This is a genomic window from Nostoc sp. NMS8 (assembly GCF_017115045.1).
GTDB lineage: Bacteria > Cyanobacteriota > Cyanobacteriia > Cyanobacteriales > Nostocaceae > Nostoc.
Genome location: NZ_JABXKK010000085.1, coordinates 1 through 114362, shown reverse-complemented (window position 1 = coordinate 114362; position 114362 = coordinate 1). Strand labels below are relative to the sequence as shown.

The 114362-nt window shown below is 41.7% G+C and carries 90 protein-coding genes and 2 pseudogenes; 40 read left to right on the top strand and 52 right to left on the bottom strand.

The annotated features are described in order from the left end of the window. Both HWQ39_RS16275 and HWQ39_RS16270 read right to left on the bottom strand, forming a co-directional pair. Nucleotides 1-2050, bottom strand: a 2050-nt coding sequence (locus HWQ39_RS16275) for a WD40 repeat domain-containing protein (protein WP_292846860.1), incomplete at its 3' end; no start/stop codon positions are given. A 31-nt stretch (nucleotides 2051-2081) separates the two neighbouring features. Next, complete coding sequence (locus HWQ39_RS16270) at nucleotides 2082-2486, bottom strand: hypothetical protein (protein WP_292846857.1); 405 nt, start codon at nucleotides 2484-2486, stop codon at nucleotides 2082-2084. A 187-nt stretch (nucleotides 2487-2673) separates the two neighbouring features. On the opposite strand from HWQ39_RS16270, the gene HWQ39_RS16265 reads away from it, so the two are divergent. Beyond that, nucleotides 2674-3081, top strand: a complete 408-nt coding sequence (locus HWQ39_RS16265) for an NB-ARC domain-containing protein (protein WP_292847134.1) — start codon at nucleotides 2674-2676, stop codon at nucleotides 3079-3081. A gap of 297 nt (nucleotides 3082-3378) precedes the next feature. Here the strand turns inward: HWQ39_RS16265 and HWQ39_RS16260 are convergent, their stop codons facing one another. The 6 genes from HWQ39_RS16260 to HWQ39_RS16235 form a co-directional block, all read right to left on the bottom strand. Then, complete coding sequence (locus HWQ39_RS16260) at nucleotides 3379-4035, bottom strand: pentapeptide repeat-containing protein (RefSeq protein ID WP_292846856.1); 657 nt, start codon at nucleotides 4033-4035, stop codon at nucleotides 3379-3381. Between the two features lie 321 nt (nucleotides 4036-4356). After that, entirely contained in the window at nucleotides 4357-6156 is a 1800-nt protein-coding gene (locus HWQ39_RS16255; protein ID WP_292846854.1) for an asparagine synthase-related protein, read from the bottom strand. Nucleotides 6157-6274: 118 nt separating this feature from the next. Next, nucleotides 6275-6400, bottom strand: a complete 126-nt coding sequence (locus HWQ39_RS16250) for a DUF3368 domain-containing protein (RefSeq protein WP_292846851.1) — start codon at nucleotides 6398-6400, stop codon at nucleotides 6275-6277. Between the two features lie 86 nt (nucleotides 6401-6486). After that, the gene (locus tag HWQ39_RS16245) at nucleotides 6487-6756 is read right to left on the bottom strand and encodes a hypothetical protein (RefSeq protein WP_292846848.1); all 270 of its coding nucleotides are present in this window, start codon (nucleotides 6754-6756) and stop codon (nucleotides 6487-6489) included. Then, the gene (locus HWQ39_RS16240; protein ID WP_292846845.1) at nucleotides 6753-6998 is read right to left on the bottom strand and encodes a UPF0175 family protein; all 246 of its coding nucleotides are present in this window, start codon (nucleotides 6996-6998) and stop codon (nucleotides 6753-6755) included. Before HWQ39_RS16240 ends, HWQ39_RS16245 begins: the two co-directional genes overlap by 4 nt. A gap of 168 nt (nucleotides 6999-7166) precedes the next feature. Next, a complete protein-coding gene (locus tag HWQ39_RS16235) occupies nucleotides 7167-8129 on the bottom strand; it encodes an orange carotenoid protein N-terminal domain-containing protein (protein WP_292846842.1) in 963 nt (320 codons plus the stop codon). Nucleotides 8130-8665: 536 nt separating this feature from the next. On the opposite strand from HWQ39_RS16235, the gene HWQ39_RS16230 reads away from it, so the two are divergent. Together HWQ39_RS16230 and HWQ39_RS16225 are read left to right on the top strand one after the other, a co-directional pair. Next, the gene (locus HWQ39_RS16230; RefSeq protein WP_292846839.1) at nucleotides 8666-8878 is read left to right on the top strand and encodes a chlorophyll a/b-binding protein; all 213 of its coding nucleotides are present in this window, start codon (nucleotides 8666-8668) and stop codon (nucleotides 8876-8878) included. A gap of 65 nt (nucleotides 8879-8943) precedes the next feature. Next, on the top strand, nucleotides 8944-9183 hold the full coding sequence (locus HWQ39_RS16225) for a hypothetical protein (protein WP_292846836.1): 240 nt from the start codon (nucleotides 8944-8946) through the stop codon (nucleotides 9181-9183). Nucleotides 9184-9753: 570 nt separating this feature from the next. Here the strand turns inward: HWQ39_RS16225 and trpE are convergent. From trpE to HWQ39_RS16210, 3 genes are all read right to left on the bottom strand, one after another. After that, nucleotides 9754-11283 (bottom strand): anthranilate synthase component I, encoded by a 1530-nt coding sequence (trpE, locus tag HWQ39_RS16220; protein WP_292846833.1) that lies wholly within the window; start codon nucleotides 11281-11283, stop codon nucleotides 9754-9756. Between the two features lie 92 nt (nucleotides 11284-11375). Further along, the gene (locus HWQ39_RS16215; protein ID WP_292846831.1) at nucleotides 11376-11801 is read right to left on the bottom strand and encodes a photosystem I reaction center subunit II PsaD; all 426 of its coding nucleotides are present in this window, start codon (nucleotides 11799-11801) and stop codon (nucleotides 11376-11378) included. Between the two features lie 233 nt (nucleotides 11802-12034). Next, nucleotides 12035-14044, bottom strand: a complete 2010-nt coding sequence (locus HWQ39_RS16210; RefSeq protein WP_292846829.1) for a DICT sensory domain-containing protein — start codon at nucleotides 14042-14044, stop codon at nucleotides 12035-12037. Nucleotides 14045-14934: 890 nt separating this feature from the next. On the opposite strand from HWQ39_RS16210, the gene HWQ39_RS16205 reads away from it, so the two are divergent. Continuing rightward, on the top strand, nucleotides 14935-17226 hold the full coding sequence (locus HWQ39_RS16205) for an amylo-alpha-1,6-glucosidase (protein WP_292846826.1): 2292 nt from the start codon (nucleotides 14935-14937) through the stop codon (nucleotides 17224-17226). A 113-nt stretch (nucleotides 17227-17339) separates the two neighbouring features. Here the strand turns inward: HWQ39_RS16205 and HWQ39_RS16200 are convergent, their stop codons facing one another. From HWQ39_RS16200 to HWQ39_RS16180, 5 genes and pseudogenes are all read right to left on the bottom strand, one after another. Beyond that, nucleotides 17340-18020, bottom strand: coding sequence for a hypothetical protein (locus HWQ39_RS16200; protein WP_292846823.1), 681 nt, complete (start codon nucleotides 18018-18020; stop codon nucleotides 17340-17342). After that, a complete protein-coding gene (locus HWQ39_RS16195; RefSeq protein WP_292846821.1) occupies nucleotides 18020-18433 on the bottom strand; it encodes a RusA family crossover junction endodeoxyribonuclease in 414 nt (137 codons plus the stop codon). The genes HWQ39_RS16200 and HWQ39_RS16195 overlap by 1 nt, the downstream gene beginning before the upstream one ends. 45 nt (nucleotides 18434-18478) lie before the next feature. Next, a pseudogene (locus HWQ39_RS16190) lies at nucleotides 18479-18676 on the bottom strand (hypothetical protein); the annotation flags it as partial. Between the two features lie 163 nt (nucleotides 18677-18839). Beyond that, a complete protein-coding gene (locus tag HWQ39_RS16185) occupies nucleotides 18840-19169 on the bottom strand; it encodes a DUF2973 domain-containing protein (RefSeq protein ID WP_292846818.1) in 330 nt (109 codons plus the stop codon). Nucleotides 19170-19494: 325 nt separating this feature from the next. Further along, nucleotides 19495-19812 carry a DUF2605 domain-containing protein gene (locus tag HWQ39_RS16180; RefSeq protein ID WP_292846815.1) on the bottom strand — a complete coding sequence of 106 codons (318 nt, stop codon included), beginning with the start codon at nucleotides 19810-19812 and terminating at the stop codon, nucleotides 19495-19497. A 590-nt stretch (nucleotides 19813-20402) separates the two neighbouring features. On the opposite strand from HWQ39_RS16180, the gene thrS reads away from it, so the two are divergent. Further along, nucleotides 20403-22262 (top strand): threonine--tRNA ligase, encoded by a 1860-nt coding sequence (gene thrS / locus HWQ39_RS16175; protein ID WP_292846812.1) that lies wholly within the window; start codon nucleotides 20403-20405, stop codon nucleotides 22260-22262. 497 nt (nucleotides 22263-22759) lie between these two features. Then, nucleotides 22760-23224 (top strand): hypothetical protein, encoded by a 465-nt coding sequence (locus HWQ39_RS16170; RefSeq protein ID WP_292846809.1) that lies wholly within the window; start codon nucleotides 22760-22762, stop codon nucleotides 23222-23224. Nucleotides 23225-23349: 125 nt separating this feature from the next. Here the strand turns inward: HWQ39_RS16170 and HWQ39_RS16165 are convergent, their stop codons facing one another. Together HWQ39_RS16165 and HWQ39_RS16160 are read right to left on the bottom strand one after the other, a co-directional pair. Beyond that, nucleotides 23350-24429, bottom strand: a complete 1080-nt coding sequence (locus tag HWQ39_RS16165) for a hybrid sensor histidine kinase/response regulator (protein ID WP_292846806.1) — start codon at nucleotides 24427-24429, stop codon at nucleotides 23350-23352. Between the two features lie 12 nt (nucleotides 24430-24441). Beyond that, on the bottom strand, nucleotides 24442-30204 hold the full coding sequence (locus HWQ39_RS16160; protein WP_292846803.1) for a PAS domain S-box protein: 5763 nt from the start codon (nucleotides 30202-30204) through the stop codon (nucleotides 24442-24444). A gap of 766 nt (nucleotides 30205-30970) precedes the next feature. On the opposite strand from HWQ39_RS16160, the gene HWQ39_RS16155 reads away from it, so the two are divergent. Then, a complete protein-coding gene (locus HWQ39_RS16155) occupies nucleotides 30971-34333 on the top strand; it encodes a PAS domain S-box protein (RefSeq protein ID WP_292846800.1) in 3363 nt (1120 codons plus the stop codon). A 482-nt stretch (nucleotides 34334-34815) separates the two neighbouring features. Next, nucleotides 34816-35907, top strand: coding sequence for a response regulator (locus HWQ39_RS16150; RefSeq protein ID WP_292846797.1), 1092 nt, complete (start codon nucleotides 34816-34818; stop codon nucleotides 35905-35907). 423 nt (nucleotides 35908-36330) lie between these two features. Here HWQ39_RS16150 and HWQ39_RS16145 read toward each other — a convergent pair whose 3' ends face one another. The 3 genes from HWQ39_RS16145 to HWQ39_RS16135 all read right to left on the bottom strand — a co-directional run bounded on the left by HWQ39_RS16145 (nucleotide 36331) and on the right by HWQ39_RS16135 (nucleotide 39654). Continuing rightward, nucleotides 36331-36669 carry a hypothetical protein gene (locus tag HWQ39_RS16145; RefSeq protein ID WP_179066344.1) on the bottom strand — a complete coding sequence of 113 codons (339 nt, stop codon included), beginning with the start codon at nucleotides 36667-36669 and terminating at the stop codon, nucleotides 36331-36333. Nucleotides 36670-36810: 141 nt separating this feature from the next. Then, nucleotides 36811-39327, bottom strand: coding sequence for a sigma 54-interacting transcriptional regulator (locus HWQ39_RS16140; RefSeq protein ID WP_292846793.1), 2517 nt, complete (start codon nucleotides 39325-39327; stop codon nucleotides 36811-36813). 168 nt (nucleotides 39328-39495) lie between these two features. Then, the gene (locus tag HWQ39_RS16135; protein WP_292847131.1) at nucleotides 39496-39654 is read right to left on the bottom strand and encodes an aquaporin; all 159 of its coding nucleotides are present in this window, start codon (nucleotides 39652-39654) and stop codon (nucleotides 39496-39498) included. Between the two features lie 67 nt (nucleotides 39655-39721). On the opposite strand from HWQ39_RS16135, the pseudogene HWQ39_RS16130 reads away from it, so the two are divergent. Continuing rightward, nucleotides 39722-39979, top strand: a pseudogene (locus HWQ39_RS16130) (transaldolase family protein); the annotation flags it as partial. Nucleotides 39980-40039: 60 nt separating this feature from the next. Here the strand turns inward: HWQ39_RS16130 and HWQ39_RS16125 are convergent. After that, nucleotides 40040-40933, bottom strand: a complete 894-nt coding sequence (locus HWQ39_RS16125) for a LysR family transcriptional regulator (RefSeq protein ID WP_292846790.1) — start codon at nucleotides 40931-40933, stop codon at nucleotides 40040-40042. A gap of 177 nt (nucleotides 40934-41110) precedes the next feature. Here HWQ39_RS16125 and HWQ39_RS16120 point away from each other — a divergent pair, with 177 nt between their 5' ends. Beyond that, entirely contained in the window at nucleotides 41111-41395 is a 285-nt protein-coding gene (locus HWQ39_RS16120) for a hypothetical protein (protein ID WP_292846788.1), read from the top strand. Between the two features lie 4 nt (nucleotides 41396-41399). Next, nucleotides 41400-42071, top strand: a complete 672-nt coding sequence (locus HWQ39_RS16115; protein WP_292846785.1) for a glutathione S-transferase family protein — start codon at nucleotides 41400-41402, stop codon at nucleotides 42069-42071. A 49-nt stretch (nucleotides 42072-42120) separates the two neighbouring features. Here the strand turns inward: HWQ39_RS16115 and HWQ39_RS16110 are convergent, their stop codons facing one another. The 4 genes from HWQ39_RS16110 to HWQ39_RS16095 all read right to left on the bottom strand — a co-directional run bounded on the left by HWQ39_RS16110 (nucleotide 42121) and on the right by HWQ39_RS16095 (nucleotide 45685). Continuing rightward, nucleotides 42121-42627, bottom strand: coding sequence for a GNAT family N-acetyltransferase (locus HWQ39_RS16110; RefSeq protein ID WP_292846782.1), 507 nt, complete (start codon nucleotides 42625-42627; stop codon nucleotides 42121-42123). Nucleotides 42628-42636: 9 nt separating this feature from the next. Continuing rightward, nucleotides 42637-43191 carry a pyridoxamine 5'-phosphate oxidase family protein gene (locus tag HWQ39_RS16105; protein ID WP_292846779.1) on the bottom strand — a complete coding sequence of 185 codons (555 nt, stop codon included), beginning with the start codon at nucleotides 43189-43191 and terminating at the stop codon, nucleotides 42637-42639. Nucleotides 43192-43296: 105 nt separating this feature from the next. Beyond that, a complete protein-coding gene (locus tag HWQ39_RS16100) occupies nucleotides 43297-43821 on the bottom strand; it encodes a DUF937 domain-containing protein (RefSeq protein WP_292846776.1) in 525 nt (174 codons plus the stop codon). Nucleotides 43822-43942: 121 nt separating this feature from the next. Then, a complete protein-coding gene (locus HWQ39_RS16095; RefSeq protein WP_292846773.1) occupies nucleotides 43943-45685 on the bottom strand; it encodes an ATP-binding protein in 1743 nt (580 codons plus the stop codon). Nucleotides 45686-45996: 311 nt separating this feature from the next. On the opposite strand from HWQ39_RS16095, the gene HWQ39_RS16090 reads away from it, so the two are divergent. Next, nucleotides 45997-46752 (top strand): alpha/beta fold hydrolase, encoded by a 756-nt coding sequence (locus HWQ39_RS16090; RefSeq protein ID WP_292846770.1) that lies wholly within the window; start codon nucleotides 45997-45999, stop codon nucleotides 46750-46752. Nucleotides 46753-47169: 417 nt separating this feature from the next. Here HWQ39_RS16090 and HWQ39_RS16085 read toward each other — a convergent pair whose 3' ends face one another. Together HWQ39_RS16085 and HWQ39_RS16080 are read right to left on the bottom strand one after the other, a co-directional pair. Beyond that, on the bottom strand, nucleotides 47170-47559 hold the full coding sequence (locus tag HWQ39_RS16085; protein ID WP_292846767.1) for a hypothetical protein: 390 nt from the start codon (nucleotides 47557-47559) through the stop codon (nucleotides 47170-47172). A gap of 274 nt (nucleotides 47560-47833) precedes the next feature. Further along, a complete protein-coding gene (locus HWQ39_RS16080; protein ID WP_292846764.1) occupies nucleotides 47834-48130 on the bottom strand; it encodes a hypothetical protein in 297 nt (98 codons plus the stop codon). A 448-nt stretch (nucleotides 48131-48578) separates the two neighbouring features. Between HWQ39_RS16080 and trxB the strand changes: the two genes are divergently transcribed. The 5 genes from trxB (at nucleotide 48579) to HWQ39_RS16055 (ending at nucleotide 53012) form a co-directional block, all read left to right on the top strand. Further along, entirely contained in the window at nucleotides 48579-49949 is a 1371-nt protein-coding gene (gene trxB, locus HWQ39_RS16075; protein WP_292846761.1) for a thioredoxin-disulfide reductase, read from the top strand. Between the two features lie 607 nt (nucleotides 49950-50556). Further along, nucleotides 50557-51453: an ABC transporter permease gene (locus HWQ39_RS16070; protein WP_292847128.1), complete on the top strand. Its 897-nt coding sequence runs from the start codon at nucleotides 50557-50559 to the stop codon at nucleotides 51451-51453. Between the two features lie 66 nt (nucleotides 51454-51519). Continuing rightward, a complete protein-coding gene (locus HWQ39_RS16065; RefSeq protein ID WP_292846759.1) occupies nucleotides 51520-51729 on the top strand; it encodes a hypothetical protein in 210 nt (69 codons plus the stop codon). 158 nt (nucleotides 51730-51887) lie between these two features. Then, nucleotides 51888-52784 (top strand): ROK family protein, encoded by an 897-nt coding sequence (locus HWQ39_RS16060; RefSeq protein ID WP_292846757.1) that lies wholly within the window; start codon nucleotides 51888-51890, stop codon nucleotides 52782-52784. Nucleotides 52785-52787: 3 nt separating this feature from the next. Next, nucleotides 52788-53012, top strand: a complete 225-nt coding sequence (locus HWQ39_RS16055; RefSeq protein WP_292846755.1) for a hypothetical protein — start codon at nucleotides 52788-52790, stop codon at nucleotides 53010-53012. Here HWQ39_RS16055 and HWQ39_RS16050 read toward each other — a convergent pair whose 3' ends face one another. From HWQ39_RS16050 to HWQ39_RS16040, 3 genes are all read right to left on the bottom strand, one after another. Next, on the bottom strand, nucleotides 53013-53576 hold the full coding sequence (locus HWQ39_RS16050; RefSeq protein WP_292846753.1) for a Uma2 family endonuclease: 564 nt from the start codon (nucleotides 53574-53576) through the stop codon (nucleotides 53013-53015). A 79-nt stretch (nucleotides 53577-53655) separates the two neighbouring features. Next, entirely contained in the window at nucleotides 53656-54078 is a 423-nt protein-coding gene (locus HWQ39_RS16045; protein ID WP_094347562.1) for a hypothetical protein, read from the bottom strand. A 153-nt stretch (nucleotides 54079-54231) separates the two neighbouring features. Then, the gene (locus HWQ39_RS16040) at nucleotides 54232-55869 is read right to left on the bottom strand and encodes a CTP synthase (RefSeq protein ID WP_292846751.1); all 1638 of its coding nucleotides are present in this window, start codon (nucleotides 55867-55869) and stop codon (nucleotides 54232-54234) included. An 84-nt stretch (nucleotides 55870-55953) separates the two neighbouring features. Between HWQ39_RS16040 and HWQ39_RS16035 the strand changes: the two genes are divergently transcribed. The 4 genes from HWQ39_RS16035 to HWQ39_RS16020 all read left to right on the top strand — a co-directional run bounded on the left by HWQ39_RS16035 (nucleotide 55954) and on the right by HWQ39_RS16020 (nucleotide 58651). Further along, nucleotides 55954-57708 carry an N-acetylmuramoyl-L-alanine amidase gene (locus HWQ39_RS16035; protein ID WP_292846749.1) on the top strand — a complete coding sequence of 585 codons (1755 nt, stop codon included), beginning with the start codon at nucleotides 55954-55956 and terminating at the stop codon, nucleotides 57706-57708. A gap of 110 nt (nucleotides 57709-57818) precedes the next feature. Continuing rightward, nucleotides 57819-58043, top strand: a complete 225-nt coding sequence (locus HWQ39_RS16030) for a hypothetical protein (protein ID WP_292846747.1) — start codon at nucleotides 57819-57821, stop codon at nucleotides 58041-58043. Then, the gene (locus HWQ39_RS16025) at nucleotides 58043-58306 is read left to right on the top strand and encodes a type II toxin-antitoxin system RelE/ParE family toxin (protein ID WP_292846745.1); all 264 of its coding nucleotides are present in this window, start codon (nucleotides 58043-58045) and stop codon (nucleotides 58304-58306) included. Before HWQ39_RS16030 ends, HWQ39_RS16025 begins: the two co-directional genes overlap by 1 nt. 39 nt (nucleotides 58307-58345) lie before the next feature. After that, on the top strand, nucleotides 58346-58651 hold the full coding sequence (locus HWQ39_RS16020; RefSeq protein ID WP_292846743.1) for a hypothetical protein: 306 nt from the start codon (nucleotides 58346-58348) through the stop codon (nucleotides 58649-58651). A gap of 22 nt (nucleotides 58652-58673) precedes the next feature. On the opposite strand, the gene HWQ39_RS16015 is transcribed toward HWQ39_RS16020, so the two are convergent. Both HWQ39_RS16015 and HWQ39_RS16010 read right to left on the bottom strand, forming a co-directional pair. Continuing rightward, nucleotides 58674-61133, bottom strand: coding sequence for a dynamin family protein (locus HWQ39_RS16015; RefSeq protein ID WP_292846741.1), 2460 nt, complete (start codon nucleotides 61131-61133; stop codon nucleotides 58674-58676). A 274-nt stretch (nucleotides 61134-61407) separates the two neighbouring features. After that, nucleotides 61408-62418, bottom strand: a complete 1011-nt coding sequence (locus tag HWQ39_RS16010; protein WP_292846739.1) for a hypothetical protein — start codon at nucleotides 62416-62418, stop codon at nucleotides 61408-61410. Between the two features lie 343 nt (nucleotides 62419-62761). Between HWQ39_RS16010 and HWQ39_RS16005 the strand changes: the two genes are divergently transcribed. Continuing rightward, nucleotides 62762-63139: a hypothetical protein gene (locus tag HWQ39_RS16005; protein ID WP_292846737.1), complete on the top strand. Its 378-nt coding sequence runs from the start codon at nucleotides 62762-62764 to the stop codon at nucleotides 63137-63139. Between the two features lie 137 nt (nucleotides 63140-63276). On the opposite strand, the gene HWQ39_RS16000 is transcribed toward HWQ39_RS16005, so the two are convergent. After that, on the bottom strand, nucleotides 63277-63774 hold the full coding sequence (locus HWQ39_RS16000; RefSeq protein WP_292847125.1) for a pentapeptide repeat-containing protein: 498 nt from the start codon (nucleotides 63772-63774) through the stop codon (nucleotides 63277-63279). 122 nt (nucleotides 63775-63896) lie between these two features. Between HWQ39_RS16000 and HWQ39_RS15995 the strand changes: the two genes are divergently transcribed. Beyond that, entirely contained in the window at nucleotides 63897-64403 is a 507-nt protein-coding gene (locus HWQ39_RS15995; protein WP_292846735.1) for a YraN family protein, read from the top strand. A 70-nt stretch (nucleotides 64404-64473) separates the two neighbouring features. On the opposite strand, the gene HWQ39_RS15990 is transcribed toward HWQ39_RS15995, so the two are convergent. Beyond that, a complete protein-coding gene (locus HWQ39_RS15990) occupies nucleotides 64474-64863 on the bottom strand; it encodes a hypothetical protein (RefSeq protein ID WP_292846733.1) in 390 nt (129 codons plus the stop codon). Between the two features lie 245 nt (nucleotides 64864-65108). On the opposite strand from HWQ39_RS15990, the gene queA reads away from it, so the two are divergent. The 3 genes from queA (at nucleotide 65109) to HWQ39_RS15975 (ending at nucleotide 68620) form a co-directional block, all read left to right on the top strand. After that, on the top strand, nucleotides 65109-66299 hold the full coding sequence (gene queA, locus HWQ39_RS15985; RefSeq protein WP_292847122.1) for a tRNA preQ1(34) S-adenosylmethionine ribosyltransferase-isomerase QueA: 1191 nt from the start codon (nucleotides 65109-65111) through the stop codon (nucleotides 66297-66299). Nucleotides 66300-66421: 122 nt separating this feature from the next. Next, nucleotides 66422-67525 (top strand): tetratricopeptide repeat protein, encoded by a 1104-nt coding sequence (locus tag HWQ39_RS15980; RefSeq protein WP_292846731.1) that lies wholly within the window; start codon nucleotides 66422-66424, stop codon nucleotides 67523-67525. A gap of 252 nt (nucleotides 67526-67777) precedes the next feature. Further along, nucleotides 67778-68620: a methyltransferase domain-containing protein gene (locus HWQ39_RS15975; protein ID WP_292846729.1), complete on the top strand. Its 843-nt coding sequence runs from the start codon at nucleotides 67778-67780 to the stop codon at nucleotides 68618-68620. A 664-nt stretch (nucleotides 68621-69284) separates the two neighbouring features. Here the strand turns inward: HWQ39_RS15975 and HWQ39_RS15970 are convergent. From HWQ39_RS15970 to HWQ39_RS15950, 5 genes are all read right to left on the bottom strand, one after another. Then, nucleotides 69285-70808 (bottom strand): trehalase family glycosidase, encoded by a 1524-nt coding sequence (locus HWQ39_RS15970; RefSeq protein ID WP_292846727.1) that lies wholly within the window; start codon nucleotides 70806-70808, stop codon nucleotides 69285-69287. Nucleotides 70809-70863: 55 nt separating this feature from the next. After that, nucleotides 70864-73662, bottom strand: a complete 2799-nt coding sequence (treY, locus tag HWQ39_RS15965; protein ID WP_292846725.1) for a malto-oligosyltrehalose synthase — start codon at nucleotides 73660-73662, stop codon at nucleotides 70864-70866. A gap of 445 nt (nucleotides 73663-74107) precedes the next feature. Further along, the gene (gene treZ, locus HWQ39_RS15960) at nucleotides 74108-75955 is read right to left on the bottom strand and encodes a malto-oligosyltrehalose trehalohydrolase (RefSeq protein ID WP_292846724.1); all 1848 of its coding nucleotides are present in this window, start codon (nucleotides 75953-75955) and stop codon (nucleotides 74108-74110) included. A gap of 345 nt (nucleotides 75956-76300) precedes the next feature. Continuing rightward, nucleotides 76301-76708, bottom strand: coding sequence for a thiol-disulfide oxidoreductase DCC family protein (locus tag HWQ39_RS15955; RefSeq protein WP_292846722.1), 408 nt, complete (start codon nucleotides 76706-76708; stop codon nucleotides 76301-76303). Between the two features lie 281 nt (nucleotides 76709-76989). After that, entirely contained in the window at nucleotides 76990-77595 is a 606-nt protein-coding gene (locus tag HWQ39_RS15950) for a Uma2 family endonuclease (protein ID WP_292846719.1), read from the bottom strand. A gap of 190 nt (nucleotides 77596-77785) precedes the next feature. On the opposite strand from HWQ39_RS15950, the gene HWQ39_RS15945 reads away from it, so the two are divergent. The 3 genes from HWQ39_RS15945 (at nucleotide 77786) to HWQ39_RS15935 (ending at nucleotide 80650) form a co-directional block, all read left to right on the top strand. Next, entirely contained in the window at nucleotides 77786-78835 is a 1050-nt protein-coding gene (locus HWQ39_RS15945) for an aldo/keto reductase (RefSeq protein WP_292846716.1), read from the top strand. A gap of 180 nt (nucleotides 78836-79015) precedes the next feature. Continuing rightward, nucleotides 79016-79594 carry a DNA starvation/stationary phase protection protein Dps gene (gene dps, locus HWQ39_RS15940; protein ID WP_292846713.1) on the top strand — a complete coding sequence of 193 codons (579 nt, stop codon included), beginning with the start codon at nucleotides 79016-79018 and terminating at the stop codon, nucleotides 79592-79594. A 339-nt stretch (nucleotides 79595-79933) separates the two neighbouring features. After that, a complete protein-coding gene (locus HWQ39_RS15935; protein WP_292846710.1) occupies nucleotides 79934-80650 on the top strand; it encodes a pirin family protein in 717 nt (238 codons plus the stop codon). Nucleotides 80651-80720: 70 nt separating this feature from the next. On the opposite strand, the gene HWQ39_RS15930 is transcribed toward HWQ39_RS15935, so the two are convergent. Further along, nucleotides 80721-82073: a serine/threonine-protein kinase gene (locus tag HWQ39_RS15930; protein ID WP_292846707.1), complete on the bottom strand. Its 1353-nt coding sequence runs from the start codon at nucleotides 82071-82073 to the stop codon at nucleotides 80721-80723. 101 nt (nucleotides 82074-82174) lie between these two features. On the opposite strand from HWQ39_RS15930, the gene HWQ39_RS15925 reads away from it, so the two are divergent. After that, nucleotides 82175-82318, top strand: coding sequence for a hypothetical protein (locus tag HWQ39_RS15925; protein ID WP_292846705.1), 144 nt, complete (start codon nucleotides 82175-82177; stop codon nucleotides 82316-82318). A gap of 11 nt (nucleotides 82319-82329) precedes the next feature. Further along, nucleotides 82330-82647 carry a hypothetical protein gene (locus HWQ39_RS15920; RefSeq protein WP_292846702.1) on the top strand — a complete coding sequence of 106 codons (318 nt, stop codon included), beginning with the start codon at nucleotides 82330-82332 and terminating at the stop codon, nucleotides 82645-82647. A gap of 245 nt (nucleotides 82648-82892) precedes the next feature. Here the strand turns inward: HWQ39_RS15920 and HWQ39_RS15915 are convergent, their stop codons facing one another. Next, nucleotides 82893-86231: a tetratricopeptide repeat protein gene (locus HWQ39_RS15915; protein ID WP_292846699.1), complete on the bottom strand. Its 3339-nt coding sequence runs from the start codon at nucleotides 86229-86231 to the stop codon at nucleotides 82893-82895. Nucleotides 86232-86496: 265 nt separating this feature from the next. On the opposite strand from HWQ39_RS15915, the gene HWQ39_RS15910 reads away from it, so the two are divergent. Both HWQ39_RS15910 and HWQ39_RS15905 read left to right on the top strand, forming a co-directional pair. Further along, complete coding sequence (locus tag HWQ39_RS15910; protein WP_292846696.1) at nucleotides 86497-87201, top strand: mobilization protein; 705 nt, start codon at nucleotides 86497-86499, stop codon at nucleotides 87199-87201. Between the two features lie 556 nt (nucleotides 87202-87757). Continuing rightward, entirely contained in the window at nucleotides 87758-88480 is a 723-nt protein-coding gene (locus tag HWQ39_RS15905; protein WP_292846693.1) for a class I SAM-dependent methyltransferase, read from the top strand. Nucleotides 88481-88488: 8 nt separating this feature from the next. Here HWQ39_RS15905 and HWQ39_RS15900 read toward each other — a convergent pair whose 3' ends face one another. The 3 genes from HWQ39_RS15900 to HWQ39_RS15890 form a co-directional block, all read right to left on the bottom strand. Beyond that, complete coding sequence (locus HWQ39_RS15900; RefSeq protein WP_292847120.1) at nucleotides 88489-88917, bottom strand: DUF202 domain-containing protein; 429 nt, start codon at nucleotides 88915-88917, stop codon at nucleotides 88489-88491. A gap of 328 nt (nucleotides 88918-89245) precedes the next feature. Next, a complete protein-coding gene (locus tag HWQ39_RS15895; RefSeq protein ID WP_292846690.1) occupies nucleotides 89246-89908 on the bottom strand; it encodes a hypothetical protein in 663 nt (220 codons plus the stop codon). 80 nt (nucleotides 89909-89988) lie between these two features. Then, complete coding sequence (locus tag HWQ39_RS15890; protein ID WP_292846687.1) at nucleotides 89989-90696, bottom strand: cadmium resistance transporter; 708 nt, start codon at nucleotides 90694-90696, stop codon at nucleotides 89989-89991. A gap of 206 nt (nucleotides 90697-90902) precedes the next feature. Here HWQ39_RS15890 and HWQ39_RS15885 point away from each other — a divergent pair, with 206 nt between their 5' ends. Beyond that, nucleotides 90903-91874, top strand: coding sequence for a LysR substrate-binding domain-containing protein (locus tag HWQ39_RS15885; RefSeq protein WP_292846685.1), 972 nt, complete (start codon nucleotides 90903-90905; stop codon nucleotides 91872-91874). 384 nt (nucleotides 91875-92258) lie between these two features. Here the strand turns inward: HWQ39_RS15885 and glpK are convergent, their stop codons facing one another. From glpK to HWQ39_RS15870, 3 genes are all read right to left on the bottom strand, one after another. Then, a complete protein-coding gene (gene glpK, locus HWQ39_RS15880) occupies nucleotides 92259-93770 on the bottom strand; it encodes a glycerol kinase GlpK (protein ID WP_292847117.1) in 1512 nt (503 codons plus the stop codon). A gap of 300 nt (nucleotides 93771-94070) precedes the next feature. After that, the gene (locus HWQ39_RS15875; protein WP_292847114.1) at nucleotides 94071-95240 is read right to left on the bottom strand and encodes a PAS domain S-box protein; all 1170 of its coding nucleotides are present in this window, start codon (nucleotides 95238-95240) and stop codon (nucleotides 94071-94073) included. Nucleotides 95241-96379: 1139 nt separating this feature from the next. Beyond that, on the bottom strand, nucleotides 96380-97672 hold the full coding sequence (locus tag HWQ39_RS15870; RefSeq protein WP_292846682.1) for a hypothetical protein: 1293 nt from the start codon (nucleotides 97670-97672) through the stop codon (nucleotides 96380-96382). Between the two features lie 649 nt (nucleotides 97673-98321). Here HWQ39_RS15870 and thrB point away from each other — a divergent pair. The 3 genes from thrB to HWQ39_RS15855 all read left to right on the top strand — a co-directional run bounded on the left by thrB (nucleotide 98322) and on the right by HWQ39_RS15855 (nucleotide 101823). After that, entirely contained in the window at nucleotides 98322-99236 is a 915-nt protein-coding gene (gene thrB / locus HWQ39_RS15865) for a homoserine kinase (RefSeq protein WP_292846679.1), read from the top strand. Between the two features lie 42 nt (nucleotides 99237-99278). Then, the gene (locus HWQ39_RS15860; protein ID WP_292846676.1) at nucleotides 99279-99788 is read left to right on the top strand and encodes a hypothetical protein; all 510 of its coding nucleotides are present in this window, start codon (nucleotides 99279-99281) and stop codon (nucleotides 99786-99788) included. Between the two features lie 421 nt (nucleotides 99789-100209). Next, nucleotides 100210-101823: an NAD(P)H-quinone oxidoreductase subunit 4 gene (locus tag HWQ39_RS15855; RefSeq protein WP_292846673.1), complete on the top strand. Its 1614-nt coding sequence runs from the start codon at nucleotides 100210-100212 to the stop codon at nucleotides 101821-101823. 143 nt (nucleotides 101824-101966) lie between these two features. Here the strand turns inward: HWQ39_RS15855 and HWQ39_RS15850 are convergent, their stop codons facing one another. Genes HWQ39_RS15850 through HWQ39_RS15840 form a run of 3 tightly spaced genes read right to left on the bottom strand, consistent with a single transcriptional unit; the run spans nucleotide 101967 to nucleotide 107268 of the window. After that, nucleotides 101967-102194 carry an AbrB/MazE/SpoVT family DNA-binding domain-containing protein gene (locus tag HWQ39_RS15850; protein ID WP_292846670.1) on the bottom strand — a complete coding sequence of 76 codons (228 nt, stop codon included), beginning with the start codon at nucleotides 102192-102194 and terminating at the stop codon, nucleotides 101967-101969. Nucleotides 102195-102231: 37 nt separating this feature from the next. Next, entirely contained in the window at nucleotides 102232-106056 is a 3825-nt protein-coding gene (locus HWQ39_RS15845; protein ID WP_292846667.1) for a hypothetical protein, read from the bottom strand. Between the two features lie 42 nt (nucleotides 106057-106098). Beyond that, nucleotides 106099-107268 (bottom strand): cysteine desulfurase family protein, encoded by a 1170-nt coding sequence (locus HWQ39_RS15840; protein ID WP_292846664.1) that lies wholly within the window; start codon nucleotides 107266-107268, stop codon nucleotides 106099-106101. A gap of 218 nt (nucleotides 107269-107486) precedes the next feature. Between HWQ39_RS15840 and HWQ39_RS15835 the strand changes: the two genes are divergently transcribed. Further along, entirely contained in the window at nucleotides 107487-109118 is a 1632-nt protein-coding gene (locus HWQ39_RS15835) for a DUF655 domain-containing protein (RefSeq protein WP_292846662.1), read from the top strand. A gap of 55 nt (nucleotides 109119-109173) precedes the next feature. Here the strand turns inward: HWQ39_RS15835 and HWQ39_RS15830 are convergent, their stop codons facing one another. Beyond that, nucleotides 109174-110250, bottom strand: coding sequence for a glycosyltransferase family 4 protein (locus tag HWQ39_RS15830; protein ID WP_292847111.1), 1077 nt, complete (start codon nucleotides 110248-110250; stop codon nucleotides 109174-109176). A gap of 621 nt (nucleotides 110251-110871) precedes the next feature. On the opposite strand from HWQ39_RS15830, the gene HWQ39_RS15825 reads away from it, so the two are divergent. Both HWQ39_RS15825 and HWQ39_RS15820 read left to right on the top strand, forming a co-directional pair. After that, the gene (locus HWQ39_RS15825; protein WP_366932279.1) at nucleotides 110872-111681 is read left to right on the top strand and encodes an ABC transporter permease; all 810 of its coding nucleotides are present in this window, start codon (nucleotides 110872-110874) and stop codon (nucleotides 111679-111681) included. 555 nt (nucleotides 111682-112236) lie between these two features. After that, nucleotides 112237-114063 carry a bifunctional serine/threonine-protein kinase/formylglycine-generating enzyme family protein gene (locus HWQ39_RS15820; RefSeq protein WP_292846659.1) on the top strand — a complete coding sequence of 609 codons (1827 nt, stop codon included), beginning with the start codon at nucleotides 112237-112239 and terminating at the stop codon, nucleotides 114061-114063. Nucleotides 114064-114362 lie beyond the last annotated feature (299 nt).

Below are 114362 nucleotides of genomic sequence, written 5' to 3'. Positions count from 1 at the left end.
AAACCGAGTTTGTATGCCCAGTTAGGGTTTTGATTTCTTTGCCAGTGGTGCTATCCCACAGTTTCACCGTGTTGTCATCACTGGCAGAAGCTAGCATCTTGCCATCGGGACTGAAGCTGATGCCCAAAACCGAGTTTGTATGCCCAGTTAGGGTTTTGATTTCTTTGCCAGTGGTGCTATCCCACAGTTTCACCGTGTTGTCATCACTGGCAGAAGCTAGCATCTTGCCATCGGGACTGAAGCTGATGCCCCTAACCCAGCTTGCGTGTCCTCCCAAGGTGTTGGGTGCGGCAACATTGTGAACTGTATTTAATAATGTCAGTTCTACCTGGGTGCGGGTATCCGCATCAACCCAGAATTTACCTCGCATTTTGACAGCAGCTTTGACGCTTGATTCGACAGCTTTTCGCCCATTTAAACTCAAAAACCCATCGGAACTTTGGGCAAAGGCATTAATTTGACTGATTTCGGCATTCCCCCAGCCTATACCCGCTAGTCCAGATAAACCCAAAGCTAACACCAAACCCCCTGCCAATCCGTAAAAAGTCAGTTGTTTTCTGCGTTCCCGTTGCTTTTGTTCTTTATCCCTCAATGCTACACTAGCTTGAATAAACTCTTGCTCGGCTGCGCTAGTATCCTCTCGCCGTTGTTTTAGCTTTTCTTCCCCCTCCACCAACGCTGCACCCCGCAACAATGCCCCTTCATCCCGTTGCGTCTGTTCCCATTGATACATTGCGGAGCGCAAACGGTCTTGCCAAGCCCGAAAGCTACGGTCTGCATTCATCCATTGCCGAAGTTCACCCCAATTACGGATTAACGCTTCATGGGCAACTTCTACTGTCTCTTGGTTAGCAGAATTTTGACTGGTGACAACTAATCGATTATCCGCCAACTGTTTCACCAATTTCCAGCTGGCTTCACCCAATTCGGCTTTCGTCGCTAGTCGTCGCGTATCCTCCGTTCCTTCCCCCGGATGCACTAATTGAATAAAAATTCGCCGCACCTGTTCTTTTTCAGTGGCGCTCAACTTAGCGTAATTCTCATCTGCATGACGAGCTAATGCACCTTTTACCTCACCAATTTCCTCATAAGCTGCATGAGTTAACTGTTTACCCGTTCGTCGTTTCCACAACTCAGTTAACGCAAACTCCAAAAGAGGTAAATTCCCCGGTTCATCTTCCACATCATCCAAAATGCGTTCCACCATTCCATCTTGAAATGTTATCCCCAACTTTCCAGCAGGCTTTTCAATCACCTGTGAAAGTTCATCACGATTCATCGGTGCCAGCTTGATGTCAGCATTTTGCAACACATCTGCAAGTGGACGATAGGAGAGGAGATTCCCCAAGAAATCCGCCCGCATGGTTCCAACCAGCACAGTATTATTGTCAGGGTCAGATTGAAAACAAGCTAATAAGGTATCTAGGAAACCACGGCGAACTTTCTGATCCGCACACAAAGTATAAAGTTCTTCAAATTGATCGACAATCAACAACACCCGATGATTGGGATAATTCCGTTTAATTTTGGAGAAAACATCTTGCAGAGGAACAGAACCATTGGCAAAGTATTCAGCTAACTGACGAGCTTGAAGCATTTGCTCAGTAGCATTTTTATCCGGCTCGTAAAGGGGAACCAGCGACTCAGCCAGAGCTTGGAATGGTTTTGAACCAGGACGGAAGTGAGTAAACTTCCAATAACCTTGTTTTTGTAACTTCGGCACCAATCCCGCCAAAACCACCGAAGATTTACCACTTCCCGACGCACCCAACACGGGTATAAACTTTCGGCTTTGAGTGGCGGCGAACAGTTTTTCTACAAATACCTCGCGTCCAAAGAAAAACTCTGCATCATCGGGGCCAAAATGAAACAAACCGCGATAAGGGCAAGGAAGAGATTCATCAGCAGCATCGGTAGAATCAGAAGTGACTAATTTTGTTTCTTCTCGATAGTAGTAATTGGTAATAGTGATAGTTGCATTACCAGTAGCAGAGGTAGCAGCGTATTCACTCTCTGTAACACGTTGCTGGATCTCGCCTTGCTTAGACATAACATCTACCCTGATTAATTAAGTTACAGTCTCAGTCCTCTTTCGATGTGCCTTGTTCATTGATGCCACTAATACTTGCATTACCAGAACCAGAGGTAGCGGCATATTTGACATTACTGATATTTTGGGTAATAATCTGCTGTCCACCGGGCTGTTCTTTGACTTGATTAAGTAACTCTTGAGCCGCTTGAATAATTGCTGCATCTTGATCGGCACCAGCTTTGGTAATTTTGTCTTTTAATAAACCTTCAGCTTGCTTAATTTCTTCGGGTTTGGCATCTACCATCGCTTGTCCCAGAACATCACCTTCCAATTTTTTCTTAATCAAAGCCTTCAAACCCTGATAGGCATCTTTCACGGCTGTTCCTGCGGTTTCTTTAGTAGCAGCGATCGCACCAGCACCTAAAGCAGCAATAATCAGAGAAATAGGTTCCATAGTTAATTCTCAATAAGTTTACAAGAGCAATTCGATGTATCTAAGAAACATACAACGAAAATAAGGTGCGTTACGCAAATAAAGTACCGCACCCCAAGTTTTGACCAAGTTTTAACTGAATTAACGTGAGTTTGATGAACCTCTCCCCAACCCCTCTCCGACGCAAAGAGGGGCTGAAATATCCTGAATTACTAATTATGGATGCTCACAAGAACTAACGCAGCTAAAGTCATGGATTTTACAAGATGGCTGTCGCTTGCTTACAATCTTCGGTATAGGCGGCGTTGGGAAAACGACTTTAGCCGCTAAATTAGCAATATCAGTTCAAGATCAGTTTGAGTATGTGATTTGGCGATCGCTACAGTACACTCCGCCAGGAAACAGCCTTTTAACTGAATTAGGATCATTTTTATCCAATCAGCAAGAAACTACACCCGACATCGATTTGCTGATCCATTATCTGCGTACTTACCGATGTCTATTAGTTTTAGATAACTTTGAAACAGTCTTAGATGCGGCTTCGATGGTAAAGTATCGCTCTAATTATATGAAAATTGAGTTAACAAAAGTAGAACAAGGGGTACTGCAATCTTAAACTTTTATTTACTCACCCAAGCGATCGCCACAACTCCCACTTTAATTTTTAGTGCGATCGCAGTTGGTTAATAGAAAGTGCGATCGCCCCAAGGGTAGTATATATAAAAGCAAAAGGCATAATTAAATATGACTGAACTTTACAACAGAACTTCTGAAAAGGATAAACGACAACTTTTACGCAATAACATGACCCAAGCTGAAAAAATTGTGGTTACAGCTAAAAGGAAAGCCCCATACAGAGCATGGAAACGAAATCACAAGATTATCTCACTTTGATAGGGCTAATCCTAACTAACTAATAAATAATTATCTGAGGTTGCTTAATCGTGCCATCAGGCATAATAGTATCCCGGAATTTTGCATAAATCAGATTTGTCTTCCAGAGGTTTGCCTTACTCAAGTTTGCCTTGGTTAAATTAGCCCATGTCAAATCTGCACCAGTTAAATTAGCCTCAGTCAAATTAGCTTCTAGTAATTTTGCTCCTGCAAGATTTGCTCCTGCGAGATTTGCAAAACTTAAATTAGCTTCAATCAGCGATGCTTCAATTAATTTGGCTTCACTTAAGTCTGCTTCTCTCAAATCCACATCACACAAAGAAGCACCCCAAAGATTACTAGCTGTAAATTTCACGCGCCATAAAAAAGTTCCGCACAAATTTGCTCCTTTTAAATCAGCATTAGTCAAATTGGCTTCACACAAAGATGCTTCATACAAATTAGCTTCACATAAGCTAGCTTGCATCAAATTTGCGCCACTTAAATTAGCACGAGTCAGAACACAGCCAGACAAATTTGCACCGCGCAAATCCGCTCCGATAAAGTTAATACCACTTAAATCAATTCCTTTCAGGTCGATTCCACTCAAGTCACATCCACTGAAATCTCGACGCTGAAAATATTTATTTGCGATCTGACTTAATATAAATTTCTTTTGTTCAGCATAATTGTTCATGGTATTCACCTCTGGGTGTAATTTATCTCAAAGGTCGAGTGTGATAGTTACCGTATATTGAGAGTACACCCCAAATGGAGATCAGCTTAGTAAATAATCAAAAATAAATTGACGAAAAATCGCCAAGCACCTGAAAATACGCTTTTTCAATAGTTTTTAAAACAAAAAATGCTGACATAAGTCAGGAAATATTCATACAACAGGAGTCATCAGTCATTAGCGCTTATGAGTTAAAATTCTTACAAGTAATCAGTATTGAGTATTTCTTCTTGCTCATCACTCAACACTGAATAGCATCAGCGTATTCTTTTGTTGCTTTCACTACTGCCCTTTTTGATTTACTTGTAGCCAAATTTCTAAACTAGCAAGCAACCACAGCTTTACTCCATAACGACTCCAAGTATCTCCTTGATAGTTTAACCAATTACGAATTGGCAACTGGTTCAAGTAAGGAGTGATAGCTGCATTCCGATTGAGTAATAAATCTCTGGCTTCTTGCTGCCAATATTTGCGAAATCCTAATTGCACCGGTACCATCATGCCACTTTTAGGACGATGAATAATTGTTTCTGGTAAGATATCTGCGATTGTCGATCGCGCAGCGTCTCGTAGAGAAGATGTACTATAAGTAATTGCTTGCTTTAAAACTGCTTTTTCTTCTACTCCAGAAAGCTTATACTTTGGAGGTATTTGCATACTTAAATCTACTATTCGCTGGTCAAACAAGGGAGAACGACCTTGTAAAAGAGCGGCTTGAGTCAAGTTACTCACTTTCGTCAGAATTTGGTCAGAGCCTTTAAATTTGATGTTCATCGCCATCAAACGATTGAGATAACTAGCTTGAGAATATAAATCTTCTTCAAAAACCCAAGGTGCTGTTTGTACTGCTTGCCAAACTTCTGGTTTTAAAAGTTGCGGTAAATCAACAGCGCACTTTTGAAAGGAAATTAAATAAGCTTGCAATGCATCTTGATTGGTGACAGAACCATATAAACTATTAATTAACATTGGCTGATTTTTTGGCCCACCAAAACAAGGGTCGCCACCTTCACCATTTAAAATTATTTCTACGCTTTCTCTCGCAAGTTGTCCCAGCAAAAGGTTGGGAACAGTCAGGGGGTCGCCAATGGGGTCATCTAAATAGGCCATTGTTTCCGGCAAGCGCTCCCACATATCCTTAAAAGTAATTTCTAAAATGTGGTGCTGCGTCTGGCAATGGGATGCAACGAGATTGGAAAATTCTAACTCATTGGGAGATTCAGCACCAAAATGAATCGAGAAGGTGTGAACTGGTGCTTTATGGAATTTTGCGACTAAAGCAGTGATACAGCTAGAATCCAAACCGCCAGAAAGGAAAACACCAACGGGTTCATTTGCCGGTGGTAAATATTCTTGAACAACTTGGTCTAGAAGTTCTCGCAAGCGATCGCCATGCCATGCTAAAGGTTGATCTATTGCTATAATTTTTTCTTGAAGCTGCCAATAAGCTTCAACTTTCTGGTCGGGAAATTCTAAAACGGTTCCAGGTCGCAGTTCGCGCACCTGTTCCCAAAGGGTTCGTTCTCCGGGAACAAAGGCACAACAAAGATAATCTCGCAACGCCACCAAATCTAAATCAGATGAACGATGGGGTGATAAAGTTCTTAGTTGAGGTGCAATCCAACGAACCGAACCAGTGGTAGTGTAATAGAGGGTACGAACACCGATGCGATCGCGAACCAACCTTAACACCTGTTTATCTCTATCCCAAACCACCAGCGCAAACATCCCCACAAGTTGCCTAAGACTTTCATTGCCCCATCGTTCCCAAAGATTAGCAACCAGTTGCAGATAATTTCCTTGAAAGCTATCCGGTTCAATTCCCAAATTTTGCAGCAATTGCACTTGGTTAGTTAACCAAATATCACCAACAACAACAAATCGTCCTCCAGGACTGATTGCTAATTTATCCCTCGAAAATTTAGAATTTGTACGTGGTATAATTACAGAAATTTTATCATCTCGCCAAGCTATATTCTCATAATTTGCATCAACTGTTCCCCATGCTACGCGCCAGCTTGGGTTAGTATTGATGAATGTGATTTTAGGAGATTTATATTTTTTAAACGCATCAAATAGCATGAGAATTTTCTAACGCATAATCAGTAATTTTAAAGCATTATTTAAGAGAGCTTTCAAATCAATATAGCGGTTTTGGCTTGAGTTCAAATGTACTACCAAAATATCATCTGTGCGATCGCTATTCTCCCGCCAACAATAAGACTTCTCCATACAATTGTTCACGAATCCAAAAGCCGTTAGCAATCAAATCATCTAATATCGGTTGTACTTGTGGCACAAACCCTTGTTGTTTAGCTGCTAGCAAAATGCCCAATAGTCCGGTGACTTGCAGACCAGCCTGGATTGCCTCATTTCTGCCTTTTCGTTCATCGATAATCAGTCGATCGGCATTTAACTCGACAGCAAGGGCGATCGCTTCAGCTTCACCGGATCTAAATTAATTTGTAAAGTCTGAAGTAGAACAAGATTTGTAACTGGTATAGTTTGAATCCAATTTAGATTTTTGATTGCCAGTGTCCCTGGATCTGTGGCACCAGAGTTAAGAATTTCCTGATAAACTGCAAATGGAATAATTACCTTACCATAGAGTTGCTGCAACAAAGCTAACTGTCCAATAGCAGCGAGATTGCTGATAGGTGATGTATTGCTGACAACAATCATCGCCAATCGTTAGCTTCCAAACTTTTTACATCCTCTCTTAGTTCAGCTATATCGTAGTGCAGAGAAATTTTGCGACTAGCGAGTAACCTCTGAAACTCAAGTTGATTCATCACAGCAAAATTACTCGCCTGTCCCAGTGTAAAACGCTCTTGTTCAAAGAGCATGATTGCAATTTCCTGAAGCAATTCTGTGTCAGACATCTGAATTGTCTGTAAGACTTTATCTGAGATGACAATACTCATAGTCTTAATTAGCTCATTAACGCCTCTAGATTTAGGATAAGCTAAACCGAAGCTTTCAACAGATATTATTCATTTGCGATCGCTAAAGAAGCCGTTATCAGTTTCTTTTGCTTAAGCGTGGCAAGATGCCTCACTCATCCACGCTTAAGCAGCGACTAATCTAGCGCTCTATTTACGTACTAGGTTCAGGAGTTCTTTCGGAGAAGCCAGCAAGTCAATCGCGACAAAGAAGATTTTGCCTTGGGGGTCTAGCAAAAACCGCCATGCAATATTCATTCCCACACTGGCACCGAACCAAGGGGTTTGGACTTTACCTGTAACTTTAACTTGGGTATAGCCATCTTCCACAGGCTCAGAGACACCGCGCTCTGGGATCATCTTCAATCCCTGGCATTCTTCACGCATATAAGCGCGAATTGCGTCTTGACCAACAATCGGTCTTTCAAAGGGAGGTTGCAACGCACCTTCAGAACGAAACAGAGAAACCGCAGCATCAAAGTCATTGGCATTCATGTTGTTGATATATCCCAACACCGTAGTATTGTTGATGCCCTCAATGGTGACTTTAGTCCGAAATGCTTGTGCAGTCGGAGGAGACACTGGCTCTGAGACTTTTTTGTAACTACCAGGAGCGTTCGGGTCAAATCCCATGCCGAGTACAGTATTGCGTAGGATGGTGATTTGTTGACCGGAATCTGCATTGCGGATGGCTTGCAACACATCAGCAGCTTTAGGAGAAAGCTTGTAACCTTCTGGGATTGGAGCAACGATTCCCTGGGCCATCCATTCTCCTAACTGATACCAGAAGCCCAATTTGATGTTCACGGTGAAGGATGCATAGGAACGGCAGAGGGGAGTATCAGCACGGTTAGCCAAATCGTACATGACTCGTGTTTGAGCCTCAAAAGGCATCTGCTTAATTTGTTCGAGTAAGCCTTGGGCGAGGATCATATTGGCTGCTCCAGGAGCAGCAACCGTAATACTTCTACCCATCTCGGTATAGGCAAACCAGAGCAATGCTAGTTGATCTTCAGCATTAAGCTTTGAGAATGATTCAACAACGGTTGGAACAACATCAGCAATTAGGGTGCCGGGAAAAATACTTTGAGCCGACTGGATGGTAAAAGACATAGCAGAAATTCCCAAAAGAAAATTACAGTTCTAACGAATGTGAAAAGATAAGGCGTTTAGCTGTTAATCAAGGCACTCAGCAGTTTTTGCATCACTAAACAGCCCATCGTAGACATAGCTCTACTAAAGGCATAGCGATGTTGTTGCCGTTGAGTTTAGATACTCGGCAAAGCACATTGCAGGCTCAACTGCATAGTTAGAAAGCCTTGATTAGCGCTGGTTTAACGCATTAATATTGCTTTTATATCTTTATGTAAAGAAACATAACAAGTTCGTTACAAATAAGCAATACTTTCTCAGTTATGTATTTATAATTTTTGTTTATATAGCTGATAAGTTTTACTGAAGTTAAAATAAACGTAATTGGTGCTTTTGTGTGCATTCACTTCCAAAAGCGATCGCTTCTCGTACAAATCCGAAATACCGTACTTACTTTGTACGGCTCCCACTACTTTTATTGTCAAGTCAAGTAGTTACAAAAAATATTTACAATTATTAATATTAGTTCATGCAACAACATAAACAAAGAATAAAAGATGACAAGTAAAGGTTTTACCATTAACGAACGCGGTCAACTTAACAGATTTGCGATCAAACCTAAGGTTTATGTTGATGAAACCCCACGAGTAGGCTTCACCAAATATGCCGAAAAACTCAATGGTCGTTTGGCAATGATTGGCTTTGTCTCACTCATCGCTTTAGAAGTTATCACCGGATACGGTTTGGTTGAATGGCTAACCAGCCTTTAGAGAAGACATTTTGAGATTTATGAATTTTCTTCGCTTGACGAATAAACCAATTTAGAGGCAAACTTATGAAAACTGATTTTGATTATCCCAATAAAAATTTGATTGGGGTCGTCGTTTTTAGACCTGATTTCAACAACTTTGAGGCTATCAATGCAAATCAAGCTTGGTCATTGTTTTTTACAGCAGGTCAAGAGGATAAGGGATTAGGACAAGAAATTGAGTTCGGCAGATTTTTCACTAACCTTTTAATTGCCATTGGAGTAACTGGAATTCTTTGGGCAAGATACTTTAGCCAATTGGGATGAACAAGTTTGTTCATTACTAGTGTGGTAAATTTAACTGAGGTCTTGGGTTTGGATACCAGGACTTATTTGCACTTTTTAATAGCTGTAAAAAACTCTGTTTAGCCTTGGAAAAAGTTTGATGTTAATTGGATTTATAAAGCTTCCTAATTTGTCACGGTATTGTGGATACGTGGGCTTAGAAGTAGCACAAATTGTTTCCAAACATCTTGCCGTTCAAAGTAAAACCTATGTAATTCAAAATAGAAGATTATTGATATATCAACTTTTAAAGTCTGGACTGGATTCTCATACAGCAGATAGAACTGTTACTGTACTTATATCAAGTCCAGTTTTGCAATTAAACAACAAAAACCAGTGCGCAATTAATTGTATGCGAAATTGACTATACCAATCCTGAATCATTGCTGAGAAACAAGATCCCTAACTTCTTTAATAAGTCGGGGATCTGCTTGTATATACTAGTACAACACGGCTGAAATAAACCACCCATTCCAAATCAATGAAACGCTTAGGTTGTATTCATTTTTAATTTTTAATTTTTAATTCCGCCTTGCGGTACTAGTCCCCAGTTCAACGCAAAGAACGAATCGCCTCTAATAGACCTCTAGCTTTATTTAGCGTCTCTTCATATTCTTTCTCTGGCTCAGAATCAGCTACCAAACCTGCACCAGCTTGTACGCTTACCGTATTATCATGCACTACCATTGTGCGAATGGCGATCGCAGTATTTAATTGTCCTTCAAAATCGTAATATCCATACACACCAGAATAAACGCCCCGGCGACTAGACTCTAATTCGTGAATAATTTCCATAGCCCTAATCTTGGGTGCGCCGCTTACCGTACCTGCTGGGAAGGAAGCTTTCAGCAAATCCCATGCTGTTTTACCAACTGCTAATTTACCCACAACATTGCTGACAATGTGCATCACATGGGAGTAGCGCTCAACTACCATTAATTCATCGACTTTGACGCTACCACTTTGACAAACACGCCCCAAATCATTCCGCCCTAAATCCACAAGCATGACGTGTTCAGCAACTTCCTTGGGGTCTTGAAGTAAATCCTCTGCGAAGGCTGCATCTTCCTTGGTGGTTTTGCCTCGTGGACGTGTGCCGGCAATTGGTCGTACCGTTGCTATGACTCCACCATCTGAATCTATTTCCGCTTTTACCATCACTTCGGGACTGGAACCGATGATTTGCCAATCTTGGAAGTTAAAGTAAGCCATGTAAGGCGAAGGATTTATCTGGCGTAGGGAACGGTAAAGGGCAAAGGGGTCGCCTGTGTATGTTGTTGATAGTCGCTGAGAAATTACTACTTGGAAAATATCGCCTGCTTTAATGTAATCTTTGGCCTTCTCAACGCTGGCACAAAAATCAGGGCGGGTAAAATTACTCTTATACTCCTCTGCGCCTCTGCTCCCCTGCTCCTCTGCTCCCCTGCTCCCTGGCGGTTTCCATTCTAATTTAGTTTTTTCCGGCGATAGAGGTAGAGATAGCTTTTCGAGCATTTGGGTGACGCGATCGCTCGCTTGTTGATATGCTGCCTGTAAATCTACATTCTCTTCACGCAAATCAGCATAAGCGATCGCCCAAATTTTCCGCTTCACCTGGTCAAAAATCAATAGGTGGTCTACCTGCATCCACAACCCATCAGGTATATTTCGCTCATCTGGTGGATAAATGGGCACACGCGGCTCAATCCAGTTAATCAATTCATAGCCCCAAAACCCAAACAAACCGCCAATTCCTGGCGGTAGCTGTGGTAGTTTCACTGGGTGATAAGGTGCTAAACATTCAGCTAAAGCTGTAAAAGGGTCGCCTGCAAAAACCACCTGCGAACCGTCGCGGTTTTTCTGGGTGGTGCGATCGCCCCTGGCTTCCAAAACCCACACCGGATCGCAACCCACCAAGCTATAGCGTCCTAGCTTTTCCCCGCCTTCTATGGATTCCAACAAAAAGCTATAAGGCTGACCTGCACAAACTTTATACCAAGCAGATACGGGCGTATCTAAATCCGCTACCCATTCTTGATATACCGGGACGAAGTTGCCTTGTAGAGCTAGCTGAGAAAATTCGGAGAAATTCGGAAACATCATTTTTTTTAAGGTAATTGGTAATTGGTAATGGGTAATGGGTTTTTACTTACCATTTACCCATTACTAATTACCCATTAGCTACTAACAGCTAGTTATGGAGCGTCGTAGGGAGTAACACCGCTAAACTTAAGTTTAGAGGCACTGGGGTTTTGTCCGATACGACGATCTACATAACGCACTTTGTCACGACCTGGGTTAACCTTTTCGGGGAAGACACCATCGGCTGGGTGAAGTAAGGTAGTTTCTCCGTTAGGTAAAATCCGGTAAACTTTGTAATCTGTGATTTTGAGTTTACGAAGTTGCTGACCGCCCAAAAAGATGCCATATTCTTTACGAGCTATATACAGCAGGTTTTCACCTTTTCGCATAACAGCAGCACCACCTGTAGGCAATTCAAATACTTGCTCTTTCGGGCTAGTCCAAGTGATGGCGTACTTTTCTTCCACTTCTGCTTTTCTGAGCAAGCCACCAGTGCTGCCAGCAAATAGCGGGGTTTGTCCAGAGAGTTTTTCTGTCATAGGGTCTGATTCTCTCAACGTTTTTAGGGAATCCTAACACCGCAACCACGATCATATTGCGATCGCGTTATAGACTGTAACAGTTTTTAGTCTTTTAGTCATTGGTTATTGTGCATTGGTCATTGGTCATTAGTCATTAGTCCTTTGTTAAAAACCAGTCCCCAATCCCCAATCCCCATTACCCCTTATCCCCAGAGGGGGCCCCACCTTCCCCAGTCCCCAATTCCCAATCCCTATCTACTCTTAACTTTTGTCCGCTTTTCCTCTTGGCTATTCTGAACAATCGGGATGGTGAAGTGAAACTGACTACCCTGGTCTTTGCCAGTTGACTCTGCCCAAATTTCTCCACCCCAGCCATTAACAATTTGACGGCAAATTGCTAAACCAAGTCCAGTGCCGCCAGTGGTGCGACGTAGCGCTCCCTCTTCTTGATAAAAGCGGTCAAAAACTATTTCTAAACGATTCGGTTCAATGCCGCGCCCAGTGTCAGCTACAGTTACCTCGACCATTTGACGGCTGTTGTAAATCGCTTTAATGGTAATTTCTCCTTGGGGTGGCGTAAATTTATAAGCATTGTCCATGAGTTTTGCCAGTACTTCTACTAGCCAATCACCATCGGCTCTAACCAGAGGTAGGTCTTCGGCAATTTGAGTTTTGATTTGGGGCGGCTTTTCGGTTGAGGAACGCGTGCGATTCCGGCTGAGTGATAAATCTATACACTCTTGTAAGCTGAGTGATTCTGGATGCCATTGCACTCGACCGCTTTCCAAGTTGGAAAGTGTGAGGAAATCTTGTACCAGTTTTCGCATCCGCTCTGAGTCAGAAAGAGCAGTGTTGAGCATGATTTGCTGCAACTCCAAAGGCATATCTGGCTCACTAGCGAGACTTTCTAGGCAGACTTGAATTGTTGATAGGGGGGTACGCAGTTCATGCCCAGTGATGGCTATAAGGTTGCTGCGGGTGCGGTCTAGGGCTTCTAGCTGTTGGTTAAGTTCTTCTAGGTTAGCGTAGGCTTCCGCTTGAATGAGAGCGGCTCCTACCTGGGTGGCGATCGCTTCTACCAAATCCAATTCCCCTGGTTGGCACTCGTGCGGTGGCATTCGGCAATAGTGTAACTCCACAATGCCCAATAATCGCCCCTGATAAAATACTGGTTCCATCAACCAAGAACGAATGGCAAACTTTTTGGCGATCATCGAAAGTCCTGGCGAATTGGTAACGCGAGGATCGCTCAACGTATCGCTCACACAAACACCTTCGCCTTGTTCTACGATGTCCCGAAATAGGGAATTTTTCTCTAACTCCCAGGTTTGCCCACAAACAGATAAAGTACCAGGCGTCAAAAACTCGTGTTCAATTATGGCTTGGCTATCTGCGGCTTGAGCGCGGTAAATTAAACAGCGACAAGCTTCTAAGTGTTGTCCTAATTCTTGTGCCGCCACCTGGAGAACTTCGTGAGGATCGAGCGATCGCCGAATGGCAGTACTAATTGAGTTGACTAATCGCTCTTTTCGTGCTTGGGCAGCAATGGAACGATAGGCTTTGTGCAATTTGTACTGACTCGCTTGCAAATAAGTTATTAAGCGCTGCACAAAGGGATCTGTATCAATGTCACAGGCATATTCATTGACCTGTTCTGCTCCAGAGTAGTTTCGTGGCTGTCCGATGCCAAACCTCTGACGTGCCTCCTCAATTTTACTTACTAGTTCTGGTCTGTAAACCAAAATCCTGTCTAACAGCAATTCGGCTGCTTTGAGGCTAACTCCCCTTTCCGATGTCCAAATTCCCTCAAATCTTCGCGCTGTGTCGATATCCAGATTAGGGCTTAGTTCTGGTAGTTGCTTATTTTTAGCAATTGAACTAAGGTTTTCCCGGCAAACCAGACAAGTAGCGTAATTGTCAGCAATCACGACCAAATGCCACTCGTGACTTAAGCCATCCGTTGGCTCAAAAGCCACTTTTTCGTAGTGTTCCGAACTGTTAGTAAAATCCGTTTCTGGAGCAGATAATACGTATATTTGATTACTCCGCAAGGCAAGTCGCTGGTAGCGATGAGCTTCTTGGCGGTAGAATCGCTCTCGCTGGAAACTAGCAATTACAAGGGGTTGGACTAAAGTCCCAGCCAAAACTTGATCTTCCATCGCGTGGGAGAGCGCCGTTAGTGAAGCCTTAAAATATAGCTGGGGCCGCAAGTAGGGTAGGGACTTTAGCAGATCACTCAGCACAGAAGTCGAAATGCTCATGAATTATTGTTAAACGCTCAACCTCGATCAGATCCACGTCACAGCTGCATTGTACAAATTCCAAGGGACTCTCAAGTTAAATAGACAGTTGCAATATGTAAAGAACGCCAAAAAAGCGCTTTTCGCCAAAGCAGGCGCAACACTTCGTTACCAACTAGGAGGAGTACACACAACTTAATTGGTTGATTGACAACCTACTACGCCCAATATACATTCTTGACCAACTTTGCTATGTGCCTGTATAGGCAAAATCTTTCAGGGGCTATGATACTAAAATACTAATTATTGTATGGTTTTAAGGATCATTGATTGCATAGCCCACGACTAAGACGGGGAATTAGGGAGTGAGGAGTAGTATATGGCAGTTCTCGCTTGAGTAGAGGTACAAGAACCCCCTCCCCGCAAATGAGGAGAGGGCTATGATGTACTTTATATGATTAGAAAACGCTATAGTTCAATTACTTGAAAAAGGCTGTTAAAGCAGAGTGAGAATAACTGACCGAAAACGACTCGTGATACAAGCCCCTAAATTTATTTATGGGGATCAATAATGCAAGAATTTTGTTAGCGCAGCGTTAGCAAGTCTTCTCTCAAGGGGAGACGCCAAGGGCGAACGAGCGTCACGAGCGTCATTTTGAATTCGGAGCGTTCGCCCTTGGCGTCTTGTAGAGAAGCAACGTGACCGGACTTTTGTATCTTCTGTCTCTCCAGGATACGGTGTTATTTGTTTGCACTGTGTATCTCGGCACAAATATTTCTTTTTGCGATCTAAATAAATTTAGTTGCTCTGTCTCAAAACAAGAGGGTATTTCTTCTTTCCCCTCTGCCCCTTTGCCTTTTGGTTGAGAGAATTATACTCAAAAATAGACCCATACACGGAACTTTGACTAATGACACCGGATACACTCATAACCCCGGAAAAAATTTTCCTGGATGGAAAAACTTTTATTCCTGCCGAACAATTACCTATCCCGGAGTGGCCTTGTGTTGTGGCTGAAAGATCGCAACCGACACTGACGGTTAAAGATGATGATTTATTTTTTGTAACAGATACTATCGGGAATATTTCTGGCTGTTCTCTCAACAATGGCAATCCTAGTATGGGACTGTTTTGTTGTGATACGAGATTTCTTAATCGCTTGGAGTTGCAAATTGAAGGGCGATCGCCTGTACTTCTCAGTAGTACTGCTGAGAAAGGGTTTTCGCTCTCAGTTTTGTGTACTACCCCCAAAATCGACGATCGCTTGAAAGCCGAGACTATCGGAATTCGCCGAGAAATTGTGCTGAATGGCGCACTATTTGAAGAAATAGAGGTATCTAACTACAGCACAACCACTGTCAATTTTGAACTAAGCATCAGCTTTGATGCAGATTTTGTTGATTTATTTGAAGTCCGGGGCTATGACAGAGAAAAACGAGGCCGGCTTTTACGCTTAGTCGAACCAACGACTGAGGAAGGAACATTTTCTCAGGTCGATGGCGTTTCACCGATACCCAAAGAGCCATCCGCCTCTAGGGAAGAATCCCTAACACTTGCCTATCAAGGTCTGGATGGCTCGGTGATGGAATCCCGAATTCTATTCCAGCATCGGCAACCAGACTATTTCAAGGGTTATACTGCGGTTTGGCAGCTAGAGTTGGCTTCTCACGAAACTCAAAAGCTGGGCTACCGAGTGAGTATGTTGAAAAACAACCAGTCTAGTTCAACCGTCAGCGCCGCTACTACTTTAGGACAGGCGAAAGCTGCTGAGTTGATGGAGGAGCAAAACTGGGTACAACAAATTACCCGCATTAGCTCAGATAAAAGCACCTTCAATCGAGTGATTGAGCGGGCTGAACAAGATATGTATTTGTTGCGCCAATCTTTTGGTAAGCATAAGACTGTTTCCGCCGGAGTGCCCTGGTTTTCGACACTATTTGGGCGAGATTCGCTGGTTACAGCTTCTCAAACTCTGATGTTAAACTCGGAAATTGCCAAGGAAACCCTGATATTGCTGGCGACATACCAAGGTAAAGTCGATGACGAATGGCGCGAAGAAGAACCGGGTAAGATTTTGCACGAGTTACGTTTGGGAGAAATGGCTCGTTGTCAAGAAATTCCCCATACGCCCTACTACGGTACAGTTGATGCGACTCCCCTGTGGCTGATGCTCTACGCCGAACATTACGCTTGGACTAACGATCAAGAACTTCTAGAGCAACTTTGGCCCAATGCTCTCGCAGCAATGGAGTGGATCGATCGCAATAGCAAAGAAACCAGCTACCTCAGTTATTTTCGTAAATCGAAACGCGGTCTTGTTAACCAAGGTTGGAAAGATTCTGGCGACTGTATTGTAGACCACAAGGGAGAATTAGCTAATGGGCCAATTTCGCTCTCTGAGGTGCAAGCTTACGTCTATGCGGCAAAAATCCGCCTAGCAGAAATCGCTAGGATGAAGAAGCGGCTTGATTTGGCAGATCGTTGGCAAGAAGAGGCCAGAAATCTCAGGGTTCGTTTTAATCGAGATTTTTGGGTGGAAAACCAGGATTTCTGCGCTCTGGCTTTGGATGGAGATGGCAAGCCAGTAGATAGTATCACCTCAAACCCCGGTCATTGTCTACATTTGGGACTCTTCACACACGAAAAAGCTCATAGTGTAGCAGAACGGTTGCGGGCCCCAGATATGTTTAATGGTTGGGGAATTCGGACTCTGAGTAGTTTGTCACCTGCTTACAATCCAATGGGTTATCACACTGGTTCGGTTTGGCCCCATGATAACGCTCTGATTGCAATGGGATTGCGATCGCTCGGTCTAATCGATCAAGCCTTAGAAATATTCCAAGGTTTATTCGATATGACCCAGCAACAACCCTATCAACGTCCTCCAGAACTCTTCTGCGGCTACGAACGGAACGGTGATAATACCCCTGTGCAGTATCCAGTTGCCTGCACTCCCCAAGCTTGGGCTACGGGTAGTATTTTCCAACTACTGCAAATGATGGTCAATTTGGTACCTGATGCTCAAAATAACTGCTTGCGAATCATCGACCCCGCTTTGCCAGAATCGATTAATCGCCTGTCATTTCATAATTTGCGAGTCGGCCCCACCATCCTCGATTTGGAATTCGAGCGTTCTGGGACTACGACTGCTTGTCGCGTTGCGAAAAAACGGGGCAATTTACGGGTAGTTATTGAAGCTTAGAAAGGGAGTAGGGAGTAGGGAATTAATTTACTACTCCCTATTTTATGATTAGTGCGTAGGCGTAGCCCGTCGTAGACATCATCGCAAGTGCCATCCACTCCAATAACCAAGTGTTAGCCTGGTTCATCGCTAGTGTGTAGAGTTCTCAAAAGTTGCTCTGTAAGCTCGATCAATTCATATACAGAATTTTGCGTAATTTGTGTAGTTTTGAAGCCATGAGCAATAGAATTACGTAATAAGAGTGAATTCATTAGTAATTGATACTGAGATTTTGAAATTACACCTTCAATTGCTAATTGCTTCACCAAATAGAGTGGATCAAATCTTTGTAAACTTAGCTCCTCCTTTTGGGCTATAAGTCTCAAAGTTGCTTCTACTAAAGACCATGAATATAAGATAGCTGATTCTGGATGTTGCGTTATCAGTTGCCTTGCTACTTGCAACTGCGATTCTATTTCATGTTCTTGAAGAGAACCCTCTGCTTTCAGAGAATACATTATATCCTCTGGGTTGGTCATTACTAATTCAAATCTCCAACCAGGATGTTTTTCTACCGCTTGAGCTAAATTACGTAAGTCTTGATTAGAAGAAGAGTTCAGTGAGGAGCGTGACTTCACTTCAATAACTACATTTTCTTCCCCCCGACGTACTATCATGTCGGGGCGATATTTATTAAGGAAGTCAGGCAATTCTTCTAGATTTGGATGAAAAAAAACTTCGTAACCCTTTTCACGATACTCCTCTGCTAGTTTCAGCAATCGCTCTCTTTCTAAGTTTGCGGTTGGAGTTTCCATCAAATAATTACCTCCTGGTTAGGAGCATCAATTACCACAATATGTAAGAACTCATTGCCGCGAGCAAAGCCTTCCGCCAATGTCGGGGTCATGTTTTCTATTCTAAAGTTACCTGACAAATTTCTCTTTCTAACTACGAGATCGCTTACTTGACGATCGTCGTAGTATGCTAATTCTTTAAGTGCATCTTGAATAGGCTTCACTATATTGTCTACATCCATTTGATCGGAATCATAGAAATAGGTTATCTGGAGCATAACCCACCCAATAGCTATTTTTTGTTCTGAAGACCAGTATTTTTTAGCCTCTTGTAGCACTGTCTTTTTCCAATCTTCAAGCCGATTGCCCTTACCACGCTTACGAGTCTGTTGTGATACTGGTGGCCCATCTACTATGAACTCAAATCTGGTCAATACACTTCTAAATAATAGATCATAAGTTATTCTATGCTAGTAACCAGTATCACCCTCAAGTCGCTCAAGATCATCTCGGAGTTGTTGTCCGATGTAAGTGCGAACTAATGGCTGATAACTAGAAAACCTTAGCAATGGTGCTACTCGCTTCAAATCCTCAATCACATCTTCGGGAATGCGAATTGTGACTGTCGTCATTGGACGACTTTTATGGAGTCTCTTTTTTAAGACTTCAGTTTTCATAGTATTCACGAGGACAACAAAATATTAACTTACCAGCCTAAGTAGGCGATCGCCTCAAATTTCAGAACGGTAATAAATTTATACTAAAAAAAATTAAGGATGCAAAAATAACAATAATTTACACCCAAATTATTAACAGACGCGATTAATCGCGTCTCTAATTTTATGCTTCTTCTGAATTGTCTCTTTTATTTCCTGGGGATGCTTCGTAAAGTGCATCGAGATGTTGACGCGCATCTTCAACGTTAATTGAACGCATTACCAAAAGTGGCTCTTTAATTAAGTTTCCGGCGCTATCTAATAACTCTGGATGGGGTACAAATTGTCTCTTTGATGAATAATAACCATAGTTGCCTTGATTATTCATTTGTGAGGAATTCGTTGGGTAAGTCCGCTCCCGATCAAAACTGAACATGATCAGGTTACGAATTAAGTTCCCAACCGCTATAAATGCAAGGATTGTAAAAGCAAGAATGTAAAGGAGATGTAACATTGGATTTTCCTCCAGGACAGGAATTTTTTAAACTTTATTTTGTAACGCTTTGTTTCGCCGATTCTGTGAATCACAGTTAAGACGAGTATTTTACGCACTCTTCGCGCGCTTACATCTATATGAAGCTATTTGTCAACCGTTATTTCACTTACGGTAGCATAGGATACATTATCTTGTTAATCCAAATAATGTTAAGAAATTGTTAGAAATTTTTTACTATCTCTTTGACGACTGATTTACCATCTTATGTAGACGCTTCCTCATTTTGTCATTAGATATTTGGTAAGTAATCTGCCGTAATTTAGCAGATGCTCATAGGTGCTGCTTAGACTTCTCGTCCTTGACGAAAGCGCATTGCGACATTCCAGCATTCTGTTACTAATTCATGCCAAGGCATTAACGTTGCCATCTCAATCCCGACTTGTTTATCAGTTGCATTAAACAGCATCTTCGCGGTATTTAGTTCATCCTGCGCTTGCTTAACCCGCAAGAGCAAGTCAGATTGCTTTTGGTGACTCATAAATGAGAGTTCCTCAGTTTCGAGTAAATGGCGCGATCGCGTAAACCAATGCTGAAAATCTTCTAGCAGGGGTTCTAAAACCGTTTTCAGCAACTCAGTCCCTGGTACATTTGAGTCTGGCATAAATGAGAGGCATATTTCAAACTTGCTTACTAATATTAACGTTATTTACGTTTCTTAACACTTTTCGTTTTTTTCTCATAATTGTGAGATGTAAAAATATGTAACAAAGAACACAGATTTTATTATTATAGTCTTGATATCAGGTTTGTACAGTGCCTTTGGAGAGGCACAAGTAGGTATATATGACACCGAGTTGCAATTCATAGGATAAATTAGCGATGTCTACGACGGGCTACGCCTACGTGGGCAATCCTGAATTTGACACTCAGGTAAGAAATCAAAAATTTATCTTTATCTTTGGATTGAAGAAGAATTCAGGAGTCAAAATTCAGGACTCAGAATCAAAATAGTGGGGGATTCAAACCCGCCACCTAGAAGCACCATTAAAGAAAACATATTTAGCGGAGTCTTAAACCCCTCTATTCATTACGCCAGTACTTCGACAAACTAAGTAACCATCGGATTCCAATTCATTCTGAATTCTTTCTTGATAGCTTAACTGGCAAAAACCAAAGTCGTTATAGTTGAATAAGTCTACAGATTCAGATAAATCAACTTTTGTAATCACTTCGCCAACGGTTCAGCAGCCAATGTCGCCAAATCCATCAAATCAGTCACAACAGTCAGAACAAGTTGAAAAAATTTATTTACCGCGTACCAGCGAATCGGAGAACTTAAAAAAGATTCGCCACACTGCTTCCCATGTAATGGCAATGGCGGTACAAAAGCTGTTTACCAAGGCACAAGTTACAATCGGCCCTTGGATTGAAAACGGTTTTTACTACGACTTCGACAATCCAGAACCATTTAGCGAAAACGATCTCAAAGCCATCAAGAAAGAGATGGCGAAAATTATCAATCGTAAATTGCCAGTAATTCGGGAAGAAGTCAGCCGCGAAGAAGCAGAACGCCGGATTCAGGAAATTAAAGAACCTTACAAGCTAGAAATTCTGGCAGATATCAAAAACGAACCAATCACGATTTACCACCTGGGGAATGAGTGGTGGGATTTGTGCGCGGGGCCTCATCTGGAAAATACCAGTGAATTAAACCCGAAAGCAATTGAACTAGAAAGCGTTGCTGGCGCTTATTGGCGTGGGGATGAAACTAAAGCCCAACTACAACGCATCTATGCCACCGCCTGGGAAAGTCCAGAACAACTCGCTGAGTACAAGCGACGCAAAGAAGAAGCGCTGCGACGAGATCATCGGAAACTGGGTAAGGAACTGGGATTATTTATATTTTCCGATCTAGTAGGGCCGGGTTTACCTTTGTGGACACCCAAAGGCACTCTGTTACGGAGTACTTTAGAAGACTTCCTCAAGCAAGAACAGGTAAAACGGGGTTATTTATCTGTAGTAACGCCTCACATTGCCAGAGTAGATTTATTTAAAACCTCTGGACATTGGCAGAAATATAAAGAAGATATGTTCCCCTTAATGGCGGACGATCAAGAAGCTGCTGCACAGGAACAGGGCTTCGTTATGAAGCCGATGAACTGCCCCTTCCACATCCAAATATATAAGAGTGAGTTACGCTCTTATCGGGAACTACCGATGCGACTGGCAGAATTTGGCACTGTTTACCGCTACGAACAATCAGGGGAATTGGGCGGTTTAACAAGGGTGCGCGGTTTTACTGTGGATGATTCTCACTTGTTTGTCACCCCAGAACAGCTAGATAGCGAATTCCTCAGTGTGGTGGATTTGATTTTGTCGGTGTTCAATAAGCTGCAACTGAAGAACTTTAAAGCTAGACTCAGTTTCCGCGATCCTGCTAGTGATAAGTACATCGGTTCTGATGAAGTTTGGGACAAAGCCGAAGGTGCAATTCGCCGTGCGGTTGAAACCTTGGGGATGGAACACTTTGAAGGTATTGGAGAAGCGGCTTTTTATGGGCCGAAACTCGACTTTATCTTTAGTGATGCCCTAGATCGGGAGTGGCAATTAGGAACTGTGCAAGTAGATTACAATTTGCCAGAACGCTTTGAGTTGGAGTATGTCGCCGAAGATGGGGTTCGCAAACGCCCAGTAATGATTCACCGTGCGCCTTTTGGTTCACTGGAAAGGTTGATTGGCATCTTAATTGAAGAATATGCTGGTGATTTCCCTTTGTGGTTAGCGCCAGTGCAAGCTAGATTACTGCCGGTGGGCGATACACAGCTAGACTTTGCGAAAGATGTGGTGGCGAAAATGCGTGCGTTGGGCATCCGTGCAGAAGTTGATACCAGTGGCGATCGCTTGGGTAAACAGATTCGCAATGCAGAGAAAGAAAAAATACCCGTGATGGCAGTGGTGGGAGCGAAAGAAGTGGAAACCAACACCTTGAGTATCCGTACCCGCGCCTCTGGAGACTTAGGTAGTATTGCTGTCGATCTAGTTTTGGATAAATTACAAGAAGCGATCGCTAACTTCGATAACCTTCAGATAGATGTCACAAGTGTAGATTAATTTAAAATAGCAAACAGCCGGCTGGGTAATTCCCAGCCTCAAAAATTAACTGAAAGTACATATTGTACTAAAAACTCTCCTACGAATTAAATCAAAAATAATTCTTTAGAGGATGTTTTGAAAGTGGGTGGCTGTAATTTTATGCACTTATTGATCCCCCAACCCCCCCTTAAAAAGGGGGGCAAAGTCTCTAAAAGTCTCTCTTAAAAAGGGGGATTTAGGGGGATCTAAAACGTTTTGCTACCGAGCAGAGGACTTTTAAAACATCCTCTTATTTAGCAAAGGTATTTGATAGATTAATTTTAATTTTAACTTTTCCCGGCATTTGGAACGTCAGAAAGTATCACAGACAACAAAACTTTTCTGAATCACCGCACCTAAGAAAACTTTTCGAGTTATTCAACACTGTTAGGATTGATTTAAGAACTTGTGGAATCTGCTCTTCCTAAACAGACTGGACTTGCATAAATTACTGTCAACAATTTTTGACTCACATCATGAACCGCTTTACCTCCATTTTACTTGCCGGCTTGATAGCATCTGCATCAGCTTTGGCTATTTCTCCAAAAGCTGATGCTAATACACCAGCGTCTTATCTTGCTGAGTTAGATAACTACGGCTATCAACGCAACGATGATGGTAACTACGAACGTCATAGTCGCCAATACAGAAATGGTGACTATGACCGCCAGAACGACCTTCGCAACATTCGTGACGATAATAATCGCCGCTATGACCGCGACAATCATCGCCGCTATGACCGTGACAATGACCGCGACAATAATCATCGCCGCTATGAACGCGAAAATAACCGTGACAATAATCATCGCCGCTATGAACGCGAAAATAACCGCCGTTATGAACGCGAAAATAATCGTCGCTATGAACGCGATAATAACCTTCGCAACATTTATGACAACAACCGTCGCTATGAACGCGATCGCGACTGGGGTCGTGGTTAATCCCTGTACCTGATCTGTTTCGCCTTAGCTTTTCTATATGACCAAGGCTTAGGCAAAAAGACACTGAAAATATGATATTTCGTAGGGGCAATTCATGCATTGCCCTTACATTTCTTTAGAATTAATTATTGATTTTTGAGTAATACAGTAAAGATACTACCATTTGGATGATTATCTTCGATGGTAATTGTACCGGAATGTGCTTCAATCGCCATTTTACAGAAAGCCAATCCTAAACCAATTTGTGAAACTTCTGACATCAGAGTTCCAATTTCATACTTTTTAAAAATGATTTGTCGTAAGTCTTGACTTACTCCCGAACCGGAATCAGCAATTTGCACTTTAGCGCCTCCTGCTACCAAATACTCTGCCCGTAGGGTGACTTGAGACTTGGATGGGGAGAATTTAATGGCATTGGAAAGTAAATTATCCAGTACTCGACGAAAGATAACCGCATCTACTACAACAATGCCACCAGGTTCGGGTAAGTCACTAAAAAGGGTCAAGTTCTTTTGAGCAGCGATCGCCTCAATATCTGCGATAGCTGACATACACAGGGTACAAAGGTCTATTTCTGTGTAGTTGAGAAGCATTTTTCCAGATTCTAGCTTTGCCATGATCAGCAAGCTATCAATTAACGATTGTAACTGTTGTGCAGCAAGTAAAATTTGATCGATTTTTCCTTGCTGCTGTTTAGGTGACAAACCTGTAAACCTCAGAATCTCTGCGCCTAAGACAATGCTGGTAAGTGGATTTCGCAGATCGTGTACAATCATATTTACCATGTCTTCTCGCAGTTTGAGCAATACTTGCATACTTTCGTGTTGCTGTTTAATCCGCAACATAGAATGAACTCTAGCTCGTAATTCCACGCCATTGACGGGTTTACTAATAAAGTCATCTGCACCCGTTCCCAGACATCGAGCCAAATCTTCTTTATCGGTTAATGCCGTCACCATAATGATCGGTACTGCTTGCCATTGTGGATCGGCTTTGATGCGTTGGCAGACTTCCATCCCATCGAGATCGGGCATCATCACATCTAATAAAATCAGATCGGGCTGAAAACTATCGAGGCGATTTAGAGCTTGTTGACCACTAGGAGCATAATATAGTTGGTAGTTTTCACCATCCAGCAAAGTTTCAACAACATCAAAGTTATCGGGTTCATCATCGATTACTAAAATAGAGGGTTGACTATCCATCGAGAATTTCCGCTACCTTCCTAAAAGTTGTTGAATTGTGGCTACAAGCTGTTTAAGTTTTACTGGTTTGGTCAAATATTCGTTTGCTCCGGCTGCTAAACAAGTTTCGCGATCGCCAGGCATAGCTAATGCCGTGAGTGCAATAATTGGAATATGCAGAAATTGGCGATCACTACGGATACAGCGCATTGCTTCCAACCCATCCATTCCCGGCATTTGAATATCCATCACAATTAAGTTGGGGCGTTGAACTCTCACAAGATCAATAGCTTGTTGTCCATTGTTTGCCAAAATGAGACGATACCCTCGACTTTCAAGATAGCCGGACATAGTATCAATATTTGCTTGATTATCTTCTGTCAGCAAAATCAAAGGAGCGTCTAGAACTGCTTCAGGCACTACAATTAGATTTGGCAAGTCAGAAGCATGCAGTTTCTCTATAGTTACCTGAAGTTGAGCGCGAGTAATGGGTTTGACCAAGTATTCAAACGCTCCCTGAGCCAGTCCTTTGCTACGCTCATCCACAACTGAAATAATGATCGCTGGAATATCTTTGGTTTTTGGGTTGGCCTTGAGTTGATTTAGTACGTCCCAACCAGATAGATTAGGCAGTTGTAGATCCATAACGATCAGAGCAGGCTGAACGCGCAGTACTTCTTCTATAGCGCCTTCACCTTGGGGATAGATGATGGGCTGCATTCCCATTTCGCTGAAGTAGCGAGTGATTTGTTCAGCCGCCGCAACAGAATCTTCGATAATCAAAACTTGAGCATTTTCAGCAGGTAAGCGATAGTTGGAAAAAAAAGTATTTACCTGCGTGGTTAGAACATTATCGCTAGTACAGTAGGGAATGCGAACAGTAAAACAACTTCCCTTGCCAACTTCACTACTAACCGAAACTGTTCCTCCATGTAAGGTAACAATCTGTTGTACCAGTGCTAAACCTAAACCAGTACCACTGTACTGGCGGTTGAGGCTGCTGTCAAGCTGGATAAAGGGCTGAAACAGCTTGCCGATTTCTTCAGCGGCGATACCGATGCCGGTGTCAGTGATATGGAAGTAGAGGTTTGAAGGGGATGAGGGGAGTGAGGCAGAGGGGCGGGGGGAAGGGTGCAGAGGAGAGGAATTTTCCCCCTGCTCCCTGCTCCCTGCTCCCTCATCTCCCCCTGCCTCCCCTAACCGGACTTCTAACTTTACAGAACCCCCTTCTGGCGTGAACTTGACAGCATTACTCAACAGGTTGATTAGTACCTGACGCAGGCGGCGATCGTCTACTTGGATGGTGTCAATATTCTCAGAAATATGAGTATGAAGACGAATATGCTTTTTTAAAGCCATCTGCTTGATAAAAGCAAGGCTGGTATCACAAATGCTTCTGACAGAAACATCACTCAATTGCAGTTCTAGTTTGCCAGATTCGATTTTAGATAAGTCTAAAATGTCGTTGATTAGTTCTAGTAAATGTCTGCCACTGCGCTCAATTGTGGCGATCGCTTTTGCTTGTTTTTCATTGATGGAACCAAATACACTTTCTTGTAAGCCCTCTGACATCCCCAAAATTGCATTCAGGGGTGTTCGCAGTTCATGGCTCATGTTGGCGAGAAATTCGTCTTTGAGGCGAGTGGCACGGGCAAGTTCTACGTTGGTGTTAGCAAGTTGCTCATTGGTCTGCCGGAGTTGTGCTTCGGCTTGTTTGCGTTCTGTGATATCTTCGTGAGATACCAGTATGCCAATCACCTCACCTGCACTATTGGTCAGAGGAACTTTATTTGTTCGCAGCCAGAGTTGTTCGCCATTAGACCCTTCAGATGGCTCCTCATAGCCTAGTTTCGGTGTTCGGGTGTTCATCACCATTGCATCGTCTGCACAGTAAAGGTGTGCCCATTTTGACCAAGGTAGTTCAAAGTCAGTCTTGCCGATGATTTCATTGGCTGTCAGTTGAGAATGGCGGATAAATGCTGGATTGCAGCCGATAAACCGCGATTGGCGGTCTTTCCAAAAAACACTTTGGGGGAATGTATCTAGTACCGTTTGTAGCATTTTGCGTGATTCTTCCAATGCTTGCGCGATTTGTTTGCGATCGCGGATATCAAACAGGGTAGTACGGCTGTATAAATAGTTTCCATCTACATCCTTGACGGCAGTAGCACTGATCAGTACTGGCAAAACCTTGCCATCTTTACAAATCATGTCAAACTCCGAATCTTTTACCCAGCCTTGTTCTTTGAAATGAGGATAGTTTTGTGCGAAAAACAAGCGACTGGCTGGGGTGAGAAAATTCTCTAGGGGTTGGCCAATCATTTGCTCACGGGTATAACCCAACCATTGCAGTTCAGTCTCGTTGACCTTGAGCAATCGGCCTTCGCTGTCGAGGGAATGGTAGCCACAAGGAGCATTATTGTACAAATCTTCGACGACATGGGCATATTTCGCCAGTGCCTCTTGTGCCTGTTTGCGTTCGCTAATATCTGTAACCCGTACTAGGTTCATGGTACGTCCGGCAACAGTAATCAGTTTAGCTGCAATATTTCCCCAGAAAATTTTGCCCTGAAGAGTAACATATTCAATCTCTCGGCTCCACACACCTTTTAACTGCATATCTGTGACGATCGCATCCGTTTCGCGAGGAGTGAATGGATACCGCTGGAGTGTTTGCCCACTAATATTAATCAATTCAGTTTTATCAACCGCCTCAAACATTTCCACCGCCCGCCGATTGCAATCTAGGGTGAGCAGCGTTTGCGGATCGACCAGAAAAATGGCATCAGCAGATTCGTTAAAAATTGCTTCTCGCAAATCCCGATTGTGGATGAGTTCTTGTTCGGCTTGTTTGCGGTCGGTGATATCATAGTTAATCCCAATCATCCATACAGGTTCACCCTGCTGGGTACGTTTGAGAATACCGCAACCTTTGAGGAAACGAATTTCTCCACTCGGCTGAACAATGCAGAACTCAACATTATATTCTTTTTTGCGTTGGACAACTTGTTCCATAGTTTCCAGCAGATAAGGGCGATCGTCTGGGTGCAGGCAGTTGAACCAAGCATCAAAAGAATGATTAAAATTAGTGTTGTTTACTCCATACAGTTCGTACATGCGATCGTCCCAAATTAGCTTGTCCTGGACGAAATCATATTCCCAAATGCCGAATCCTCCAGAGCTAATCGCTAGGGTGAGACGTTCTGAGAGGTGATGCAATTTTTCTTCAGCAAGTTTACGATCGCTAATGTCTGTCAATGTACCGATGTAGCCGATAATCTTGTCATTGGTGTTGATTTCGGGTAGCACTTGCACATAGAACCAGTTGATGCTGCCATCTGGACGTAGATGCCTGCCTTCACTCTGATGAAATTCCCTTGGGTTAACATGTTCTTGCTCAAATTTTAGAAACCATTCCCTCCTCAAACGCTCGCCGTCTTCTGGGTGCAAAGTTTGTACCCAACCCATACCCAATGCTGCCTGTGTTGGTCTACCAGTCATCTCACTCCAGCGATCGTTGGCGTAGATGCAGCTACCAAAGACATCCAGCCGGAAAATAGCTACAGGAGCCGCTTCTGCCAGATGTGCATAACGAAGTTCGCTGTCTTGAAGGGCTGTCTCTATTTGTTTTTGCTGGGTAATATCTTTGGCAATACTCAAGAAGCCAATATTGTGTCCTTCCAAATCCTGGAGGATTTTCATCGACAGAAATACAGGGAAGCGAGAGCCGTCCTTACGAATGTAAGTCCATTCATTTTCATAGGTGCTTCCATTTTGAGTGACGATAGTAAAAAATTCCCTACCGGGTGCAATTTCCCTACCCAATTCCAACGAGAGTTCTGCTGCTTGTTGGTTGAGTTCTTCCAAGTCGTGAAATCTAGTTGGGTTTATTTGCTGAATGACCTCATCGGCTTTGTAGCCCAACATTTTCTGAGCCGCTGCATTGAAAGTTTGGATGCCATTTGAGTTATTGTAAATAATGGCATAGTCAGTACCATCTAAAATAGCTTGTTGCAAATTAGTGATCGCTAATAATTGAGCTTCTATGTGTTTGCGTTTTGTAATGTCAATATGGCAACCAATCATGCGGAGAGGATTGCCGTTTTGATCCCATGCAATGACACGACCAGAACAAATTACCCAAACGGTAGAACCATCTTTGTGTCGATATCTCACTTCGTTGTAAAAGGGAATTTTTCCACGACTTTGGATGTGTTGATCAAAAAGTTTTAAAACACCTGGTAAATCTTCTGGAAAAATCAGGCGTTGCCAGCTCTCTGGTGTATTTGGCAATTCACGATCTTCATAGCCAAACATCTGCTTGAAGGTTAAGCTCAAATACTCCTGATTGTTGGGAATATCCCAGTCCCAGTAACCTGCTAGAACTATTTCGAGAATCTGCTCTAGAAAATGTAATTCAATTTGCAATATTTGAGCGCGTCGCCGTTCTTCTTCTGAGAGTTTGCGTTCTGTGATGTCTATTAACACGCCTAACATCCGCAGCAGTTGTCCGGTTGTGTCGTAAACTCCCCGTCCTTTTCCTGATACCCAGTGAATGCTGCCATCTTGCCAGACAACTCGATATTCCACAGCGTAATCAGTTTGTGTGGCGATCGCCTGCCTCAAATCCTGCTCAACCCATTCTCGATCCTCTCGATGTAACTGGTTGAGCCATTTTTCATAAGTCCAGTTTTGATCGCTCAGATCAAAACCAAAACAGCGAATTGTATTTTCACTAGCAAATATTTGATTGGTGATTGGGTTCCACTCCCAATAGCCTATACCAGCAAAATTCAGGGTAAGCTTGAGCTTTTCTTCACTGGCTTTTAAAGCTGCTTCTGTCCGCTGGCGTTCTGCCAGTTCTGCCTGTAATTGCTGATATGCGCTTCCCTGCTGAATGGCGATCGCTATTTGTACTGCCAGTTGATCCAACAAATCTAGTTCTACTGATTGCCAGTGGCGAGATGCAGTACATTGGTGAGCAATTAATAATCCCCATAATTGCTCTTTAACTATAATAGGTACTACCAGATTGGCTTTGACTTCAAATTGTTCTAGAAGTTGCAAATGACAACTAGTCAAACCAGCCTGATAAATATCGTTGATCGCTCGTTTTTTTCCTTGGCGATAGTCACTTCCGGCTCGCTGTTGTAAGCAGGTGTCCAGAATTTGCCTTCCCATAGCCACCGTCCAACCAGGAAGCACTGACTCTGCAACAATTGTACCGCTCATATCTGGCTGAAATTGATAGACCACTACTCGGTCTGCTTGCAAAAACTGCCGTACTTCTGTGGCGATGGTATCCAGAATCTCTTCTAGTTTAAGAGACTGACGAATCCGTAAGGCGATCGCGGCAATCAGTTGTTGTTGTTCTCGACTTTGTTGTAATTGTCGAATTAGATGCATCCGTTCAACGGCATGATGAATTGCGCCTTGAAGAACTTCAGCCGTGAGTTTATCTTTAACTAGATAATCTTGAACAGCGCTTTTCATCGCCTGGATAGCGATAATTTCATCCCCTTGTCCTGTCAGCATAATTACAGCAGTTTGGGTATGGCTATGGCATTCCCGAAATTGCTGAATAAACTTCAGTCCATCCCCATCAGGCAACGCAAAATCCAGCACAATCACATCTGGTATCTCCTGCTGACACCATTTCAGTGCTGGCGTTGCTGTCTCAAACTCCAAAATGCGATAAGTATACAGACAATCTTGCTGCAAGAAGTGATGATATATTTCCCGATTTTTAGCGCAATCATCAATCAGCAGGATCGTGAGGCAACAAGGATGACTCATAAGTTAAAAATACAAACGCGATCGCGCTTCCAAAAAATTATATCCCGATAATCATAATCATGCTAATAACTTGATACAAAATGAGTAATTTATACCAAAGCTATCTCTCTCACCCCTTCAAGGGATGGAATTCCTGCCGATATTGAGATACAAAATAGACAGCCTGAGATATCTCTATATTGCCCTTCAGGATGGTGCGATCGCCAAATCCCTGAAAAATTTTCCCCTCCGTGTCCAGTATGAATAAAATTCATGAGAAGGAGTCAGAATTCAGGATTCAGAATACCCCATGCCTGAAGTCAAGGGTTTCAAGTCTTTAGTTAGCTCTATAGTTTCATCTTCCGTTACCAGCCCGACATCAATTCCCTGGATTGAGAATAAGTCTGACTGTCAAGATATTAATCGAACCTGGCAGAATGATAAATGTTGGAATTATGAACATAGTTAGATGTTTTAAATCTTAGTAATTTAATCAAATCATAGTTATTATTTAGTTCCCATGTCTGGCATTAGAGTTAAGCTGCATCTATCTGGAAAACATAGTTTTTTTATATCATCAATCAAACCAATATCCAATAACATACTTTTCAGAAGAACATGCTTCTTAACAGAGATGAGCTTAATTTAAATAATATAAAATTTACATAAAAAATCAGAATAGAATTAATCCTAGAAAACACTGATGCTTTTTAAAAGCGTATAAGTAAAAATGTTGCTTACATCTTTATATAAAGAAAGATAATTTATTTCAAGGCATTTATACATAATGTTCATTAACTCTCTCAGTTCTGATAACTTACAACAGACTATCATTCGTCACCCGCTCATTGTTAACTCTGAGATTCTGCTTCCCGATGTGATCGCACTGATTAATGAAGCACAAGGTAATTGTCATGGCTTGCCAAACAAAAATAGCAATTCTTTGACAAACTCCAGTAGAGATATAGACAGCGCTCCATCTCAAGCTGCCAGTTGTGTTTTAGTTATGGAAAACTCGCAGTTGGTAGGAATACTTACCCAACGAGATTTAATTAAACTGACAGCACAAGGAAAGAATCTAGAGGGAATCAGGGTTGCCCAAGTGATGACAAGGGAGTTAATAACACTAAAGTTAAAAGATTTTAAAGATGTTTTTACCGCGTTACATTTGCTAAGGCAACATCAGATTTGCCATCTACCGATTGTCGGCGAGCAAGGAGAATTAATTGGATTAGTTACTCCTACAAGTCTGGTGACAGTTTCTATTCTACAAGCAGAACTATACAATTATACACGAGTTAAACTTTTAGAACGCCAGAAAATTGAGGCAGAACTGCGATTGGAGCGTAATTTTGTTTCTGCCGTTTTGAATCTAGCAGATGCTTTAGTTATTGTACTAGATTCTCAGGGAAGAATTGTTCGGTTCAATCATACTTGCGAACAAGCTACAGGTTACGCATTTGATGAAATTAAAGGAAGATTTGTTTGGGATGTGTTGCTGTTACCTGAAACAACAGCATGTATCAAAGATATTTTTCAAAATTTAGCAACCAAAGAATTTCCTCAACGTTATGAAACTCCTTTAGTTACTAAAGATAGCAATCGCCGCTTAATTTCTTGGTCAAATAAAGTCTTACTTAATCGGGATAATCAAGTTGAGTATATCGTTTGTACAGGTATTGATATCACTGAAAGCCGAAAAGCACAAGAAGAACTCCAACAGACTCGTAACTTTTTACAGTCAATGATTAATAATTTGCCTGTGGGCGTCTTTGTTAAAGATGCCAAACCAGAAAGTTTTGGGAAATTCAAGCTCTGGAATCATACCTGCGAAAATATTTTTGGTATTACCGCAGAGCAAGCTATTGGCAAAACAGATTACGAATTCTTCCCAAAAGAACAAGCAGATGTTTTCTACCAAAAAGACCTAGAAACTTTTGCTAGTGGTGTACCTCAAGATATTTCTGAAGAATCTATTGATAGTCACAGTCTTGGTAGAAGAATTTTACACACGACTAAAATTCCTTTGTATGACAAAGATCAACAACCCGAATACCTGTTATGTATTTCCGAAGACATTACAGAATACAAACGAGCAGAAAAAAATCTGCATCAAACAAAAGAGCAATTACAAACAGTTATAGATGCAGTACCAGGATTTGTTTCTTGGGTAAATGATGATGGGTATTATTTAGGAGTTAATCGCCATTTGGCTGAAAGTTTTAACCTGACTACCGATGCTTTTGTTGGTCAAGAATTGGGCTTTATGGAAAACAGCCCACACTTTACAGAATTTATGCGGGAATTTTTAGATAGGCAAGATGTAGCAGATTCCCAGGTTATTGATGTCCAAATAAATGGCAAAACATGTAATTACTTACTCGTTGCTCAAAAATATCAACAAAACACAGCTGCGGTTGCAGTCGGAATTGATATTACAAAACGAAAACAAGCTGAAATAGCCTTACAAAGTTTGATAGAAAGTACAGCTTCTACAACTGGATGTGACTTTTTTCCAGCATTAGTTGAGCATATTTCTTCTACTTTAGATGTTCGTAACACTTTGGTGACTGAATTAATTGATGGGCAAGTTCACACTCTAGGATTGTGGTCTGATGGGCAGTTACAACCAAATATTGCCTACAATCCAAAATCAACTCCTTGTGAAATTTTGCTCAAGCAAGGATTTTATTACTGTGGTTCAGGAATTCAGCAACTCTTTCCTAATGCTGAAATGTTGACTGCTATGCAGTCCGAAAGTTTTATGGGAGTTATTTTAAGTGATAATTTTGGTCAACCGATTGGCTCATTGTGCATCATAGATGAAAAACCTATACCTGACCAACAAAAATTTGAAGGAATTCTCAAAGTATTTGCAGCCAGGGCATCTGCTGAACTGCAAAGGCAACGAGCGCAAGAAGCTCTACAAAAACTTAATCAAGATTTAGAAGTCAGGGTTCAGCAACGCACTTTAGACTTACAAAAAAGTGAGGCAGAACTTAGTGCTATTTTTAATCAAGCAGCGGTGGGAATTAAACTAGAAACTTTAGATGGTCGTTTTCTGAAAGTTAATCAAAAGTTGTGTGAAATTATTGGCTATAACCAAGCAGAAATTCTGAATAAAAGTTTTACTGATATCACACATCCAGAGGATATACAAGCCCATCAAAATAAGTTGCAACAATTAATAGCAGGAAATGTAGAAACATTTTCCATAGAGAAGCGCTATTTACATAAAAATGGTGATGCAATTTGGATAAATATAACGGTTTCTCTAATTCGAGATCCTATTGGTAAACCGATTTATGTGATTGGGATAGTTAAAGATATACGCGAACGCAAACAAGCTGAAGAAAATATTTGTAAGGCTTTACAAAAAGAGAAAGAACTCAGTGAATTAAAATCTCGTTTCATTTCTATGACTTCCCATGAGTTCCGAACCCCTTTAGCTGTAATTACTTCATCTGCCGGCATCCTAAAAAGTTTTAGTCATAAACTAGATGAACAACAAAAGCAGAAACATCTCCAGTGCATTCAGACTTATGTTCAACACACTACTCAACTTTTAGATGATATTTTGCTAATTAATAAAGCTGAAGCTGGAAAATTAGCATTTGAACCAACTTGTATTAATTTAGTTGATTTCTGTCGCTCTTTAGTAGAAGAAATTCAACTCAGTTCTCCCAAGCATACTCTAGTCTTCTATCCTCAGCACTTGGGTAATTCATCAACAGATGATTACTTTATGGCTTGTATAGACAAGAAACTTTTGCGACAAATACTAAGCAATTTGCTTTCAAATGCTGTCAAATACTCACCAGACAGCAGTAATGTTCAAATTGATCTATTAGTTCAAGATCAAAGCGTAGTTTTTCTAATTAAAGATGAAGGTATTGGTATTTTACCGGAGGAACAGCAGAATTTATTTGAACTATTTTACCGAGCTAGTAATGTTGGTAATACGCCCGGAACGGGATTAGGCTTGGCAATAGTCAACAATTGTATAGACCTTCATGGAGGAAGAATTAGCTTTGCTAGTCAAGTCGGAGTCGGTACGACATTTAGGGTAGAACTGCCACTAACCATAACCAATGTCATCCAGGAAAAACATCTCGATATGTTATTAGTAAATAATTTTAGGGAAAAATAAACTAAGGCATATTATTTGGTATCTCATATAGTTTACTAAATACACCTAGTAGAAATATACAATGAGGTTTTACAAAAGCTTTTATAAGACTTAGATAATCCACTTTCAAATATCAATATGGCAATCTATATGCTGAAGAAAGCTCGATCAGATGTTGAGTGCGATCGCTACTTGAATACCCTGCAACAAGAGTATGCGAGAAAAATGCTACTTTTGAATTAAATGAAGAATTTCCAAACATTATTAACCCCAGGAAATGCCAAAATTATGTAAAAATTCCATTTATTGAACATAGTAAATAGTATATAATTATACAGTAATTAGTTAAATAGCAATATTTCAGTATTTATACTTTGGTCACGAAGGGAATTGTCCGGTATTATTGAGAGTTAATTTTTCTTTTTCAGAAAGATAGGCTTTCTATAGACTTTAGATTATTCTAGACCAATCAAAATAATATTTTTATTTTTACTAATCGTAGTATGAATACAATTTTAATCATAGAAGATGAACCCCAAGTCAGACTAAACATTCAGGAAATTTTACAACTTTCTGATTTTGAAACTTTGATAGCTGCAAACGGTAAAATTGGCTTAGAAATTGCTCAAGCAAAATTACCAGATTTAATTATCTGTGACATTATGATGCCTGAGTTAGACGGTTATAGCGTGCTTTCTGCTCTGCGTCAGAATGAAGCAACTACCAATATTCCTTTAATATTTGTTACTGCTAAAGCAGAGCGTTCAGATTTTCGCCAAGGGATGGATTTTGGCGCTGATGATTATTTAACTAAACCATTTACTCCTGAAGAACTACTCAGTGCGATCGCTTCTCGTCTTAATAAGCACGCTTCGACTGAACGCCAAACTCAAGCCAAACTAAACGAACTCAGAATGAATATTGCTCATTCATTACCTCATGAACTAAATACTCCTCTAAATGGTATTCTTGGTATGTCACAGTTTTTAATGGAAAATTGTGACATTATACCTGGCTCTGAAGAAGTCGAAATCGCAGAAGTAATTTACACCTCTGCCAATCGTTTGAATGAATTAGTTAAAAGATTTTTACTATATAGTAATCTGGAATTAATCGCTAAAAATCCTGAAAAAATAAGTCAAATCCAAGAACAAAGAGATAAATGTCTTGCTGAGAGAATTATTAGTGAAGTCGCTCTCAAAAAAGCTACAGACAACTGTAGGCAAAAAGATTTAACTCTAGATATCCAAGAATCTACAGTACAACTACCAGAAGAAAATTTAAGTATTCTTATTGAAGAATTACTTGAGAATTCTTTTAAATTTTCTTTACCAAGTAGCGAAGTTCAAGTTAAGAGTACAGTGGAAGATAATAAATTTAATTTATATGTCATTGATAATGGTAGAGGGATGACAATTGAAGAAATTGATAAAATTGGAGCCTTTGTACAATTTAATCGAAAGTCATGGGAACAACAAGGCTCTGGCTTAGGGTTAGCTATTGTTCAGCATATTGTGAAATTATATGGTGGGGAATTCACAATTGATAGCATTCCTGAAAAAAGAACTATTGTAAGTATTTGTTTGCCCTGCTAGGATACGCTGGCAATCTGATTTGATAAGAAGAAAGGCAGGAGGCAGTCCCGATGGAACAAGTTTCTAAAGCCTTGCATGAAAGAGGAACAAGGGAGACAAATAGTAAATGACTCTTTCAAGTCAACTACTCATGGGAAAACTCACAACCAAACATGAAAGTATGATAATTCTAACTGGTTCCCAGCCTCCAGGCTGGGAATCCATTCTGGGAGGCTTCGCCTCCTCTTTATTGACCAGAGGCAGAGCCTCTAAGAATACATTCCCTGCCTGGAGGCTGGGAACGAGGCTACACGAGCGAGCTTTCGAGCTTTTCTTAGTGCCATTCCCCCAATCCCCATTACCCCTTATCCCCAGTCCCTAGTCTCGGTAAAGGGCACGACTTGTTGAATTTACGACAAAAATGTTGATAATCAAATCACTACATTAGAGTTCAATTAACTTGAAGCCCCAAGGTTTGAGGGCTGCTAAAGCTAGTTCTGGATCTACGCCTTCATAAGCTTCCCATTCTAAAGGATGCTCTTTAGGATGTCCGTCGCCAACATTACCTGCAACTTTGATTATCGGACAGTTGGCGATGCGATCGCGCTCCAACCCTCTTGGAATTGCTAGTTCGATTTTGTGCCCGATAAACTTCGCTGTACTATCATTAGCTACAGATTCACGGATTAAACAAATATCACCCGCAGTTCCCCAAGTAGTTTGGTAAATGTGGAGAAACGATATATAGGTTGCTGGTTTGATGGATCTTTTTAGAACGTGCATTATCTGTAATCCTTATACTATGAGTCAAAAATCATAAATGATATAAGTATTTTCTATCACGTTCGTAGGGAAGAATGTTCTTAACTTACATTTTGCACCTAGTCCAGGCGATTAGAAACCGCCTGGTAGAAGATGTGAAGCTCAAAATACGATAATCGCCCACATACTAGCTCCCAACCCAATCGCTGCTAGGTGTTGCCAAAGGAGCGATCTTACTGGTTGCTTTGCAATTTTTTGCGTTAATAATATAGTCATTAACACGGAGAAAATGATCGTTGTACCTTGTAAAAAGGCAATGACTGCCGGATGAGCAACCAATATTGGCAATTGTTCACCACCCATGCCAAGGGTAGCAAAAGTTACAGGTAAAATTCGCCCGCCTTCGCCTAAGCCCAAGCGCAGATAGTGAGCCAAGTTTCCCCCCAATACCAATGGTAAGTAGCCATAAGCAAGTTCTACAAATTTTCGAGGCTTACGGTTAAAATTTAACACTTGGAGCAAGCTATAAGCGGCAAAGGTAAAAATCGCTGGGATAATTAAAACTAGCAACGATAATCCCAAATGCTGCCAAAACTGAGTTAAATCCACTTGTAACCCCAACCAAGATAGCAATTCTGGCAAGCGATGCAGATATATCCCACCCAACAGCAAAAATAGTAATGCTACTTCATAGGTGCGGGGTACATGAGTTGTCCACAGCTCAATACCAGGGGGACGCAAGTTGAATTCAACAGAACGATGAGGACAGGCTTTGAGGCAAGTCATACACAGTACGCAATCTCGGTTATCTTCTAGCTGCGCTGGGTGAGAATATAAAGGACATCCATTTGTTTCTAGCCCTTCGCCCTTTTGCGGGCCACCTTTATAGCACTGATACGTGGTGCAGCTGGCAGAACAAATACCTTGCTGTGCCCGGAGTTCTGTCATGGAAAGTTTGGCAAATAAACCATTCATCCCGCCAATGGGGCAGAGATAACGACACCAAAACCGCCGCTCAAAAAGAGCCGAGAAAATCATCGCCCCAGCAGTAATTAATAGCAGCAAACAAGCGCTAAGGTAGGCAGTATTTTCTAAATGCCAGAGTTCTTCCCATAAAAAAATTAGGGAAAATAAACCAAACATGAACCATCCGCCCCATTTCTCAGCTTGCTCTCTCGGCCAGCGCTTGAGTTTTCGAGGCCACAGCCAGAGGGAGAGCTTTTGGGTAATTTCTCCATAAATCATGAAAGGACAAACAGAACACCAGACACGACCCAACAAGGGAAAGAGAAATAAGAAGAAAGGCCACCACCAAGCCCAAAATAGATTTAATACGAAATTGCGATCGCGGGTTTGTGGCCCAATAAATAATACTGCAACAATAATTGCAAAAGCTGTTGCAGTAAAACCATAGTTAATGCGATCGGGCCACCAAGGACTACGTAAAAACCGCCGTAAAGGCGGATAGGCATTTAACAGATTCAATCGAAATCGTTTTTTCTTCGTTTCCGCTGGCCAGAAAATTTCTTCTGTTAATTCATTAGCACCCTCCGCTTGCACGATCGCTCTTTCTACGAGATTTTTTAATTCTTTGAGGTTGCCAGGAAAATCATAAGATTGTAGACGACGCAAAGCTTCGGGGGTGATATGCGGTCTAGAAACGCCTCTAGATCGAGTGTAGAGACTAGTATAATATTCAACCTGTGCCTGAATATCAGCTTTCCGCACCCGTAGCGGTGGGACTTTAATAATGTGACCAACAGAACGTTCAATGGTTGGTTGAGTTTTTTCTGAAACAATCAGAATTCTGGCTTTGCTGGGGCGAGGTTGGGCGGCTAGCTCACCAGAACGATTGGCAGGTGTATATGTAGCAGTGTTGAGCAACTGCGTCACCGGAGCTAATAATTCTTCGGGCAATTCTTGGATGTTGTTGAGAACGAGAGTACCTTCCCCCAACCATTCCAGCAGTCCTGCTTTACCACCAGCGCGACCGAATAAATCTGCACCGCTAGTTTGGAGAATACCACAATTTACTTTAATAATTGGTTCTCGCCGTTTTGGCGAACCAAAGTGGATGAGAGCGGCTATATTGTCTTTTTCTAAACCTGGTTCTCCGAAAATATCCACTGATTTGCGGTCAGCAGCGGCTTCTCGAATTTGCTCCCGCAGCCGCATAGCATAACGACTTGTACCGACAATTCCCCGTTGCGCTTTGGTAACTAAATAGGGTCGCAAAGCTACGGAACGTTCTTGTTCATAGCTAAGTGCAGATGTTACTTGAGCTAATTCTTGAATCAATTGGCGAGAAAAGGCCTGAGTAATATCGGGGTATTGGGTGACTAAAGCACGAAATTTAGCAGCAGGTATAACCCACAAGTGACATTCTGTCACCGTAGTAATTGTGAATGGAGTTAATTCTTCCAGCAGCAATTGTTTGAGTTCAATTACTGATCCGGGGAGGAATCCACAAGCTAAGGCTGGATTAGTGCTATTGCTTTCGAGTTGACCTTCCACGAGAATATAAAGGGCTTCTGGAGGAGTGCCTTCGCTAACTAAGTCAGTTTCGGCACTCACTACTTGTTCTTCAATTACTTGAGCGATCGCATTTAACACTTCCGGTGAGAGAATCCCTAAACTGGTGCGTTCTTGTAGCCATAAGACCGTTTCTGGAGATGTCATCTTAAATTCTCCGTGTAGGCTGCTGTATAAGAAGATTATCCCTTGAAAGCCACGTCAAAATATCTGGGTGTAGCAATGCATGACAGTTATATCATGTCCGTTCTATATACCCATGATTCCGTGTTGGAATAATCCGCCGTCACCGCATCAGTGAAGTTGTAAGTAGTATTAAATGTCTGGTTCTTGCAGCCATCGGGCGACCATACCCGCCAAAACTCCACCTAAAATTGGAAATACAATGAAAATCCAAAGGTCAGCCAATGCCCAATCGCGAGTAAAAACAGCTGTGGCTAGCGATCGCACCGGATTGACGCTGGCATTTGTCACCGGAATGAGGATAAGATGCGCCAATGTAAGCCCTAAACCTATGGGGATGGGTGCAGACTGCTTGAATTATGTAAATCGCGCTACCCGGTTGTTAGGTGACGGTATTGCTTTGGTGCGAGATATGGCTAACGTACTCAAAGGTAGTGATACGGAAATCTTGGCAGCTAGTATCAAATCTCCTGAAGAAGCAGCCGCGTCGTTGCAAGCCGGGGCGGATCATTTAACTTTACCATTGGTAATGTTGCAGGCGATCACAACCCATGAATTCTCACAAAAAACCGTTGAAGAATTCGCGAAAGGAGGCATTGGTTTAAGTAATTCGTAATTTGTAATTCGTAATTTGTAATTATTGGGTTTAAGTTCCCTACCAAATTGTCAAATGCGATCAATAAGTGAATTTAGCTAAACTATAAAAATCAAATTTACTCAACATCTCCAAAAATGTGAATACCGCAGGTACTTGCAGTGCATTAGATAAAATTGCAGTTGCAATGACTCTTTCGAGCGGCGTAGGTAAACTGTATACCTGCACCTTTGGGGGAATGGGTACAGCGGCTAAACGAGGCATAATAGCTGCTCTCAATCCTTGATTCACCATACTAACGACTGTGGAATCTTCTTGAATGTCGGTAGCAGTATGGATTGGAATTGCTAAAGTCTTTAGGTGGTTGTGAAGAATGCGTCCGCAAGGTGTACAAGGAAGCAAAACTGGCGGATAGGCTGCTATGTCTTCCCAAGTAATTTTCGGACTGCTAATTTTGGTATGTGGTGGTAGTAAAGCTACATATTCATCCCGAAAAATTTCCCAGGTGTCAAATTCTTCACCAGTTGGCAGACAGGTAATACCAATATCAGCACGCCCATCATGCAAACACTGCTCTACATCCGTGAAAGCCCCGCACTCTATGATTGTGACAGCAATCTCTGGGAATTGATTGTGAAATTGGGCGATCGCTTTTGGCAATAGATGAGTAGCGACGCTCCGAAAAGCCGCAATTCGCACATGACCACCGTGTAAACCTTTATGTAGGTTTGCTTCGTGCTGCATCATCTCTAGATGCTGCATTGCTTGACGTGCATGATATAAAATGCGCTCTCCAGCAGGTGTCAGCACAGCACCGTGACGACCTCTAGCAAATAAAGGCACACCTAATTCTTCTTCTAGGGTAGCGATCGCATGACTAATTGCAGGCTGGGAAAGCTGCAATTCTAAGGCTGCTTCACTAAAGTTACCACGATCTGCTACTGCAACTATGGCTCGGAGTTGGGAGAGTTTCATAGGCAATTGATGAGAACAAGCGTATACACATCCTGACTTTATTGTGGCAAAAAGGTTGTATTAGTGGTTTCTCGTATCTATAAATCCTATTTATAGAACCTATGCAAGCCATGATTTGATTCCTAACTGAGATATTGTTACTGTTTTATTTACTGAGCAAATTTCAGAAATAATTATATGGACAATAACATTAGGTGTCTACCAACAGAAGATATAGAAATAAATTGTAATCCGTTATTGCAGAAAAAAGTCAACTTAAACTTTTGGAAATCTCTGAATATAATTTGGGAAAATTTTGTCAAAAGACTCTTAGCAGATCCTAATGAATTACAAGTTTGGCAAAAGGTTGACCGCCAAGACAATATCTATTGGCAAGCTTACGAGCCTGTAACCACAAAATCTTTTTCTTCAGGCTCGCAAACTGATATTTACATGTGGATTGAACAGCTTTATAGGTATTAAAAATATGACGCAACTTACTTTGGTAATCGGCAACAAAAATTATTCATCTTGGTCACTCCGTCCTTGGTTAGCGATGAAGCAATTCGGTTTAGAATTCAATGAAATTCGGATTGCTCTCTACAACAACCCAGATTTTTCATCGAAAATTCGGCAATATTCGTCATCAGGAAAAGTACCTGTGTTATTGCACGATACACAATCTGTGTGGGATTCTCTCGCTATTTGTGAATATCTAGCTGAAACCTTTCCGACTCTGCAATGGTGGCCAGAAAACAAGCCTGCAAGAGCATTAGCCCGTTCCATCAGTGCAGAAATGCACTCAGGGTTTCAAAATTTGCGTCAAAATATGCCAATGAATTGTCGTACTAAATACCCTGGGAAAGGTTTAGCATTAGGTGTGCAACAAGACATTGACCGCATTACGAGTATCTGGCAAGAATCACGTCAAAAATTTGGGGCTGGTGGCAATTTTTTGTTTGGCGAGTTCACGATTGCTGATGCATTCTTTGCTCCAGTTGTCCTACGATTTGTAGCCTATGATGTGCAGTTAGATACTATCTCTAGAGATTATGTTGATTCAGTATTAGCACTTTCAGCAATGCAAGAGTGGATAAATGCAGCCAAGAATGAAATAGAAATTATTCCCCAATATGAGTTTGAGAAACATCGCAAATAGCGAGAAGATGAAGAGTAAGAATATTTTAATGTGAGATGCAAATCTCAGTTTAAAAATTAATTTTCATCTTGAGAGATATTCCACCCACTCGGTTGATTATCTCACTACCAGGGACGACTTCAAAACCACATCGTTTATATAAACCAAAGGCTGGATTTGTTGCTCTAGTACTAAGTGATACGGATGGATAATATTTATTAACAGCAGCTAACAAGTGTGTGAGTAACTGCGTTCCTATACCTTGATTTCTGTATTGGGGAAGAATTGCTATTGCTAATTCAGGAGTTTGCTCATCAACATAGCCATATCCTTTATTTTCACCTGTAAATAAACGCAGCCATGCGGCTCCTACTGGCTGATTACTACTTTCCAAAATAGCAACGAAGCCACTATCATCCTTACATCCCCAATTTTTCACATATTTTGCCAAATCAGGATTATTTTTCGCATCTTGCACTGTCAAATTACCTTCTTCTACCAGATGGGCTGCTTCGTAAAGCATTTGCCAGAGAAAAGGCTCATCTTCTTGTGTGAGTGGACGAATAGAATAATCCATCAGGCAAAGTTAGGGCAATCCACTCAGTGGTGTCGCTAAACCGTCAATGCTGACAAGATTTTTCTGCTGTTGATATTCTCGAACTCCCTCTTCACCTTTTTTATTAGCCCAGTTTACTAAAGTCTGGCGTTGACCTTGATATTTATAGAGTGGTATACCAAAACCACAAGAGGTCTGGATTTTTTCAATGTCAGCGACGATAATTTGACGCGTTCCAGGTATCGGCAAAAATAGAGAATACAGCGAGTCCCAGTCTGGATAACTCGGTAAAATCGTGGTTCCTTGACCGTAAAGACGCAGGATACACGGAGGTTCTTCAAAGGCACAAAACATGAAGGTTATCCGCCCATTTTCTTGTAAATGGGCTGATGTTTCGTTACCACTGCCTGTAAGGTCTAAGTAACCTACTCGGTTGGGAGAGAGGATGCGAAAGCAGTCCTGACCTTTAGGAGAAAGGTTAACATGACCAGTAGGACTCAAAGGTGCAGAGCCAACAAAAAAAAGGTGTTGGGCAGCAATAAAGTCTTGCAGTTCGTTAGTGATACAGTCAAACAATTTAGACATAGACTGTCTGATTTATATTTACGAATTTCTCATGTTCCCAGCCTATGTCTTAGCTAAGAATCTAGCAAGGACTAATTGTCGATGTGTGAGGAGTGGGGAAAAGTGTTATTGTCTGATGTGTCGACTAGCCATTTGGATAGCATCAGCGATATCGACATCACCATCGCCATCAGCATCCAAGAAGGAATTCAATACAGGATTTCCGCCAGCTTGGGGATTCTGGGTATTAGCACCTGATTGTAGAAACTTTAGTACCAAAGGTACAGCTAAAGGCAGCAATTGTTGAACTATACCAGCATCTAACCCAGTGCGTTGGGCAGCAACTTCAGCTACCTGCTGTTGTATCTGAGGAGAAAATAGCGAATCGACGGCTTCGGGGTTGGGAGAAGTACCAGCATATTGACTCACTAGATTTTGTGCGGCTTCATTACCATCTGTAGCTTGCTTGTCTTGTAGAGTAGAACGCACTTGACCACCGACGATTGACAAAACTGATTGGATGGTAGAAGGGTCTGCACCTGTGCTTTGGCTCAACTGCTGTACAGTATTGATAATACTTCCCAGTTGACCCAAGCTACCCTGTTGATTGGGATTAGTGACAGCACCAAGAATTTGATCGAAAAGTCCCATAAGTTGTTTCTCTTTTTGTTCTCAAAAACCTTGCCAAAACTGGTTTGGAGTTTTTTATGTACACTGACTTTTATGAGTATACTAAAAGATTAGAACACTTAAAATTTCAAAAGCTACTAGCTCAAGGATGAGAAATCGGTAAAGCGATACTTGCGGTGGGCAAAGCGATACCTACGGTGGGTAATGCGATCGCAAACTCTGTTCCTTGATTTAACTCAGATTGGCAGGTAATTTTACCCTGATGTTTTTCTACCACAATCTGATATGCGATCGCTAGCCCCAAACCGGTACCAATGCCTCGCGGTTTGGTTGTAAAAAATGTTTCAAATATCTTTTTCTGATTTTCTGGTGAAATACCAGAGCCGTTGTCTGTTATTCGCACGATCGCTAATTCATTCTGACAGCATTCTGTGATAATAGTAATTTCAGCTAAAAATTCGGGATTCTCAGCCAATTTTTCCTCTAAGGCATCGATGGCATTGCTGAGAAGATTCATAAATACCTGATAAAGTAAACCTGTATAGCCTGGAATCTCTGGAATCTCTCCATAGTTGCGAATCAGGCTAATCCCATTCTTCAGGCGATTATTGAGAATCAACAGTGTACTATCTAAACAAGCATGTAAGTCTACTAACTGCGCTTCACCATCATCTAAACGAGAAAAATCTTTCAAACTCCGCACAATTTCTCGCGTGCGGTCAGCGCCAACTTTCATTGAGTTGAAGAGTTTTGGTAAATCTCCTTCCAAAAACTCCAAATCAATTTCTTCTGCTAGTGTTTGTATAGTTGCGGAAGGCTGAGGAACTTCGGCTTTATATGTTTGCAGTAAGGTTAATAGGTCGTCAGTATAGGTTTTTGCGTGTACGAGGTTGCCAGAAATGAAATTTATTGGATTATTAATTTCGTGGGCCACACCAGCTAGCATCCTTCCTAAACTAGACATTTTCTCACTTTGAATCAGTCTAATTTGGGACTCGGCTTGCTGTTCTTCTAAAAGATGCTTCACTTGTTGGATAAGTTGATTAAGGGAGCTAGTTAAAGCCCCTACTTCATCTTGTGTAATTACAGGTGCTTGCAAGTCAAAATTAGCTTCTTGGGTAACTCTTTGGGCAATATTTGTCACCGCATTGATAGGATAGGCGATGATTTTACTTGTGTAAAAAGCTAAGATAGCTGCGATCGCCACTGACATCAGCATACTACCAATAATAATTTGAGTTTGGATTAACGCAGCCTTTTTTTGGGCTAGATCAGCCTGCTCTTGGCGTTTTTGAAGCGTTTTAGCAAAGTCGGCTAACTCATGGGCAAACTGATAAAACTTGAGAGCATCCTGACTTTGGCTGAATGTCGAGATTAATTGCTGCGCTTTTATCGCTCCCTCTGGCTGTAAACTTAATGGCAAAATTTTCCGAATCAGCCCCCTGAGTTGTTCAAAATATTCAGTTATTGAGCTGTTATGTTTTGTGAGGAGAGCTTGTAAATCTCTTTGCGAATTAATTTGACTAAATTCCTGCACTTGAGAAAGCAACGTTTCAGCTTCCGCTAGATCGCTTTTAAAATTAGAAACTCCCCTTTGTAAAGCTTGCTGCTGCTGCAAAAAAGGCACTATTTCTTGCTTGTGGATCTGTATTTCCAACAGTTTGCCTTGCAGACTACTTAACAAACTTCCTTCTTCATCTACCAAGCTCATCTGTTGTCTAGCTTGTTGAAAATAGTGATCGCCTATTACCAACCCCGCCGTTGTTCCCAAGACTGCAATTCCCAAAGCCAGTCCGTACCCACAAAAAATTTTTTGCCGAATACTAAGCCTGTGAAATTTTTGTTTAACCCAGGTAAAGTATCTTAATTCAGGTGTCGCAATCATGGTAAAACTCGCTGTTGAATTTTTTCAGTCGGTGTTTTTTCATCAAAAACAAGAAATCCAGCCGCAAGTCAGTGAGAACACATCTGATACAAAATGCGCTCTTAGTTTATCAAAAGTTGCTTTTTTCTACCCTAGCGAAAAATACTGAATTTATGAAGATTATAAGTATCTACTTCCTGAATTGACTCGCTGCGTCTCTTTTTTGGGAGATGACTCGCTCTCAGGGTTCGTGTAGATTGCTGTAAAAAATTTTCAATCATCAAACCAGATTTATGGATTTAGATAGTAGAGAAACAAATTTCTAGTAAAAAATGACCTTTAATTCCTGGGTTATCTGTCCCCAAACAAATCCTCAAGCCAACTTGCGTTTATTCTGCTTCCCTTATGCTGGTGGTAGCTCGGCAATTTTTCGCACATGGCCTAATAATCTACCTAGTAACGTCGAAGTCTATGCTGTGGAATATCCAGGACGGGGAAAACAGATTAATTCAGCACCATTTACGCGATTAGAACTTCTTGTTGAAGCGATCGCCCCAGTTCTCATCCCATATTTAGATAAGCCATTTGCCTTTTTCGGTTATAGTATGGGCGGATTAGTTAGCTTCGAGTTAACCCATCTACTTCGCTCTCAGTATAGCCTTGCTCCCTTTCAGCTCTTCATAGCTGCTCGTCGCGCCCCACAAATCCAATTCACAAAACCACTTCTCCACCTCCTATCAGATCATGATTTGCAGGACGAACTACGCAAGCTGAACGGCACACCCAAAGCAGTACTAGAAAGCGCAGAACTGATGGAAATTTTCCTCCCGATTTTACGGGCAGATTTTGCCGTTCTGGAAACTTATATTTACACTCAAAAACAGTCATTGGAATGTCCTATTACTGTTTTTGGTGGTTTGCAAGATCAAGAAGTTAGTCATGAGGCTCTGCAAGCATGGCGAGAGCAGACAATCGCTGCTTTCTCGTTACATGAGTTCAACAGCGATCACTTTTTTATCCATTCACATCAACAATTATTATTGAAACTTATATCTCAAGAATTGCAAATGCGTCAGCGTAGCTCGTAGTAGACATCATACGAAGAAGCAATTATAGCGGTTCCCATTCAGATGAGGTACAACATTACATCGCAAAGATCGCAAAGTGTAGGGAACATGCCCATTGTGTCAACTTAAGCTGGAAATAGCTTATCTGTTGGCTTCCATGCCCGCCCGGAAATAAATAAATGAGTAATGAGTAATAAGTAATACCCATTACTCATTACTCATTACTTATTACTTATTACTTCAAAAATAAATTTTCGGGCTAATAGCTTAAGTCTACTTCAGTAGACTGGAGATTTTTGGCGATATTTAGTCATCTTCAGATGACTTTAGCTATGAGACGGGAATTTCAATTCCCGGCGGGCAAGCGGTTTCACGTTAAGTTGACACCAATGGGCATGCCGTGCCCTACGGATGTATTTTTTATACAGACTTAATTAGTTAAAATCTTATTCCTAGTTGCCCGTTAAAACCACGAATAGAATTGTAACCAGCACCAACAAAAACGTTATCTGTAGCACCTACCTGAACGCCACCTGAAACTGCAACACCTTTATCCTCTGAATAAAGTCCAACTCCTACATAGGGTGAAATTACAGGCAAACTGATAAATTTTAAAACATCTACTCCTGTAGCACCATCAGGGCCAGTTCCTACCTCAACCCCAAAATTTAAAGCTCTAGCTCCTACAGCATAAGTTATATCACCATCTTTTCCACCCACTGAAACCCAAGGTTGTGGTATAAGTTGAGCCGATGCTTGACCTGGAGCAAATAAAGCTAACAAACTTACGGATGTAAGTAATATTTTAGTAATAACCGCTATTTTCACGTTCTTCTCCTCCACTAACTGGTATATCTTAATTGTCTTTTCACAACTATCTTTGCTTCAGGATTGCTGTTAACTAGGGTTTGTGATGGCTAATCGTGACGCATTGAACGTCATTCGAGTGCCCAATGAGTGTAAGCATTATTTTAGTAGCACTGTATTTGTATACTTAGCAACAATACCATTTATCATACTAAGTAGTGAGTAATGAGTAATGAGTGATGGAGATTATAACTCCTGCTCCCTGCCCCCTGCCTTATCTGACATCTACTTAACCCTATTCAAAAGTAGACACATCTCGAAGCAAATTTGGAATTTCCCCTTGAGATATAGGAAACTCTAGTAAGGTTTCTCTAAGACCTAAATACCCAGATTCAGCAAACGACAAAAGCATTCGTGAAAGCGCTAGCCAAACTTCCGGTTCATATTCCCAATCACGATAACGCGAAGCTTGACCAGCAATTGAACGTAGCGCCCAAAAATAAGAGTTCCGCACTACCGAACCACCCTTCTTAAACTCTGGTAAATCTTCGTGGCGGATCAAAAGTATTTTATTTTCAATTCTGGCTCGCATAGCAATTTTGGATTTTAGATTTTAGATTAAAAGTAAGTTTTAAGTACTTTGGCAAGTGTTAAGCGCATATAGGACTCGTATTTGATTGCGTGAAAAAACTCAGTATACGTCTATTCTCTCTCTACGCAAGTAAGTTCAGTAATCAAATCGGATTCCTATAGTATCGTAGGCATTTGGCGATCGCCATTGGTGTCAACTTCAGCTGAAACTCCTTTAAAACCTCGTTTCCAGCCGGACTCTTGGTGGCTCTGCCGCTAGCAAGCGAGGCGGAGCCTCAATGATGAGCATTCCCAGTCTCCGACTGGGAACGAGACAATATCTAAAAGCTTTTACTAGGCTAGTTTTCACGTTAAGTTGACACCAATGAGCGATCGCTTACCACCTGATGTAGCCAATCGTAAATTGTTATGCTATATTAAGCGTAGTCGTTATGAGTTCATATATTTTCATGACTAATCCAATTGTAGAAAACTTGGTAATTATCGGTTCTGGCCCAGCAGGCTATACATCTGCTATCTATGCCGGACGCGCTAACCTGAAACCCGTTGTCTTTGAAGGTTTCCAAGCCGGGGGATTACCTGGTGGGCAACTAATGACAACCACGGAAGTCGAGAATTTTCCTGGATTTCCCCAAGGGATTACTGGCCCGGAATTGATGGATCAGATGAAGGCACAGGCGGAGCGCTGGGGGGCTGAACTATATACTGAAGATGTTATATCAGTTGACTTGAGTCAGCGTCCATTTACAGTGCGATCGCAAGAAAGGGAAATAAAAACCAACAGCATCGTCATTGCTACTGGTGCAACTGCAAGACGTTTGGGTTTACCCAGCGAACATGAATTCTGGAGTCGGGGTATTTCCGCATGTGCAATTTGCGATGGTGCAACACCAATTTTTCACGGTGCAGAATTAGCTGTAATTGGTGCTGGCGACTCGGCGGCGGAAGAGTCAATTTACCTCACCAAATACGGTTCTAAGGTAAATATGTTGGTACGCACCGATAAAATGCGGGCTTCTAAAGCCATGCAAGACAGGGTTTTGAGCAACCCGAAAATCCAAGTGCATTGGAACACAGAAGCCGTGGATATCTTCGGTAATGGTCACATGGAAGGGGTGAAAGTCCGCAATACTAAAACTGGTGAAGAAAGCCAACTGCACGCTAAGGGTTTATTTTACGCCGTTGGTCACAGTCCCAATACATCTCTATTTAAAGGACAATTAGAACTGGATGAGATAGGTTACGTTGTCACCAAGCACGGTACTGTAGAAACCAGTGTAGAAGGCGTTTTTGCTGCCGGCGATGTCCAAGATCATGAGTTTCGGCAAGCAATTACGGCTGCGGGTACTGGCTGTATGGCGGCGATGTTAGCAGAACGTTGGTTGTCATTTACTGGCTTAATTCAAGAATTCCATCAACAGCCAGAAACAGTAAATAATGAATTAGAACATCAGCCAACCAAAAAGACTGAAGCCGAGGAAGAAGCTGGATTTAAATTGGATGCGACGCGCCATGAGGGAGGTTATTCTTTACGGAAATTGTTCCATGAAAGCGATCGCTTACTCCTTGTTAAATATGTCTCTCCTGGTTGCGGCCCTTGTCATACCCTGAAGCCGATTTTAAATAAAGTGGTGGATGAATTTGACAGCAAAATTCACTTTGTCGAAATTGACATCGACAAAGACCGAGATATTGCTGAAAATGCTGGTGTGACAGGAACGCCAACAGTTCAATTGTTCAAAAACAAGGAACTGGTGAAGGAAGTCAAAGGCGTGAAGCAAAAGAGCGAATACCGCCAGTTGATTGAAAGTAATCTGTAAGAGAATGGAGCATGGGGATGAGGGAGAAATAACAATGCCTAATGCCCCTCAAGAGTCTTGTTATACCAATTTAATGTGAAGTTGCAGATATCTTGCTCCCCCTAAATCCCCCTTAAAAAGGGGGACTTTGATAGACGTTTTTCTGGTTCCCCCCTTTTTAAGGGGAGCCAGCGCGGTCTTCTCTACGAGACGCTGCGCGGTAGCGAGTCATCGAGCGTCTGGGGTTTCCATGCCAGTTGCTTCAACGGGGGGAACCCCCGCAACGCACTGGCTCCCCATGAGCGACTGGCGTGGGCCAGGGGGGATCGAATTCTATGCAGCTTCATAAAGAATTGGTATTAGGGGTATTCTGACTTCTGACTACTGAATTCTGTTCGATAATTTCACCTCTAACTCAGTAGACATCTCCAGAAATTAAAGATGTGTTACCCAGAACCCTTGTAGAGACGTAGCACTGCTACGTCTCTACATTCTTTTTCACCAGATGTCTAGTCTAGCTCTGTATTTATCGTAAATTAGTCAGACTTTCATTGAGGATGTTTACGCAATCCCCGATCTAATATGTAAAATGGTCAGCGTATCAAGCTTTGCTCCAGGCGATCGCTTTATGGCCATTACAAAACGGCGACTACCGACATTTTTACAGTTTGGCAAAAGTTTCAATCTTTCCCAAAAACTCATGCTCATCGGGTTAGCCATTACCCTATTTTTCATCTTCCTGGCATTCTTCGCTCCCGTATTGCAGGCTTGGGGATGGCTGCAAAACCCGAAAGATTTTCTCTCTAATCCAATTCACGAGCCACCCTCAGCTAAACATTGGTTTGGTACTAGTCGCCTGGGTTATGATGTGTTCTCCCGGACGTTGTTCGGCGCTCAAGCTGCTTTGCAGGTGGTAATTTTGGCAACGGCGCTGAGTATGATTATCGGTGTGCCTTTGGGGATGCTGAGTGGTTATCTCGGTGGGAAGTTAGATAAAGTGTTGCTGTTTATTATGGATAGCATCTACACTCTACCAGGGCTACTGCTGTCTGTGACACTGGCGTTTGTGGTAGGGCGTGGGATATTAAATGCAGCGATCGCTATTAGCATTGCCTACATTCCCCAATATTACCGCGTTGTTCGCAACCACACTGTGAGCGTGAAAACTGAAGTGTTCATCGAAGCTGCTCAAGCAATGGGCGCTTCTACTTGGGTTGTGCTTTCTCGTTATCTGTTTTTCAACGTCATTCAAAGCGTACCCGTCCTATTTACGCTCAATGCCGCTGATGCGATTTTGGTGTTGGGCGGTTTGGGCTTTTTGGGGCTAGGACTTCCCGAAGAAGTGGCAGAATGGGGACATGATTTAAAACAAGCCTTAGAAGCTCTACCTACTGGCATTTGGTGGACTACGCTTTTCCCTGGTTTAACGATGACATTTATGGTGGTAGGGTTATCACTACTTGGCGAAGGGTTAAATGAATTTGTCAATCCCCGATTACGGAGAGAAAATAGAATCCGACAGTAATCATTGGTTATTGGTCATTATTTTTAGACAAATGACAAAGGACAAATAAACAATACAGAGATTTGTATGAAAGATAATCTAACCTTAATTGCTGCCGCTACTGGCGGGTTTATCCTTTCCGTTGCTCTTGCTGGTATCTTAAGGGGTGCGCCAATTACAGCTTGGCAGGAACAATCGAGTTTTCGTACCACAACTGTTGCTAATTTACAGAGAGCGGAGTTGAAAGCTCCGCGTCTTAAGATTGGTGATGAAAATGACTCACATTCAATAAAATAGAAAATTTAGAATTTTTTCGCGCCGAGATGCTAAGTACAGATTTACAGAAAATAATGGCGAATTGAGGGGTGAAATTGAAACGCAGAGGAGGGCTGAGGTAAGCGCAAAGGGTACGCAAAGGTTTGCTAGGTGGCTATGGTTTGGTGTGAGGTTTTAAAGTGGTGAGTTCTCAAGTAATTGGCATTGATGTCGGGGGAACAGCAATTAAGCTGGGGCGTTTTGCAGATGATGGTACTTGTCTGCAATCTTTGACTGTGGTATCTCCTCAACCAACAACGCCGGAGGCGGTGTTAGCAGTGATGGTAGATGCGATCGCACAAATTGATCCAGATAATCAAGCTGTTGCCATTGGTGTTGGTACTCCTGGCCCATCTGATGCCGCAGGACGCATTGCTAAAATCGCCATTAACTTGCCTGGATGGATCGATGTGCCTTTAGCAGACTGGTTAGAAGCTAAGATTGGCAAACCCACTGCGATCGCTAACGATGCTAATTGCGCTCTTTTAGGAGAAGCTTGGCTGGGAGCCGGTCGCCACTTTCAAAATCTGATTCTGCTAACTTTAGGTACTGGGGTTGGTGGCGCAATTATCCTCGATGGCAAACTATTTATTGGACATCAAGGAGCCGCTGGGGAATTGGGTTTAATTTCATTAAATCCTGATGGGCCAATTTGTAATAGTGGCAATCAAGGCTCTTTGGAACAATATGCCTGTGCGACTGCAATTCGCCGCCGCACTCTCAAGGAACCTATTGAATTGGGTTTTCTTGCCCAACAAGGAGATGCCGCAGCATTGACTTTTTGGCAAGAATATGGTAAATACTTGGGAATTGGTTTGACCAGTTTGATTTATGTACTCACACCGCAGGCGATCGTGATTGGTGGCGGTATCAGTGGCAGCTTTGAGTTTTTCTTACCAGGTGTGAAGGCAGAGATTGAGAAGCGAGTGCAGCCTTTATCACGAGTGGATTTACAAATATTACCAGCAGAGTTAGGCAATTTTGCGGGGATGGTAGGTGCGGCAAAGTTGGCATGGCAACGCTATTCGGAATGTTAGATTATGGTTCAAACAATCCCAACGAGAGATATAAGTCTTTACGAATTAGAAGAAAAATTTGGTTTGCAACTTGCCACAGACATTAATTTCTTTCCAGAATGGACAGAAATACCAACTCTGGCAGATGGGGAACAGAAAGCGATGGCGCGAGTGAAAAGCAACTATTTAAACTTGAATAAGCACCGTCTGATGTCAGAAGAGGCGGTAAAGATGGTAGTTATCATCTAACTATACTTGCAACTCAAATCCAGGTAATATATCTTCTCCAGAAAGAATCGCCGGCATTTGCATAACTTCTACAGCTTTTTCGAGTCGGTAAATTTCCACTTGCTTATCTTGAGGATTAATTAGCCAACCCAAACGCAAACCATTTTCTATGTATTCCTGCATTTTCGCTTGGATAGGTGCAAGCCGATCTGTCTCGGAACGCAGTTCAATTGCAAAATCAGGTACAAGTGGCGGAAATTTTTTTCGTTGTTCTAGTGTTAAAGCTTCCCATCGTTCCAGCTTTACCCAAGCCGCATCAGGGGAACGTTTTGCACCATTTGGAAGTATAAAGATAGTTGAAGAACTAAAAACTTTGCCTAATTTAGCTTGACGATTCCAATTATTCAAGTCTGTAATTAAATCAGCTTCTTGATTTCCGCTTTCTCCTCCTACTGGTGGCATAATAATTAATTCTCCTGCTGCATTCATTTCCAGGCTTAAATCGCTATTGGCAATACACAATTGATAAAATTGCTCATCGGTTAAATGAGCAATCGGTTCTAGATTAAGCACAACAGTATTCATTGAATCTTTCCTCGTGCCTTTATTGCTAACTTCGTTACCTTTAGTTAAAAGTTTAGCAAGAGTAAGTTCCTCGTTCACACTAAGATAAAGAATATCCTGTTGCTTTCTTAACGTATTTCACAACTTTTTCATAAGATTCAGGATTACTCACAGGGTTGATGATGATGGGAATAGTGCCATCTGGCAACCAAAAAGTTATCCTACCGTTCGGTTCATGACAAAAGGAACTGATACAGTTGAGATTAATTACATATTCATTTTTTTCGTAATTTATTCTTACCCAGTGGGCATGATCTAATTCTAATCCTGTCACACATTCTAAATAATCAAAAATCTTTTGATAATCTTCCAAATTACTTTGCGGGTTAATCACTATGGGAATGGCGCTATCGGGTAGCCAAAAAGTCACCCTGCCATTGAGTTCATAACAAAAAGCATGGACACGCTCAAAATTCACCACATATTCTTTCCTCTCGTAAAGGATTTTCACCCAGTACGCCACAACATCTCCTCAAGTCCGAAATTTACGAATGATGCACCCTGGATGTCCAAATCTACTGAAGCCCTAAGTTAATGTTGCTATGCACCAATTCAAAATCTAAAAAATTAATTTTGAATTACGAATTACGAATTACGAATTATGAATTACGAATTTTTATGACACCTCCAATGGTGTTGGCGTACCAGATGTAGAAAGAGAAAGAGCGATCGCTGTTTGAATAAACCCTTTAAATAAAGGATGAGGGGTACTGGGGCGTGATTGAAATTCTGGATGAAATTGGCAAGCAAGAAAGAATGGGTGCTTGGGTAATTCCACAATTTCAACTAAGCGTCCATCAGGAGAAGTACCACTGATCGTATAGCCAGACTTTAACAACAGATCGCGGTAGTCATTGTTGAACTCATATCGATGTCGATGTCGTTCATAAATTACATCTTCTTGATAAAGCTTGAAAGCTAAAGTATCAGGTATAACACGACAAGGATATAGTCCTAAGCGCATTGTACCCCCTAAATCCACTACTTCTTGCTGTCCTGGCAATAAATTAATTACGGGATCGGTTGTGTAAGGGTCAAATTCGGCACTATTAGCACCTGTTAATCCCCCTACGTGCCTTGCCCATTCAATCACAGAACATTGCATACCCAGGCATAATCCCAAAAAGGGAATTTGGCGATCGCGCGCGTATTTAATAGCGGCAATTTTGCCATCGACTCCCCGAACCCCGAAACCTCCTGGCACAACTATGCCATCGACACCCTGAAGATGAGTTTCAGCTGATTCAGTTTCCAAATCTTCTGAGTTTATCCAACGCAGACGCAGTTTGCTATAAGTGGAGATTGCCGCATGGTTCAGTGCTTCTACTACAGATAGGTAGGCATCACTTAACTGTACATATTTACCAACGATCGCAATTTCTACCTCGTGCTTGGGAGTATGTAACCGTTGTACCAGGGTTTTCCACTGCGTCAAATCTGGTTTACGTTGTTCCATTTGCAGCAAGTTCAGCACTTGTTCTGCCATTCCTTCGCGTTCTAGATTTAGCGGTACTTCATAGATACTTTTGGCATCTTGGGAAGTGATGACGCATTCTTCGGGGACATCGCAAGATCCCGACAATTTTTGCTTTAATCCTTTGGGTAAGGGGCGATCGCTCCGACAAACTAAAATATCTGGTTGAATACCAATGGATCTCAGTTCTTTAACTGAATGTTGTGTCGGCTTAGTTTTCATTTCACCCGCCGAGGCAATCCACGGTACCAGCGTTACGTGCATATACAGTACATTCTGCCGTCCCACCTCTTTACGGAACTGGCGAATTGCTTCCAAAAACGGCAATGATTCAATATCTCCCACCGTCCCGCCAATTTCTGTAATTACTACAGAGGGGTTTGTACTTTTAGCAACTCGCAGAATCCGCTCTTTAATTTCATTGGTAATATGAGGAATTACCTGGACAGTACCGCCATTGTAGTCTCCGCGCCGTTCTTTATTGATGACTGCTTGGTAAATTGAGCCAGTAGTCACACAATTCAACCGCGACATTGAGGTATCGGTAAAGCGTTCGTAATGCCCCAAGTCTAAATCTGTCTCCGCCCCATCCTGGGTAACGAATACTTCCCCATGCTGAAAGGGACTCATCGTGCCAGGATCGATATTAATATAAGGGTCGAGTTTGAGAATCGACACCGAATATTCGCGCGACTTGAGCAAACGCCCTAGACTTGCTGCTACAATGCCCTTACCAATACTGGAAACTACGCCTCCAGTGACAAAGATAAACTTAGTCATAGTAGTTTGAATTTCTAACAACTTCTAAAAATACATCCCGTCATTGTGCCACAGTTATTGTGGTGTAATCTTCTGTGATTTGCTGTGAAAAAACTTCTAGGATTAGTAATATTAGGCTGTATTCTCACCTCCTCAGTAACATTGGCAGAGCCATCTCTTATAGTTATTTTTCCCCAGACAAACTACCAGACAAGTGCCCAAAAAATCTTCTTTCTGGGCACTGCACCACCAGATGGTCAGGTTTTGATCAATAGTAAGCCAATTACCCGCAGCAAAGCTGGTCATTTTTCCCCTAGTTTCCCCTTGCAGTTGGGGGAGAATCTTTTTACTGTGCGTCGCCAGAATCAGGAACTTAAGATTAAGGTGATCAGACTTAACGCTAGCCCGGAACTACCACAGGGGGTAGCCTTTGCGAAAGATTCCCTGACTCCCGCAGTTGACATTGCCAAATTACCGGGAGAAGTAATTTGTTTTGGCGCGATCGCACCCCCTAACGCTAATGTATCTGTAACCCTGGCTAATCAAACTATTACCCTTTCACCCCAACCCGAACAGGCACAACTACCAAGTAATTTGGCAGCTTTGATAGGGCAAAATCAGCCTCATGCCCAGTCTAGCGTAGGCAACTATCAAGGTTGCACCACAGCGGCAACAGCCGCCGATCTGGGAAAACCTCAGTTTCAACTGACGCTTGATGGCAAGACGATAACTCAACCCGGATCTGGTAAGATTGAAATCCTCTCAAGATCGCAGTTGCCAATTTCTGAAGTTACAGTAGAATCAGGCGTTGCTCGTACTGGCCCTAGCAGCGATTACTCTCGACTTACACCACTGCCCAAAGGCACACGCGCAACGGTTACAGGTAGGGAAGGTGAATGGTTGCGCCTAGATTATGGCGCTTGGATTAATAGTAAAGAAACCCGCATTTTACCTGGTGCAGTTCCGCCACAAACAATAATTCGCAGTGTCGGATACCGTCAACTCCCTAGTGCGACAGAGATAGTTTTCCCCTTGCAAGTTCCCGTACCCGTGAGCGTACAACAAACTGAGCAAGTGATCGCTCTCACTCTCTACAATACCACTGCCCAAACAGACATAATTCGCCTGGATGATAACCCCCTAATTTATCGCCTAGACTGGCAACAGGAAGCCCCAGGACAAGTAAAATACACCTTTAACCTTAAAAAAGCTCAACAGTGGGGATATAAGCTGAGATACGACGGCACAACCCTGGTTTTGGCTTTGCGTCATCCACCTAAAATTGGGAACACAAGACGCAAGCCTTTAGCTAATTTCAAGATTGTACTAGATCCAGGGCATGGAGGTAAAGAAACTGGTGCCAGTGGCCCAACTGGATATTTAGAAAAAGATGTGAATTTGGTGGTATCTAGGTTGCTGCGCGACGATTTGGTGAAGCGAGGGGCAACAGTGGTAATGACGCGAGAAGATGATCGCGAAGTTTCTTTAGTAGAACGTCAGGCAATTATCAGTCGAGAAGAACCTGCGATCGCAATTTCCATACACCACAACTCTCTACCCGATGATGGCGATGCTGAAAAAACCAAGGGATTCGGCGCTTTTTGGTATCAACCCCAAGCCCACAACCTCGCAATATTTTTACAGAAATATGTAGTCAAGAAACTCGGTAGACCTTCTTATGGTGTTTTTTGGGATAACCTGGCGCTGACACGCCCGACAGCTGCGCCATCGGTGTTACTGGAATTGGGTTTTATGAGTAATCCTGATGAATTTGAGCAGGTGGTAAACCCAGAGATACAGAAGAAAACGGCTGATGCGATCGCTCAGGGGATTACTGAGTGGTTTAGGAGTGTTAAATAGATTTATCGGTATAACAAAAGCAATGGGTATTATTGATAACAATGATGAGATGTCTTTAGATTAAACTAGAGGCGGTGACAGAAAAAGTAAAAATAATGAGGTAACTAAAAATGAAAACTGAACAAGAAAGAAAAGAAACAATTGAAGCTATCAACGTGTTGTTAAACCAAGCATACGACAGTATTTTAGATGAAATACTCGAGGGCTTAAAAAGAATTGAGGATATAGAAGACGAGGAAGATACACAAGCTATTAAAGAAGCTAGAGAAGATAGACGCATCAATGGCACTGTGTCTTGGGATGAATATAAAGGATATAACAGAGAAACGGCTTAATGTATCAAATCGAATTTACTAAGGGTGCGATAAAACAACTAAATAAACTACCAAGCAACATTAAAGAACGCATCGATGTAAGAATTTTAGATTTGTCTACAGAACCGCGTCCAGACGGAGTTAAAAAAATAAAAGGTGATGAAAATTCTTATCGGATTCGAGTAGGAGATTACCGCGTAATTTATGAAATATATGATGATATTTTGTTAATAAGTGTAGTTAGAGTTGGGCATCGAAGTAAAATTTATAAAGACGAAACTTGAAAAATAAGAAAATCTTATGACTAGTGGCGACATTGCGGTGTGAGTCTCCAAGTAAGTTTGTCCAAATATCAGTGTTTTTTGATATTGAGGCGATCGCCTGACAAGGATGAGATTCTAGGACAACTACCTGAAGATTTTGCTGTTAAGATTGCTGAAATCAAACAACGCTGGCGATCGTTCTCAATCTCTGCTCCGACGAGGTTCTACAGGTCAAGATTTGCTCAAATTTGCTGGTACTTGGCATGGAGACGACCTAAAGTAGTGCCTAGCATTTCTGGATGCAACCCGCTCAAAAGCGAAAGCCAACGCTATGTACTTCTGTTACCCAGCATTGGCTTCAGGTGATTCTTTAGGCTTTTAATGGATTCTATCGATTCCTTGGTTTCCAACTATCAAGAATTTCTCGAACATATACTAATTCGTTAAGATATTCACTCATTTTTATTCTTTGACTTTCGAGAATAGCAATAACCTCAGAAGCTTCTAGTTCCCTTGTTGCCCTTTCTTTAAGTAAATAATCAAATTCGGACTGAAACCTATTGATATAGTCATTGATTTGCTTTTCGCCTTTCCGAAAATCTTCCGATACTTGTTTTTGAATAACTCGCTGGAGTAATTCTAGATTTTTCTCCACTTGTGCATCTATTTTCTGCTGGATGAGATATGTAGTTTCTTGTAAATCAATGTCGTAGACATCGCGGAAAGAATCGATTTTAGCATCAACTTCGTAAGTTTTATTAGAACAGCACTTAGTTTTAGATTCTTTTTTTCTATATGCTTCTTGCTGATGTTGAACCTTAGCATCAATCCCTGAGAATTCAAACTCAGGAAACTGAATTGGATTATTACCTATTTCTACCTGTAAAGCATTTCCAATATACTCAGATAGATCATCCGATATAGCCTGAATTTCTTTTCGGATTCTTTGAGCTAAGTCTTCACGAATTTTTGTTCCATCCCTAAGTAGTCTGTCTTGAGTATCTAGCCAAAAGTTTTGAATTATCGGGGTACAATACTCATTAATTATTTTACCTATTTGTTCAGCATCTTTTCTGTTTTTGACTCTGATTTTATAAGGCTCAGAGCTAGAATTAGCCTCAAATAAAGAACCAATCTTATCTAGGAGGTATGTGAAAAGATTTTGATTTTTATTCTGAGGTAAAGATTTTTTTGATTGATTCTCAGCTACTCTCTCAATTTTTGTTGCTATACGCTTTTTAGCGGTATCTGCAAATTTATTAATCCCTTGGCTGAACGTACTGATTAATATTTGCTTTTGTGCTTCTACGGACTTTTTTACGGTAGCCACCTGATTTTTTGCTAAATCAGAGTGTTTTTTGTACTCTTCTATTTTTTGTAGTAGTTCCTCAAACTCTAACTGCCAGCCTCGAATATCTGTAATAAATGTCTCATCAATAGCTTTGGCTGCTTTGTTCAATTCATCTAAAACATCACTCAATAAATTCCATCCTGAATTTTGAGTAATTGTTTGAATTACTGTCTCTTGAATTATCGGAATACCACTATCGGTTAAAGCTTGTGGTGCAATTTCTTCTGGCAAGGGAATGATACGCCTTCCTTTTTCATCTCTTTGGGTATCTGTAGGGGTAAAAAATTTTTCAAAGTCTTTAATATGACTATCAGTTGCCTTGCCTTGTTGAATAAGCTTAGATAACAATCCCTGCCATCCACTAACTGAATAAATTATTGGTTTTGGGATACCAAATTCAACTAAATTTATTCTTAAAGATTCCATAACATCTGCAATAGGTCTATCTGTCTCCGCTTTTCTATCTACTTTATTAAGAATAAAGTAAATCTTACCTGTATTCTCTGCTAAGAATTCCTTACGCTGCTCAATTAAATCTTGAAGCAATTCTGAGTTAGTGTTGTCCCTAAATGCTGTGTAATCCAGAATGAATAATATAGCATCACAAGTTCGGAGAGCTTCTAAAGCAGTCTGCTTTAAGGAAGTTGTGTTAAACGAGACAGACTCCCACTCATTGGGGCCAGGAGTATCAACTAATGTGAAACCTGTCAGTGATGGCATTGTACTAATCGCTTCAATGGGATGTTCTAATTCAAAACGTGTAGTATTATCTTGATTAGATTTAGCTCGAATCTCATGGGTACGCTCTAAAAATCTTTGCCGAATTTCGCTTGCTTCACCTTCTATTAAAACTATAGGTTCTCGCTTACCTGCTTGATATTCTAAAAGTCTGGGTGTTTGTCCGGCATCAATTGGACGGATATCTGTACGACAAACTGTGCAAGCTTCTGATTCACTTGCTAAGACATCTGCACCAATTATGGCATTCAAAAAGGTACTTTTACCTGCTTTCATGGCTGCAATTACAGCAACCTGATATTTTTGTTCTGCTAAGGCTTTTAAAGCTTTGGTAAGATTATCTTCAACGCTCTGTAATCCTTGGGTACTATCTCCTTCTTTGAACCGTCCAGCCCGAAGTTCTTTCAAGTACTTTAAAAGTTGCTCGCCAGTATCACGAATTCTGTTATAGGTTTCTTGAAATTCTTGTTCAGACATATTTTTAGCTTCTAATTTCATTATAATTCCCTCCTCATTTATATTTGAATGATTTGAAACATCCACTGGCTCCCAAATTATTTTGCGTTGAATAGCAGCAATAAAATTACGTGCATAATAATCACTAGGTACACAAATTAACTCTTCATTTATTTTGCAGAGAACATTATTTGTAAGTTCTACTGCATTGACAAATGCCTTCAAAGCATCTTCTGTTGGCTCTCTATCAATATCCCACATCAGAGAAATCAGACTATGCTGTAATCTAACTGCTAAACGCAAACAATCTTTTTCAACTTCATCTAAAGCGTGCTGACGAGTTAAACCAAGAATTTGCTTTTTGCTTTCATCAGCTAGTTCATAGTATTTTTGCTCCAAGTTGGTATATTTATCAGCTAGTTCATTTGCAACAGTCCTATGATGTTTGGCAGCTTGTCTATCACTTTCCCCAACAGCATGAGTAGTAAAAGCACCAACAACTGCTCCAACAGCTAATCCAAGAGCGCCGAAAATAAAAGGAAGCATACAAACTATGTAATCCTCTAAAATTTAATTCCTATTGTTCTGTGAGAATATGAGGTAGTTGAGAACCAGCAAGCAATTTACTATCTGCTGATGTTAATCCTAGAGACTGAGCAATAGCGACTGATTCACGTAAACGTTGCATAGCCCCTTCTATCCCCGGTGCAATTGGGCGATTTGTAATTTCTTGATTAATTGCTTGCGCTTCAGCCAAAAACTCTAGATTTTTCTGGTGTTCATAAATCAATTCGTTTTCAATTGCTTGTAATCTTTCTAATTCTTGCTGAGTTAAAGATTCATAATAGATTTTCACCGTTTTTTTATGGTCATCGAGGATTTTGAAAAACTCGTAAACCATACCCGCAGTTCCAACAACAGCTAAAACTGGTGCTGCTGCGGTTAAAGCGATCGCAATTGGTGGACAAGCTGCTGCTACTGTTGTGGTTACAAACGCTGTCACACCCCCAACTGTGCCGCCTTTTACGGTATCTTTCAATGTTTCTATAGCGGCTTCTTGTGCAGAAATTTCACCCCGAACTACGCGCAGCCCGTTGGTTAGTAACGAAAATGGTGCTGTCGTCGCTACACCAATGGCTGCTCCCAGAGGCGCGGCTTTAACACCTGCTTTAACTGCACCTGTTAGATTATCAAAATGCCATTTAGCATCTAGTCTCATTTGCTCCTGCGAAGTCATGGGTTTATCGCCACGAGCTAAATTATCTTTGGCGTTTTCCCACTTGATATTTTTGGGATCATTTGAGCCGCCTTTGCTATGCGGTTTGATATGACTAGCGTGTTTATCTGATAGGTATTTTTGGGTATTAACATCAGCCGATTTGCCATCAATCCCTGCTCTTTGAGATGGAGGGATTTTATCTAACATTTCTTGGGCTTGCACTCTGGTTCTGATCGGATCACCAGATCGAATCCCACCTTTATATAATCTACGGGCTGCACTTAAGGATAAATCTTGTAATTGAGCGTGTTGAACGTTAATGTTGGCAGCTGCGTTAAAAGTGGAATTATGCTCTTGTTCGTTAGACATGGGAAACCAATCTAGTGTGATGTATTAGCTTATTTTCTTATGGTTCCCATTTGAGTTCAGATGCGATCGCCCCACAGCCAAACCCAAAAAATGGAGCCATGCAGAAAATAGCAAAAACAGCCTCAAGTTCTTGAAAGGTGCGTTGGCGTAGGCCGTCGTAGATATCGCTGATTTGCCTACTAATGAAAAGCTAGTTGAAGTCTGTAGTAAGCTTTTGCCTGTAATTACTAAGTTTTTCGGTTTGCCATAACTCCTTGCTTTGTCTTGATTTCAGTGCTTTTACCCTGCCAGAACCACTTTGATTGCGGATAGAAATATATGAAATCTTATATTTTGAAACTGTATGTATTTTAAAATAGGAGGTGTGGTGGGAGCGATCGCTATTTTATTGAGTAATGGTAGTGCCATCGCCCAAGATGCACAAAGATATATCACTGTAGGGCACGATCAATTAGGAAACAGTGTAGCTCTGGACACAAAAACTATTCAAGGCACTACATATAAGCTTTACGGAATCTATGGAGATGGCATCTTTGAAACTACCTTTGATGCTTCGTGCAAAGAATCGCGGCTTTTTCGGAATCGTATTGCCATTTATAGCTCAGATGGACAGCTACTTCAAGACGATCAGCAGAAAGGAGAAATAGCTTTTGTAGCCGATTCTTCACCAGGCAAAGGAATGCAAATTGTTTGTCAAAAGATTGGTGCCCGTGGTTGGTAGGTTAAGTAGGGAATGGGGAGTAGGGGGATAAGGGAGCAGGGGAGCAGCAGGGAGAAGAATTATTCCCCTCCGCCCCCCGCACCCTGCCCCTCTGCCTCTTTTCAATGCCCAATGCCCCATATCCAGATAAGAAAATACTAAGGACAAAATAACGTGTCACGCGTATCTCGCCCTGTAACGGGATTAGTCCCTTTGGCAAGTTTGCACAATTTTTTTTGCTCATCGGGACGCAGTAGCGTATCGGTAAAATCTGCCCCGTCAATAATTGCACCGTCAAATCTAGCGTTAGCAGCAAAAGCACCTTCCAACAGTGCATTTGTCAAATTTGCTCTGACTAAACGAGCCGAGTCTAAAGTGGCATTTCTTAAATCAGAACCCTCCAAATTCGCAGACTCTAAATTTGCGGCAAAGAAGCTGACACCGTTTAACTTAGCGTGGCTGAAGTTGCTTTGGCGAAGATTAGCTTTAGTAAAGCTAGAGTCTGTTAAATCACGTCCAGAGAAATCAGCCTCAACCAAAATTTCCTTATTATATTCGAGTGCCAAAGCTGTTGGAGTAAAACCGACTGTTGCGGTGATGCCAACTATTCCCCACAGGAATAAGCCGAGTATGCTTGCCCAAACCTGATGTTTCATTTGATACTTCAAGCCCAGTTTTGTTGGGGATGAGTCGAGTGTAGAATCCGCTGTGCGTAGGCGTAGTCCGCCGCAGGCATCGCTTAACCTAGAATTCACAGAATTCATGATATTTATAGTCAATGGCTAACCTTCCTCCATCTCATTATCCAGATATTGGTCATTTAGGAGAAGACCTAGTAGCCCAATGGTTGCAATCTACAGGTTGGATAATTCTCCATCGTCGCTTTTCTAGCCGCTGGGGGGAAATTGATATCATTGCTGAATATGCTAGAGAAGCAGAGGGAACAGCAGGAGAACTCAGGACTCAGCACTCGATATTGATTTTTGTTGAAGTCAAAACCCGCAGTTCAGGTAGCTGGGATGCAGGGGGAAGAAGCGCAATTACCCTACAAAAGCAAGCAAAAATCTGTCAGACAGCTGAAATATTCTTAGCCCAGCACCCTGATAAGGTAGATTATTCTTGTCGATTTGATGTTGCTATTGTCTACTGTCAAAAGATACCAAAAAATCTGATTGGGGTTACAGCAAACCAGGAAGCTCTAGCTACTTCATCAGTAGACGGATATAAGTTTAAGCTGCAAGAATACATTCCGGCAGCTTTCGACTCTTTAATTGATAATGGCTAATCGGTAATGGATAAAATATCTTGATTACCAATAACCAACTATTTTGTAGTGGCGTTACAACCAAATAATGTCACGCCAAAGTTTCTGGACAGTAGCCTAAGCCTCGGACAAACTGTTGTCGAAATGCTTCAATTTCGTCTCTCTCTGGGCTACCATGAGAAACGATCGCGACTTGATAGCGACGCATCACATCCACAGGGCACTGTCCCGCTTCCAAACTCCAAAGTGCCATTTGCACCCTCATTGGCGGTTCGTAGCTAATTCCTAATTCATTTAGAAAAGCGCGAAAGTCGCCATCTTCTTGGGGCGAGATTTGACCTTTGAGTTTGATCCTAACCACCCAGCCATCAATTTGATGAATTACGGTGATGAACGAAACTGGTGTCTGGGGTCTAGCGTGGAGGTGTTGAACGACCCTCAGGGTTAGACTGGCATTTGCCAGATAGTACAAGTATTCCATGTTTGTTGGTGCTTGGGATCAAAGCCAATCCTACATATCTATATTCGTCAATCAGTGCCCTTTCCCGGTAGGGTAAAAGCCCCCGTTTTTAGATGGGGAGGTTTACCCAATTTTTATGTTAAGTTTTCCGTATTACCTAATAGTAACAATCTTATAGCCTTGCGGCAAAACTGAGCCAAGATCCCTTAAAGTTCCTTTAGAAGGGAAAGCTTAAACTAGCTTTTTTGAGAGAGTATAAATACTAAATAAAGCAAAAACTAGTACAAGGTAATTTGAAAGATACATCTCGTCCACAAGCAAAAGATTTTGAATTAGATTGCTCGGTAGCTGGCTATGACTACGAACTACCTCCAGAACTCATTGCCCAAAACCCAGCAGTTCCTAGAGATAGTTCGCGGTTACTGGTAGTTGATTCTCCCACTACAGGCATCGAAGCAGCATCCCTACACCATATTTTCCATGATTTGCCTGGACTGCTACGCTCTGGTGATTTGTTGATTATGAACAATACAAGAGTCATTCCAGCGCGGCTTTATGGTCATAAATCCACTGGTGCGAAAATCCAAGTGTTGCTGTTGGAAGAACGGCAGCATAACTGTTGGCTAGCTTTAGTTAAGCCAGGAAAAAGCTTCAAACTGGGAGCGAAGATAATTTTTGAACCAGGGCAATTAGGGATTCGGGATTATAAAGATTCTTCGCCAATCCCCAGTTCCCAACTCACCGCTACGGTTCTAGAAACAGACGCAGCAACCGGGGGGCGTTTGTTGCAATTTGACGTACCAGAGGGAAAGACTTTGGTGGAACTGTTAGAGGTATTTGGTGAAGTCCCGCTACCACCGTACATCACTACCTCAGAAGCTGCTGATGAGCAGTATCAGACAGTTTATGCTAAACAGCCAGGAGCGATCGCAGCACCGACGGCAGGATTACACTTTACCCCAGAATTATTAGAAAAGTTGCGCGATCGCCAAATCAATCAAGCTTTTGTCACACTACACGTTGGTGTCGGCACATTTCGCCCTGTGGAAGTAGAGGACGTAACTACCCACCAGATGCATGAAGAATGGATTGAAGTTCCCGCCGCTACAGTAGAGCAAATCCGTGCCACTAAAGCTGCTGGCGGTCGGATTATTGCTGTAGGAACAACAGCAGTACGGGCTTTGGAAGGGGCAGCTAAATCTGGGAACTTACAACCATACTGTGGTAAAACAGACTTGTTTATTTATCCCGGCTACCAATGGCGGGTAGTGGATGGTTTGATTACGAATTTTCACTTACCTCGTTCTAGTTTATTGATGCTGGTAAGTGCGCTAATTGGCAGACAACGGTTATTGAATATATACAACGAAGCGATCGCTTTTAGATATCGTTTTTATTCCTTCGGCGATGCCATGTTAATTTTGCCGTCAGCCGCGGGAGTGGAGAGTGGGGAGTAGAGAAGCGATTAATCGCATCTCTACAAGAGTTAGGAGTTAAGAGTGGGGAATTTGGAATTTTTTCTTTCGTGGTGGGTACTCTGACTTATGAGGAGTTAAAAATAAGTACAGGTCTGTTATTCATGTCTGAAAAATACCTATTTTCTCAGAGCTTAAATTTATTTTGCCAGGTAACACTAGTTGGGTGTTCTGCGTTTTTGGTCTTGGCTACACCGGCAATTACTAATTTCCCAGTTAGCAAGTTGCTGGCAGAAACCGCAATTTCTCAGGATTTGGAAGCTGCTAGCTTTTTCCAGCAGGGAGTGACGCGCTATAACCGTAAAGACTTACAGGGTGCGGAATATGCCTTTCGCCAAGCGTTGCAACGAGATCCTAGCCTTGGGGCAGCGCGAAATTATCTAGGTAATATCTTTATGGAGCAAAATCGCCTGGATATAGCTTTACAAGAATATACAGAGGCGATTAAGATTAATCCCAATTTTAGCGAAGCTTATTACAACTTAGGGTTAGTCTTGCACCGACAAGGAGAAAAAGAAGCTGCGATTACGGCTTATCGCCAGAGCTTAGTGATAGATTCTACAAGGGTGGCAGCGCTGTATAATCTGGGTTTGGTGCTGTATGAACAAGGACAAGTTGAGGATGCGATCGCAGCATATCAGCAAGTAATCAATCTAGATAGCACTTATGCAAACGCTTATTTTAACCTAGCGATCGCCTTGCAACAACAAGGAAAAATAGAGCCTGCGATCGCTTCTTATCGCCAAGTATTGCAGCTAGATCCTAAAAATGCCACAGCTTACAACAACATGGCAAGTTTGCTAGCAATGCATGGTCAAGCTTCTGAGGCTATCTCTGTTTATCGGCAATCTATTCGCCAAAATCCGAAAAATGCCTCAGCTTACTATAACTTGGGAGTTACTTTATATAATCAGGGCGACATCAATAAAGCCAGTGGAGTCTTGCAACGCGCTCATAATGAATATCGTCAGCAAGGCAACATTGAACAAGCCCAGAAAATTGAGCAGCTAATGCAGCAAATTGCCCAGCAAAGTAAGCAACCTCAAGCCAGTCAAACAGCTACTTCTTCTCAGAGTTCAGATTCTACAAGTAATGTAGTACAAACACCTGAGCCACAGACGCCAAATCAACCAGAAACGTCAGTAAATCCTAGCAATGTGCCTGTATCAGCTGAACCACAGTCTAATTCCACGAATACCGGACATTAACAATTCAAAATTCAAAAAGTCAGATTTAAAATCGGTTGCCAAGGCTTTAAGCTGTAGCTCTATTTGAGAAAATTGACATAAATTCGACTCAGTAAAGTTTCTTAAGGTAAAACTGATCAATTTTTCCAAGGAGGATAAATCTTGGTTTACCGTCCCTGGAAGTAAAAATACCCTTATCTAATTAAAAACATACATGGTAGCCTAACCTGTATGTTTTTTTGAATTTTACTTCGTCTCAATACTACTTTTTTCATGAGTGCAACACTTTATCAGCAAATTCAGCAGTTCTACGATGCTTCTTCTGGCCTGTGGGAGCAGATTTGGGGCGAACACATGCACCACGGCTACTACGGTGTCGATGGCAGCCAGAAAAAAGACCGTCGTCAAGCTCAAATTGATTTAATCGAAGAACTGCTCAAATGGGCAGGGGTACAAGCAGCAGAAAATATCCTCGATGTGGGTTGTGGCATTGGTGGCAGTTCTTTATACCTGGCTGAAAAGTTTAATGCTAGGGCTACAGGAATTACTTTGAGTCCTGTGCAAGCTGCCAGAGCAACTGAACGTGCAACGGAAGCGAATTTGAGTCTGAGAACTCAGTTTCAGGTCGCCAATGCTCAAGCAATGCCTTTTGCTGATAATTCTTTTGATTTGGTTTGGTCGCTGGAAAGTGGCGAACACATGCCAGATAAAACTAAGTTTCTCCAGGAGTGCTATCGAGTCTTGAAGCCTGGTGGCAAGTTAATTATGGTGACTTGGTGTCATCGACCGACTGATAAATTACCACTGACGGCAGATGAAGAAAAGCATTTGCAGGATATTTATCGGGTGTATTGTTTGCCTTATGTGATTTCTTTACCAGAGTATGAAGCGATCGCCCGTCAACTTCCATTAAACAATATTCGCACCGCCGATTGGTCAACTGCCGTCGCGCCCTTTTGGAATGTAGTCATTGATTCGGCGTTCACTCCCCAAGCGCTTTGGGGTTTACTCAATGCCGGTTGGACTACCATTCAAGGGGCGTTATCACTAGGGTTGATGCGTCGCGGTTATGAGCGCGGGTTAGTTCGGTTTGGCTTATTGTGTGGGAATAAGTAGTTTAAGCCCTGGCGGTTAGAAAGTGAGGCCAATACTGTTCGGTGAAAACAAGAGACGCGATGAATCGCCGTCTTTACAATAATCAGTATTTTGTTTTGACGGCGATTTAGGGAACTCCAAAAAATAAATTATCCAATATTGTGGGGCGGGCAAGATGCCATTTGTCTCAACTTAAGTTAAAACTCTTATCCCACAAGCATTTTACCCCCCTTAATCCCCCTTGGAAAGGTGGGAAAAAGAAATGCAGTTCCCTCCCCTTTATAAGGCTACGGTGTACACACAAGTCTTCTAGAACTGCGTTATGGGCTTTTGATCCCCCCAACCCCCCTTAAAAAGGGGGGGCAAAAAACTCTCAAAGTCCCCCTTAAGAAGGGGGATTTAGGGGGATCTAGAACGATTTTGGTTTTCTAGAAAGATGTGTGTACACCGTAGCCTTTATAAGGGGAGGGTTAGGGTGGGGTAACGCGGCTCGTGATGGTCAGTGAATGAACTCAATATCAGGTCTTGACAAGGGTTTCACGTTAAGTTGACACGTATGGCAAGATGCCTACCCCACAAAAGTTAATTGGATATTTTTTATTTGGAAGTCCCTAAGAGAAAATCAAGCTTTTTTAACCCGCCTGCGCGGGTTTTGCCTGTGTCGTTGCGGCTTGTAACCGCCGATTTAACTAGGAACTTTTTTCCCACCGGCTGCTAAAAGTTCTAGAATGACTCCATTTGTCCAGCCGAAACCGACTTCGTTAGAACTATATCCAAAGGAAATATCGTCGGAAACATTTGCAGAACAGCGCTCAACATCATATTTTTCAACTAGGGTATTGTGACGCTCGAATTCTTTAACTACCATAGCTAGGAACTTGTTGGCAATGCGATCGCCTTCTGTATGAAACCCATAACGGTGAAGTCCCTGAACGGCAATTAACGTCAATGGTGCCCAGCCAAAGGGGGCATCCCACTGGTTTCCGGTGACATGAGTACTAGTCAAAATTCCGCCTGGGGCTTCAAACAAAGAGAGATTTTCCACGACGCGCTTGGCTTGGATTGGAGAAGCAATTCCCAGCCACAGAGGATAGAAGGTGGTAGCAAATTCGTAGCGGCGGCGTTTTCCACTCTGGAAGTGGTAGTCGAAATAGAGTCCTCGTTCTTCATTCCAGAGAAATTTATCGATCCGATCACGGCGGATATCTGCACGATCGCGCCATTGTTTTTTCAGTTCTTCGTTCCCCAAAATAGCGTTAATTTGTGCCAAGTCTTGTTCTACCTGATACAGGAAACTGTTGAGGCACACAGGAGCGTAGTGGAGGATATCAGCACTGAAGGGGCCAAATCGGTTGGTGATATCAAAACCGGACTCGCGCATGGTGCGATCGCCCTTATAAAATAGACTGGTCAGTTGGTCATTTTCCCGGTTGTAGTAAAGATTGACATCATAATCTTCAACCTCAAAGGTTTGGTAATATTCCTTGACGCGATCGTAGTGGCTTTTTCCCTCCTCATCTCGCTCGGAGAACACAACTTCTGGCGCGGGGCCTTCCCCAAAGGCATAAAATCTGGATAAGCCGGTTGCAGGATTTAGGTGAGGCGGTACTACCCAGTAATAGTAAAATTGCTCTAACAACGGGACGGTTGCTTTCAACCACTCTTCATTTTTGGTGTGTTGGAATAACGCCAAAACCATCATACTGAGGACTGGAGGCTGCGATCGCGAGAGCATATAAGTCCGGTTGGCATTGAGGATAGTACCGTAATGCTTTACCTGGTACAATAATTGGTCTACCTGGCTTTGCGCTAGATCCCATTCTTCATCGTGCAAAAGTCCCAGTAATATAAAGTAGCTGTCCCAGCCATACATTTCGTTAAATCGACCACCTGGTACGACATAAGGGCCTGGTAGGTATAGTAAGCCATGCTCTTTAATCGCTTCCACTTCTGACGGCAAAGTGCGAATTTGTAGCTGTTGCATATCTTTGGGATATAGCGATCGCTCTAACACACCCTGAATGTTGGGATAATCTTCTAAGGGGGAAATGTAGACAATCCAGGGAGTGTCGGTTTTGTGGTCTAGTTTTGTATCTTTGGCAGATTGTAATAGGTGTTCGTGCGATCGCGTTAAGGTTTTCCACGTTTTTTTGATATGGAAGCGCACTTTGTTTATCTGCGTGGCGGTAAGTGTTGGGGGAGTGGTCATTATTTTTTTAAACGCAAAGGAACGCAAAGGGAACCGCAGAGGTACGCAGAGGTTTTTACTCGGCGCTGCTAACTAATAAAGCAACTGGGAAATGAGCGAGAGCCGATCCGATAGATAGGGTTTCTGTGGATTGTAAGGGTTCCTGAGTTATGACGTTTTTCCAGGTGTGGGGAGTTCCAGGGGGTAGTTGGAGATGGGTATCTTGCCAAACTGACTCGCCTAAGGGGTTGTCTCCTGGCTGGATGAGGCTGGTTAAAAAGCGAGGTGCGATCGCGATCGCTGTTTGATTCCCTTCCCGCCGGGCAAAGGCGATAATATGATTGGCGTAGGTTCCTTGAAGTTCTAATGGTAAATAGTCGCCATCCTGGAATAATGAGACAAAGTTTGTTCTTGCTTGGAGTAATTGAGCCGTTAAAAACAGTTTGATTCTGCCGTCGGTTTTGTGGTTTTGTAACTCCTGAATTAGTCCGAGAATGTCTGTTTTTACTTGTTCGCGGATGGTGCTTAAGTAAGTTCGTCGCTGTTCAAAATCCACGGGACGGCGATTGTCTGGATCGACTAGGCTTAGTTCCCAAAGTTCGGTTCCCTGGTAAAAGTCGGGTACGCCGGGGGCGGAAATCTTCAGGAGAGTTTGGGAAAGGGAATTGAATATCCCATAGTCGGCAATTCGCTGTTGAAAGGGACGAAAGGCTTCTAGAAATTCCCCGGAGATTGCAGGATCGAGTACTTTCTCAATAAAGGAAGCACAAGCTTCTTCATACTCGCTATCAGGTCGCAACCAGGCTGTATGCACTTTCGCTTCTCTAATTGCCTTTATTATATAGTCCTTCACCCGTTCGACGAAGGATGTATGCTCGTGTTCGGCAAAGGGAAACGCCCCTACCAGGGTTTGATAGAGAAAATACTCGTCGTTGCGATCGGGTATAGCGAACCCTTGGCGATGGCTACGATGTCCTCGATTAATGGCACTCCAAGTATTTACCTGCTGATCCCACTCATCGGGAATTTCTGAGAGGACATTCAATCTGGCCCGCACATCTTCGCCGCGTTTGGTGTCGTGGGTGGCGGTGGTGTTCATTGTGTGGGGCCAAGTTGCTTGGTGCTGTTTATTAAAACTGTGGAAGTCAGCTACAGAAATCCCAAAATGACCGGGATTACCCCCGACTTCATTCAGCGATAGTAAGCGATTGTAAACATATAATGTGGTGTCTTCTACGCCTTTCGCCATGAGCGGGCCGCTGTATTGCTGCATTCGCAAGACAAAATATATCCACTGTTCGCGTTCTGTTTGAGTTAGAGAATTATCAAACTCTAGCAGCATTAACTTTTCAATAAAGGTTAACTCGTGCTGTAACAGAGGCGTTTGTTCTTTGGCTTGGTGAATTACTTTCTCAATGGTGGCGCGATCACTATCTCCAATTCCATCGGGCGTAATGTAGGTACGGTAAATCGGGAATAGTGTCAAAACTTCTGCGATCGCTCTTTTGAGTCCATTCAGCGTAAAATCATTACCATAGCGATATTTACTAGAAATATTCTTTAGTAAAAGAGCCAAATTGTCAATATCACCGGCTAAATTCTTTTCCAGTATTAAGTGCTTTTTATCCTTCACCACCGAGGCATAATCTACCCGTGAGCCAATAAAGTTCTGGTAAACTTTATCAACCTGTGATTGATTTTCTGTTTGACAAAATACGCCATTTACGTAGTTTAAAAAGTCATATCCCGATGTACCTTCAATTGCCCAATTTTCCGGCAAATCTTCGGTGAGTTCTAAAATCTTCTCAACGGTGATATAAACATCACCCATTTTTTCCCGTAGCCTTTCAAGATACTGAATTGGGTTATAAAGTCCATCAATATGGTCAATGCGTAAACCTGTAAATTTGCCCTCCTCAACCAGCTTTTGAATTAAGCTGTGGGTATTATTAAAAACTCGCAGTTCTTCAACTTTCACAGAAATCAATTCGTTGACAGTAAAGAAACGGCGGTAGTTCATTTCTTCCGCGCCAACCTTCCAGAAGGCGAGACGATAAAATTGATCCTTCAGTAATTCATCTAGGAGGTTATAGCTTTCAGAATTACCAGGCTCTCCGTTGAAAGTTTCGATATTTTCATCAATAAACTCGCGGATAGAATCATTTGTGGTGTAGAGTTCCCAAACCAAGCCTTTAATAAATGCAATCTGGTCTTGTCGCTGTTTACCCGCCACCTCTGAAGGCACGTTTTTGAGAATATAGAGAATCCCCAACAGCTTAATAAAATCGGGGTGATTGCGTCCCAGTGTACGGGTGAGTTTCCCTAAATTATGGGTGATAAATTTTGTGTAAGATTCTAACCGGAGTGGCAGTTTTAAGCTGTAATAGTTGACAGTTAAACCGTTTTCTTCATATTGCAGTTGGATATGTCCGTTTTCCAGGGATGCACCATAGAAATCTCCCAGTAACGGCGCGAGAATTCGCTCTTGGCGATCGCCAAAGGGAGCATTCCAAGAAAGGTCGAAATAGTCGGTATAGCTGGAATCTGGCCCGTGTTCCAATATATCCATTAAGTAAAGGTTTTCGCTGGTATAGGCCATGTGGTTAGGCACAATATCTTGTAACCAGCCCATACCAAGGGATTGGACTTCATCAACTAAGGCATCAAAGGATTCATTAGTTCCCAATTCTGGGTTAAGTTGAGTGGCATCGACTATATCGTAGCCGTGCGTACTCCCGGATCGGGCCTTAAAAATGGGGGAGGCGTATAAATCGGAAATACCTAAATCTGCTAAATAAGCTGCGATCGCTTTAGCGTTGTCAAAGCCGAACTGGGGTGTAAACTGAATCCGATAAGTGGCGGTAGGAATTCGCATATTTTTTTTCGTGGACAGTGGGGAATTTGAACCTTTTATAGATTGTTTGAGAAGTAGTTAGCTGTGATTTTGGGCATTTGTTGATCCCCCCTAGCCCCCCTTTTTAAGGGGGGAACCGGAATAAAAGTCCCCCTTCTTAAGGGGGATTTAGGGGGATCTAGAACGTTTTGTTTACCAACAAGAGGACTTTTCAAACAACCTCTTAGCTCGGACATTGAACCTTTTAGCTCGAACGTTGAACCTTTTAGCTCGGACGTTGAACCTTTTAGCTCGGACGTTGAACCTTTTAGCTCGGACGTCGAACCTTTTAGCTCAAACGTTGAACCTTTTAGCTCGAACGTTGAACCTTTTAGCTCGGACGTTGAACCTTTTAGCTCGGACGTTGAACCTTTTAGCTTGAAACTTGAGGTTATGAGGCTAAAACTTTAAGTTCTAACTCTCCCCCTCATCCTTTTTCATAGAGTAATAAACTAGTAGGTTGCAATTTTACTTCTTGTCCCGCAGATAGATGTTCCGCAGCTTCAGAACCAGGGCCAGACCATGAGGTATCTGCTGAGTCTAATATTTTATGAACATCGTGTTGACTTGGCAAAGTCACCGTCACGGGGGACGAATTGAAATTCATTGCAAATATTAGTTCACTCGATTCGCACCAACGCCGCACAATGACCAACTGTTTATCTTCATCGCTAGTAGCTTCGATGAAATTACGGTCTTGGTTAAGAAGTGCTGGATGCGTCTTCCGTAAATTAATTAACTGACGATACCAATCCCACAGAACTTTGTGCTGTCCTTCATTGCGTAATTGCCAATTGAGTTTAGATTTTAGGAAAGTTTCTGCCGATTCGGGATCTGGGGGATCTTCTGCATAGTGAAATGCTTCAAATTCTTCTTTGCGTCCGGCTCGAACCATTTGAATCAAATCAGGATCAGAGTGACTGACAAAGTAAAGGAAGGGTGCTGTTTCGCCGTATTCTTCTCCCATGAATAACAGGGGTAAGTAGGGCGATAGTAACACAGCGCCAGCAGCTAACTTTAATCCTTCAAAAGAGATCCTCTGGCTGAGGCGTTCTCCTTTCATTTGATTGCCGATTTGATCGTGGTTCTGAATGCAGACTGTAAACTGTGATAAAGAGCGATCGCGGCAAGATACGCCATGAAATCGTTTGCGATCGGGCGAATATTTCCAATCGTAGACAAAAGTATCATTGTAAGCTTTTGCCAAATCAGCAAACTGCCCAAAATCTTGATAATATCCTTGGCGATCGCCTGTCAAGAGTGTGTGCAGTGCATGGTGAAAATCATCACTCCATTGAGCATCAATTCCATATCCACCCAATTCTGCTGGACGAATGATTTGCGGATTATTTAAATCACTTTCAGCAATTAAATGGCGTTTCCATTTTTGCCCTTGTTGTGAAAAATGATGAATCGCTTCTGCCAATTCCCATAAAAAATGCTTGGCTCCCAAGTCGTAAATTGCTTGAATAGCATCCAGCCGCAATGCATCAATGTGGAACTCGCCCAACCAGTAAAGCGCATTTTGGATGAAATAATTTCGCACACCCTGACTATGGGCGTCATCAAAATTCAGTGCTTCACCCCACGGCGTTTTATAGGTTTGGGTAAAGTAGGGTGCGAACTGACTCATATAGTTGCCTTCTGGGCCAAAGTGGTTGTACACCACATCCAGCACAACGGCGATATTATTTTGGTGACAAGCATTTACCAGTTGCTTAAGTTCGGCTGGGCTACCGTAGGAATTTTGAACAGCAAAAGGGTAAACGCCATCATAACCCCAGTTGCGGTATGTCAGAGCAGCCTCAACATGAGTGTCTCCCGGAAATTGGGCAATAGGCATAATTTCAATCGCATTAATTCCCAGTTCTCTCAGTTCTGGTAAACGGGGAATAATGGCGGTGAAAGTTCCTTCAGGCGTGAATGTGCCAACATGAAGTTCATAAAAAATCATCGACTCCACAGGAATACCCGTCCAGCCTTCATCAGTCCATTCAAAGTGATGATCGACAATTTGCGATGGCCCGTGTACCCCTTCTGGTTGATACTGCGATGCGGGATCGGCAAAACTATCTTGACCATTCAAGACATACCGATAAAGCGTACCCGGATACACATCGTTGACCTTCGTGTGCCAGTACCCCTCAGACTGAGGCTTGAGGGGAATTAACTGTGGTTCTGGCGTCAAAACTTGTACCGTAACGCCATCTAATAGCGGAGACCAAACTGTAAATTCACACTCTCCGTTCCCCAAGTAGTTAGCACCAATTCTCACGCAGTATCCTCCCGTCAGATTCTATGTTGTGGCGAATTGCGGCGCGATGGCGTACCCGCCTCGCAAATGTCATTGATTGCACACACAATGTTTACAAACACGCCAGATAGCATAATGGTTGTTCTAAGAGACTTTTTGCTAGCACCTGGAGGGGGATTTTTGACTAGAAAAATTCTATCTAATGACAAATTCAGTTGTGAGTTGCGGGTTTTTGCAGCCCTGGCGAATGGAATTCGCGGCTACACAAACAAAGTCCACCTCCGTGGACTAAGAGAAAATAAAGTTTTTTAAAACCCACGGAGGTGGATAAAGCCTCGTATAGCTGTGATTTATTTAATATTTAACTTAAGTTGGCTTGCAGCTACCATCCACGCAATATGCCGATTCATAAGTACTGGAACGCTTGCCAAATATCGTATAGCGATTATCGCGGATTTGTTCGTAAAAGCGATCGCCTGTCCATTTCATCCCTGGTAATGCTCGATAAGCGTTTACAAATATACTTCCGGCTGGCAATAACCGCCCAATTTCTTCTACTGCATTGCTACCTTGCCAACGTCTCTGAGGTTGATTGCCATCAATTAAAATCACCCCTTGTTCGCAATCTTGGGCTGAAATTCCCCACTGTAAAAGTGTTTGCTCATCTTGCATCGGAACGTAGCGAAATAACTTTCCGTTGTCTAAGGTTTCTAGCGAGCGCACTAGGGTAACGCAGAGATTACAATTTCCGTCGTATATTACGTAGTAGTTCATTAAAATAACGGCTCTTTGGCTATGACAAATTAGATGTGTCTAAACACAACTTTGGTATTCTAGCTTAGAAAACTGTAGCGATTGCTCTTAGAGGATGTCTGAGAAGTATCAAATATTTTTTGATCCCCCCTAACCCCCCTTAAAAAAGGGGGGAATAAGAGTCTTAAAGTCCCCCTTTTTAAGGGGGATTTAGGGGGATCTCCAAGGGTTAGATGTATACAAAAAAACTTTTCAAACATCCTCTTACCTCACCGAATCATCCCCAGCCCCCAATACCCAGTTCAAATATGCATAATGTCGTCTAGCTTAAGTTGTAAATTTGGCAATGTCTCAGACGAAATACTATCTCCTAACCGATATTTTTCCTGCTGGTACACACCGTTAACTAACTGACAAACGGTGAAGGTAGGTTGTTTAGGATTGCCAATAAACTGCAAACCACCCAAACCACGAAAGTCCACAATCCAATATTCTGGGATATTAAGAAAAGCGTATTCTTCTATTTTCCTTGCATAATCATCTTGCCAATTAGTACTCACAACTTCAGCAACAAGTTTGATTGTATTGCCGTTACAAATAATCGGTTCTTTTTGCCAGAGAGGTTCTTTACTAAGTTCTGCTTTATCTAAAACAATTACATCAGGACGCAGTGCTGTGGCTTCAGCCGCAGGTGGTTTAATCAGACAAGTTTTGGGAACTAGCCAGTTGAAATTAGAATTAAAAATTTCGACATAGATTCTACCAGCAATACTACCTGCAACAGCTTCGTGTGGCCCTGTAGGTTCCATGTCTCTTAATTGCCCGTCGATTAATTCGTAGCGTGTATTATCGCCATATTGGGCGATAAAATCCTCGAAGGTAAGTAGTTTGGGCGAGGTGTAAGTCATTATGTTTTGTTTTGACTTTATTGTAGCGAAGGCATTTGGTACGAAGAGTTAAAATTTGAAGTTTCACCCTCTGAAGCTCAACTTTTAAGTTTTAATTCCTCCCGACTGCTGACTCCTGAATTCTAAATTCTGCTGTATCATGCCTTTGGAATGTTATTTGCTTAGTTTTTTCATTAATGAGAAAATATTCATGAAATACAAACTCCTCGGCAAAAGCGGGTTAAGAGTCTCAGAACTCTCCTTAGGAACCATGACCTTTGGTGAAGATTGGGGCTGGGGTGCATCTGTTGACGAAAGTCGTAAAATCTTTGATAGCTATGTAGAAGCAGGGGGAAATTTCATTGACACCGCCAACGGCTATACCGATGGTAGCAGTGAAAAAATTGTCGGTGAGTTGATTGCTAAAGAACGGGAACGCTTTGTAGTTGCGACAAAATATTCCTTTCCCTTGCGGATGAATGACCAAAAAGGCGACCCTAACGCCAGTGGAAACCATCGCAAGAATTTAATTCAATCTTTAGAAGGTAGCCTGAAACGGCTGAATACGGATTACATTGATTTATTCTGGTTGCACGCTTGGGATTTCACAACGCCGATTGAAGAAGTCTTGCGATCGCTTGATGATGTAGTGCGTCAAGGTAAAGTACTTTACATCGGCATTTCTGATACACCTGCTTGGATCGTTTCTCAAGCAAATACCATCGCCCATTACCAAGGATGGACGCAGTTTATCGCTCTGCAAATTGAGTATAGTTTAATTCAGCGGACACCAGAACGAGACTTATTACCACTGGCGAAAGCCTTTGATTTAGCAGTAACACCGTGGTCGCCTTTAGGTGGTGGTGTGCTGACAGGTAAGTATAATCAGCCTCCTCAAGCAGGTGGTGAACAAGGACGACTCGAGACTTTTGGCGGAGGAATTTCTGAGAAGAATTTAGCGATCGCTAAAGTTGTCAGTGAAGTTGCAGGAGAAATTGGCCATACACCCTCGCAGGTTGCATTAGCTTGGTTAAACGCTCAAAGTGGTGTGATTATTCCGATTATTGGGGCACGTAAATTAACGCAGTTTCAAGATAACTTAGCTTCCTTAGAAGTCCGCCTCTCCCCAGAGCATCTGCAACGTTTAGATGAAGTGAGTAAAATTGAATTGGGTTTTCCCCATGACTTTTTGCAGAATGATACAATTCGCGATCGCCTTTTCGGTGGTACATTTAATACTATAGAAAACCATCGCATTTAATATTATTTCTCATCTAAGCCTTTCTGAGAAAAAATCTCAATTTTAAATCTAAAATTCCAAATTGTATAAACCATAAACAGTAACACATTCAGCCGTTAATATAATCCATCGTCAGAGAGTTTCGCACAGCCAACTAATATCTGTAAAGTTAGATTTAAAAGGCATTAACAACGTAGACTCATGAGCGACAACAACATTACATCACGTCTGTACCCTACTCGCATTGACATTCCTGCCGAAGCGCGAGTGCAAATAGTGGTACTTCTCAACCAAACCTTAGCAGCCACTTCGGATCTGAAAACCCAAGCCAAGCAAGCCCACTGGAATGTTAAAGGAACTGACTTCTACCAGCTACACCTATTATTTGATGAACTGGCTGGAGAATTGGAAGAGTTCATCGATCTAGTAGCTGAACGCGTCACAGCTTTAGGCGGATACGCTTTTGGAACAGTTCGCGCCGCAGCTAGTAATTCAATTTTGCCAGAATATGCCTTAGATATTTTGGATGGTAAAGACCATGTAACAGCCTTAGCAGATCGTTATGCCATATATGCTAAACATCTTAGAGACGCGATCGCTAAAACTGATGAATTAGACGACCTCGATACCGCCGATCTTTACACCGAAATTTCTCGCACCATTGACAAACGACTCTGGTTCTTAGAAGCTCATTTGCAAATAGCAGAAATTAAGGCAGAGAATGGCAATGGCAAAGCAAGTGCTACTAAAACTCAAAAGATCCCTGCTGGTGTAAAATAAGCACTTCTGAGAAAAGTAGTCTTTCTTAAATCTAATAGTATCTTTTTGGTAAGTACGTCACTTTTAAGTGCGTACTTTTCATTTATATGTATATACTTTACTATTGAAATAGGTCAAAACGAAGTCAAGGAATTCCCAATATCTTCAACAAGTTATCCATCAAAATTAATACTTAAACTTGAAGAAGTTATTAGGTTAGTGAAAAGGTATGCTAATTCCATTTTGATTTCAAACTTTGCCAATTTTAGATTTTTCCTGCAATCCAAAAGACGCTCCGATATCTAAAATCCAAAATTGAGTGCTTCCTAACTAAATACTCATTAACAAAGAGGTAAATTTATGTCTCAAAATACAATTACCCACTTAATTCACGATCGCAATGCTCGCGGTCATGCTCAAATGGGCTGGCTTGATAGTTATCACACATTTTCCTTTGGTAGTTTTTACGATCCCAACCGCATGGGATTTCGCTCTCTGCGGGTGATTAACGACGATCGCATCGCCCCTGGTGCTGGATTCCCTACCCACAGTCATCGTGACATGGAAATCCTCACTTATATCTTAGAAGGTGCTGTAGAGCATAAAGACAGCTTGGGTACTGGATCGGTGATTCGCCCTGGTGATGCCCAAATTATGAGCGCTGGAACTGGGATCAGCCACAGTGAATTTAATCCTTCACCAACTGAACCACTGCACTTACTACAAATCTGGATTCTCCCCGATCGAGAAGGAATAACGCCAAGATATGAACAAAAAGCTTTTCCTCTGGAAGAAAAGCAAGGCAAACTCCGCTTAATCGCTGCTAAAGACGGGCGTGATGGTGCTGTGACAATTCACCAAGATGTTGATTTATACACATCTGTTTTAGAGTCAGGTGATGTTGTTAATTATCAAGTAAAAAGCGATCGCTACGCCTGGTTACAAATAGCGCGAGGCATAGTCAACTTAAATGGCGAGGAACTCAGAGCCGGCGATGGTGTACAAATCAACGGCGAAGAACAGCTAGAAATTAGCACCAACATCGGCGGCGAAATATTGCTTTTCGATTTGGGCTAATATCTCCTTTCTCTGTTAAAAGGCTCATCTAAATGAGCCTTTTACTCATTTTTAGACAACATCATGAAAATTAGCAATTTGTTAATCTTTGCGCCACCGCGTCTATGTGTCGCCACCATTGAGTCCCACCAGCCCAAATACGCGAAGGTAAATGTCCTAGAGGAGATGAACTTTGAAAAAAGAATTGCCATTGGGGAGGAGAATTGGCATTATATAAATGCCAACCAACGGCACTACAAAATCTGACATAATCACAGTCAAGACTTTCGTAGATTTGTTTCTGCACACTAAAACCAAAATGCCCTTGACTGTATTTAATCCACAACTGGTCAATTATCTGTAAATCTTCACAGGGTAGCTTGGCAATATCACTCATGAATAGATAGCTACCAGTTGGTTTCAGGATAGCTTGACACATCAATACCCAAGTTTCTTCATCTGCTAAGTGCCATTGTTTGGTGGCGAGTAAATCGCGTAGTCGATGATAGTCAACTCCTACTTCAGAATGCAGCTTATTAACTGACTGTTGTGGAACGATGTGGTGACAGAAATTTAATGCTTGCAAAACTTCCGTCGCTGATTTGTAACGTTGCGAGGTGGCATTTTGCAGCAGCTTGTCCAGAATTGTGCCAAGTTTTGGACTGATAGTATTCCCTGGTAATAGATAATCACGCCAGACCCAGCGATCGCAAGTCACATCAAACAAATCAAAAGGGGAAATATCAGTTAATAAATGAATGCAGGTGACACCTAAACTATAAAGGTCACTGGCTGGTATTGCTTTTCCCCTAGTTTGTTCAGGAGCGATATATTCTGGACTACCTACAGTAGTTCCTGTTTGTAGTAAAGCTGTAGCGGTGATATGTTTGGCAACACCAAAATCAATTAAGATTAATTGACCTTGGGCAGAACTACGAATAATATTTGCTGGTTTGATATCCCGGTGAATAATTTGCAAGTCATGAATAAATTGCAACACTAGCAATAATTCTTTGAGTATTTGCTGGATTTTTTGTTCGTTAAAGACTCCATTTTCTTGCAATTCTTCTTTGAGCGTCTGTCCTGGAATCCATTCTTCTACTAGATACAGACGATTTTCTTGTTCAAAATACCCTAGCAGTTTTGGGATTTGTGGATGTTGCAATTCATCAAGACGCGTTGCTTCCTGACGAAATAATTTCATTGCTTGATCGGAGTTGCGGCCAGATGAAGCAGGAAAATTAAATTGTTTGATGATGCATTTAGGTTGGGAGGGAAATTGCTCATCCACAGCTAAGAATGTTATGCCAAACCCACCATGCCCAACTTGTCGCCATAAATGATAACGGTGATTGAGCAGAAGTTGTTCGCCACATTTGAGACAAACTTTAGTTGTCTGGGGGTTGTGGCTATATAAACAGCCAATATTAGGACAGAGTTTCATAACTCGCTGTTCTCTTGGGATAGTCCATCATAATCTCTGTCTGAAAAAATCCAGTTTAATTTCAGCGATCGCACTCAATACCTTTCGGTTAAGGTTTTTTGATGAAAATTATAAATTTCAAAGACGCGATAAATCGGCGTCAAGACAAAAGACTGATTATTGTAGAGACGGCGATTCATCGCGTCTCTTGCCTTAACCGAACAGTATTGCGATCGCACTCTCCAACAACCAAGCCACAAGTCTAAAAAACTGGTGAATGAGTATCAAAGACTCTCGCGCGAGTATTAAAGACTCGTCCACGAGTATCAAAGACTCGCTCACGAATATCAAAGACTCTCGCACGAATATCAAAGACTCTCGCGCGAGTATTAAAGACTCGTCCACGAATATCAAAGACTCGCTCACGAATATCAAAGACTCTCGCACGAATATCAAAGACTCTCGCGCGAGTATTAAAGACTCGTCCACGAATATCAAAGACTCGCTCACGAATATCAAAGACTCTCGCACGAATATCAAAGACTCTCGCACGAATATCAAAGGCTTGTGGATGAGTCAGCTTAACTCAAAATAGATGGATCGCTTAGAGGTTGTTTGAAAAGTTTTTCACTGTGATTTTAGGCACGTTTAGATCCCCCCTAACCCCCCTTAAAAAGGGGGGAACCGGAATCAAAGTCCCCCTTAAAAAGGGGGATTTAGGGGGATCTAGAATGTTTTGTTACCGATAAGAGAAGTTTTCAAACATCCTCTTATACCAATTCTTCAAAATAGCTGACAAATGCCAACCTAAAAAAATGAATTAAATTCTAAATTTCTTAATTACGAATTACGAATTAAATCTTGCACTCTCGCTACAACTTGCCCTAATCTCTCAGCATCAGGCGATTGAATACGCTGCAATATTTTCAAGGCTGGCTGCAAATAATCTAGTGCTTGATTATAATTGCCCTGTTGCTCTGCTATGTGTCCTAACCACCACAACGTCATTGCCTTGCCTTGGACATTGCCGATTTGTTCATTGATGGCAAGGGATTGTTGATAAAGGGCTTCTGCTTCTTCTATTTCTCCGCTATTGGCTTTGAGTATTCCCAGTTGGTGCAACGTCGCCGCCTTGCCTTGGACATTGCCGATTTGTTCTTTGATGACAAGGGATTGTTGATAAAGGGCTTCTGCTTCTTCTATTTCTCCGCTATTGGCTTTGAGTATTCCCAGTTGGTGCAACGTCGCCGCCTTGCCTTGGACATTGCCGATTTGTTCTTTGATGACAAGGGATTGTTGATAAAGGGCTTCTGCTTCTTCTATTTCTCCGCTATTGGCTTTGAGTATTCCCAGTTGGTGCAACGTCGCCGCCTTGCCTTGGACATCGCCGATTTGTTCTTTGAGAGCGAGGGATTGTTGATAAAGGGCGATCGCTTCTTCTATTTCTCCTCTATTGGCTTTGAGCATTCCCAGTTGGTGCAACGTCGCCGCCTTGCCTTGGACATCGCCGATTTGTTCTGTGATGGCAAGGGATTGTTGATAAAGGGCGATCGCTTCCTCTATTTCTCCTCTATTGGCTTTGAGCATTCCCAGTTGGTGCAACGTCGCCGCCTTGCCTTGGACATCGCCGATTTGTTCTGCGATGGCAAGGGATTGTTTATAAAGGGCGATCGCTTCCTCTATTTCTCCTCTATTGGCTTTGAGTCTTCCCAAACAATGCTGAATTGCTGATTGTTGTTCTTTGTCTTCAAAGGGACAGAGGTTTAACGCTTGTTGATAATGCCTCAGTGCCTTATCAACCTCACCAACTTGACTCTCACAATAAGCTATCACCTTGAGAATGCGATAATCCTCAGTAATTTCTAAGGTTAATTTACACAGTTGTACCGCTTCTCTGAAACGACTTTGATCCCACCAGCGATGTACTACACTGCTTGCTATATCGGCTGCTTTTTTTTCTTCCTTGCCCAACAACGCCAACCGATGAATTTCTAACCATTGTTCCTCAATTGATGTTTTCGCCACCTCCCACCAAAGGCAATACAACACCTCAGCCGCTTGCTTATACAGAGTTTCCCCATTTGACGGTAACTGCACAGGCAGAATACGCGGCACTCGTAACGCCTCATCATGACTTACTTCCAACAGTCCTAATGCCACCGCCCGATTAATATAATCTTCCAAATTAGAGATATTCTCACAAACTGCGGCTAAAGCTTCCCTTGGTACTGGCAACTCAAATACCAATCCCCGTGACAACATCTCTTGCATGGTTGTATTCATCTGTTGCAACAGCGCCTCTGCCAAAACTTGCTCTCGCAACTCCACCGGATCTGCTGCTAACTGATTTAAAATTGCCGCCACATCAACAGTTGAATTTTGCAGAATCTTATCCAACCATTCCAGCAAGCGGGGATTACCATCAGCCAACTTCTGCGCTTGCGATTTTAACGCCTCATCCACCTGAGATTTAGCACTAAAAGCAGTAAGGCGGTTAAACTTTTTTCGCAAATCTGCGCCTTGCAGTGCATCTAACGGCTGCTTGTAGAAATACTGCAACTGCGTAAATTCAAAATTGTAACGACAGGTAATAATGATGCGGTGAGAAGTGTAATTTTCTCTAATTGCCCAAACTACAGCTTTCATTACCTCTGCTGCATCTGATTGCAGCACATAACTCTCATTGCGGGTTTCTAAATTCACTTCAAAGTCATCCAGCACCAACAAAAACGGCTTTGCTTCCTCATGCAACTTCTGGAAAACTCGCCGCAGCCGAAATCTCAACTCTTCATCGTAATTTTGTAGGTTTTTGCGTTGTTCGTTCTCATCCAACTTTTCTGCTAAACGACTCACTAAACTGGCTTCATCAATGTGTCCCACCCAGACAACACGCTCAAAATTCGGCAGTCTATCACACAGCCTAGCTGCTAAACTACTTTTACCCAAACCGCCCATGCCATGAATCAACACTCCAACTTCATCGCTTGGTTGACTCAGCACCCGTAAACAATTTTGCAATTGACGGCGACGACCAATAAAACTCTCCCGTGTCGGGACTTTCACCTTACCCGCAGAATCTAAAAACTGGGTAGAAACAGAAAGTGGCGGTGCTGGTTTACGTCCACGAGTCCGCAAGGGTGTAACTAGAGAACTTGGTAAATTACCTCCTACATAAAGCCGCAACAAATGCCAATCTTGCGCCTTGTTCTTAATTAATGCATGGTATGTACAAGCAACAGCTTCAGTGATTTGTTTTCCGGCTGACAATTCCTGATATAACGCGGCTGCTGCGGCTGTAGCATCAGGTTCTAAAACCTTTTGACCCCAACCCAAAACCGCTTTTGCTCCCGATTTCAGCAATTCTTCAGCCATTGACGGCACAGATCCCGAATTGCCTGCTTGCCCAGTGCGACAACCAGAGAGGAAGATCAGTTTAGGCAGTCGGAATTGTAATTCTTGGGCGATATCTTCGGCACTGGCATAGTTAGCTTCACCCGTTGCCGTTTCTGTAATAAAGCGGGGTTGCCCATCTTGTAAAGTAGCATGACCCGTCAGGTGTAAAACATCAAAATATTCCTTGTCGTAACCATCGACTAAATAACCCAACTCCGACAAACAGCCGCTTTCTTCCACCGTCAGCGCTAAAGGTTGCCGCGTTGTCGCCTCCAAAATCCGTGCTTCTTCTCCCTCAAAATCCAACACAGGTTTGACATCCAAAGGCGAAGTTGCCATAAACAAAACTTGCAGCGCCCGATTTTCAGGTTCCCCGTCAATGGTCAAATTTTTTACCGTACTATCTGACACCCACCGCACCGGGACAATCGCCGGGACTCGCTCAACCAAAAAGCTAACGCCATCATGCAGCACTTCCCAAGGCAGATGAGCAAGTTTTTCAGCTGCGGCTATCGCTAATACAATTCCCTCACGCTTATACTTATCTAGCAAGGGTTGCAGCCAGCGATCGCTCCCATCTAACCAGTTATACAACCGCCCTCCAGTTATCGTATAATCCTCTGGAAAAAACGAAACGTAATAATCTCGCTCTGCCAACTCAATCAAATCGGCGATTTCTTTTACAGGGAGCGATCGCTTTTCATACTGGTTTGGATTATCAATAAAGTAACGTAACTCTACGTAATTATCATCAACTGGTTTGAGGTCGAGGTGGAGGGTTTGCACATTCTCAATCTTGAGACTTTAGTATTTACCCCCACCCCCAATTCTGTCTCTACGATTCCAAAAATTTGGCGAATCTCTTCCAGGGTTGCATCCTCGTCCGCGCAGACAGACTTTGCCTGTGTAAAATGAGACTGTTGGAAAACTATATCTAAATCACGGTTATACTTTCTCATAAAACTAACAAAAAAACTGGGCGGCAATGTCCAAAAAGTTCTTAGTTTGGGAAAGATGTATCAGACTTTAATAATTATTAGAGGTGGCTGTAATGCCGACGATTCATTTTGTGGATGGTGAAAAAGGCGGGGTAGGAAAATCTCTCTTTACCAGGACAATGATTCAGTATTGCCTGGATAAGAAAATCCCGTTCGTACCCGTGGAGACAGATAGATCAAATCCAGATGTTGCAGGGGTATATAAGGAGATATGTAAATATGCCGTTTTTAGTGAAAATGAACGACAGTCAAATAAGGCAGATAGAATATTTGAGTGGGCGATAGAGAAGCCAGTAATTGTGAATTTAGCTGCACAATCCCATAGAGCAGTACAAGGGTGGATTGAATCTAATCAATTAATTGAACTAGGAAGTTCGCAGGGAGTGACGTTTTGCAAATGGTTTGTATCCACAGGAGGATACGACAGCATCAACCTATTTACTCAGTCAGTGAATACCTACGGTGAAAAAATCTCCCATATTCTAGTGAGAAATTTAGGGCTGTGTGATGATTGGGAGCATCTAGAGTCAGACTCCAACTTTCAGAACATAGTCAATAAATATCAGATAAGAGTTATCGATTTTCCGAAGTTAGCATATAGAGAAAGAAACATAATTGACCAAAATCGCCTAACTTTTGCAGAGGCTAGAGAGTATAAAGAATTTGGGGTAATTGGGAAACAGAGAGTGGTGAATTTTCTGAAGCTTGCTTATGGTGCTTTTGAGAAAGTAGGTATCTGGTATGAAAAACTTGAATAGTTTTGCCGTTAGCTTGTGTTATGGCGGTTTCTATTCAGATGAGGTACAAGATTATACCGCAAGGTGTAGGGGCACGGCAGTGCCCATTGGTGTCAACTTAACGCGAAACCGCTTGTCCGCCGGGAATTTCAATTCCCGTCTCATAGCTAAAGTCATTTGAAGATGACTAAATATCGCCAAAAATCTCTAGTCTACTTCAGTAGACTTAAGCTATTAGCCCGAAAATTTATTTCCGGGTGGGCATGGAAGCCAACAGATAAGCTATTTCCAGCTTAAGTTGACACCTATGGGCAGTGCCGTGCCCCTACGGGTGTACTTTACTAAGTCGGGAAATGCTATAGCAGGTTTTTGATATCAGTGAAAAAGCAAGGGGACAGGTTCGGATAAGCAAGGGAGGCAAGAGGATTATTGTTCAGTAATTCTTCTCTCCCCATACTTATCTTCTACCCCTGTTTCCCCTCTGCCTGCCTCAACCAAAAAATTCCTTAACCGAACGGTATTGCCCTGCCTCTTATGAATTTGACTACAATCCTTAGAAAGAGTAGTAAAAACCTAAATGTCTAAAAAGTCCGATTCTCAGTTCCAAAATCTCTTTAGTTCACCCAAATCAAGCAACTGGGACGAAAGATTAGCCCAAATAGCCTATCGCTTTAACCGCGAGTATCAACGTGAAACCTTTGAACTCCCAGAAGAAGTACAAGCGATGCCGATATTCCGCGAGTGGATTGCTGGGAGTTTCTCAGGGAGAATTGCTTCACCTTTCTGGGAAATTGCTAAACCTCAAAAAAACCAGCACTGTATAGATATTGGCTGTGGGATCAGTTTTTTAATCTATCCTTGGCGGGATTGGCAAGCATTTTTTCATGGGCAAGAAATCAGTAATGTGGCACGGGATACCCTTAATTCCCGTGGGCCGCAGTTGAATTCTAAGCTGTTCAAAGGTGTTGAGTTGGGAGCCGCTCATCAGTTAAACTACTCACCAGAGCAATTTGACATTGCGATCGCCACAGGATTTAGCTGCTATTTTCCACTCGAATATTGGGATGCTGTACTAGCAGAAGTCAAGCGGGTATTAAAACCAGGTGGACATTTTGTGTTTGACGTTCTCAATCCAGAACAGCCTCTAGCAGAAGATTGGGCAGTTCTAGAAACCTATTTGGGTGCTGAAGTGTTTTTAGAGCCTTTGGCTAAGTGGGAAAAAACCATTAAAGCGGCTGGTGCTAAAATAGTGACGCAGAAATCAGGGGAATTATTTGAGTTATACAAAGTGCGGTTTTAAAAATACTATTACTCAGGGATGACTGGACTCATGGGATCTAAAGAAGTTGTAAAAACAAAATAGATTACCCCAGTTCCGAGAATCATCACAGCCAGACTGAAAAGCAATACCCAACGGTCTGTTGGTTCATAAGTATCTTCTTCGATATCACGACGGACAGCGAAATAGTGTGACGTTGAGAGCCAGACTGTGATTAAACCCACCAGCGAGAAGACTAAACCTAACTTCCAGCCATTGCCAGGACGGGGTACTAAAGGTACATGGAAGGCACGCAAACGCACGATGACCACACCAAAACCTAAAAGAGCGATTCCTGTCCGCATCCAAGCGAGGTAGGTACGCTCGTTTGCCAAGTGATCTCGGATTCTGGACGGATTCAGTCGTCCTGGCTTTTTCTTCTCTTTATCTTCTTCTGTAGGTTTCAATTTTAACTGCATCAATAACACCCTTGTCCCCAAAGCGGCTCTTATCAAAAAAATGCTGAGGTAGTAGGAAATCTCTTTCCAGATGACTTGTACCCAGCGCAATAGTTGCGCTACTGAAATATGCCTGTTGTGATTGTACATTTTTTTCAAAATTTATTCTAATGCAGATATGAAAATAAAACAAGCCTAAAATCGAGGATAAATAAAATCAAAAAAATCAAAAAAATAGCCAACATCAGAGAGATTTTTCACCAGTGTTTGTCCTGTTTTTCTCTGATTTTGGCTATTACCCTGTTTAAATTCAGAACAATCATTCAAAAATAGACTATAGAGTTCTATTTCAAGACTGATTGCTAGGCGCATTAGGAACTCGTGTATTTATGAGATCCTGCGATATATCTGGGATAAACCAGTTAGCCTCTTTGCTGCTAACAACTTTTACAGTCGGGACATTCAATTCAATCGCAGCAGTATCTTGATTCTTCTTAATTACCAACTGAGTTCCATCAAGAATCTTCAAAGCTGCTGCTCCTATCAATTCTTCACCTTGCCCATTGGGACTAGAAGTGAAATTTGCTACCTGGGCATCATTCGGTAGATAGATGCCATCACAATCCCAGTTATTTTTTGTGGATTGACCATCAGCTAGAAAATATAGACCATTGTCGTATACGGCATCTTCATTGTCTTCATCATTTGGTCTTTTACCGTATACCGCTATGGTATTACCTGTTTGGTTGTTGCATTGACCCCAATTGATTCCCGTCTCTAAAGCATATTTTTGCAGTGTTAATTCCTCGGTTCTCTTTTGAATTTCTTCTGGTGTGAGACCTTCAACTTGAGTTTGAGTATCTTTTGTCTGCGAGAGTTGCTTAAGTGCTTTAGTGACTTCGATGTAATCAGGGTTTTTGCTAAATTTTGGTCTATCAGCAAAAGAAGGTTGAGCAAAGGCTAGATTAGCGACAATCATTAAGACAATTAGCAGAGATTTCCAGATTTTCATGTTTTGATTCCTGTTGATGGGTAAGATACTTTCCAGTTTAGAATTCATTTTGCTCAGAAAATTGATGATGCACCTCTTTATTAGACACTTAATTTTTCATGTTCTTCACTCGATTGTTGAGTATTGAAGCCTAAAATTAATGAGAATACATAACTAGAAACTACAGATAAAAGAGTCCAAGTAACATTTTCGGAGACAATAAACACGCCCAAGCCAATCAAGATACAAGGTACAAAAGTGTTACCATTTTCAGTTAAAAAGTTGGCGATCGCAGGTAAGTAGGTTAACTTATAAGCGGTATAACACCATACACCCACCATTGTAAAAAATACACCTATTATCACCAGCAGGCTATCTAATTCCGAGTTGGCAAACAGAGGCACATAGACGCTGATATTATCACTGCCATTAGCAAAGGCGATCGCAGCGACATTACAAGTTTGTGGAGAGAGAAAATTGCTAATTATAGAGGGACAAGACGGCTCAGTTTCTTCGGCTTCCTCTTGTGAATCCTCTTCGCGTTTTAGTAAACTGCTCACACCAATGATTATGGGCATTAAGCCAAGTAGTCTAATCCAGTCCTGCGGTATGATCATTCCACCGAAGAAACCAGGAAGGCTAGCAACGATCAATGCTGCAAAACCGAGATACTGACCAGCCAGGATATGACGACTACGGAACGTTTTACTTATTTGTGAAAAAAGCAACGTCAGAATGACAATATCATCAATGTTGGTGGCAGTGAATGCGGTAATCCCTGTGGTAATTGCAGTTACTAAATCGCTCATTTTTGGAAGTCCTTATTTTCGTGCTTGGGCTTGGGGCATTGGGCATTGCTTATTTCCCCTTGCTCTCTAGTTGGCCGTTTGAGTCCGTGCCGAAGCCTTGATTTATACTTTAGTCAAATTAACCGATAGAATCAAATGCTTTTATTTGTCAAAATGATAAATGAAAGTGATTAAAAATTTGACACCAAGTTGTAGGGATACCATAAATGGCAGGAATGACGCTTGAGCAGCTAAAAATCTTTCTGGCTGTGGCGCAGAACTTACACTTTACTCGCGCAGCCGAGGAGCTTTATATTACACAACCTGCCGTCAGTGCAGCGATTCACAACTTAGAGCAAGAATACGGTGTGAAACTATTCCATCGGATTGGTCGCCATATCGAGATTGCTGAGGCGGGTAAATTACTGCAAGTAGAAGCGCAGAAAATTCTCGATCAAGTTTCCTTGACTGAAAGGGGATTGCGAGAATTGAACAATCTGCAACGGGGTGAATTGAAATTAGGGTCGAGTCTGACAATTGGCAACTACTGGCTACCAAGTAAGATTAGTGAGTTTAAGAGCCAATATCCTGGTATTCAGATTGACTGTACCCTTGCCAATGCCGAAACGATTTGTGTCGGTACAGCAATGGGACAGTTTGATTTAGGTTTGGTGGAAGGAGATGTGAAGCCAGCACTTCAGAATACTCTAGAGTACGAAATAGTGGGGAGCGATCGCTTGCAAATTGTGGTTGGTCAAAAACACCCTTGGTTTGAGTGGGGAGAAGTTGATTTAAGCCAACTAACTCAAACTCCTTGGGTAATGCGGGTGCGGGAATCGGGAACACAGCAAAGGTTTGAGGAAGCGTTGCAAAATTGGGGTATCAACCTCAGTGAACTGAATGTAATTTTAGTATTCACCAGTGGCGAGATGGCAAAAGCCGCAATTGAAAATGGCGTCGGTGCAACTGGAATTTCTGAGTTGATGGTAAAAAAAGAAATCCAGTTGGGAACTCTGCGGGCAATTCGAGTTATTGATAATAGAGAAGGCAACGGTGCGATCGCAGAAATAGTCCGACCTTTTTTCAAACTCAAGCATCGTCAGCGTTTTCAAACTGCTCTTTCTAAAGTCTTTGAGCAAATGTTGATATCGTCTATGTTAGATGGCTCATATCAGCATTTATCAAAATCAGTTATTTAACAATAGACCACGCGGTAGGGTCACAGTATTGCTCATTGGTGTCAACTTAAGCTAAAACCCTTTTTAAATCTCGTTTCTAGCCTCTGGCTGGAAATGCAACTCAAAAGCGGCTCTGCCGCCAGTAAGGGGGGCGGAGCCTCAACGACGGGCATTCCCAGTCTCCGACTGGGAACGAGGCAATTTAAAAGCTGGTTCTAGGCTTGCTTTGACGTTAAGTTGACACCAATGAGCAATGCTGTGCCCTTACAACAGATGTGGTTCAAATACATAAAAACTACTGTAACAAAAAAGAATTCAGAAATCAGCAGCCAGAATTCCGAATTGAATTCTGTGTGACTGGTGGACGCCGATGTGAATACGAGAGGCTGTGCCAACGACTCTAGGCTAATCTTCCCAAGCGAGAGTTCGTTTCACTGCCTTTTGCCAAGTAGCAAAGTTGGACAAGGGAAAATCGCTTTTTGGCTCAAACACATAGTCAATCTGTCGTTGTCTCACCAGTTCTTCATAGCTCTCCCAAAATCCTACAGCTAAACCTGCTGCAAATGCTGCACCCTGAACGGTCGTATCACGCATAATCGGACGTTCGACTGGAATACCTAACACATCAGCCTGAAACTGCATCAGAAAATTATTTTCGCAAGCACCGCCATCTACAGTTAATCGCCCAACTGGACTGCTAGATGCATTTATCGCTTGCACCACCTCCAGAACTTGATAGGCGATCGCTTCCAGCACGGCGCGAACTAGATGCTCTGGTTGTACGCTGGCGGTAATGCCAAAAAAGGCTCCCCTCGCGCTCATATCCCAGTAGGGCGCACCCAATCCACTAAATGCAGGCACAAAATAGACTCCGCCATTATCTTTTACCTGATTTGCCATCGCTTCAGTTTCAGCAGCAGTTTTAATCAGCTTGAGGCGATCGCGCAGCCATTGAATACAAGCTCCACTAGTAAACATACTGCCTTCTAGGGCATAGCCTATATCTAAATCTCCGCTTGGTTTTCTTTGTGTCCAGGCAATAGTAGAAATAAGTTGGTGGTGCGATCGCACCATCTTATTGCCTGTGTAAGCGACTAAAAAGCTACCAGTACCGTAAGTACATTTCATCAAACCGGGGCGATCGCAGCCATGACCAAATAGAGCAGCTTGCTGATCTCCCAAGATGGCAGTAATGGGAATTTCAGCGCCCAACAAGTTACTATCAGTGACTCCAAATACTCCTAAACTGGGCTGAATCTGAGGCAAAATATGAACTGGAATTTGAAACAGATCCAATAAAACCTCATCCCATTCACAGGTTTTGAGATTCATTAGCATTGTACGGCTGGCGTTGCTGTGGTCAGTAGCATGGACTTTCCCACCTGTGAGGTTCCACAACACCCAGGTATCAATAGTGCCAGCTAAGACGTTGTTCAAGTCAACATCGGTAAACTTGTCTAAGAGCCATCTGAGCTTGGTAGCAGAAAAATAAGCATCGATGATTAATCCGGTGCGATCATAAATTTCTTCAGCGTAGCCTTGCTCTTGTAACTGGTGGCAAAGGAGAGCAGTGCGGCGATCTTGCCAGACGATCGCTCTATGGAGTGGTTTACCTGTAGTTTTGTCCCAAATCAAACAGGTTTCCCGCTGTACAGTTAGTCCCAAAGCTGCGATCGCTGATGGAGCAATCTGGGCATTCCGAATTGCAGTTTGCATTACCCAACAAGTATCCTGCCAGATCTGTTGAGGGTCATGTTCTAACCATCCAGGCTGAGGATAATGCTGAGTTAGTTCTTTGTATGCCTGCCCAACAATCTTGCCGTCTGCATTAAACACAAAGGCGCGGTTGCCTGTCGTACCTAAGTCCAGTGCTAAGATGTAGCCCAATGATGGAGTTGTGTTGCCAAGTGTGTACATAGCCGCTTTGAATGCTGCGTAGGCGTAGCCCGTCGTAGGTAATGCGTTCAATCAGATATACATTATTTTGGGTACATTTTTTAATTTTGCGTAGGCGTAGCCCGCCGTAGGCATCGCGTTATATTATGTCCGGGTAATTAGTTATGATTCAGCAGGTGCGATTTGGTCATGGTGCTACTTAACTTACTTCCTCAATCTGGACTTGATACATCAGCCATATTTTCGCGGATACAGCAATTTTTCTGATTGGCAGGCAACTTATCTTTGCTTAAGAAAAATGTAAAATCTACAACGAACTAATTAACCAAAATCTCTCAAAATAATGTGTTTTTTGAAGTCGAAGCTGATTAGACCTTGTTCTTGAAATTTGCCCATCAATCGTGTAATTGTTACCCTTGTGGTGCAGCAGGCACTAGCAATATCTTCGTGAGTAAAGCGAACACTTAGGCGAGTTCCCTCTGGTACAGTTTCACCCACTTCTTGTTTCAAAAGTTGTAATAGATGGTGGAAGCGTTCTTCTACCCGTCGTCTTCCACAAATGACTAAAAAAGATTCTGTTTGCTGTAACCGCTGATTAATTTTTGGTAAAAGCGTATGGCTAAGTATTGGAGAAGCTGCTATTTCTGCCGTGTAAATTGACACCAACTCAACATCAGATAGGGCTGTTGCTTGGTAAATGTTTAGAGATGTCAAACTAGAGCCAAAAACCATTCCTGCTGTTGCCAATCCTATCAGCACTTCTTCACCCGTTTCACAGTAAGTACTGAGTTTGACTAAACCCTGACAAACATACCAAATTACTAATGGATTGAGGGGAATAGTTTCTCCTTTAGAATGTTTATCTAAGGGACGATCTTTGAAGAAGTCGCCGTTATTCTTGACTACTGCTGATTCTACTCGTTTGCGTTCAGTAATATTACGTATCACCCAACGTAGAGAGGTTGCCTTTCCCTGCGGATTGCGGGCAACTGCCACTGTCAAAGCTGCATCAAAATACTCACCATGACGTTCTTTTAACCGTATTAATAGCTCTCTAACTCTGTCTGATTGTGATAGTTGAATGAGTTCGCTGTGAAGGTGCTGGCGTTCTTCTAGAGGGACAAAGTTAATCATTGGTTTGCCCACCAGAAGTTGCTTTGAAACATTGAGTAACTTAGCTGCGGTGAAGTTAGCTTCTTGAATGATTCCTTCTGTATTAGTCACGAAATAGGCGTCAGGCGCAAACTCGAATAAATCTTGGTAGTGTTGCCGTTCTGCTTCTAACCAATTCTGTGTTTGTACTAATTCCTCATTTTGCTGATAGAGTTCCTCGGATGCTAACTGTACTATTTTTGAGGTGTTATGGAGTTCCTTAAAAGCTTGCGGCAGCAGATCCGGGGGAATCCAAGATAATATATTAGCAGTTTGGTATAAATCTGCTAAACGCTTGTGCAATGTTTCTGTGCCTTGGATAAATTTTTCTATGTTCACCATAAATTCCCGCTACTTGCTTGCAGAGGTTGAGCAAAAAAGTCTACTAGGCAAATCCTTGAAAAAATAGCAGCATCCTGATTTTTCTGAGTGAAAAATTTAACTGGTTGTAAACTGCAATTGTTATTCAATTGAACTTATAAAAATACATTTATTTTGGTTTTGGACAATTTATGTTCTAACAGATTAGCCAGTTTTTAAATAATAGGTGTCGCATTTAAACTAAATGTTCAAAGCAAAGTAAATTGAATCTAGCAAATTACTAAGTGTCTATTAAGACCTTTCGCCACTCAGATACTTTTTTACAAAGTATCTTATGTTATTTGCTTAGTATTACTTCTACCTCTGGTGGGACAACTCGGTAAACTCAGCTAAATAGGAGTGCAGGAGTGCCAAATCTGCTGATCTAAGATTATGCTAATTTTTGACTAAACTGATAAGCCAGTCAAAAGAATTACTAGCAAAGAAATCAAACAAGATTCCACAGTCGGAAAACCCTGCATCTCAATCTTATTTTCTGGCTGTTATTGTTTAACCCGCTTTGTAATTCCCCCAATAAGTAATTTAGTACTAATGATAATTCTTTCCATTTTTACCAAGAATAACTGATAAGATTTCCCCTAACTTCCATCACAAGAATTAAGCCACTACTACCAAAGACATAGAATATAAGTTAAGTTTATTTGTGATCCTGAATACGTTGCCTATTAATAAAAGTCACAACAAGAGTTCCAACTTCTTTAAGAGGATGTTTTAAAAGTATTATTGCTAACACCAAAAGCTCGAAAACCTAACCCCTATCCCTACAAAGTAATAGGAGTTTCATCTCAAGTTAAAAACATTTGTATATAAAAGCACGTATTAACTGAATAATTATCCGCCTCTTTAGTTAGAGGATAAATGAAGTAGTAACCTGGTGTAATTTAACAATGCGTCACAGCTAATCAACGCGCAATTTCTAAGGAGTGATGGGTGAGGTGTCAATACTATAAAATCTCGTCACTCCTTTTTACTTTAGAACTTACGCACAAGTTACGGAATAACATAGACGCGCAAAGCGTCGAAGCGGCTGGCCGCAGTCTACCGCAGAGGATACGGAGAAATCAGAGTTTGAGAGATATTTTGCGTAAGCCCTATACTTAACGGATGCCATCATTATCAATAGCACTGTAGCTGTCGGTGGGGAAAAGCCCCAACCAAGGGTCAGAACTAGGAGTTAAAAATAGTTGGGCATATACTTTATCATTGAGCGCTTCCACACTCCTTGTTTGCCTACCCTGTATAAACCATTGATGAATTTGGCTGTGCAGCATGTATTCATTTCTGACTGTATCTAAAGCCATTGTGGCTTCAAATTTTTTTACTATTATCGGCAAGTTATCTTCCTGAGTGTTGGCAGACTGAGACTTTTTAGCTCTGATTAGAGAAATGCTGTTTTGATCTAGTTTGACATCAGCAGCATATAGTTGAGCGATTTTGTCCCACACTTTCTGATCGGTTATTTCCGCTAAGGCATTTTGATTCCGTTCAGCATCAGACTGTAAAGCAGTCAGCATTGGTGTTTCAACTCTCATTTTAGAAACTGCTAGAGAGCTTGCTATTGCTGCTGTCGGTGGCTGATTGGGATTTTTCGGAATTTCCACCAATTTAGGGGGAGACTGGATACCCAGGCGAGATAAATCTGCAACCCATTGAGCTTGGATTGAATTTAGGTGATCGCTATGGTATTTTCTTAGAAAAGACTCGCGATCGCTTGGTGTAAGTTTACTGTAACTTTTTACTGCTACTTCAGCCTGCTGTAGCTGGCGCAAAAATTCTTTGGGACTATATAACCCTGGAATTGCATCAATTGGACGACCTGATGCATCTAATATGTAGTGAATGCTATTGCCTGTAATCGTTCGCTCCAACTTGCGTCCGTCGCCAAAATCAATAGTTACTTTGGGTACAGGGCGCACTGATTGCCAGTGCAAAATGAAGCGGTCTTGAAGCAGTTTAGAAATTTCAACATTCGGATACAGTGCGACTCTGAAGAACCTACTATTTGCACAACTCAGATCTTGATCCAGCCTGCCCAATAACCGTAGAGATAAAATGGGTTTACCACTAGTTTTAGCAGCAGCTTTGGCTTGTTCTATATCAGTGTACCAGTACAGACGAGAGGCGTAACAGTCTCGTTGCTGGCAGAGTTCATCTAAAGCTACACGGAGTACAGGGGAAGGTATAACTGTACCTGAAGAATCGCTATTTAAGGTATTGGCATGAGATTTGAGAAATACTTGTAATCCTGTTGGGCCTTGTTTCCGAAGTACAGAAACTTCTTGAGATAGCTTGGAGATTTCAGCTACAGGAGTTTGAGCATCAGCTGTCTGCAAAAAACTGAAGCTGATTAACATGAGTGCAAAAGGATATTGGAAGGTTCTAAATTTCATATATTTTCCGATTTTACTAATATTTGATATGTGTGCTAATGGTTTTTATAAATCACTTTTAAGACCTTTATTAAAACCTTGTAAATTACAAATTCTGCAAATTATATTTTTTGGAATTTGTAATCTTTTATAGTGTATCTGTAATATAGCAGTCCTAAATCACTCATGGCAATTAGACATATAGCGCTTCTTGTTTGGATGCAATACATTTTGACCTCTCTCCTAAAAGGAGAGAGGCTTTGAAGCTTACTCCCCAACGCTAGTAGGGAACGGGCTGGGGGTTAGGTCTGTATTTCACGCAATTGAGAACCGCTATAGAATTTTTACTGAGCCACAACTACTGCAACTCAAGGCTTGGAAGATGGATAAAGGAACAAGAGATCAAAGTATCGTTAATAACGACCAAAAACTAGTACAACACGGCGTAAAGAAACCACCCATTCAAAATCAATGAAACGCTCACGCTGTATTAATTTTGAACTTTGTTAGCTAGTCTGCGTACCCCTGCGGGGATCTTGCTACGCACAGCGTCTATCTACGACACGCTGCGCGAACGTAGAGAGCGTCATTTTGAATTCCGCCTTGCGGTACTAGCCTCAAAGTGCTACCAATACGTGGGATGCTGGTTGATGATTAGTGAGTTTTACCAATGCCTGTTGTTTCTAGTATCACTGTTACCGTTCCCGCCACAACTGCTAATTTGGGGCCTGGTTTTGATTGCATCGGTGTAGCTTTAAAGCTATACAACCAATTCAAGTTCACTCGTTTAGAAGAGGGTGGGCTAACTATTCATGTTACTGGTACGGAAGCTGAACGAGTCCAAACTGATGAAAATAATCTCCTCTACCAAGCATTTGTTAAGTTCTATCAACATATAGAGCAAACACCGCCCATTGTAAAAATAGAGATTAAGTTAGGTGTTCCGTTAGCAAGGGGTTTGGGTAGTTCAGCCACAGCAATTGTTGCTGGCTTGGTTGCTGCTAATCAACTTGAGGGTACGCCGATCAGTCAGTCACAGGTAATGGAATTAGCGATCGCAATGGAAGGACATCCTGATAATGTAGTTCCAGCTTTGTTGGGAGGATGTCGTCTCGCTGCTACCAGTGGCACAGCTTGGGAAGTTTGTGATGTTCCCTGGCATAAAGATGTTGTCGCAGTTGTGGCTATTCCTGATTTTGAACTTTCCACTTCCGAAGCGCGGGGTGTTCTCCCAACAGAAGTAAGTCGTGCTGATGCGATTTTCAATACAGCGCATTTGGGGTTATTGTTGCGCGGCCTGGAAACTGGTAACGGACAATGGTTAAAGACAGCTCTACAAGATAGATTGCATCAACCATATCGTAAAGCTTTGATTCCTGGTTATGATGCTCTTAACATCGCAGCTGTTAGCGCTGGTGCTTATGGTATGGTGATTAGTGGTGCGGGGCCAACACTGTTAGCTTTGGCAGATAAGTTACACTCAGAGGCAGTGGAGGCGGCGATGTTAGCTGCTTGGCAAGAAGAAGGAATTAAAGCCGAGGTGCGATCGCTTTCTCTCGATACCCAAGGCGCAAAAATTTTTTAAAAAATCAGATGACTATTTCACTCAGCACTTAAAAGTCGATTTATGGAGCAAATTCAGGCTGAAATGGCGGCGCTTAACTCCCAAATACAGATTCTTTTAGAAGAACGCGCCGCACTCACTATTAATAATGTCATCTCTGGCGAGAATGATTCACCCCAGGCAATGGTGGAAGCGTACCGCCGTCAAGCCAGAGAAAATGCCCAATTATCAGTTGAACTCCAAGGCATCGATGCGGCGATCGCCGCTTTGGAAGCCCAGATCAAACAAAAACAAGGTAAGTTAGTGCGATCGCAAGGTGAATCAAAGCAACTTATACTCCAGCAGCAGCTAGAGGAGGCGAAAGAAGTTGCTCAGATTCATGCTGAACGCATTAATCAGCTAGCAGGTGAACTGGCGGCAGAAGTCCGTTTTCTTAAAGCTTGTGCCAATCAACTCAGTCCAATGTATTGGCAGATTTATTACAAGCCCTTCATTACTGGGTTCAAAACAATCTCCGTCCCCTATGTCCGCTCAGATGGGGAAGTTTGGACAATTGTCAACCGGATTGTTTAATGTTTTAGCCTTTTCGTTTGTATGCAATACATTGACCTCTCTCCTAAGAGGAGAGAGGCTTTGAATCTTACTCCCCTTCCCTTATAGGGAAGGGGCTGGGGGTTAGGTCTATGACTCAACTTAGAAGCAGAGACTAAATAGCCTTGACAATTGGGCTTAACCATGAAATATGACGGGATTGTAACGGTAGCTTTAGCTGCCGTTTTTTGTTGACGTTGCAAAAGTTTACATTTTGAATGGAAAACGGCTAAATCCGATAAGTATTTATTCTTATTTATCCTGAAAAACTGACATTTGACGAGTATATATTCTTATCGACATTAAAAATTTAATCTTTTAAAGCTCAACAATGTTTACAAAAGTAAAGACTCCTTAATATAATGTAACCAAAAGCGAGAAGTCAAATTGATTGTCAGAAGTGATGAATGCTATTGAATTTCCCTGGCTAACAGCCATAATCCTCTTACCCTTAGTGGCAGCCTTAGCCATCCCCCTGATCCCAGACAAAGAAGGTAGAACTGTGCGGTGGTATGGTTTGGGAGTTGCTTTTGCCGACTTTGCACTGATGATTTATGCCTTTTGGTATAAGTACGACTTTCAGAGTTCAACACTGCAACTTGTAGAAAACTATCCCTGGATACCGCAATTAGGTTTGCATTGGGCTGTGGGGGTTGATGGTTTATCGATGCCCTTGCTACTTCTGACAGGCTTAATAAATACCCTCGCAATATTCGCGGCTTGGAAAGTTACCACCAAGCCGCGATTATTTTATGGTTTGATGTTAGCGATGTACAGCGCCCAACTTGGCGTATTTGTCGCCCAAGATTTGTTGTTGTTCTTCCTAATGTGGGAAATCGAGTTAGTGCCGGTTTACCTGCTGATTTCCATCTGGGGAGGACAAAACCGCCGTTATGCAGCTACCAAATTCATCCTTTACACCGCCGCTGCATCAATATTTATCTTGATTGCTGGTTTTGCAATAGCATTCTCTGGAGATACCGTCACCTTCGATATGGCGACTCTGGGAATGAAAGAATATCCCAAAACCTTGGAATTATTGGTTTATGCAGGTTTCTTGATTGCCTTCGGTGTGAAGTTACCAATTTTCCCTTTACACACTTGGCTACCTGATGCCCACGGTGAAGCATCAGCACCCGGTTCGATGATTTTGGCTGGCGTGTTGTTAAAAATGGGTGGTTATGCCCTCATCCGCTTCAATGTGGAAATGTTGCCCAATGCCCATGTGACTTTTGCCCCAGTGTTAGCAATTTTGGGTGTGGTTAACATTGTCTACGGTGCTTGCTGTGCCTTTGCCCAAACCAATCTCAAACGCCGCCTGGCTTACTCTTCAATTGCCCACATGGGGTTTGTGCTGATTGGCATTGCTTCCTACACAGAGTTAGGAATCAGCGGTGCAGTGCTACAAATGGTTTCCCACGGCTTGATTGCTGCTAGCTTGTTCTTCCTCTCTGGCGTGACTTACGATCGCACCCACACCTTGATGATGGATAAAATGGGCGGTATGGCCAAGGTAATGCCCAAAACCTTTGCTTTGTTTACCATTGGTTCAATGGCTTCTCTTGCCTTACCTGGAATGAGTGGTTTTGTAGGTGAGTTAATGGTATTTCTCGGTATCGCCACCAGTGATGTTTACAGTTCCAGCTTCAAAATTGTAGTTGTGCTGCTGTCAGCCATTGGCGTAATTTTGACACCAATTTATTTACTGTCGATGCTGCGCCAAGTGTTTTATGGTGAGCAAAGTCAAGAGTTGCACTTGGATGCTGTAATATCTGATGTCAAACCCCGCGAAATATTTATTACCGCTTGTTTGCTGCTACCAATTATCGGAATTGGTTTCTATCCCAAATTAGCAACGCAGACTTATGATGTAAAGGCAGTAGAATTAGCCACTCATGCTCGTCAAGTTCTACCAGTAGTTGCTCATCAACAACCATCAAGTCTGTACTCACGGATTTTTTCTGCACCAACATTGGCTAATTCTCAAGTTGAAAGTTCAATTAATATTTCTGAGTAAATTAACTTCCCATTAAGGGGCTGCAAGTAAATTCTAAATATTCAGGGGAATAAAGGGGTGGTTATGAAACCACCCCTAAAATTTTGGAATTTATTGAGTTGAAACAGATTTTTAAGTAGGAGCAATTCATGCAGGTATCGCATTTAAAAACTTTCTCTAGTGTCAATAATTGGCTGAACTATAGAATTCATGAAGTCATCAGAGAAATTGTCTAGACTATCAATGAGGGATTCCCAAGGGTTGTCTTTGGCAATCAGGACAATGACGTTACTAATTTTTTTGATGTAAACTTCAGTCCCAGTAAGTTGAAAGTCTTCGGGTAAAATAACCATTTGATGAGTACCATCAGTGGCAATTTTAGCAGTGTTCATGGTGTTTTTCTCCTTAAATTAACTAGTATTTCATAACCTAGTCATATATGAAGTCCCGCTTCTTTTCTTTTTCAATTTCTTCCCGTAGCCCCTTAATAAGTTCTTCTACGTATTGCTTATGTTCCAGAAAAGCTACTTTATTGAAAAGTGGAAGCAACGACTCTAAATACTCAAGCTGCTTCTGATACATGGGAACCCGACTTCCTGAACTACTCCAAGAGCTAGGTTCTAGGCGAAGTTTTTTAAAGTCATCAATTTTTCTGTTATTTTTTATAAAAAAATCAACAAAGTAATGTCTTCTTTCATATGAGAAGTTTGTAATTATATCAAATATAAACTGGCTAAATGGAATGTCATCACATCGAAATTCTAGTGATTTTACCAGGATATGATCTTGCCGTTCCCACAAAGTTGTATTGTCTTTTCCATCTGCACTGAGAATGAAAAATTTGCTAAGTCTAATAGAGCCTAAGCTAAGATACTCCTTATCCTGTTGATAAATATATTCAATTATCTGCGTCATCAGGTTCTCATGGTTGTCACATCGCCATAGAAAGGAATAATCTCGTCTATTATCAAAATGATATGATTGATATTCTGGGTGATAAATCCACTCCATGTATTCAAGGATGAATTCTGGATCGCATTTTAGAATATAAGCAAAGTATTTTCCATCATCATCTATATTCCAGTCATTTTTCAGGACTTGAAGATAAGCTTTTTTTAGTACATCCAATTGATTATCGAAATACTTAAGCAAAACTGTACTAACTTTGTATCTATCAAATAAGCATGATAATGGGTAAGATTTATTGGAGTTTTTAGAACCATTTGCCAGGAGAATTTTGACTATCTTAAGCAAGACATTTTCATCCAGGACATGATATTTAAGAACAAAATCCAAATCGTCTGGTATCTCACCTGCCTCACTTTCTATATAGAGGCTATAAAGCTGAACTAGATGTTCTTCTCTAATCAGTTCTTGAGGTAATAAACTATAAAAGTCAAACAACCACTTTCTTTTTAAAGAATAAGAACTTTGGTTGATAATTTCAAAAGTTTTATCAATACCTAAAACTTGAATTAGGTGATTGATAAGTCGAAAATCATTAATCTTCAGTGGATTTCCAAGGCTAATGTAATTTTTCACTACATCAGAATAGAGTTGTGGATCTCGATTTGCCAGATTAATAAGCACTCTGGCTATTTGGCTTGGAAAATGGTATATATTATGATTTCGGCGGTCTATTTCCTCCTGAATCTCAAGGCATTGCTCAAAGAATTGCTTGTAGTCTTCCAAGTTATAGGTTACAAAAAAATCTTGAATTCGTTGCTGTCTAAGTTGCTCGTATTCCTCATATTCTAGATTTAAATGTCGTCTCTCTAGTCGATCAGAAATAATAATTTCAGACATTCTATAGGTTTTATTCGTAAACAAATCGCGTAAAGTTTCACACAATAGACATCTCCAAAGATTAGCCATCAGTTTAAGCAAAACAAGGTTTTGATGGTCATTCTGGCAGATTTCTAATTTTTTATCCTCTAATTTGTCTAAGTAGTTTTGAACTATGAGGCAATGAGAATAGTTACTGGCATCCAGATATGATTCAATGAAAGGAAGCACCTCTGATGAATCTTGGATAATTATTTCATTTACTGAGACTGTGTAGCCTGATGTACTGTAGTTGTAAAGAAGATTAAGCACATCTTCCTTGAGAATAGTTAGTTGATAAAGTTGGAATATCCTCTGCCAAATTTCTTGTCTAAGTTCAACTATTTCTGGCGTTGGTGGTAACGTGAAGTTAAAGATGTTGATCCCTTTCCCTTTCATCCTGGTAGTGTTGAAGTCGGTGTAAAGATAATATTCACCCACCGCAATAAATAGCTTTGAAAACATTATACTTTCACCATCTTCAACCCGTTCCCACAGTACATCAATTACTATCTGCTGAATATCAAATCCATAACGATAAGATTCGTGATCAAACCTAAATCGTTCGGCGAGAAGATAAAGCACTTGCGATATTTCGGTCGGTCGTTTTGTGACATACTCTAAAATAAGCTCTAATGCCATTTGAAGATTATTCTTATCTGAATGGTTGAATAACCCTAGTATGCTGAGGAGAGAAAGTGATGGGATATTAGAGTTAGCCTTAATTTCCAAGTTAGAGAGGTCTGCTAATTCCGGTTCCATTGCAGAAATACAGCTCTGAATATATACAAGGATATCTGTTTGCTTGAGAAACCAGAACACCTGTATTAACTGCATCAGGTTTTTTTCGTCTCCTGCATTTTGATATGTTTGCCATGCTTGATTAACGTGTGGACGTATTACCTCTATGATTCTTTCACGATCAAAGGTATTCATAACGGGATTGAGAGCGTCAACAATTCGATACTGAAGCTGAGGGAAAAAGTGATTTAGAAGAACAGCGAAATTGAGTAATTTTTCCTTAAAGAAGGCAAGGTAAAAAAGATAGGTAGCGAGAACTTGATCCGAGACTCGCACAATCTCATTCCCGTACATATCGAGCAATTCATGATCATGTAGCTGGCAAACAGCTCTCCAAAAAACTTCTTGGCTAATACCAAATGCTGTCTCAATTTCCTCCATCATCTTTTCATTTGAACGATCTACCCTCCTAAAAAATGTAACAATACCAGCAGCTTTCAAGAGGTTTTCATCACCGAATTCTTGCAAATCTTTTCGGATTGAAGAGTAATACTCGTCGTAAACATTAGATACATTATTAATGCTTTCAAGTCTATTTTCTCGTTTTGCTAACAGTGCGGTCATGATTGCAATACGAGGATTTCCTTGTGCAATGTCGGCAATTCTGTTAAGATAGAGGCGATTAAAAATTTCGTACTCATCCTGAAGTATTTGCTTTATCTGATTCTCATCCAAAGAGTTTAGCTCTACCTCAGTCCAATTTCTATAGGACTGCGCTAATTCCTTAACTTTTTCAAAGGCATAATCTCGAACAGTAGCAATGACCTTTATTTGTTGATCCTCGCGTTGATCATGAAGGATTTGAATGAAGTAATCAAATGAGTTGACCCGATTTGCATCATCTACAAAAATGAGGTGACAACCCGGTTCTGAAAAATAGACACGGAGATCCTCAAAAATATCTGCTCCTCGAATAAAAATACATCTAACCTGATATTCAGGGTGACTTGCTAAAAATTGATTGCAACATTCGAGCGCCAATCGAGATTTACCAATGCCTGCCTTGCCAGACACAATAACAAGATTACTGTTATTTAATCCTTGCGATACTTGCTCTAACTCTTCCTCTCGAAAGTGGAAAGTTGTATTAAGAGGAGTAGCCGCTTTTTTATCGTAAGCCTTAATAAATTCATCAAGATCAACGATTTGTCCTGTATCTACCTCAACTCCAAGGAAATCTCTTGCAATGCCTGGATATTTTTGGTAAAGATCATAAGATATAGGGCCAAGACCAAAGATATTAAGGTTGACTCCCCGGTTCTCGCATTCCTTCCTCAATAAAACTTCTTCGTCTGGGGAAAGCATCGATGTGTGACATAAAACTATCTCTTGGATTTCTTCAACAGATATTCCCGTTTTTACCTCATCAAAGCACTTGTCGAGGTCTTTCTTAAATTTCAGAGCAACTCCTTTTTTCTCTGTTGTGTATTCTGCAAAGACATACTTTCCATTGGGTAGCACTACTAATGTATCAGGAGTTCCTGTCCTCACTTTGTCAGCGCCAATTACAGATCCAAGGGGATTGATCTGCTCATATCCTTTTTTGTGAAGGTAAGCATCGGCAATCTTTTGGAACTTTTCACCGCTTTGTTGCCGTAGTTCATTTTGGATCTGGTTAATTTTTGACATATAACTTTACACGGTTGAAATCTTAGTAGCGTTGCCAATAATTTAACGCTTAACTAAAGATAAATCCGGTGTCAGCCTTTGCAAAACTTGCTTCAACACCATCACTGTCCAATCTATATCAGCTTCCGTCGTATCACGCCCCAATGTGATGCGAATTCCGCCCAAAGCGGCTTTTTCGGAATAGCCCATCGCTAACAATATCGGGCTGGGGCTAAGTTTACCACTGTGACACGCAGCACCAGCACTGATGCCGATGCCTGCAAGGTTTAACTGTCGTACCAAGGTTTTACCGCTCAATTTTTTACCATCAGTGTTTTCTAAGCACATACTGACATGGTGAGGTAAACGATCGCAGCTATCCCCTGTAGCAATTAAACCAGGAATCTCAGCTAATTGGGCAAAGGCGCGATCGCGTAACTCAATTAAACGTGGTGTTTCTGTAGCCAATTCTTTGGCTGCTAATTCTACTGCGATACCAAATCCGGCAATTATTGGTACTGCTTGCGTACCAGAACGCAATCCCATCTCTTGTCCACCACCAGCTATTAAAGGCATCAATTCCACGCCAGGACGCACATACAGCGCCCCTACACCTTGGGGGCCATATATTTTATGACTAGAAAGACTAAGTAAATCTATAGACAGTTGTTGCACATCTATGGGTAAATGTCCCGCAGCTTGCACCGCATCTGTATGGAATAAAGCACCATGCGATCGCACAATTTTACCCAGTTCTGCGATCGGTTGGACAGTCCCAACTTCACTTTGAGCGTAAATTATAGAAACTAAAACTGTGTTATGTCGCAACGCCGCCTTTAAATCTAAGGGATTGACTCTGCCTTTCATATCTACGGACAGGCGTGTAACTTCCCAACCCCAAGTTTCTAGAAATCGTGCTGTTTCAGAAATTGCGGAATGCTCAACGCTGGAAATAATTAGATGTTGAGGAACAGCATACAACCGAGCCACACCCATAATCGCCAAATTATCTGCTTCAGTGCCGCCAGAGGTAAAAACGATCGATTCAGGAGTGGCGGCGTTAATTAAACCAGCAACTTGGACTCTAGCTAGTTCCACAACCGTTGCTGCCCGTTGTCCCCACTCATGTAAGCTGGAGGGATTGCCCCACTGTTGAGTGAGGATTGTTTGCATAACTGCGATCGCTTCTTTTCGAGTGGGTGTAGTGGCGCTGTAATCTAAATAAATTTGCATATAACCGAATAATGGTGAGAACACAGGTTAGTAGTAGGCTGCTGTTCTTGTCAGCATATACAGTTTTGGTGGACAAATCCTGAAAAAATCTCTGTAATTCTGCCTTTAGCAATGGATTTTTCCCAATACTAGGAAAGCTATTTCTCTACTTCATTCAGAACGCAAAATTTTGGGAATGATAAATATGTCCACTCCCAATCCACTTTTAACAGATTACAGTGCAACTTATTTCTAGCCAAAGATATTTTTTATATATCTTTTTACTGATATTCTCCCTCGCTGGTTGTCAACGAGTCCAGTCTTCTAGTCAGCGTCCAGCACCCTTACCACAAGATCCGCTAGTTCAAGTTTACTTTAACCATTCTGAGTCTTCAGAATACCAAGAAACTTACCGTCAGCAAACTCGCCTTGGGGATGATTTAGAAAAACAGATTGCCGATGCTATTACGCACGCTAAATCTACAGTAGATGTGGCGGTACAAGAATTACGTTTACCCAAAGTTGCCCAAGCACTGGCTGATAGACAAAAAGCTGGGGTAAAAGTCAGGATAATTTTAGAAAATACCTATAGCCGACCTTGGAGTAGCTTAACATCTACGGAAGTCGATAAGTTAGATAAAAGAGAACGGGAACGCTATAATGAATCCCGCAAATTTATCGATATTAACCAAGATAATCAACTTAGTCCAACAGAAATCAATCAAAGAGATGCTTTAATGATTTTGCAGAATGCCAAAATTCCCTGGCTAGACGATCGAGCAGATGGTTCAGCAGGTAGCAGTTTGATGCATCACAAATTTGTGATTGTGGACAATCGCCTTGTAATTATCACTTCAGCAAATTTTACATTAAGTGACACCTCTGGAGATTTTACAAATTCCAGCAGTTTAGGCAATGCCAATAATTTATTGCAGATTGACAGCCCAGAATTAGCATCTTTATTTACAGAAGAGTTTAATATTATGTGGGGGGATGGGCCAGGAGGTCAACCAGATAGCCGATTTGGTTTAAAAAAGCCGATGCGTTTACCTAAACAAATAACTTTAGGTAACACCAAAATTACTGTGCAATTTTCGCCTACTTCTCCAATTCAACCTTGGAGTAATAGTAGTAATGGTTTAATTGGCAAAACTTTAGATTCAGCAACCCAATCTATTGACATGGCGTTATTTGTTCTTTCCGAACAGCGTCTTGCCAATATTTTAGAAAAACGCCATCAACAAAGCGTAGAAATTCGCGCTTTAATTGAACCACAATTTGCCTACCGTCCTTACAGCGAAGCATTAGACATGATGGGGGTTGCTCTCAGTAACAAATGTAAATATGAAATTGACAATCATCCTTGGTCAAATCCAATTACTACCGTGGGCGTACCTGTGTTAGCCAAAGGTGATTTATTGCATCACAAATTTGGTGTTCTTGATAGTCAAACAGTAATTACAGGTTCTCATAATTGGTCTGATGCTGCCAATAATGGTAACGATGAAACTCTTGTAGTAATTGAAAATCCGATAATTGCTGCCCATTATGTCCGAGAATTTGCGCGTCTTTATAGCAAAATTAAACCCGGATTACCGCCAGCAGTTCAAGAAAAAATTAAATTAGAACAAACACGGTGTCCGCAAATAAAAACTTCTTCATCAAGTGAAGTACAAGCAATTCAAAAAGTAAATATCAACACCGCAACTTTAGAAGAATTGGCAACTCTCCCTGGCGTAGGTAAAAAGTTAGCACAGCGAATAATTATTAGTCGTCAACAGCAAAAATTTACATCTTTACAAGACTTAGAACGAGTTCCAGGAGTGAGTGCTAAAATGTTGGGAAAATGGAGCGATAGCATTACTTGGTGAAAATGTACAGATGTGCATTCCTACGATGATTACACAAATGTGATATTTAAATGCGCTAGCTAGCTAAATTAACTAAACTGCGGAAATGCCCATTTTGGGAAAATCGTTCTGCTATTACTTGTTTATAAACTGTTTCATAGCCATCAGTCATGTGCCTGACGCTGAAAAGGTCTTCTACATACTGACGACAGGCATAGCGGTCTAACTCTATGCTGCGATCGATGGCACTGATGCACTCTTGGATATTATTGCAAAGAAAACCCGTCTTACCGTGAGAAATTACCTCTTCAGTAGACCCCAATTTCATTGCAATCACTGGCGTACCCGAAGCCATTGACTCAATCATTACCAATCCAAAGGGTTCTCGCCAGGTAATGGGGAACAGAGTTGCGACTGCACCACCCATGAGGGCATTTTTTTGAGCATGGTTCGCTTCACCCAGATATTCAATTTGCTCTCCATCAATGTGTGGTTTGATTTCCTTCTCAAAGTATTCCAGATCAACGGTATCTATCTTACCTGCCATTTTTAAATGCCAACCGGCAAGTTTGGCAATTTCTATAGCTAAATGCACTCCTTTTTCAGGAGACATTCGACCCAAAAACGCCAGGTAAGGGGGATCTTGTGGTTGAGAGTGAAACTCATAACTACTGACATCAATCCCGTTATAAACCGTTGCTATAGAGTTCAACCCTAACCTTGGTTCTCGTTGTGAATTGGAAATATTGACGTAGGGTTGTTTTTTACCAAAACTAAACATCTTTTCGTTATCAGGGGTAAAAATACCGTGCAACGTATGAACCGTAGGGGTTTTGACAAGATTTGCGTAAGCTAGTGCCCCATATCCGATATGGGAGTGAATAATATCAAACTCTTCTGCACGTTCGTACACTGAAGCGATATTCAGCATCTCGTAAATGCCGTAATCTTTGATAGTAGGATCGAGTCTGAGGGCACGTGGATGAACTGACATTAGTTTTGCCAGACTAATAGAATCGCCCGATGCAAATAGAGTTACTTCGTGTCCGCGTCGGACTAATTCATCGGTCAGTAACCCTACTACTAACTCTATGCCACCATAAGCTGGAGGCGGTACTCTTTCCCACAATGGAGCTATTTGAGCAATTCTCATCATAAACCTCCTAAAAAATCAAACTTGAGAAGTTTTTTATTTCTGTTGTTTTAGTGCTTATAATTGATTCACTTTGGCATCAGAAAGTAACTTCAGATATTAAACTTATTAACAATTCCCTTCAAATCTTACGCTCTTACTTCTATACTTTTTGTCTATCCTAGTACGGAAATTACCCACTCCTAAAGAGGTAAATATATTCTCATTTATAAATTTTTGTATTATTTTTTGCAGTTTTCAATATAGATTTATTTTCTAAATAGGAACTTGATCAAATCATCAAAAACTAGCTTTTAATGGTTAAATTGGGCGAAAAAACTCTATTTATAACTATCAATTATCTGATTTTAAAATGTTAATTAAAGAATAAAATGTGTAGAGACTATTTGGACGGCTTTCCGTACAAGGATAAATTGTGGTTGTCCAAAAGGTAGATTTAAGAAACGCAGGAGGCAGAAGGAAGAAAACTTTAGTTCTAGGTATAGAGCGGCAGTCAAAAAAAGAATTGCGACAAGACGCGTAGCACAACTCGCATTGCGTCTTTGAAGGAGAGTTAGATAGTTGACTTATTACATTAAATATGATATTTTGTATTGCTATCAATAAAAATCATATATAAGCGTGAATATCTCTCCATCTCTCAAAAAACCGCGTGTCTCATGGCAGGCGGTTTTCTCAGTGCTGATGTTTGTGTTCATGTACCTGCCCATACTGGTACTTAGCTTTTATAGCTTCAATCAATCGCCCTACAGTGCAACTTGGCAAGGATTCACTCTCGACTGGTATCGCAAGTTGTTTAGCGACGATCGCATTTTATCGGCTTTGCAAAATAGTATGATTGTTGCTGGTTGTGCTGTGGCAATTTCAGCAGTGCTAGGAACCTTGATGGCGGTTGGGTTGGCGCGTTACGAATTTCCTGGTAAGAAATTATATCGGGGTGTTGCTTACCTACCATTGATTATTCCTGATATTGCGATCGCAGTGGCTACCCTAGTATGTCTAGCGGCCTTTGCAATCCCTTTAAGTTTGTGGACGATAGTTGCAGCCCATATAGTGTTTTGTCTCGCCTACGTCGGACTTGTAGTTGCTTCCCGACTGACTAATTTAGATCCACACTTAGAAGAAGCAGCACTAGATTTAGGCGCTACACCAACCCAAGCTTTCATCCAAGTATTGTTACCTCAATTAATGCCTGGGATTGTCGCTGGTTGTCTCTTGGCTTTTGTCCTCAGCTTAGATGACTTTCTCATTGCCAGTTTTACAGCTGGTAGCGGTTCTAACACCTTACCAATGGAAATTTTTAGCCGCATTAGAACAGGAGTTAAACCTGATATTAATGCTTTAAGTGTAATGTTAATTTCTGTATCTGCGATCGTTGCTCTTGTCGCTGAGTTAATTCGCGTTTCGGGAGAGAATAAAAATTTCAAATAAGAGTCACAATTGGCAATAAACTAAGAGTCAGAATACAGAATTTATAATTCAAAATTTAGAATACTCTACCCATAAAGGGATAGAATTTTAAGGTGAATATACTTAATACTAGTTTTGCCCACTATTACACTCGCTTTAAGCAATCAATATTTATAACCCACTCGTACATAATTAATACTGTTAGCGGATAGCTAAGGTTTAGCCCCGAGCTTTCGGAGTCTGCGGTTCCGCTCCTGTGTTCTGAATTCTTCTTATAAAAATTATAGGGTGTTTGGTTCTTAGTGAACTTTTTGGAATAGCGAACAACAGCTATATTACTTAGGGTGCATTGGGCTTGCCATAAATTACTAATATCATGGCAATTTGCCAGACTTTCTGCTAGCATAACGTCTTACTATAGATAAGCAAATAAATAGAATTTATTAATTCTTGATCCTCGTGTGAAAGATAGTTTTAAACACATGAATAAACTTCCGTGTTCGCTTCTCTACATAACTGTTTTCAATTAGATAATATTGGGGCTAACTTTGGAGAAGATGCTATTTCCCCCTCATTATGCAAATCTGCCAAAATCCCAATTGCTCAAATCCATTCAACTCTGATAGCAATAGATTTTGCGTGAGTTGCGGACAAAGCAACTTTGGCAAACTTCTCAGAAACCGTTACCGCGTATTAAGACTCTTAGGTGAAGGTGGATTTAGTAGAACCTATGCTACAGAAGATGTCGATAGACTAAACGCGCCTTGCGTCATCAAGCAATTTTTCCCACAATTTCAAGGAACAGGACAACGCACGAAAGCAGCAGAATTTTTTAAAGAAGAGGCTTTTCGGTTGTATGAATTGGGAGAAAATCATACCCAAATTCCCAGATTACTAGCTTATTTTGAACAAGGTACTAGTTTGTATCTCGTACAAGAGTTTATTCAAGGAAAAACTCTCTTACAAGAAGTTCAGCAACAAATTTATGGCGAACAACAAATTTGGGAACTTTTAGCTGATTTATTGCCAGTTCTGGAATTCATTCATACCCATAACGTCATTCATCGGGATATCAAACCAGAAAATATTATCCGTCGTGCCAGTGATAAAAAACCCGTATTAATTGACTTTGGCGGTGCTAAACAAGTAACACAAACCAGTATAGGCAGACAAGCTACAGTAATTTATACCCTTGGCTATGCCCCAACAGAACAAATGGCTGGATTTGCTTGTCACGGCAGTGATTTGTATGCTTTGGGTGTAACTTGTGTGCGTCTTTTAACTCAATGTTTGCCTTTTCAGGATGCTTCTGGACAAGTTAAAGATCCTATTTATGATGCCATGAATGCTAAATGGTTGTGGCGCGAACGTTTACAGCAAAAAGGTATTACTATCAGCGACGACTTAGGGAAAATTTTAGATAAATTACTCAAACATTTACCAAGTGAAAGATATCAAACAGCAGTAGAAGTTATCAACGATTTGAAGTTTATAACATCGAACATTGAACCTGTTGTCCTAAAAATTGTTTCGATGCCTCAACCTATATTACCGCCGCTACCACAAAAAATAATCGTACCATTACTTCCCTTAGAAACCTTTGAATTTGATGTAGTGACAGTAGACACAGGTGGTAGAGAAGTCAACCGCATGAGTTGCAATACTAACTTCTTTGCCGAAGAATTGAGTAAGTCTGTCACATTAGAAATGGTATCAATTCCTGGCGGTACTTACATGATGGGTTCACCAGAGTTTGAAGGAGATGCTGACGAACGTCCTCAACATCAAGTTACCGTCGAACCATTTTTTATGGGGAAATTTCCCATAACTCAAGCACAATGGAGAGTAGTCGCAGCTTTACCTAAAGTCAAACAAACTTTAAATCCTCATCCATCGAAATTCAAAGGTTTAGATAGACCAGTAGAAAATGTATCTTGGTATGAAGCTGTAGAATTCTGTCTCAGGCTATCAGAAAAAACTGGACGCGACTATCGTTTACCAAGTGAGGCTGAATGGGAATATGCTTGTCGTGCTGGAACTACAACATCCTTCCACTTTGGTGAAACCATTACCCCTGAGTTAGTTAGCTGCACTATGGAACCAAAAAGTAAATTCCGTAAAGAAACAACAAACGTTGGCAGTTTTGAAGTCGCCAACGCCTTTGGATTATATGATATGCACGGGCTAGTTTGGGAATGGTGTGCTGATTCGTGGCACAACAATTATAACGATGCACCCTTAGATGGAACAGCTTGGGAAGTTGGTGGTGATATTAATCGCCGAGTGCTACGCGGTGGTTCTTGGAGTTTCAATGCAGAACTTTGTCGCAGCGCCAGTCGCAGTTGGAATGAGTCAGATGGTGGACTGAGGATTTGTGGCTTTAGAGTAGTAATTTCACTCTAGATATTAGACCTCTTGCAAAAATAAATTATGGTATAGTGATGGGTTATAAAAATTTGCTTCCTATCTTTATCAGACATCCCAATGAGGTAACAAAAGTTCTCTGTATAGATTTTGATATGGATTTTTTATAAAACCTCTAATCATACCACAAAACTTTTTTGCAAGAGGTATATTAACATCGTTTTGCTTAGTTTCTCATCGGCTAATCGGCATTCAAATTGCATAATGAGGGCAGGCAGGATGCCATTGGTGTCAACTTAACGCGAAACCGCTTGTCCGCCGGGAATTGAAATTCCCGT

Bases quoted from the DNA above. Each gene is read 5' to 3' on its own strand.
- HWQ39_RS16270 (WP_292846857.1), bottom strand. From the start codon at position 2,486: ATGGAACCTATTTCTCTGATTATTGCTGCTTTAGGTGCTGGTGCGATC.
- HWQ39_RS16260 (WP_292846856.1), bottom strand. From the start codon at position 4,035: ATGAACAATTATGCTGAACAAAAGAAATTTATATTAAGTCAGATCGCA.
- HWQ39_RS16255 (WP_292846854.1), bottom strand. From the start codon at position 6,156: ATGCTATTTGATGCGTTTAAAAAATATAAATCTCCTAAAATCACATTC.
- HWQ39_RS16245 (WP_292846848.1), bottom strand. From the start codon at position 6,756: ATGATTGTTGTCAGCAATACATCACCTATCAGCAATCTCGCTGCTATT.
- HWQ39_RS16240 (WP_292846845.1), bottom strand. From the start codon at position 6,998: ATGAGTATTGTCATCTCAGATAAAGTCTTACAGACAATTCAGATGTCT.
- HWQ39_RS16235 (WP_292846842.1), bottom strand. From the start codon at position 8,129: ATGTCTTTTACCATCCAGTCGGCTCAAAGTATTTTTCCCGGCACCCTA.
- HWQ39_RS16230 (WP_292846839.1), top strand. From the start codon at position 8,666: ATGACAAGTAAAGGTTTTACCATTAACGAACGCGGTCAACTTAACAGA.
- HWQ39_RS16225 (WP_292846836.1), top strand. From the start codon at position 8,944: ATGAAAACTGATTTTGATTATCCCAATAAAAATTTGATTGGGGTCGTC.
- trpE (WP_292846833.1), bottom strand. From the start codon at position 11,283: ATGATGTTTCCGAATTTCTCCGAATTTTCTCAGCTAGCTCTACAAGGC.
- HWQ39_RS16215 (WP_292846831.1), bottom strand. From the start codon at position 11,801: ATGACAGAAAAACTCTCTGGACAAACCCCGCTATTTGCTGGCAGCACT.
- HWQ39_RS16210 (WP_292846829.1), bottom strand. From the start codon at position 14,044: ATGAGCATTTCGACTTCTGTGCTGAGTGATCTGCTAAAGTCCCTACCC.
- HWQ39_RS16205 (WP_292846826.1), top strand. From the start codon at position 14,935: ATGACACCGGATACACTCATAACCCCGGAAAAAATTTTCCTGGATGGA.
- HWQ39_RS16200 (WP_292846823.1), bottom strand. From the start codon at position 18,020: ATGGAAACTCCAACCGCAAACTTAGAAAGAGAGCGATTGCTGAAACTA.
- HWQ39_RS16185 (WP_292846818.1), bottom strand. From the start codon at position 19,169: ATGTTACATCTCCTTTACATTCTTGCTTTTACAATCCTTGCATTTATA.
- HWQ39_RS16180 (WP_292846815.1), bottom strand. From the start codon at position 19,812: ATGCCAGACTCAAATGTACCAGGGACTGAGTTGCTGAAAACGGTTTTA.
- thrS (WP_292846812.1), top strand. From the start codon at position 20,403: ATGTCGCCAAATCCATCAAATCAGTCACAACAGTCAGAACAAGTTGAA.
- HWQ39_RS16170 (WP_292846809.1), top strand. From the start codon at position 22,760: ATGAACCGCTTTACCTCCATTTTACTTGCCGGCTTGATAGCATCTGCA.
- HWQ39_RS16165 (WP_292846806.1), bottom strand. From the start codon at position 24,429: ATGGATAGTCAACCCTCTATTTTAGTAATCGATGATGAACCCGATAAC.
- HWQ39_RS16160 (WP_292846803.1), bottom strand. From the start codon at position 30,204: ATGAGTCATCCTTGTTGCCTCACGATCCTGCTGATTGATGATTGCGCT.
- HWQ39_RS16155 (WP_292846800.1), top strand. From the start codon at position 30,971: ATGTTCATTAACTCTCTCAGTTCTGATAACTTACAACAGACTATCATT.
- HWQ39_RS16150 (WP_292846797.1), top strand. From the start codon at position 34,816: ATGAATACAATTTTAATCATAGAAGATGAACCCCAAGTCAGACTAAAC.
- HWQ39_RS16145 (WP_179066344.1), bottom strand. From the start codon at position 36,669: ATGCACGTTCTAAAAAGATCCATCAAACCAGCAACCTATATATCGTTT.
- HWQ39_RS16140 (WP_292846793.1), bottom strand. From the start codon at position 39,327: ATGACATCTCCAGAAACGGTCTTATGGCTACAAGAACGCACCAGTTTA.
- HWQ39_RS16125 (WP_292846790.1), bottom strand. From the start codon at position 40,933: ATGAAACTCTCCCAACTCCGAGCCATAGTTGCAGTAGCAGATCGTGGT.
- HWQ39_RS16120 (WP_292846788.1), top strand. From the start codon at position 41,111: ATGGACAATAACATTAGGTGTCTACCAACAGAAGATATAGAAATAAAT.
- HWQ39_RS16115 (WP_292846785.1), top strand. From the start codon at position 41,400: ATGACGCAACTTACTTTGGTAATCGGCAACAAAAATTATTCATCTTGG.
- HWQ39_RS16110 (WP_292846782.1), bottom strand. From the start codon at position 42,627: ATGGATTATTCTATTCGTCCACTCACACAAGAAGATGAGCCTTTTCTC.
- HWQ39_RS16105 (WP_292846779.1), bottom strand. From the start codon at position 43,191: ATGTCTAAATTGTTTGACTGTATCACTAACGAACTGCAAGACTTTATT.
- HWQ39_RS16100 (WP_292846776.1), bottom strand. From the start codon at position 43,821: ATGGGACTTTTCGATCAAATTCTTGGTGCTGTCACTAATCCCAATCAA.
- HWQ39_RS16095 (WP_292846773.1), bottom strand. From the start codon at position 45,685: ATGATTGCGACACCTGAATTAAGATACTTTACCTGGGTTAAACAAAAA.
- HWQ39_RS16090 (WP_292846770.1), top strand. From the start codon at position 45,997: ATGACCTTTAATTCCTGGGTTATCTGTCCCCAAACAAATCCTCAAGCC.
- HWQ39_RS16080 (WP_292846764.1), bottom strand. From the start codon at position 48,130: ATGCGAGCCAGAATTGAAAATAAAATACTTTTGATCCGCCACGAAGAT.
- trxB (WP_292846761.1), top strand. From the start codon at position 48,579: ATGACTAATCCAATTGTAGAAAACTTGGTAATTATCGGTTCTGGCCCA.
- HWQ39_RS16070 (WP_292847128.1), top strand. From the start codon at position 50,557: ATGGCCATTACAAAACGGCGACTACCGACATTTTTACAGTTTGGCAAA.
- HWQ39_RS16065 (WP_292846759.1), top strand. From the start codon at position 51,520: ATGAAAGATAATCTAACCTTAATTGCTGCCGCTACTGGCGGGTTTATC.
- HWQ39_RS16055 (WP_292846755.1), top strand. From the start codon at position 52,788: ATGGTTCAAACAATCCCAACGAGAGATATAAGTCTTTACGAATTAGAA.
- HWQ39_RS16050 (WP_292846753.1), bottom strand. From the start codon at position 53,576: ATGAATACTGTTGTGCTTAATCTAGAACCGATTGCTCATTTAACCGAT.
- HWQ39_RS16040 (WP_292846751.1), bottom strand. From the start codon at position 55,869: ATGACTAAGTTTATCTTTGTCACTGGAGGCGTAGTTTCCAGTATTGGT.
- HWQ39_RS16030 (WP_292846747.1), top strand. From the start codon at position 57,819: ATGAAAACTGAACAAGAAAGAAAAGAAACAATTGAAGCTATCAACGTG.
- HWQ39_RS16025 (WP_292846745.1), top strand. From the start codon at position 58,043: ATGTATCAAATCGAATTTACTAAGGGTGCGATAAAACAACTAAATAAA.
- HWQ39_RS16010 (WP_292846739.1), bottom strand. From the start codon at position 62,418: ATGTCTAACGAACAAGAGCATAATTCCACTTTTAACGCAGCTGCCAAC.
- HWQ39_RS16005 (WP_292846737.1), top strand. From the start codon at position 62,762: ATGTATTTTAAAATAGGAGGTGTGGTGGGAGCGATCGCTATTTTATTG.
- HWQ39_RS16000 (WP_292847125.1), bottom strand. From the start codon at position 63,774: ATGAAACATCAGGTTTGGGCAAGCATACTCGGCTTATTCCTGTGGGGA.
- HWQ39_RS15995 (WP_292846735.1), top strand. From the start codon at position 63,897: ATGGCTAACCTTCCTCCATCTCATTATCCAGATATTGGTCATTTAGGA.
- HWQ39_RS15990 (WP_292846733.1), bottom strand. From the start codon at position 64,863: ATGGAATACTTGTACTATCTGGCAAATGCCAGTCTAACCCTGAGGGTC.
- HWQ39_RS15980 (WP_292846731.1), top strand. From the start codon at position 66,422: ATGTCTGAAAAATACCTATTTTCTCAGAGCTTAAATTTATTTTGCCAG.
- HWQ39_RS15975 (WP_292846729.1), top strand. From the start codon at position 67,778: ATGAGTGCAACACTTTATCAGCAAATTCAGCAGTTCTACGATGCTTCT.
- HWQ39_RS15970 (WP_292846727.1), bottom strand. From the start codon at position 70,808: ATGACCACTCCCCCAACACTTACCGCCACGCAGATAAACAAAGTGCGC.
- treY (WP_292846725.1), bottom strand. From the start codon at position 73,662: ATGCGAATTCCTACCGCCACTTATCGGATTCAGTTTACACCCCAGTTC.
- HWQ39_RS15955 (WP_292846722.1), bottom strand. From the start codon at position 76,708: ATGAACTACTACGTAATATACGACGGAAATTGTAATCTCTGCGTTACC.
- HWQ39_RS15950 (WP_292846719.1), bottom strand. From the start codon at position 77,595: ATGACTTACACCTCGCCCAAACTACTTACCTTCGAGGATTTTATCGCC.
- HWQ39_RS15945 (WP_292846716.1), top strand. From the start codon at position 77,786: ATGAAATACAAACTCCTCGGCAAAAGCGGGTTAAGAGTCTCAGAACTC.
- dps (WP_292846713.1), top strand. From the start codon at position 79,016: ATGAGCGACAACAACATTACATCACGTCTGTACCCTACTCGCATTGAC.
- HWQ39_RS15935 (WP_292846710.1), top strand. From the start codon at position 79,934: ATGTCTCAAAATACAATTACCCACTTAATTCACGATCGCAATGCTCGC.
- HWQ39_RS15930 (WP_292846707.1), bottom strand. From the start codon at position 82,073: ATGAAACTCTGTCCTAATATTGGCTGTTTATATAGCCACAACCCCCAG.
- HWQ39_RS15925 (WP_292846705.1), top strand. From the start codon at position 82,175: ATGAAAATTATAAATTTCAAAGACGCGATAAATCGGCGTCAAGACAAA.
- HWQ39_RS15920 (WP_292846702.1), top strand. From the start codon at position 82,330: ATGAGTATCAAAGACTCTCGCGCGAGTATTAAAGACTCGTCCACGAGT.
- HWQ39_RS15910 (WP_292846696.1), top strand. From the start codon at position 86,497: ATGCCGACGATTCATTTTGTGGATGGTGAAAAAGGCGGGGTAGGAAAA.
- HWQ39_RS15905 (WP_292846693.1), top strand. From the start codon at position 87,758: ATGTCTAAAAAGTCCGATTCTCAGTTCCAAAATCTCTTTAGTTCACCC.
- HWQ39_RS15900 (WP_292847120.1), bottom strand. From the start codon at position 88,917: ATGCAGTTAAAATTGAAACCTACAGAAGAAGATAAAGAGAAGAAAAAG.
- HWQ39_RS15895 (WP_292846690.1), bottom strand. From the start codon at position 89,908: ATGAAAATCTGGAAATCTCTGCTAATTGTCTTAATGATTGTCGCTAAT.
- HWQ39_RS15890 (WP_292846687.1), bottom strand. From the start codon at position 90,696: ATGAGCGATTTAGTAACTGCAATTACCACAGGGATTACCGCATTCACT.
- HWQ39_RS15885 (WP_292846685.1), top strand. From the start codon at position 90,903: ATGGCAGGAATGACGCTTGAGCAGCTAAAAATCTTTCTGGCTGTGGCG.
- glpK (WP_292847117.1), bottom strand. From the start codon at position 93,770: ATGTACACACTTGGCAACACAACTCCATCATTGGGCTACATCTTAGCA.
- HWQ39_RS15870 (WP_292846682.1), bottom strand. From the start codon at position 97,672: ATGAAATTTAGAACCTTCCAATATCCTTTTGCACTCATGTTAATCAGC.
- thrB (WP_292846679.1), top strand. From the start codon at position 98,322: ATGCCTGTTGTTTCTAGTATCACTGTTACCGTTCCCGCCACAACTGCT.
- HWQ39_RS15860 (WP_292846676.1), top strand. From the start codon at position 99,279: ATGGAGCAAATTCAGGCTGAAATGGCGGCGCTTAACTCCCAAATACAG.
- HWQ39_RS15855 (WP_292846673.1), top strand. From the start codon at position 100,210: ATGAATGCTATTGAATTTCCCTGGCTAACAGCCATAATCCTCTTACCC.
- HWQ39_RS15850 (WP_292846670.1), bottom strand. From the start codon at position 102,194: ATGAACACTGCTAAAATTGCCACTGATGGTACTCATCAAATGGTTATT.
- HWQ39_RS15845 (WP_292846667.1), bottom strand. From the start codon at position 106,056: ATGTCAAAAATTAACCAGATCCAAAATGAACTACGGCAACAAAGCGGT.
- HWQ39_RS15840 (WP_292846664.1), bottom strand. From the start codon at position 107,268: ATGCAAATTTATTTAGATTACAGCGCCACTACACCCACTCGAAAAGAA.
- HWQ39_RS15830 (WP_292847111.1), bottom strand. From the start codon at position 110,250: ATGAGAATTGCTCAAATAGCTCCATTGTGGGAAAGAGTACCGCCTCCA.
- HWQ39_RS15820 (WP_292846659.1), top strand. From the start codon at position 112,237: ATGCAAATCTGCCAAAATCCCAATTGCTCAAATCCATTCAACTCTGAT.